This is a genomic window from Paenibacillus piscarius, from assembly GCF_022234545.1.
In the GTDB taxonomy this organism is placed as follows: domain Bacteria; phylum Bacillota; class Bacilli; order Paenibacillales; family Paenibacillaceae; genus Paenibacillus_AQ; species Paenibacillus_AQ piscarius.
The window spans coordinates 57,672-173,014 of sequence record NZ_JAIEUI010000006.1; the positions used below are offsets into that span (position 1 = coordinate 57,672).

The 115,343-nt window shown below is 51.7% G+C and carries 105 protein-coding genes, 5 pseudogenes and 1 riboswitch (2 of these 111 cut by a window edge); of the genes and pseudogenes, 16 read left to right on the plus strand and 94 right to left on the minus strand.

The genetic code is table 11. The features are described from left to right. From K1558_RS12350 to K1558_RS12385, 8 genes are all read right to left on the minus strand, one after another. A protein-coding gene (locus K1558_RS12350) for an AbfB domain-containing protein (RefSeq protein WP_238651887.1) crosses the window boundary here: on the minus strand, positions 1-1,964 show its 5' portion. Its footprint begins 25 nt before the window's first position; only the first 1,964 of its 1,989 coding nucleotides appear in the window; it begins with the start codon at positions 1,962-1,964; its stop codon lies off the left edge, out of view. A gap of 57 nt (positions 1,965-2,021) precedes the next feature. Beyond that, a complete protein-coding gene (locus K1558_RS12355; protein WP_238651888.1) occupies positions 2,022-2,975 on the minus strand; it encodes a glycoside hydrolase family 43 protein in 954 nt (317 codons plus the stop codon). Between the two features lie 33 nt (positions 2,976-3,008). Then, positions 3,009-3,884, minus strand: a complete 876-nt coding sequence (locus K1558_RS12360) for a carbohydrate ABC transporter permease (protein WP_238651889.1) — start codon at positions 3,882-3,884, stop codon at positions 3,009-3,011. Between the two features lie 12 nt (positions 3,885-3,896). Then, entirely contained in the window at positions 3,897-4,763 is an 867-nt protein-coding gene (locus tag K1558_RS12365) for a carbohydrate ABC transporter permease (RefSeq protein ID WP_238651890.1), read from the minus strand. Next, positions 4,760-6,100 (minus strand): ABC transporter substrate-binding protein, encoded by a 1,341-nt coding sequence (locus tag K1558_RS12370; RefSeq protein ID WP_238651891.1) that lies wholly within the window; start codon positions 6,098-6,100, stop codon positions 4,760-4,762. The genes K1558_RS12365 and K1558_RS12370 overlap by 4 nt, the downstream gene beginning before the upstream one ends. 150 nt (positions 6,101-6,250) lie before the next feature. Then, positions 6,251-7,114, minus strand: a complete 864-nt coding sequence (locus K1558_RS12375; protein WP_238651892.1) for a helix-turn-helix transcriptional regulator — start codon at positions 7,112-7,114, stop codon at positions 6,251-6,253. A gap of 454 nt (positions 7,115-7,568) precedes the next feature. After that, on the minus strand, positions 7,569-8,417 hold the full coding sequence (locus K1558_RS12380) for a hypothetical protein (RefSeq protein ID WP_238651893.1): 849 nt from the start codon (positions 8,415-8,417) through the stop codon (positions 7,569-7,571). A gap of 170 nt (positions 8,418-8,587) precedes the next feature. After that, positions 8,588-9,076 (minus strand): MBL fold metallo-hydrolase, encoded by a 489-nt coding sequence (locus K1558_RS12385; protein ID WP_274528553.1) that lies wholly within the window; start codon positions 9,074-9,076, stop codon positions 8,588-8,590. An 81-nt stretch (positions 9,077-9,157) separates the two neighbouring features. Here K1558_RS12385 and K1558_RS12390 point away from each other — a divergent pair, with 81 nt between their 5' ends. Continuing rightward, the gene (locus K1558_RS12390) at positions 9,158-9,574 is read left to right on the plus strand and encodes a VOC family protein (RefSeq protein WP_238651894.1); all 417 of its coding nucleotides are present in this window, start codon (positions 9,158-9,160) and stop codon (positions 9,572-9,574) included. A gap of 81 nt (positions 9,575-9,655) precedes the next feature. On the opposite strand, the gene K1558_RS12395 is transcribed toward K1558_RS12390, so the two are convergent. Continuing rightward, positions 9,656-10,081, minus strand: coding sequence for an SRPBCC family protein (locus K1558_RS12395; RefSeq protein WP_238651895.1), 426 nt, complete (start codon positions 10,079-10,081; stop codon positions 9,656-9,658). Between the two features lie 60 nt (positions 10,082-10,141). After that, on the minus strand, positions 10,142-11,107 hold the full coding sequence (locus tag K1558_RS12400; RefSeq protein WP_238651896.1) for a M23 family metallopeptidase: 966 nt from the start codon (positions 11,105-11,107) through the stop codon (positions 10,142-10,144). A 209-nt stretch (positions 11,108-11,316) separates the two neighbouring features. On the opposite strand from K1558_RS12400, the gene K1558_RS12405 reads away from it, so the two are divergent. Continuing rightward, positions 11,317-12,042, plus strand: a complete 726-nt coding sequence (locus K1558_RS12405; protein WP_238651897.1) for a response regulator transcription factor — start codon at positions 11,317-11,319, stop codon at positions 12,040-12,042. Further along, positions 12,039-13,805: a sensor histidine kinase gene (locus tag K1558_RS12410; protein ID WP_238651898.1), complete on the plus strand. Its 1,767-nt coding sequence runs from the start codon at positions 12,039-12,041 to the stop codon at positions 13,803-13,805. Before K1558_RS12405 ends, K1558_RS12410 begins: the two co-directional genes overlap by 4 nt. Positions 13,806-13,816: 11 nt before the next feature. Here K1558_RS12410 and K1558_RS33180 read toward each other — a convergent pair. The 7 genes and pseudogenes from K1558_RS33180 to K1558_RS12440 all read right to left on the minus strand — a co-directional run. Continuing rightward, a pseudogene (locus tag K1558_RS33180) lies at positions 13,817-13,939 on the minus strand (GNAT family N-acetyltransferase); the annotation flags it as partial. Between the two features lie 71 nt (positions 13,940-14,010). Then, entirely contained in the window at positions 14,011-14,721 is a 711-nt protein-coding gene (locus K1558_RS12415; protein WP_238651899.1) for an FAD-dependent oxidoreductase, read from the minus strand. A 26-nt stretch (positions 14,722-14,747) separates the two neighbouring features. Next, positions 14,748-17,024, minus strand: coding sequence for an ATP-binding cassette domain-containing protein (locus K1558_RS12420; RefSeq protein ID WP_420800434.1), 2,277 nt, complete (start codon positions 17,022-17,024; stop codon positions 14,748-14,750). Continuing rightward, positions 17,005-17,571, minus strand: coding sequence for a dihydrofolate reductase family protein (locus K1558_RS12425; protein WP_238651901.1), 567 nt, complete (start codon positions 17,569-17,571; stop codon positions 17,005-17,007). Before K1558_RS12425 ends, K1558_RS12420 begins: the two co-directional genes overlap by 20 nt. Before the next feature lie 96 nt (positions 17,572-17,667). Then, entirely contained in the window at positions 17,668-18,039 is a 372-nt protein-coding gene (locus K1558_RS12430; protein ID WP_238651902.1) for an iron chaperone, read from the minus strand. A gap of 26 nt (positions 18,040-18,065) precedes the next feature. Further along, positions 18,066-18,596 (minus strand): GNAT family N-acetyltransferase, encoded by a 531-nt coding sequence (locus K1558_RS12435; protein ID WP_238651903.1) that lies wholly within the window; start codon positions 18,594-18,596, stop codon positions 18,066-18,068. 137 nt (positions 18,597-18,733) lie between these two features. Beyond that, positions 18,734-19,615 (minus strand): LysR family transcriptional regulator, encoded by an 882-nt coding sequence (locus tag K1558_RS12440; protein ID WP_238651904.1) that lies wholly within the window; start codon positions 19,613-19,615, stop codon positions 18,734-18,736. Between the two features lie 121 nt (positions 19,616-19,736). Between K1558_RS12440 and K1558_RS12445 the strand changes: the two genes are divergently transcribed. Beyond that, a complete protein-coding gene (locus tag K1558_RS12445; protein ID WP_238651905.1) occupies positions 19,737-20,477 on the plus strand; it encodes an SDR family NAD(P)-dependent oxidoreductase in 741 nt (246 codons plus the stop codon). 51 nt (positions 20,478-20,528) lie between these two features. Here K1558_RS12445 and K1558_RS12450 read toward each other — a convergent pair whose 3' ends face one another. The 4 genes from K1558_RS12450 to K1558_RS12465 all read right to left on the minus strand — a co-directional run bounded on the left by K1558_RS12450 (position 20,529) and on the right by K1558_RS12465 (position 23,711). Further along, a complete protein-coding gene (locus tag K1558_RS12450; protein ID WP_238651906.1) occupies positions 20,529-21,098 on the minus strand; it encodes a YdhK family protein in 570 nt (189 codons plus the stop codon). Positions 21,099-21,317: 219 nt separating this feature from the next. Then, positions 21,318-22,724 (minus strand): sensor histidine kinase, encoded by a 1,407-nt coding sequence (locus K1558_RS12455; RefSeq protein ID WP_238651907.1) that lies wholly within the window; start codon positions 22,722-22,724, stop codon positions 21,318-21,320. Continuing rightward, the gene (locus K1558_RS12460) at positions 22,714-23,430 is read right to left on the minus strand and encodes a response regulator transcription factor (protein WP_238651908.1); all 717 of its coding nucleotides are present in this window, start codon (positions 23,428-23,430) and stop codon (positions 22,714-22,716) included. The genes K1558_RS12455 and K1558_RS12460 overlap by 11 nt, the downstream gene beginning before the upstream one ends. An 89-nt stretch (positions 23,431-23,519) precedes the next feature. Next, positions 23,520-23,711, minus strand: a complete 192-nt coding sequence (locus K1558_RS12465) for a DUF2933 domain-containing protein (RefSeq protein ID WP_238651909.1) — start codon at positions 23,709-23,711, stop codon at positions 23,520-23,522. A gap of 166 nt (positions 23,712-23,877) precedes the next feature. Here K1558_RS12465 and K1558_RS12470 point away from each other — a divergent pair, with 166 nt between their 5' ends. Continuing rightward, positions 23,878-25,368: an alpha-N-arabinofuranosidase gene (locus K1558_RS12470; RefSeq protein ID WP_238651910.1), complete on the plus strand. Its 1,491-nt coding sequence runs from the start codon at positions 23,878-23,880 to the stop codon at positions 25,366-25,368. A gap of 70 nt (positions 25,369-25,438) precedes the next feature. Here the strand turns inward: K1558_RS12470 and K1558_RS12475 are convergent, their stop codons facing one another. Further along, a complete protein-coding gene (locus tag K1558_RS12475; RefSeq protein ID WP_238651911.1) occupies positions 25,439-26,278 on the minus strand; it encodes an alpha/beta fold hydrolase in 840 nt (279 codons plus the stop codon). Between the two features lie 7 nt (positions 26,279-26,285). Next, positions 26,286-26,418: riboswitch (cyclic di-AMP (ydaO/yuaA leader) on the minus strand. A gap of 129 nt (positions 26,419-26,547) precedes the next feature. Next, entirely contained in the window at positions 26,548-26,910 is a 363-nt protein-coding gene (gene hxlR, locus K1558_RS12480; protein WP_238651912.1) for a transcriptional activator HxlR, read from the minus strand. Between the two features lie 142 nt (positions 26,911-27,052). Here hxlR and hxlA point away from each other — a divergent pair, with 142 nt between their 5' ends. Together hxlA and hxlB are read left to right on the plus strand one after the other, a co-directional pair. After that, positions 27,053-27,685, plus strand: coding sequence for a 3-hexulose-6-phosphate synthase (gene hxlA, locus K1558_RS12485; protein ID WP_238651913.1), 633 nt, complete (start codon positions 27,053-27,055; stop codon positions 27,683-27,685). An 8-nt stretch (positions 27,686-27,693) separates the two neighbouring features. Next, positions 27,694-28,251: a 6-phospho-3-hexuloisomerase gene (gene hxlB, locus K1558_RS12490; RefSeq protein ID WP_238651914.1), complete on the plus strand. Its 558-nt coding sequence runs from the start codon at positions 27,694-27,696 to the stop codon at positions 28,249-28,251. Positions 28,252-28,331: 80 nt separating this feature from the next. On the opposite strand, the gene K1558_RS12495 is transcribed toward hxlB, so the two are convergent. The 25 genes and pseudogenes from K1558_RS12495 to K1558_RS12615 form a co-directional block, all read right to left on the minus strand. Then, a complete protein-coding gene (locus K1558_RS12495; protein ID WP_238651915.1) occupies positions 28,332-28,520 on the minus strand; it encodes a hypothetical protein in 189 nt (62 codons plus the stop codon). Positions 28,521-28,630: 110 nt separating this feature from the next. Next, the gene (locus K1558_RS12500) at positions 28,631-29,308 is read right to left on the minus strand and encodes a TetR/AcrR family transcriptional regulator (RefSeq protein ID WP_238651916.1); all 678 of its coding nucleotides are present in this window, start codon (positions 29,306-29,308) and stop codon (positions 28,631-28,633) included. A gap of 54 nt (positions 29,309-29,362) precedes the next feature. Continuing rightward, a pseudogene (locus K1558_RS12505) lies at positions 29,363-30,536 on the minus strand (FAD-dependent oxidoreductase). A 45-nt stretch (positions 30,537-30,581) separates the two neighbouring features. Next, positions 30,582-30,809: pseudogene (locus K1558_RS12510) on the minus strand (MFS transporter); the annotation flags it as partial. A gap of 202 nt (positions 30,810-31,011) precedes the next feature. Beyond that, a complete protein-coding gene (locus tag K1558_RS12515; RefSeq protein ID WP_238651917.1) occupies positions 31,012-32,625 on the minus strand; it encodes a hypothetical protein in 1,614 nt (537 codons plus the stop codon). Next, complete coding sequence (locus K1558_RS12520) at positions 32,609-33,361, minus strand: ABC transporter ATP-binding protein (protein WP_238651918.1); 753 nt, start codon at positions 33,359-33,361, stop codon at positions 32,609-32,611. Before K1558_RS12520 ends, K1558_RS12515 begins: the two co-directional genes overlap by 17 nt. Positions 33,362-33,486: 125 nt before the next feature. Beyond that, the gene (locus K1558_RS12525) at positions 33,487-35,043 is read right to left on the minus strand and encodes a glycine betaine uptake BCCT transporter (RefSeq protein WP_238651919.1); all 1,557 of its coding nucleotides are present in this window, start codon (positions 35,041-35,043) and stop codon (positions 33,487-33,489) included. 123 nt (positions 35,044-35,166) lie between these two features. Then, a complete protein-coding gene (locus tag K1558_RS12530; protein ID WP_238651920.1) occupies positions 35,167-36,615 on the minus strand; it encodes an MFS transporter in 1,449 nt (482 codons plus the stop codon). A gap of 111 nt (positions 36,616-36,726) precedes the next feature. After that, positions 36,727-37,029 carry a MazG-like family protein gene (locus tag K1558_RS12535; protein WP_238651921.1) on the minus strand — a complete coding sequence of 101 codons (303 nt, stop codon included), beginning with the start codon at positions 37,027-37,029 and terminating at the stop codon, positions 36,727-36,729. A 23-nt stretch (positions 37,030-37,052) separates the two neighbouring features. Next, entirely contained in the window at positions 37,053-38,087 is a 1,035-nt protein-coding gene (locus K1558_RS12540; RefSeq protein WP_238651922.1) for a leucine-rich repeat domain-containing protein, read from the minus strand. Between the two features lie 62 nt (positions 38,088-38,149). Beyond that, positions 38,150-38,986: a class I SAM-dependent methyltransferase gene (locus tag K1558_RS12545; RefSeq protein ID WP_238651923.1), complete on the minus strand. Its 837-nt coding sequence runs from the start codon at positions 38,984-38,986 to the stop codon at positions 38,150-38,152. 161 nt (positions 38,987-39,147) lie between these two features. Continuing rightward, on the minus strand, positions 39,148-39,507 hold the full coding sequence (gene mnhG, locus K1558_RS12550) for a monovalent cation/H(+) antiporter subunit G (protein WP_238651924.1): 360 nt from the start codon (positions 39,505-39,507) through the stop codon (positions 39,148-39,150). Further along, positions 39,497-39,790 (minus strand): Na(+)/H(+) antiporter subunit F1, encoded by a 294-nt coding sequence (locus K1558_RS12555; RefSeq protein ID WP_238651925.1) that lies wholly within the window; start codon positions 39,788-39,790, stop codon positions 39,497-39,499. The genes mnhG and K1558_RS12555 overlap by 11 nt, the downstream gene beginning before the upstream one ends. Continuing rightward, the gene (locus K1558_RS12560) at positions 39,790-40,272 is read right to left on the minus strand and encodes a Na+/H+ antiporter subunit E (RefSeq protein WP_238651926.1); all 483 of its coding nucleotides are present in this window, start codon (positions 40,270-40,272) and stop codon (positions 39,790-39,792) included. The genes K1558_RS12555 and K1558_RS12560 overlap by 1 nt, the downstream gene beginning before the upstream one ends. 5 nt (positions 40,273-40,277) lie before the next feature. Then, positions 40,278-41,753 carry a Na+/H+ antiporter subunit D gene (locus K1558_RS12565; RefSeq protein WP_238651927.1) on the minus strand — a complete coding sequence of 492 codons (1,476 nt, stop codon included), beginning with the start codon at positions 41,751-41,753 and terminating at the stop codon, positions 40,278-40,280. Next, the gene (locus tag K1558_RS12570) at positions 41,750-42,082 is read right to left on the minus strand and encodes a Na(+)/H(+) antiporter subunit C (RefSeq protein WP_238651928.1); all 333 of its coding nucleotides are present in this window, start codon (positions 42,080-42,082) and stop codon (positions 41,750-41,752) included. The genes K1558_RS12565 and K1558_RS12570 overlap by 4 nt, the downstream gene beginning before the upstream one ends. Next, positions 42,070-44,925, minus strand: a complete 2,856-nt coding sequence (locus K1558_RS12575) for a Na+/H+ antiporter subunit A (protein WP_238652060.1) — start codon at positions 44,923-44,925, stop codon at positions 42,070-42,072. The genes K1558_RS12570 and K1558_RS12575 overlap by 13 nt, the downstream gene beginning before the upstream one ends. Positions 44,926-44,966: 41 nt before the next feature. Next, positions 44,967-45,620 (minus strand): universal stress protein, encoded by a 654-nt coding sequence (locus K1558_RS12580; protein ID WP_238651929.1) that lies wholly within the window; start codon positions 45,618-45,620, stop codon positions 44,967-44,969. Between the two features lie 164 nt (positions 45,621-45,784). Further along, on the minus strand, positions 45,785-47,257 hold the full coding sequence (locus K1558_RS12585) for a glycoside hydrolase family 1 protein (protein ID WP_238652061.1): 1,473 nt from the start codon (positions 47,255-47,257) through the stop codon (positions 45,785-45,787). A gap of 10 nt (positions 47,258-47,267) precedes the next feature. Beyond that, positions 47,268-48,107, minus strand: a complete 840-nt coding sequence (licT, locus tag K1558_RS12590; RefSeq protein ID WP_238651930.1) for a BglG family transcription antiterminator LicT — start codon at positions 48,105-48,107, stop codon at positions 47,268-47,270. A gap of 47 nt (positions 48,108-48,154) precedes the next feature. Beyond that, a complete protein-coding gene (locus K1558_RS12595; protein ID WP_238651931.1) occupies positions 48,155-50,047 on the minus strand; it encodes a beta-glucoside-specific PTS transporter subunit IIABC in 1,893 nt (630 codons plus the stop codon). A gap of 272 nt (positions 50,048-50,319) precedes the next feature. Next, a pseudogene (locus K1558_RS12600) lies at positions 50,320-50,400 on the minus strand (winged helix-turn-helix transcriptional regulator); the annotation flags it as partial. A gap of 39 nt (positions 50,401-50,439) precedes the next feature. Continuing rightward, positions 50,440-50,964: pseudogene (locus K1558_RS12605) on the minus strand (SDR family NAD(P)-dependent oxidoreductase); the annotation flags it as partial. Between the two features lie 248 nt (positions 50,965-51,212). Then, on the minus strand, positions 51,213-52,055 hold the full coding sequence (locus K1558_RS12610) for an ABC transporter transmembrane domain-containing protein (RefSeq protein WP_238651932.1): 843 nt from the start codon (positions 52,053-52,055) through the stop codon (positions 51,213-51,215). Between the two features lie 324 nt (positions 52,056-52,379). Continuing rightward, complete coding sequence (locus K1558_RS12615) at positions 52,380-53,954, minus strand: peptide ABC transporter substrate-binding protein (RefSeq protein ID WP_238651933.1); 1,575 nt, start codon at positions 53,952-53,954, stop codon at positions 52,380-52,382. A 170-nt stretch (positions 53,955-54,124) separates the two neighbouring features. Here K1558_RS12615 and K1558_RS12620 point away from each other — a divergent pair, with 170 nt between their 5' ends. Then, the gene (locus K1558_RS12620; RefSeq protein WP_238651934.1) at positions 54,125-54,682 is read left to right on the plus strand and encodes a GNAT family N-acetyltransferase; all 558 of its coding nucleotides are present in this window, start codon (positions 54,125-54,127) and stop codon (positions 54,680-54,682) included. A gap of 13 nt (positions 54,683-54,695) precedes the next feature. On the opposite strand, the gene K1558_RS12625 is transcribed toward K1558_RS12620, so the two are convergent. Further along, complete coding sequence (locus K1558_RS12625) at positions 54,696-55,604, minus strand: LysR family transcriptional regulator (protein WP_238651935.1); 909 nt, start codon at positions 55,602-55,604, stop codon at positions 54,696-54,698. Between the two features lie 99 nt (positions 55,605-55,703). On the opposite strand from K1558_RS12625, the gene K1558_RS12630 reads away from it, so the two are divergent. Further along, positions 55,704-56,588, plus strand: a complete 885-nt coding sequence (locus K1558_RS12630) for an alpha/beta hydrolase fold domain-containing protein (protein ID WP_238651936.1) — start codon at positions 55,704-55,706, stop codon at positions 56,586-56,588. A 205-nt stretch (positions 56,589-56,793) separates the two neighbouring features. Here the strand turns inward: K1558_RS12630 and K1558_RS12635 are convergent, their stop codons facing one another. From K1558_RS12635 to K1558_RS12670, 8 genes are all read right to left on the minus strand, one after another. Next, complete coding sequence (locus tag K1558_RS12635; protein ID WP_238652062.1) at positions 56,794-57,558, minus strand: enoyl-CoA hydratase/isomerase; 765 nt, start codon at positions 57,556-57,558, stop codon at positions 56,794-56,796. Positions 57,559-57,788: 230 nt separating this feature from the next. Beyond that, on the minus strand, positions 57,789-58,526 hold the full coding sequence (locus tag K1558_RS12640) for an ABC transporter permease (protein ID WP_238651937.1): 738 nt from the start codon (positions 58,524-58,526) through the stop codon (positions 57,789-57,791). Further along, positions 58,523-59,272 (minus strand): ABC transporter permease, encoded by a 750-nt coding sequence (locus K1558_RS12645; protein WP_238651938.1) that lies wholly within the window; start codon positions 59,270-59,272, stop codon positions 58,523-58,525. The genes K1558_RS12640 and K1558_RS12645 overlap by 4 nt, the downstream gene beginning before the upstream one ends. Beyond that, positions 59,269-59,982 carry an ABC transporter ATP-binding protein gene (locus K1558_RS12650; RefSeq protein WP_238651939.1) on the minus strand — a complete coding sequence of 238 codons (714 nt, stop codon included), beginning with the start codon at positions 59,980-59,982 and terminating at the stop codon, positions 59,269-59,271. Before K1558_RS12650 ends, K1558_RS12645 begins: the two co-directional genes overlap by 4 nt. Before the next feature lie 91 nt (positions 59,983-60,073). Then, positions 60,074-61,081 (minus strand): sensor histidine kinase, encoded by a 1,008-nt coding sequence (locus K1558_RS12655; protein ID WP_238651940.1) that lies wholly within the window; start codon positions 61,079-61,081, stop codon positions 60,074-60,076. Further along, positions 61,078-61,755, minus strand: a complete 678-nt coding sequence (locus tag K1558_RS12660; RefSeq protein ID WP_238651941.1) for a response regulator transcription factor — start codon at positions 61,753-61,755, stop codon at positions 61,078-61,080. Before K1558_RS12660 ends, K1558_RS12655 begins: the two co-directional genes overlap by 4 nt. After that, entirely contained in the window at positions 61,730-61,945 is a 216-nt protein-coding gene (locus K1558_RS12665; protein WP_338019691.1) for an aspartyl-phosphate phosphatase Spo0E family protein, read from the minus strand. The genes K1558_RS12660 and K1558_RS12665 overlap by 26 nt, the downstream gene beginning before the upstream one ends. 261 nt (positions 61,946-62,206) lie before the next feature. Continuing rightward, on the minus strand, positions 62,207-63,616 hold the full coding sequence (locus K1558_RS12670; RefSeq protein WP_238651942.1) for a helix-turn-helix domain-containing protein: 1,410 nt from the start codon (positions 63,614-63,616) through the stop codon (positions 62,207-62,209). Between the two features lie 237 nt (positions 63,617-63,853). Between K1558_RS12670 and K1558_RS12675 the strand changes: the two genes are divergently transcribed. Then, positions 63,854-64,090 carry a helix-turn-helix transcriptional regulator gene (locus K1558_RS12675; protein WP_238651943.1) on the plus strand — a complete coding sequence of 79 codons (237 nt, stop codon included), beginning with the start codon at positions 63,854-63,856 and terminating at the stop codon, positions 64,088-64,090. A 114-nt stretch (positions 64,091-64,204) separates the two neighbouring features. Here K1558_RS12675 and K1558_RS12680 read toward each other — a convergent pair whose 3' ends face one another. From K1558_RS12680 to K1558_RS12730, 11 genes are all read right to left on the minus strand, one after another. Next, the gene (locus tag K1558_RS12680) at positions 64,205-65,191 is read right to left on the minus strand and encodes a hypothetical protein (RefSeq protein WP_238651944.1); all 987 of its coding nucleotides are present in this window, start codon (positions 65,189-65,191) and stop codon (positions 64,205-64,207) included. 19 nt (positions 65,192-65,210) lie between these two features. Beyond that, positions 65,211-67,073: a beta-L-arabinofuranosidase domain-containing protein gene (locus K1558_RS12685; protein WP_238651945.1), complete on the minus strand. Its 1,863-nt coding sequence runs from the start codon at positions 67,071-67,073 to the stop codon at positions 65,211-65,213. Between the two features lie 133 nt (positions 67,074-67,206). Continuing rightward, on the minus strand, positions 67,207-68,802 hold the full coding sequence (locus tag K1558_RS12690; protein ID WP_238651946.1) for a hypothetical protein: 1,596 nt from the start codon (positions 68,800-68,802) through the stop codon (positions 67,207-67,209). Positions 68,803-69,244: 442 nt separating this feature from the next. Then, positions 69,245-70,009 (minus strand): SDR family oxidoreductase, encoded by a 765-nt coding sequence (locus tag K1558_RS12695; protein WP_238651947.1) that lies wholly within the window; start codon positions 70,007-70,009, stop codon positions 69,245-69,247. Positions 70,010-70,191: 182 nt separating this feature from the next. Continuing rightward, on the minus strand, positions 70,192-73,569 hold the full coding sequence (locus tag K1558_RS12700; protein ID WP_238651948.1) for a glycoside hydrolase family 3 N-terminal domain-containing protein: 3,378 nt from the start codon (positions 73,567-73,569) through the stop codon (positions 70,192-70,194). A gap of 276 nt (positions 73,570-73,845) precedes the next feature. After that, on the minus strand, positions 73,846-75,012 hold the full coding sequence (locus K1558_RS12705; protein WP_238651949.1) for an N-acetylglucosamine-6-phosphate deacetylase: 1,167 nt from the start codon (positions 75,010-75,012) through the stop codon (positions 73,846-73,848). Then, a complete protein-coding gene (locus tag K1558_RS12710; protein ID WP_238651950.1) occupies positions 75,009-75,785 on the minus strand; it encodes a glucosamine-6-phosphate deaminase in 777 nt (258 codons plus the stop codon). Before K1558_RS12710 ends, K1558_RS12705 begins: the two co-directional genes overlap by 4 nt. A gap of 49 nt (positions 75,786-75,834) precedes the next feature. Next, on the minus strand, positions 75,835-78,891 hold the full coding sequence (locus tag K1558_RS12715; RefSeq protein ID WP_238651951.1) for a CBM96 family carbohydrate-binding protein: 3,057 nt from the start codon (positions 78,889-78,891) through the stop codon (positions 75,835-75,837). A gap of 85 nt (positions 78,892-78,976) precedes the next feature. Beyond that, positions 78,977-80,539 carry an extracellular solute-binding protein gene (locus tag K1558_RS12720; RefSeq protein ID WP_238651952.1) on the minus strand — a complete coding sequence of 521 codons (1,563 nt, stop codon included), beginning with the start codon at positions 80,537-80,539 and terminating at the stop codon, positions 78,977-78,979. Positions 80,540-80,580: 41 nt separating this feature from the next. Next, entirely contained in the window at positions 80,581-81,450 is an 870-nt protein-coding gene (locus K1558_RS12725; RefSeq protein WP_238651953.1) for a carbohydrate ABC transporter permease, read from the minus strand. Between the two features lie 15 nt (positions 81,451-81,465). Then, positions 81,466-82,434, minus strand: a complete 969-nt coding sequence (locus K1558_RS12730; RefSeq protein ID WP_420800435.1) for an ABC transporter permease — start codon at positions 82,432-82,434, stop codon at positions 81,466-81,468. 263 nt (positions 82,435-82,697) lie between these two features. On the opposite strand from K1558_RS12730, the gene K1558_RS12735 reads away from it, so the two are divergent. Then, entirely contained in the window at positions 82,698-84,989 is a 2,292-nt protein-coding gene (locus K1558_RS12735; RefSeq protein WP_238651954.1) for a helix-turn-helix domain-containing protein, read from the plus strand. 20 nt (positions 84,990-85,009) lie between these two features. Here the strand turns inward: K1558_RS12735 and K1558_RS12740 are convergent, their stop codons facing one another. The 7 genes from K1558_RS12740 to K1558_RS12770 all read right to left on the minus strand — a co-directional run bounded on the left by K1558_RS12740 (position 85,010) and on the right by K1558_RS12770 (position 91,112). Beyond that, positions 85,010-85,243 carry a YhfM domain-containing protein gene (locus K1558_RS12740; RefSeq protein ID WP_476641283.1) on the minus strand — a complete coding sequence of 78 codons (234 nt, stop codon included), beginning with the start codon at positions 85,241-85,243 and terminating at the stop codon, positions 85,010-85,012. 2 nt (positions 85,244-85,245) lie between these two features. Beyond that, positions 85,246-86,010, minus strand: a complete 765-nt coding sequence (locus K1558_RS12745; protein ID WP_238651956.1) for a MerR family transcriptional regulator — start codon at positions 86,008-86,010, stop codon at positions 85,246-85,248. Between the two features lie 17 nt (positions 86,011-86,027). After that, positions 86,028-86,603, minus strand: a complete 576-nt coding sequence (locus tag K1558_RS12750; RefSeq protein ID WP_238651957.1) for a CPBP family glutamic-type intramembrane protease — start codon at positions 86,601-86,603, stop codon at positions 86,028-86,030. Between the two features lie 46 nt (positions 86,604-86,649). Continuing rightward, positions 86,650-87,642, minus strand: a complete 993-nt coding sequence (locus K1558_RS12755; protein WP_238651958.1) for an alpha/beta hydrolase — start codon at positions 87,640-87,642, stop codon at positions 86,650-86,652. Positions 87,643-87,767: 125 nt separating this feature from the next. Beyond that, a complete protein-coding gene (locus K1558_RS12760) occupies positions 87,768-88,901 on the minus strand; it encodes a glycosyltransferase family 2 protein (protein WP_238651959.1) in 1,134 nt (377 codons plus the stop codon). Further along, complete coding sequence (locus K1558_RS12765) at positions 88,898-90,133, minus strand: sugar efflux transporter (protein WP_338019692.1); 1,236 nt, start codon at positions 90,131-90,133, stop codon at positions 88,898-88,900. The genes K1558_RS12760 and K1558_RS12765 overlap by 4 nt, the downstream gene beginning before the upstream one ends. Positions 90,134-90,161: 28 nt before the next feature. After that, the gene (locus K1558_RS12770; RefSeq protein WP_238651960.1) at positions 90,162-91,112 is read right to left on the minus strand and encodes a phosphotriesterase family protein; all 951 of its coding nucleotides are present in this window, start codon (positions 91,110-91,112) and stop codon (positions 90,162-90,164) included. A 99-nt stretch (positions 91,113-91,211) separates the two neighbouring features. Here K1558_RS12770 and K1558_RS12775 point away from each other — a divergent pair, with 99 nt between their 5' ends. Beyond that, positions 91,212-91,949, plus strand: coding sequence for an SDR family NAD(P)-dependent oxidoreductase (locus K1558_RS12775; protein WP_238651961.1), 738 nt, complete (start codon positions 91,212-91,214; stop codon positions 91,947-91,949). A 15-nt stretch (positions 91,950-91,964) separates the two neighbouring features. Here K1558_RS12775 and K1558_RS12780 read toward each other — a convergent pair whose 3' ends face one another. The 6 genes from K1558_RS12780 to K1558_RS12805 are packed head-to-tail and all read right to left on the minus strand — an operon-like array spanning position 91,965 to position 95,704. After that, positions 91,965-92,411 carry a 3-hydroxyacyl-ACP dehydratase FabZ family protein gene (locus tag K1558_RS12780; RefSeq protein ID WP_238651962.1) on the minus strand — a complete coding sequence of 149 codons (447 nt, stop codon included), beginning with the start codon at positions 92,409-92,411 and terminating at the stop codon, positions 91,965-91,967. Beyond that, positions 92,408-92,833, minus strand: a complete 426-nt coding sequence (locus K1558_RS12785; protein ID WP_238651963.1) for a thioesterase family protein — start codon at positions 92,831-92,833, stop codon at positions 92,408-92,410. Before K1558_RS12785 ends, K1558_RS12780 begins: the two co-directional genes overlap by 4 nt. Further along, entirely contained in the window at positions 92,817-94,046 is a 1,230-nt protein-coding gene (locus K1558_RS12790) for a glycosyltransferase family 2 protein (protein WP_238651964.1), read from the minus strand. Before K1558_RS12790 ends, K1558_RS12785 begins: the two co-directional genes overlap by 17 nt. Next, positions 94,027-94,509, minus strand: a complete 483-nt coding sequence (locus tag K1558_RS12795; RefSeq protein WP_238651965.1) for a hypothetical protein — start codon at positions 94,507-94,509, stop codon at positions 94,027-94,029. Before K1558_RS12795 ends, K1558_RS12790 begins: the two co-directional genes overlap by 20 nt. A 37-nt stretch (positions 94,510-94,546) precedes the next feature. Further along, complete coding sequence (locus K1558_RS12800) at positions 94,547-95,302, minus strand: SDR family NAD(P)-dependent oxidoreductase (protein WP_238651966.1); 756 nt, start codon at positions 95,300-95,302, stop codon at positions 94,547-94,549. A 6-nt stretch (positions 95,303-95,308) separates the two neighbouring features. Next, positions 95,309-95,704 carry an acyl carrier protein gene (locus K1558_RS12805; RefSeq protein WP_238651967.1) on the minus strand — a complete coding sequence of 132 codons (396 nt, stop codon included), beginning with the start codon at positions 95,702-95,704 and terminating at the stop codon, positions 95,309-95,311. A gap of 198 nt (positions 95,705-95,902) precedes the next feature. On the opposite strand from K1558_RS12805, the gene K1558_RS12810 reads away from it, so the two are divergent. From K1558_RS12810 to K1558_RS12825, 4 genes are read left to right on the plus strand one after another with little or no spacing between them, the layout of a single operon-like run. Next, a complete protein-coding gene (locus tag K1558_RS12810; protein WP_238651968.1) occupies positions 95,903-96,913 on the plus strand; it encodes an NAD-dependent epimerase/dehydratase family protein in 1,011 nt (336 codons plus the stop codon). Between the two features lie 4 nt (positions 96,914-96,917). Then, on the plus strand, positions 96,918-98,204 hold the full coding sequence (locus K1558_RS12815) for a beta-ketoacyl synthase N-terminal-like domain-containing protein (protein ID WP_238651969.1): 1,287 nt from the start codon (positions 96,918-96,920) through the stop codon (positions 98,202-98,204). Further along, positions 98,201-99,445: a beta-ketoacyl-[acyl-carrier-protein] synthase family protein gene (locus K1558_RS12820; RefSeq protein ID WP_238651970.1), complete on the plus strand. Its 1,245-nt coding sequence runs from the start codon at positions 98,201-98,203 to the stop codon at positions 99,443-99,445. The genes K1558_RS12815 and K1558_RS12820 overlap by 4 nt, the downstream gene beginning before the upstream one ends. 4 nt (positions 99,446-99,449) lie before the next feature. Next, positions 99,450-100,271 (plus strand): arylamine N-acetyltransferase, encoded by an 822-nt coding sequence (locus K1558_RS12825; RefSeq protein WP_238651971.1) that lies wholly within the window; start codon positions 99,450-99,452, stop codon positions 100,269-100,271. A gap of 39 nt (positions 100,272-100,310) precedes the next feature. Here the strand turns inward: K1558_RS12825 and K1558_RS12830 are convergent, their stop codons facing one another. The 13 genes from K1558_RS12830 to K1558_RS12890 all read right to left on the minus strand — a co-directional run. Further along, positions 100,311-102,269 carry an ABC transporter permease gene (locus K1558_RS12830; RefSeq protein WP_238651972.1) on the minus strand — a complete coding sequence of 653 codons (1,959 nt, stop codon included), beginning with the start codon at positions 102,267-102,269 and terminating at the stop codon, positions 100,311-100,313. Further along, positions 102,259-103,026, minus strand: a complete 768-nt coding sequence (locus K1558_RS12835) for an ABC transporter ATP-binding protein (protein WP_238651973.1) — start codon at positions 103,024-103,026, stop codon at positions 102,259-102,261. Before K1558_RS12835 ends, K1558_RS12830 begins: the two co-directional genes overlap by 11 nt. Positions 103,027-103,113: 87 nt before the next feature. Next, entirely contained in the window at positions 103,114-104,145 is a 1,032-nt protein-coding gene (locus K1558_RS12840; protein ID WP_238651974.1) for a sensor histidine kinase, read from the minus strand. Beyond that, complete coding sequence (locus K1558_RS12845) at positions 104,142-104,846, minus strand: response regulator transcription factor (RefSeq protein ID WP_238651975.1); 705 nt, start codon at positions 104,844-104,846, stop codon at positions 104,142-104,144. The genes K1558_RS12840 and K1558_RS12845 overlap by 4 nt, the downstream gene beginning before the upstream one ends. Before the next feature lie 46 nt (positions 104,847-104,892). Then, complete coding sequence (locus K1558_RS12850; RefSeq protein WP_238651976.1) at positions 104,893-105,141, minus strand: phosphopantetheine-binding protein; 249 nt, start codon at positions 105,139-105,141, stop codon at positions 104,893-104,895. Beyond that, positions 105,138-106,508, minus strand: coding sequence for a radical SAM protein (locus tag K1558_RS12855; RefSeq protein WP_238651977.1), 1,371 nt, complete (start codon positions 106,506-106,508; stop codon positions 105,138-105,140). The genes K1558_RS12850 and K1558_RS12855 overlap by 4 nt, the downstream gene beginning before the upstream one ends. Then, positions 106,505-109,387, minus strand: a complete 2,883-nt coding sequence (locus tag K1558_RS12860) for an amino acid adenylation domain-containing protein (protein ID WP_238651978.1) — start codon at positions 109,385-109,387, stop codon at positions 106,505-106,507. The genes K1558_RS12855 and K1558_RS12860 overlap by 4 nt, the downstream gene beginning before the upstream one ends. A gap of 5 nt (positions 109,388-109,392) precedes the next feature. Continuing rightward, on the minus strand, positions 109,393-109,686 hold the full coding sequence (locus K1558_RS12865; protein ID WP_238651979.1) for an acyl carrier protein: 294 nt from the start codon (positions 109,684-109,686) through the stop codon (positions 109,393-109,395). Beyond that, a complete protein-coding gene (locus tag K1558_RS12870; RefSeq protein ID WP_238651980.1) occupies positions 109,686-111,293 on the minus strand; it encodes an amino acid adenylation domain-containing protein in 1,608 nt (535 codons plus the stop codon). The genes K1558_RS12865 and K1558_RS12870 overlap by 1 nt, the downstream gene beginning before the upstream one ends. Then, on the minus strand, positions 111,286-112,443 hold the full coding sequence (locus K1558_RS12875) for an acyl-CoA dehydrogenase family protein (protein ID WP_238651981.1): 1,158 nt from the start codon (positions 112,441-112,443) through the stop codon (positions 111,286-111,288). The genes K1558_RS12870 and K1558_RS12875 overlap by 8 nt, the downstream gene beginning before the upstream one ends. A gap of 22 nt (positions 112,444-112,465) precedes the next feature. After that, positions 112,466-114,109 carry a class I adenylate-forming enzyme family protein gene (locus K1558_RS12880; protein WP_238651982.1) on the minus strand — a complete coding sequence of 548 codons (1,644 nt, stop codon included), beginning with the start codon at positions 114,107-114,109 and terminating at the stop codon, positions 112,466-112,468. A gap of 21 nt (positions 114,110-114,130) precedes the next feature. Then, positions 114,131-115,165: a hypothetical protein gene (locus K1558_RS12885; protein ID WP_238651983.1), complete on the minus strand. Its 1,035-nt coding sequence runs from the start codon at positions 115,163-115,165 to the stop codon at positions 114,131-114,133. A 16-nt stretch (positions 115,166-115,181) separates the two neighbouring features. Beyond that, positions 115,182-115,343 carry the end of a 3-oxoacyl-ACP synthase III family protein gene (locus tag K1558_RS12890; protein ID WP_238651984.1) on the minus strand. 918 nt of this gene lie beyond the right edge of the window, so only the last 162 of its 1,080 coding nucleotides appear in the window; the start codon falls outside the window, past its right edge; its stop codon occupies positions 115,182-115,184.

Sequence of the window (115,343 nt, forward strand, 5' to 3'; positions counted from 1 at the left end):
TGTTGATCTACAGACGTTGATATCGTGGATATCTCCAGCAAGCCGTTCCGGTGTCTCATATAAGCTCCCGGAATATTATAGGATTCAAAGGAAGCCGCCCATGAGCCGGTCAGTCCGACGCGCAATTGCCAAGTGGCATCATTCTTGAACAGGGCAGAATTGTCGTTAGCCTCCAGCCAGACCTTACCGTCCTTATGACGGAGATAGAAGCCCGGTTTCGTAACGGATTCGATCGACACGGCGGATTCATTGGCCAGTCCCTTGACCAGTCTCCACTGGGATTCTGCACTGTATTGTCCCCCGTCGATTCTTCCTCTTCCGTCCTGATATTGCACGTAGCTGTGCATGTTGAAGCTCTCGAGCTGATTGACCGGAATCTCCGTGTCTACCCGGACCAGCTTCCAGTTCTGCGTGTCCAGGTTATTGGCTCCCCACTGAATGACCTTGGTTCCGGCAGGCGAGCCGCCCCCGGCATTATCCAGCATCAGCCCGCTGCGCTGGTTCATGACGGTGTAATAGCTGCTGCCCTTGTGAGCGAATTTCCACCGCTGGGTGTCCAGGTCATTGTTCGCCGACAGGATGACCTTGGTCCCTGGAGTCGTCACTCCGTTCGGGTCCTCCCAGACCAGATTGTTGTTCACACTCATTCCCCGGAAAAAGCCGTTATTCCGGTAATCCAGCCGCCACCACTGGGTATCCGCGTTAAGCTCACCCCACTGGATGATTTCGGTACCGGCCGGCGAACCGCCTCCGGCATTATCCAGCAGCAGGTTATTATTCTGATTGATCAGCTTGTAGATCCCGCCGGATACGATCGAGGAATCCCCGTTCACCTGAGCCACATTGGCGCGGATTTCATTACGGCCCCCTACCTTCACCGTGTTGACTTCCAGCAGCATGGAATGGCTGAGGGGCAGAAGCGTCCCGCTCCATGCCGCAGGTGTGTTCTGGTTGGAGCCCTTTACCGTAAGCGGTGCATCAACCTGGGTCCAGGTGGCCCCGTAGTCACCGCTTGTAAACATTTTATTGGCGGAGGAGACCACATCGGTCATGCCGCGCACATATAATCTGCCGCTTGCCGTCCCGTCATCGATATAAGCAATCTCCGGCGTCTGGGAGGCGCGGTAAATCCCTGTACCCACTACGTTCCCCAGATCCGTTGCACTTCCCCAATCCACTCCGTTAGATGACGTTTTATAGCGGACGGCGAAATTCGGGGCCGCCCCTAGCATCTCAAAGAACATGAAATACGTTCCGTTATTCACCTTCACTACCCGCGGCATCCCCGGACGCCAGTCCCAGTTCGACGAATTGCCGACGATAATGCTGTAGCTCCCCCAGGTCAGTCCTCCATCGCTTGAAATTTCCCGGGCGATGGCCTGATTATAGCCCGGCTGCCGTTCATCCGAATAATAACAAATCAGCCGCCCGTCGCTGGTAACTGAGAATTCCGGCTCCCAGGTACGCTGGGTTCCCGCGGTCCCCCGTGCAGCCAGATTGCTATGGAACTGCCAAGAAGCTCCATTGTCGGTGCTTCTCCAGATATGGATCGTATACGGAACCGAATTGTTCCAATCTGTCGACGCGAACAGCAGCGTTCCCGCCGGATAATCGCCAACCTTCTGCGGTAACACATATAACGTTGTCATCCCTTGCTGATTCCGGTCCAGCCCGTAATTGTTGGGATCAATCTCACTGAGCAGCGACCAGGTTGCCCCGCCGTCCGTGCTCTGGTAAAACGGGAAAGGCTTCATACCTGTCCAATCCGCATTTCCGGGGAATCTCCGGGTGAAGGTGCTTAGCAGATTCCCGTTCTCCAGCTTCACCGCTCTCGCATAATACGGCTCCGGCTCCGCCGCACTGCTGGAGATTACCGTTCCTGTCGTTGCCGCCTGTACAGGCGCTACCGAAACTCCCATGACGAACAAGGCTGCGATTAGCGTCAATAGCATAGCTTTTTTCATACTGATCCTCATCCCTTCGCTATTAAATAGATAACAAGAAATGAATGGCCGCTTAGCTTATTCTCCTGACGGTGCTGCAATATCCTCATCTGCACGTACCGGAATACCGAAATCCGGGGTTCCATCCTCTTTCCAGGTGAAGCTCTGAATACAGGTGGCCCGCAGGCCCGCATCTGCGCCCGGAGCGGGAAGCGCGTGATAGACGATCCAGTCCTCCTCCCCGTCCGGCGACACGGTGAAGCTGTTATGACCGGTGGCATAGACTCCGTTCTCAGCACTTTTGCGAAACACAGGGACTGGGGATTTGGTCCAGGAAGACGGCTCCATCGGGTCAGCCGACTCCTCCATGGTCAGCATACCCAGCGCGTAATCCTCCGACCAGGTGGTGCTGGCCGAATAGACAAGATAGATCCGTCCGTTGCGGTGCAGCGTCACCGGCCCTTCATTAATCGCCATCCCCCCCTGCTTCTCCCAGTCCAGCGTCGGGGCTGTAAGCAGGACGTGATCTCCCTCCAGTGTCCATGGGGTACTCATGCGCATGATGTAGATGGCAGAACCATAATCAGGGAAATGTCCATATCCGGCATACAAAAAATAAAGCTGGCCCTGCACGGTAACCACAGTTCCATCCAGACCGGGGACAGGGGTCGGCAGCGCGCCCATCCATACCCACTCCCCTTCCATTGGATCGGCTCCCCCGTTCTCCAATACGCAAATGCGGCGCGACTCATCGCCTCCGCCGTCATTGGCGGTGAAGTAGATATACCATTTACCATGCAGATGGTGAATTTCCGGTGCCCACAGGTTGTGGCTATACCGTCCGCCAGGCTCCGGCGACCATATGATCTTCTTACGGCCTTGGGCAAGACCGGTCAGGCTGGCTGAGCTTGTTAACCCCAGCCCTCCGGACTGTGTGTGCATGAAGTAATAATTCCCGTCGGTGTGCCGCAGTACCCAAGGATCGGCAGCGCGGGCGACAATCGGATTGCGAAATGTTTGTCTACCTGCCATGTTCTTGTCTCCTCATCTTATCGGTGTTATCATTTAGCCCTTCATGCCTGTCAGGGCAATACCCTCAACGAAATATTTCTGTGCAAAAAAGAACACCAGCAGCGTGGGAATCAGCGCCAGCACGGACCCGGCCATAATATAGGTCCACTGTGAGGTGTAAAACCCCTGAAAGGACGCAAGCACCAGCTGCAGGGTATACTTCTCCGGCGAGTTGATATAAATCAGCGGTCCAAGATAATCGTTGTAGCCTGCTATAAAGTTCAAGAGTCCTTGCGTAATCAATGCCGGTTTAGATAGCGGCAGTATGATCCGGAGGAAGGTGTGGAACGGATTCATTCCGTCTACCTTGGCCGCATCCTCCAGCTCCTTCGGGATCGTCATGAAGAATTGCCTCAGCAGGAATACGGCGGCTGCCGCCCCGAACATCCCCGGTATGATCAGCGGCAGCCAGCTGTCAATCCAGCCGATGGTTTTGAACAGCATGAAGGTCGGAATCATCGTGACCACACCGGGGATCATCATGGTAGCCAGCAGCAGTCCGAACAGCAGATTTCGGGCCGGAAAAGCAAGCCGTGCGAAGGCATAAGCTGCCAGCGCGCTGGTAAACAAGCCTACCAGACATGGCAGCAGAATAATGAGCAGTGTGTTTACAAACCCTTGCACGATATCGGATTCAAATAATACAAAACGATAGTTGCTCCATTCCAAATGCTGAGGTATCCATTTCGGCGGCATTTCAAATTCCATCCCCTGCTGCTTCAGCGAAGTGGACACCATCCACAGAAACGGAACAGCCATAACCAGCGCTCCGGCCGACAGGAACAGATAGGCGAAGCCTTTGAAGGTGCGCTCTTTGGCCTGTTTTTGGCTGACCCAGGCGCCGCTTGCTGTTGTTATTCTCGTACTCACGCGTATCCTCTCCTATTCATAGTGCACCCAGCGCCGGGAAAAGTAGAAATTCAGCAGCGTGACGGCCAGAATGATGAACCCGAGAATCCACGCCATAGATGATGCAAATCCCATGTTCATATACCGGAATGCATTCTGGAAGAGATAGTAGACAATCGTCGTCGTGGAATAGTTCGGGCCGCCTTCGGTCATAATCTGGAACCGCGGATAATCCTGAAGCGCCCCGATGATGGCGGTGATTAGAATATAGAGTGTTGTAGGCGATATGCAGGCAACTGTGATATGGCGGAACCGTTGCCAGCCGCCTGCACCGTCAATCTCAGCCGCTTCATAGAAGCTTCTGGGCACACCCTGCAGCGCTGCGAGATACAGCACGATATTGATGCCAAGGCCCGACCATACCCCTTGAATGATCATGGCCGGCATCGCCCACTGCTCACTGCTGAGCCAGGCGGGCCCCTGGATGCCAATAAGCTCAAGCAAATGATTCAACAACCCGTAGGTATCATTAAATATCCATTTCCAGAGCAGCGTAAGTGCGATGACCGAGCTGATCGTCGGCAGGAAAAACATCGTCCGGAAAAAGCGGATCCCCCGTATTTTCTGATTCAACGCGGTGGCAAAGCCCAATGAGCAGATCATGCCAATCGGGATGCTTAGAGCGGAATAGAGCGTATTGCGCAACGTTTTCCAAAACAGCTCGTCCTGAACCAGCTTCACATAGTTGTCCCCTCCATTGAACACGGGCGTCTGGTAGCCGCTATAATCCGTGAAGCTTACATAGACGGAATAGCTGAGCGGGATGAACGCAAACAGCAGGAATCCCAGGATGGGTGCGGCAACGAATGAATAAGCCCATAGATATTCCCTTCGTTTCATTTGAACAGACCAGCATTGCCCTCTTTGATGGCTGCATCTATTTTGGGCTTCAGCTCATTTAAGACATCCGCTGCGGATTTCTTGCCTTCCCACATCGGGGCGAGCCCTTGGGCGAGCAGATCATACCACTTGGCGTTCGGCAGGGCCGTCCATGGTCCGGACACTTCTTTTTCCACCGCCTTGATGAACACCTCGGCGTGCTCCGGCTTCTGGCCCGGCTGCAGGAAGACATCGGTAGAGGCCATGGACTTGAAGCTTGGGATGGAGAAGCCCATCAGGGATTGCTCCTTCTGCCCTTCCGGTCCGCCAAGATACTCCACTAATTTGTAAGCCGCTTCCACATGCTTCGTCTTGCTGTAGATAGACAGTCCGACCGAACCGCTGATTCCGCCCCAGTCCTTGCCGGACAGCGGGGCAACATCCCAGTCAAAGCCCAGCTTGCGGAATTCCGGCACCATCCAGCGGCCGCTGACCATCATCGCCAGCTTGCCTGTCTTGAACATCTCACTGTCGTTCAGATCCTTGAGCGCAGAAGAGCTTGGCACGACTCCATGTTTGTTGGTAAGGTCCGCAGCAAACTGCAGGGCATCGATGGTCTCCTGGCTGTTGCCTACGAATTCCTGTTTGTTGTCACTGAGGAAGCTGCCGCCGTGTGCCAGCACGAAGTCCTCCCACCAGACCGGTCCCATACCATACTGTGTGGTCTTGCCATCCTTGCTGACCGTCAGCTTCTTAGCCGTATCCAGCAGCTGCTCCATGGACATCGGCGTCTCTGCGGACAGGAAGGGCACATTCATTTTGGTAAAAATATCCTTGTTGTAGTACAGCACGTGAGGACCGATATCCTTAGGCAGCGCATACAGCTCACCTTGCCCATTCGCCGAGCCGTCATAGCGGTAACGGTCAAGGCCCGACGCCCACATGTCGGCGGTATCAATGCTGCTCTTCTTCACCAATTCCTCAATAGGCAGCAGCAGACCCTGGCTGACCCAGCGGCCAAAGTCACCGTCCGGCACATACAGGACATCGGGGGCATTGCCTCCGGCCAGAATCGTATTCATCTTGCCTACATAATCCCCTGAGGGGATGTGCAGATAATCGACTTTAATGCCGGGGTTCGCCTTCTCGAAGGATTGAATCAGCTTGGTAAATACCTCCTTCTCCGACGGATCGCCCCACCCGGCGAACTGAATCTTAACCTGCCCTTCGGCGTCAGGGTTATTTCCGGCTTCCGCCTCCTTCTTGCTGTTACCACACCCGGCCAGCCCGCCGGTAAGCAGTGCCACGGATAGGGACAAGAGCAGAGCCTTGCCGGCATTTCTTTTCGGTACATTCATTTGAATTCGACACCCCTTAACGATTGATGTATTCCCTGCTCCTTAATTATTAGGGGAGGCGCTGTCCGGAACAATTGTGAAAACGCTTTAGTTTATAGCCAAAAAAATCTTAACTAAAAGCGTTTTCGACGGTCAAAAAAATAACCACTCCTAAGAGTGGTTATTCGTCAATGTCTGTTCAGCGGCTTTTTTACGCCATTCCAGGGGCGTGGCTCCCTCCGCTTTGACAAAAAAATGATAAAACCGGCTGGATGAAGTAAATCCGACCTCATGTGAAATGATCTCGACGGCCTTGTCCGTCTGCAGCAGCAGGCGCTTCGCTTCACGCAGGCGAAGATTGATCATATACTGCTTGGGCGAAATGCCCATCAGCTCTGTGAATTTCTTGCGCAGATTGCTTTCGGACAGAAAATACCGTGCAGCCAGCTCGCTCACCGTAAGCTGGGTATGATAGCCGGCATGGATCTCCTTCAATACCTCCTGGATGGTGAGCTGATCATCTAAGACATGGGGCATTCGCATGGTCACTCTGTTCCGCTGGAACAGCAGCAGGATCGTCTCCATGGCTACCCGCATTAAGACATAGGAATCTGCATCATAACTGTCTAATTTCCATTCCTTCTCCAGCTGAAGGAGGCTGATCTCCGCCCAGCGCATATCCTCTTCACTGAGATAGGCACTGCGGATGCGGTCCTGCTCCCGTTCCGCGTTATGAAACAGATACTGGCAGTATGCCGGCAGCTTGTCATGATAGAAATGTATAGAGATCCCCTGCCACGGCTCGGTACAGACAAAACCGTGGTGAAGCCGGGACGGGATCAGAATAAGATCCCCTTTGGACACCTTGATATTCTGGTCCAGCGAGCTGTAATACCCTTCCCCCTCCAAAATAAGAGTCAGTTCATCATATTCATGGGAATGCGACATAAACAGGCCTTCACCCTTCTCCGCCTGGAAGGTATGGGGCATAAAACGCTCCATGCTGATTACGAAGTTTTTAGTATCATTGTGCATTGTATACTCCCCTTTGTTCGATACATGAGTATATTTTAGCATGAACATAGATTTGGGAGAGAGGGGAGTGTATGTAAGTTCTCTAGCGGAGTAATACCCAATCAGTCCCAGGGCACCGGGGAGCATTGTTGCACATTTTGCAAGATTTCTCTTTAACCGTTACTGGCTGCGGTACATTGTTGCATTATTTGCACAAATTCCGGAGCAGAGAGCCAATTAGCGCTGGATTTGTTGCATTTCGTGCAGGATTTCTTTTGAAAAGTTACAGGCTGTTGAGCATGGGGGGCAAATCAAAAAGACTCTATCTTAACGACAGAGTCTTTCCATAATAAAGATAGAAATTCATTCTTCTCAAACAAGTCAGTGGCCCATACCGTGGCTATTGGTTGTCACTGTTGGGGCCTGAAGTGTAGTGATTTCCTCGGCGCTGGCGGCAGTCAAAATGGTTAATGAGCTAATCAGCAATACGGTTGTCAATAACAAAAGCTTCTTTTTCATCATTTTCATCATTGAACTCCCCTTCTAGAATATTTCGCATAATTGCATGATACTCTTGTAGCTGTGAAATATTGGCCTCTGCTCTAACAAGCTCATAAAAAGCAATGGCTTTTCTAAAGCCTGCTCTATCGGATAGTTTACCACTTAATACGATATTTTCCAGTGTTAGGTTTATTGCAATAGCTGACTTCCCCCGTTTAAATAAGTAAACGGATAACAAATGAATATATTCTATGTAGTACCTAACATCTACAGCAGGTGAGGTATCATCAGGCTTCTTAACTTCACTCTGCAGTTCCTCCAGTGCCCAGTCCACCTGGTAGTTGTATCTTAAAGCGGAGTCCAAAATATTTAACAAACCAGCGGTTAACTCTTCCCTAGCACCCTGCTTTAGAAATTTCACATATTCAGGCAATATTTCCTCGTTTCCCTCAAGTAAGTCAAGTACGAAGGCGTTTGCTCTAGCGGTATTTTTATAGTATTCAATTTCTTTCAATGACTCTTCGTCATCAAGTTGAACCCAGCTCAACTCTGAATACTTTTCTATACACTGCCGGGCGTTATTGTAATCGCCAAGCTTTTGAAGAGCAATACCCTTCGCACAAAGACTAAACCCATAGTAATACACTATAGAACGCCTTAATCTTTGGGCCTCAAATCCTTTGGGGGCTGTAGCATGTATTACTGCGATCATCCCAATAATCTTGTCAGATATATCTATCATTGCTGTAAAATTGTCTAAGGTGAATGAAGCTTTTAGCATAGCTATTAAAGAGTCGGCATCCATACCATCAAGTTCCAACAACTCCTATTTCACTCCTTACAGACCAATTTATTACAATGATAAATCTTTTCCATCCTATGGTCAATTAATTTGTTGGCTCTTAAATTGCCACTCCCCTCTTCAACGAAAAAAACCTGCAACTTGCGCAGGTTTCAAAGAGTTTAATCTCCTGTTTGTTCAATTTCAATCCTTCATCCGGCATTCACTATGTTCTGGAGACTTTCCTTGATCCGATGAGTAGCTCCGTTGCCGTGATAGGTGATCACTTTTTTAATATCCAGCTCTACCAGCTTAGCAATCGACTTCAGCGCAGTAGGGTGATCCAACGTGTAGTATTTGTCACAGGACAGGAGCTTTCCGTCTTTTGAATTTAGTGCATCGCCGGCAATTAATGTTTGGCTTGGAATATGATAGAGCGACATATGATCTGGCGTGTGTCCTGGGGTAAAGACGACTTGAATGCCGCCGGCCAGAGGCAGAATGTCTCCATCCTTCAGAGCCGTATGAACGTGCACGGGCGGTGCAAAAGTTGTACTTCTAACAAGCGGAATGGCACCCGTCAAATAGGGTACAGTCTCCTCATGTGCGAGCACCGTCAACTCATTCCCCCTGGCCTGAACTAGCTCCGGCAGACTGCCAATGTGATCGCTGTCTTGATGCGTAATGATGATATGCGTCAGCTGTCAATGATATCGGGAGGTTCTGATGTGACATAATCAGGAGAATCATTTGAAAATATTGGACAAAGAGGTGTATGGAACATGGCATTAACGTCCGCATTCACAAGCCTCAACCTGCCTGTAAAAAACGTAGCACAATCGAAAGCGTTCTTCACCGGACTTGGATTTGAGCTCAACCCGCAATATCCGGATAACGAGAATTCGGTAGCCATCCTAATCGGCGACAACCTGCAGGTCATGCTGATCCATCAAGCCTTCTTTAATACACTCACGGAGAAGGAAGCCGTCGATACGCGCAAGTATGCGCAGCTGACGATTGCTTTGGAATTCGAGAGCCGGGAAAAGGTCGATGAAATCGTGAATACCGCGCTCTCCTTAGGCGGAAAATTGCATGCTGAACCTGAAGATCATGGGTTTATGTATCATTGGGGCTTCGTGGATTTGGACGGCCATCTGTGGGCGATTAACTGCATGAGCCAGGAAGCGGCACAGAATTGAGGCTAACGAAGAGTACGCTCGTACTATGTCTTCAAAAAAGAAAGACGCCGGGTATCTTTCCAGGCGTCTTTCTTTTGATCATTAGTTCTGTTCGGTATAAGCTTTGAAATTGTCCAGGATCGCTTGCCAGCCTGCTTGCTGGAGCTCGACGGGATTGGCGTTTTCCGCATCAAATGTCTCGATGACCGTCGTCTTATCCCCCTGACCGATGAACGTAATCTCCACTTTTCTTCCGTCTTCTATGGTGTAGCTGATCACCTCATGCGGATTCACGACATCGTACACGCCGCCAAAATCAAACCCCATGCTGCCATCCTTCGCCTCCATCCGTGTCAGAAAGGTGCCGCCAACGTGCAGATTGTTCTCGGCTCTCGGTGCATGCCAGTCTTCGGACGCCTGATTCCACTTGGTGATGTGATCCGGCTCTGTCCAGTAGCGCCATACCTTTTCGACGGGAGCTTGAACCACGGCTTGTACAGTTACTTTCGTCGGCTGCTTCTCTTCCATTTCAATAGACACCTCTCTCAGTTGTTTGGATGTTCATATTATAATAACATAGTAACATAATTATTCGGGCAGTCCGTGAAAAGAATTCCCCCGTGTCAGGCTCTGACTCTGATCGGCCCAGCGGATCGGAAGCGAACGGGAGGTGAAGATGTCGGGCCCGTCCGATACCTGAAAATGCAAGTGTGCTTCACTGGAGTTCCCTGAATTACCGAGATGTCCGATGAGTTCTCCCTGCTTAACGTGTTCCCCTTTTTTGACGGCTACGCTGCCTTGCTTGATGTGTGCTGTTATGCTGTGCTCCCCGTTTCCATGATCAATGACCACGACATTCCCTTCCGGTGCTTCAGCGTTCATCACGCCCGGCGTATTATCCGGGATGTCATTTTTGACTTCAACCACCTTGCCGTCTGCTGCTGCATAGAGCGGTTCGCCAAAAGCATAATAGTCCTCATTATCCTTTCCATCACCCTGATAGCTGGAAGCATCCTGTGTGCGGATAATGTCGAGTGCGTAACGCTGGGTTTCATGAGCATAATGATAGTTGGATAACACATCGTTCCCGCCCCAGAACACAAACCATTCGCCCTTCAGCGGGAACTGGAATGTAGTCTTAGTCAACGCCTTATCCGTTGCGTCATGCCTCTCCAGCGGCTGAATAAGCAGCCCTGCAATCTGGTGATCTTCGGTAAAAGAGGCTTGAATCCCCTTCGTCCCCGTCTGATCCTTCCACGAAACATCAACCAGTTTGTTCAGTTTAACTTCCGTAACCTTGTTCCATGAAGTAACGCCTTCCATAAAGCTGTCGGCAGTCGACTTGAATTCGTCCAGCGATATGATTCCCTGCAGCTCCGGGCTCATCTGCTTGTAGATGTTCTCCTTCGATCCCTTCATTAAGGTATCCATGAAATTGTCAGGTGTAATCTCTTGTGGTTCAGAGGCTTCCGGGGTGCTGCAGGCAGACAATATCACACACATGCCAAGCGCTGCGGCAAGCCCCTTCCAGCTTTTCGAATATACTCTAGTCATTTCCCTGCACTCCTTTGTCAGAACGATATCTTTCCAGTCCAGTGTACGAAATCAATCTTATCTGCCGTCTAACCCACTCTTACGTCTATCTTAACTTTGCGGCGTGTTCTATCTCCAAAATTAAGCATCCGTTAAGGTTACCGGCACGCATCACAGTGTTTCAGAATGGTATGATACTTATATCAAAAGCTGGGAGGCTCTATTTCGTCATGGATGAAGTTTCAATCTTGCTTGTTGATGATGAACAGGCGATTCTGCATATGCTCCGAACGGTATTGCTCAAGGAGCAATTCCTGGATATTGATACGGTCACTACCGGTGAAGAGGCGATTGCTGCCTGTGAAAAGAAAACCTATCACTGCATCGTGCTGGACGTGATGCTTCCCGGGCGGAGCGGGCTGGAAATCTGCCCTTTTCTTCGGCAAATGACCGATGCCCCTATCCTCTTTCTGACTGCGAAAACCACTGATTATGACAAGCTGACCGGCTTCGCCGTTGGCGGAGACGATTATGTCGTTAAGCCCTTTAACCCGCTGGAGGTAGTCGCACGGATCAAATCCCTGCTGAGACGATATTTGCCCAGACAGACGGAAGCAGAGCAACTGCCGCAGGAAGGGATCTATGATTTTGGCCGTTTTCAGGTCATAGAGCCAGCCGGTGAACTCAGAGTCGAAGGTCAACCCGTGAGCTGCCCGGCGCTGGTGTATCAGTTGCTGCTGTACTTTTGCAAACATCCGAATCGGATCTTTACCAAGTCTGAATTGTATGAGCGGGTCTGGGGATCGGAGGCTATTTCGGATGACAACACCGTCATGGTGCATATTCACCGGATTCGTGAGCGTATTGAGGCAGATCCGTCCAACCCTGAACTATTAGTGAACGTTCGCGGGCTAGGGTATAAGCTCATTCAGTCCGACACGGGGCCCGGGCGATGAGTGTAAGACGCAGATTGATGACACGGTTCATTGGCCTGCTTGCGGGTACGGTGGTCCTGATCCTGGTCATCGCAGGAAGTATAGCTTACTGGGTCATTCAGCAGTTGAATGAAGCCAGCCTTGTTGAAGATTTTGCCACGGTCGGGCTCGATCAGTTAATCAGTACAGCCGATATTTTGCCGGACGGCAGGGTTAAGTATGATCCCGATCTGCTGAAGCGTATCGAAGAGAACAACGGCTGGCTGCAGATTCTCGACGAGCAGGGCCGTGTGCTGGATGCTTTCCATACCCCTCCCGATGTGCCGGATCACTATAAACCTGGAGAGCTCATATCCTATTGGCAAGGCCAAAAGCCTTTTCCCTACGAGCTATATCTGCTTATCCGGGAACGACAAGGGATTAATTTCACCCTGCTGTATGGAGAGAACAACCAGGCTGGAACCATGTTGCAGCAAATATATAACGGGGGCCGTTATGCCAATAACAAGCTGGAGCTGACATCCGGGCAGCAGGACATCATCCGCGCGGCGGATGCCTATCTGCAGATTTTGGACAAACAGGGACAGGAAATGGCTTCTTTCAACAAGCCGGCAAGCGGCATCCCGGACAGCTACAGCCTCCAGGAACTGATTCTGCGTACACGTTACCCGGCCCGGTATGGAATGACTGCAGTGACCAGCTATGATGAGCAGAACCATTCCACCTGGATGCTGAGCGTTCCTCTTGCGGGTAATCCGGCGGGCAGCAACGAGAATCCCTTCGGATTTATTTTTGGTCCTGCCCTGGCTGCCCTTCTGGTATCTATTATCGGCCTGCTGATCCTGCTTGCTGTCTGGTATGCTAACCTGTTCGGTTACCCGATGCTCCATATGCTCCAATGGCTGCAGCGGCTTGAACGCGGACAATATGAGGAGCCGGCCGGCCCCCGCGGCAGGCCGCTTAGCCAGAAGAAGAACGGGAAATGGCGGCGGAAATACCGGGTCTATACGGAAGTGTTAGGTTCCATCCAGACGTTATCCGATACCCTGAAGCAGGATAAAGAACTCCGTAAACAGAACGAATCTCTGCGGGAGGAATGGATTGCTGGAATTACCCATGATCTCAAGACACCCCTATCCTCGCTCCAGGGTTATGCACATATGCTAGAGGCTGAGAAATACCAATGGACTTCAGCAGAGGTGCGCGAATTCGCAGGCATTATGCTGGACAAGTCGATGTACATGGACAGGCTGGTAAGCGACTTGGCCATGACCTACCGTCTGCGCAGCGGCGGATACCAGCCTCCTGTTGAGCTAACGGATATCAATGCTCTGCTGCAGGATTTGGTACAGCGTGCTGAGCGGAATCCGGCTTATGGAGAGGGACGCATTACGTTCCAGCCTGCCCCGGCTCAGGTACAGGGCTATGTACACATCCCCTCCTTTGAACGGATCGTTGATAATCTGACTGCCAACGCCTTGCTGCATAATCCGCCGGACGCGAAGCTGACCGTAAGTGTGCAGCCGGGTAACGAGGCAGGCGATTTCATCGTTCAATTTGCCGATAATGGACGCGGGATGGATCAGGAGACGGTATGGAAGCTGTTCGAACGATACTACCGCGGCACAGATACAGCTGCACCCGATGTCGGCTCAGGCCTGGGCATGGCGGTAACCAAGGGACTGATCGAGGCGATGAAAGGGCGAATTGAGGTCCGATCGAATCCCGAGGAGGGAACGGAAATACGTTTGATATGGGATGCCCATAAAAAAACAACTCTTTAGGAGTTGTTTTTTTATTTTTCTAACCTTTTTGAAAAATACTTAGGAGCCTCCTTAAAACCTTGTCTCTCATAAAATTTATGAGCCTCTGTTCTTCTGGGATGACAATGAACTTGGATACTGCCACATCCCCTTTTCCTGGCCGAGGCAGAGGCAAATTCCTACCAATTGGGAGATATAATGAAGGGAAATGCAGGCAACCATATAATCAATACCCGGTAAAGACGTCCTTTGTTATATTTTTCTTGTGTACATTTTGATTTAGTAAATGAGTTGAAATAGAGTCAGTCATAGACTTAGGTCCGGCAATAAAATAATTCGCCTCATCCTTATAACTTGTTAAAAATTCATTGATTTTAAGATATAGTTCATCCCTGGAAGTAAGGTAATTAACGTTAAGCGAGGCTTGTTTGGAGATTTCATCCCATTCATTTTTGAACAGAAAAGACTGTTGGCTATCCATATAGAGCAGATGAACTTTATTGCCGAACCCGCTTGATTCATCACTTAATCGTTTTACAATCGACCGAAATGGAGTAATTCCAATTCCTCCTGCAACAAGGAGTGCCGGACGGTTATCTTTTAGATAAAATGGACCTAGAGGCCCGCTCATACTTACTTTAGAGCCCTTTTTTAATTCCAGCAAAGCTTTCTTGAAATCGCTGGGTTCATCAGGAATCACCGTGGTTATTTTAATAACATTTTCAGTAGGTGACGATGATAGACTAAACGGCTTAGTAGGGTTTTTAATTTTTTTGTGAGTGATGCTGAACAACCCGTATTGACCTGCTTTCCAGGTCATATCTTTTTCTTTTTCAAAGACAAAAGAAAATACATTCTCCGCCTCTTTGTAGCTTTCTTGAAACAACAATTCTCTCTTCTTAAATATTGGAATTAGATTATCTTGGAAAAAGCCCAATGACACCATCTCCTGAAATTGAGATTTTATATATCTGAATGGAAAGCCTTGCGCAAATACGTCCCTGTTATAGAATGTGCAGCAGCAGCAAGCTGGGCTGGCGTGCCCTCAAATACAATTTGGCCGCCCCGGTGTCCGCCCTCGGGACCCATGTCAATAATCCAGTCTGCACTCTTGATCACATCCAGGTTATGTTCGATGACCACCACTGAGTTGCCGCTGTCGACCAGGCGGTTCATAATGTCCATTAGACCAGAGATATCGGACATATGCAGTCCGGTTGTCGGCTCGTCCATAACGTAGAGGCTGCCCTCCTTGTGAAGCTCCTCAGCCAGCTTGATACGTTGGCATTCACCGCCCGACAGGGTGCTCAAAGGCTGGCCCAGCGTTACGTATCCCAGTCCCACATCCTCCAGCGTCTGCAGCTTGCGGAGCAACTCTTTCTTGCTGAAGAACGCCGAAGCCTCCCTTACGGTCATATTGAGGACGTCGCTGATGGATTGTCCCTTCAGTTTGTATTCCAGTACTTCATCGCTGAACCGCCTGCCTCCACAAGCTTCACAAGTCATCCGTATAGGCTCCAGAAATGCCAGATCTGTGTAGATCATGCCTAGACCCTGACAGTTGGCGCAAGCTCCCTTGGAATTGAAGCTGAACAGGGAAGCGCTTACCTTATTAGCGGCTGCGAACAGCCGGCGAATGTCGTCCATTATTCCCGTGTAGGTAGCGGGATTAGAGCGGATGGATGTGCCCGCAGCCGACTGATCAATCACGATGGCTTCTGGATGTGAGGAGAGGAAGGCTCCGTTAATCAGCGTGCTTTTACCTGAGCCGGCAACACCCGTTACCACAGTCAGTACTCCAACCGGGATATCAACGGTCACATTCTTCAGATTGTGCAGGCTGGTGCAGGCTACAGTCATTTGTCCCTTTGGCTCTCTTACAGATGTCTTCAAGGGCAGGCTTTGCTTCAAGTACCTTCCTGTTAACGTATCCGCACCGAGTAAGCCTGCAAAGTCGCCATCATAGACGATTGTACCGCCACGGGCACCTGCATGAGGTCCAACATCAATAATATAATCGGCGATTTCCATCACTTCGCGGTCATGTTCAACAACAAGTACTGTATTCCCTTTGTCCCTGAGCTGGCGCAGCATGCCGTTCAGACGATGAACATCCCGCGGATGCAGCCCGACGCTTGGCTCGTCAAAAATATAAATCATGTCGGTAAGACTGCTGCTCAAATGACGGACCATCTTAATGCGCTGCGACTCCCCGCCTGACAATGTTGAGGTCTGCCGGTCCAGACTGAGATACTCCAGCCCAATCGAGACCAGATGATTCAGCCGGGTCAGGATTCCCTCCTTCATGGGCCCGGCAACGGGGTCCTGAATGGCTTCGATTACACGAATAAGCCCGCCAATCTCCATTGCTGCACACTCTGCGATGTTGTATCCGTTAATCCGGCAGCCTAAAGCAACTTGGTTAAGCCGGCTGCCCTTACACAGTCTGCATTCACTGTAGGACAAGAACCGGTTAATGGATTCGCGTTTGGCTTCGGACAGCTCGCTGCTGTCCCGCTTCAGATACAGCCGTGTGAGCTTGGGCAGCAGACCTTCGTAATCCGATTCAATGGCTCCGCCCTTGGTGTTGTAGACGATTTTGCTCTTTTTGCCATGCAGGAGAACATCCCACTCTTCTTGTGTGTAGTCAGCGAGCTGCTTATCGTTGTCGAACAGTCCGGATTGGGCATAGGTATTCCATAACCAGCCCCCTACTTTGAAAGCGGGAAACAGGATAGCGCCTTCATTCAGCGACTTGGACCTGTCAAGCAGCTTCTCTACATCGAACTGCACGACTTGCCCTACTCCTGAGCATTCCGGGCACATACCGGCCGGATCGTTAAAGGAGAACACATGCGAATTACCAATGTACGGTTGACCGATTCTGGAGAACAGCAGCCGGAGCATTGCATAAATATCCGTGATCGTGCCAACCGTCGAACGGGAGTTGCCGCCGAGTCTTTTCTGATCGATGACAATAGCTGTTGACAAATTCTCGATAAGATCGGCATCCGGCTGACTAAACCGGGGCATCCGGTTGCGGATGTAAGCGGAGAAGGTCTCGTTAAGCTGCCGCTGAGCTTCGACACTAATAGTGTCGAAGACCAGCGAAGATTTGCCCGAACCTGAGACGCCGGTAAAGATCGTGATTTTTCGTTTCGGAATGCGGACATTGACGTTTTTCAGGTTATTCTCACGCGCGCCTTTAATGACGATATCATTAGCGTGCACCAAGCTCACCGTCCCAATGGTATATAAGCTGAACAAGTCCGGAGGAGAAGGTTCTGGTGTCAGCCAATTTTAAATTCAACCGATCTTTGATATCCGCAAACAGCGGTTTTCCTTCTCCAAGAACCACAGGGTGAACGGATAATCTGAATTCATCCACAAGTCCTAATTGGATAAACGTTGTAATCAGACTTGCTCCGCCATATAACCAGATGTCTTTACCGGGTCTCTGTTTGATTGCGCTTACTTCTTCGAGAATATGGTCGTTAATAAAAATCGCTTCATGACCTTCCCCCTGCTGCGACCTGGAGAACACATATTTCTCTTTGCTATGAATCAATGCCCAGAATTCTTTATCAGCGTCCGAATCTTCATCGTTAGACATATATTGTCCAAATTGGTCATAGCTTTTTCTTCCATAAAATATAGTATCCACTTGATTCAAAAATTGATTGAACTCCAGCTCAGGGTCCATAATGCACCAATCTACTTCCCCATTCTTCCCTTCAATGTAACCGTCCAAAGTTACTGCCAAGTCTAATAAGATCCTTCTGCTCATGATTTATTGCTCCTCTCGTTAATCTATAATCATTATAGAGCTTAATCATGTCACCATATGTCATATTAAAACTAACTGAGAAACGTTTGAACACAACTATTCTCTCCAAAAAGTGGAGCAATTAGCTTTTGATCCTATATTGAAATCAATCATTTTCTCAATTAGCGTGTAATCAATCGGGTTTTTCCAAGGGAAACGAACCAGTTCTTTAGTATAATCAAGTCCAGCCGTCACAATGTCATCCTCTAAATGCATGATCGTAAAACTTTCAGGAGATACTGCTAAATGCTTTTTAGAAGCGCTAAATCCAATAATAAATGTTCCGTGATCCGTTAACATCGGTTGATTCCATTTGATCACTTCATTTAGCTGGGGATACTTTTGTCTAATCCAATTAAACATTTCCTCTATTTTTTCTCTGTGGTTAGAGTCATCAATCCTTACTAAAAAATCCGAAAAATCTTCCATTATAATTCCTCCCTGAAATGATTAACTTAGTATGGAAAGTTATCTTCTATAATTGTTTGGGTATTGCTCTCCCAGTCATCTCTTATCATGGCATATCCAACAGAATCAAATAGTTGTCCGCCTTGTCTCCAGGATCTGCGGGTATAAGATTCTTTCACAAATCCGCTGTTAAAGAACGTTTTTCTCATAGCGAGATTATCATATCTGGTATGACCTTCAATTCTAATAATATGAGGATAATTATTAAATATATAAGTACTTAACCAATGAAGCACATGCTTTGCTATTCCTTTACCTCTAACCCTTTCTTTTAAACGCAAATCGAATAGACACGTAGGATCCTCTAGATCAAAAACTCTGATCAAACCAATTTTTGTATGACCGTCCATGATCCAAAAGGTTTGGTTCCCGTTTTGGTTATAATTTCCGTTGGAAAAATTATGTCTTATAGACTCTTCAGTAGGATTCTCCTGTCCATGAAACTTCCATGTTTCTGATGTTAAGAATTCTACTAATTCATCAATCATTTTATTTTCAAACTCTAGATATGCGTACATATGCATACCTCCATTTCTCCAGAAACTTTCCGGTCTAATATGATTCTCTGATTCATAATTTATTGCTCCTCTCGTTGATCTACTATCATTATAAAACTTAATCATGTCATCTTATGACATGATTAAAACGCCTGCTCTCATTCTTTTAGATAAAGTTTGAGCTGTTGATACAGCTTTCCACTTGCCAGTTGCAGCGGATATGCCGATGCTTTGCACAAGATCCCGAAGGTCATAGATATGAGGCTCCCGCTGACCATCCTGACAGTAGTCCCGCTTACTTCAGGTTCAATCATAATTTTAGGGACCAGCGCGATTCCTAAGCCATTCTCCACATAATGCTTTAATGCGGTCATGCTCCCGATCTCCATGGTATCCAGCATAAGGTTTCCACTTTCCTGCAATACCATCTCCAGCTTCCTGCGGTATGGACAAGTTGCCGATGTGATAAGCAGACGATATCCCTGAAATTCCTGAGGCGCGATCACCTCTTTCCGGGCAAGCGGATGATTCTCGGGCATTAACACGGCGAACTCTTCCTGGAATAGAGGCTCGAAATGTAGCTCCGATCCCAAGTCAGGTGCCGTAGAAAGTGCAAAATCGATTTCTCCTTGGAGGACCCGCTCTTTAAGAGTCGGGGTGTTTGAAATTTCCACGGAAATACGGACATTCGGATGCCCGGTCATAAAATTCCTCAGAACACCAGGTAAACGATAACTAGCCGTTGGTTCCGTTACCCCAATGCGTATATGTCCTGAATCCCCTGATTTCAAGTTGGATAAACTGGTCTGAAGGTACTCCATATGTTTGGTGATTTGTAAGCTTTGCTCGTGAAACAGCCTGCCGGCTTCCGTCAAGCTGATTTCTTTCCCCCGTTCGATCAGCTTAACCCCCAGTTCAGACTCAAGCTTTTGCATTTGCATCGTGACGGTTGATTGGGCATAATTCATTTCCTGGGCTGCGCGGTTAAAGCTCCCGTATTGCACAATCAAATGGAATGTTTTTAATGTTTTCAGATCCACTGTCCATCCTCCTGTATCAATTCAATATTATTGAACCAATCCTTCAATTAGTTCAATTATACAAATGCGAGATTAGGCTTTACAATAAATACATAAAAAGCATCGGAGGAGTGAAGTTATTATGGAATTAAAAGGTAAGGTAGGCCTTGTTACAGGGGGCGGTACGGGAATCGGAAGGGCAACAAGTCTCATGCTGGCTGAACGGGGGGCGACCGTTATTGTGAATTATTCACGTTCTCATTCCGAAGCGGAAGAAACCGTTCAATGGATCAATGATAAAGGCGGGCGGGCTATGGCCCTACAAGCTGATGTTTCCCGGGACATGGAGGTAGAAGCCATGGTTCAGACCGCTGTACAACAATTCGGTACAATCGATCTGCTTGTGAACAATGCCAGCATCACCAGACATATTCCGATGGATGATTTAGCATCAGTAACGGAGGAGGTATGGGATAACCTGTTCGATGTGAACGTGAAGGGTATGTTCTACTGCGCGAGGGCTGTCGCTCCCTTTATGAAGGAGAATAACCAGGGGGCGATTGTAAATGTTGGCAGCATTGCCGGGCAGACAGGACTAGGCTCATCGCTTCCCTATGCTGTAACCAAATCAGCGGTTCATGGACTTACGAAGTCCTTAGCCCGGGCTCTAGCTCCAGCTATTCGGGTTAATTGTGTCGTACCGGGAGCTGTTGCGACCAGATGGTGGGACGGAAGGGAAGAACAGATGAAGCGATTGGCCCCCCACCTTCTGCTGCAGCAGATTTCAACGCCCCGAGATATCGCTCAACTGATCTGTGCTGCTCTGGAACAGGAGGCAATGACCGGCCAGATCATAACCGTGGATAGCGGTCAAACCTTATAAGTCATCAGCAGGGCATCTATTCTCACGTTATTGGAGAATAGATGCCCTGTTTTACTTCGCCTTTAACTCATTCCCGGTTACCCACTTATGATTTCTTACCGGATCTCCGCCAGTTGCCGGAGTGTAGTCAACCATGTATACGGTTGTTCGCTCACCTGTGTCTACAGTTGCGGCAGCCCCTTTCATACCAGGCATATGATCCACGTTGAGCACCACTTTTGTGCCGGGTGCATAGAGCTCGTCTCCTGCATCTTGTAACTCCTGCTGAATAACCCACTTATGATCCGTAACCGGATTTCCTCCTGTTGTGGGTGTATATGATACCGCGTAGACATTAGTCTCATAAGCCCCTACAATGGTTGCGGCAGCCCCCTTCATCCCGTCCATATGTCCCTCAGTAATGATGACTTGATCGCCGACCTTATACTCCGGATTAGCGGCTTCCTTTAGTCCTTCAGGCACTTCGTTTGTCATATTCTCATGTTCTATCTCCGAATGATTCATGCTGGATGCAGCCTTACTGGATGTATCGGACGCCTGTTTTTCGTTATTTGCCGTGTTTCCACAGCCGCTGATGACGACCACCAGCGCTGCAGCCCAAATGAACAAACCTTTTTTCATGAAAAAAATCTCCTTTCGCTATCTGAATGAGGTGAAGCTATCCTCAATTAACCAGAAAATATGAAGATTTAATGTGGTTTTTGTGAAAAATCCTTATACTTCACTATTTGAGGATCCCGCTTGGCAGTATGAATGGATTTTGAAAGGATACTGCGGATATCGTCATACAACATATACCCATTGCGATCAAAAGAACAGCGATTAGCCATTCTGCTTTTTTCATTCGCCTGCCTCCTGACATGATGGCTGCCGGATAAACTGAATTTCAAACCGTGTACCTTGATTTACCTGACTGGTTACTGTAATTTGTCCGCCCTGCAATTCAACCAGTTTTTTCACTATGGAGAGTCCTAAGCCCGTTCCTCCATATTGGCGTGATCTCGACTTTTCCACCCGGTAAAAGCGTTCGAAAATGTATGGAAGCTCATCTTCTGGAATCCCCATCCCTGAGTCCTCCACGACCAGGAGCACCGCACTGCTGGTATATGTAAGGGAGACGTTAATTTCGCCTTTTTCGGTATAACGGACGGCATTCTCCAATAGATTAAGGATGATTTGCTCCATCCGCTTTTTATCTGCGTGTATCTGTCTCATCGTACCGGTTTCGTTGTATTTCAGGTTAAGCCCTTTTTCTATTGACTTGAGCTCCGCTTTCCGCACCACCTGTTGTGTCAAATCAGACATATTCACCCCGTCCAGCTGCAGATTAATCTTCCCTTCTTCCATTTTCGCCAGATCAAACAGATCCTCGACTAAGTGCCGCAGCCGTAATGCCTCGTCATGAATGATTTCCAGGTACTTGTTTTTTTCTTCTGCAGTTTCATAAAGTTCCTGCCGAAGCACCTGAGTGTAGCCTTCCAAATAGGTAATCGGTGTCCGGAGTTCATGCGAAATATTCGCGAGGAATTCCTGCCTTGTATCCCGGTATCGCTGAAGATCTGCGGCAAGATCGTTAATCGCTTGTGCCAAGCTGCCCAATTCATCCTTGCTCTTCATATCAAGACGCGTTTCCAGGTCTCCTGCAGCGATCTTGCGTGTAGCCTGTTGCATTATAAGTAACGGCCGCGATAAATACTGGGCGATAATCCATGTAATACCAAGAGCCAATAGAAAAGCGCCAATTCCAGACAAGATCAAAGGATTACGGGCCGCAAGTAAGGACTGCTCCATTTTCTCAGTGGAGGACATGACATACAGAGCGGAGGTCACTGCATCTTGCTCATAGATCGGTTGCCCGGACACGAAGTAACGAATTCCGGAAGGTCCGGTATATATGTAATTGACTTTCTCTCCCGCAAAGATTCTATCCAGATCCGCGCTTCGGATCATATTCCGGTCGGATGAATCATGCGTTCCTGAGTGTAGAATGACCTCACTTTTGGCGTTAACATTAAAAATACTGACATTCGAGAATTCGGCAAATGTCTTCATCATCTCACCAGAAGTACTATCCGATTGAGCCATAACGGCAAAATGAGAACCCAATTCCTCATTCTCCGTTTGCATCCGGTCGAAATAAAAACTTGTGAATAAACGGCCAATGGTCAAGCCCAGGAACACCAATACGATAAGAAACACCGCAATAATAATAAACCCTAATTTTAACGCGATACGGTTATTTTTCATTGGCCTCTCCCGGAATATTAAATTTATAACCAACCCCCCATACCGTTTGGATTGGGTTGTATTTCAAACCAGCCAGGTGCATCTTTTCTCTAATATTTTTGATATGCGTATCAACGACTCTGAATTCTCCTTCAAAATCATAGCCCCATAGCCGTTCCACTAATTCTTCTCTTGTATATGCTTTGTGGATATTCTGCGTAAAAGCCATCAGCAAATCGAATTCCTTCTGGGTGAAGTCTACAAATTCATCACAAATCCGGACTTCACGGGCTTCCGGTATGATCACGAGGTCTGGATAATGAAGCATGCGTGACAGCTGAGGGATTATCTCCTGGTTCATCACTGATCTGCGGATCAAGGAGAACACGCGGGCCAGTAATTCTTCCGGATCGAAGGGCTTGGTCAAGTAATCATCCGCGCCGATACCGAGACCCTTAACCTTATCTTTGGTTTCTGTTCGTGCAGACAGGAATAATACTGGTGTTGTGACAAGATCTCTGATCCGCTTGCAGATTTGCCAGCCATCCATATCAGGCAGCATTACATCGAGAATAATGACATCGAAGGAATGGGCTTGGACCAACGTTAAGGCTTCTTGCCCCGTGGCTGCCTCTTTAATCTCAAAACCTTCTTTCATTAAATAGATCCGCAGCAAATTTCTCATATTCCATTCATCATCTACAATTAATACCTGGAGTTTAGACACTGAATATTCACCTCGAATATCTCTGTTATATTAATGTTAGAATGCCGTAAGCGGTCCTCGCTTACGGCATATTCTCAACCTCTATTATATTATTTTTTTAAGCTTTGCAGTTCTTTGCTAATTCGTTCATTCTCTGCTTTCAGATCAACCAGCTGGTCTTGCAGGCTATCAGCAGCGACACGATGATTATGGGAGCCGTGCGGATGCCCCCCTTTCATTGTAAACATCATAACAATCATCATGACAGGACATACCAGTACGAGTAATGTAGACCATTCCATTTGAAATCCTCCTATGAGAGTTACTTTAATTGATATTTTTATTTTAATGTCTGAGTATGTGGAATTTATGTTGAAAGCATGCGTGAATCGTGAACAAGCGCTATAATAAAATCTTGCCAGCTTACTTGTTTCAACACTATACTGCTGCCGATTGGAGCCGATGATTATGGCGTTATTGTTCATTAATGCAGGACGGAAGCTCTCCACCATCAACAAAAACATCTACGGGCACTTTGCGGAACATCTGGGTAACGGAATTTATAATGGTATTTATGTGGGAGAAGACAGCATAATCCCCAATGTCCGGGGAATACGATGCGATGTTGTGGAGGCCCTCCGGAAGATCCAGGTGCCTGTGCTTCGCTGGCCCGGAGGCTGCTTTGCCGAATACTATAACTGGAAAGATGGAGTCGGACCGGACCGCAAACGCATTGTGAATGCCGGTTGGGGCGCTGTCGTGGAGGATAACTCCTTCGGTACACATGAATTTCTTGATCTGTGTGAGCAGGTCGGGTGCTCGCCTTATATTGCCGCTAATGTCGGCTCCGGTACTCCCCGGGAGGTTAGCGAATGGATTGAATATATGACCTTCAGCGGCGACTCCCCGATGGCGGATTGGAGACGGCAGAACGGCCGGGACCAGCCCTGGAAGGTGGAATTTGTAGGAGTAGGCAACGAGAACTGGGCTTGCGGCGGAAATATGCGGCCTGAATACTATGCGGATGTGTATAGACGCTTTGAGACTTATGTGCGGAATTATGGCGAATCCAAGCTGTACCGGATTGCCTGCGGAGCGAACGGCGGCGATTATGAATGGACCGAGGTTCTAATGAAGCAAGCCGGTAAGCAGATGGACGGACTTTCACTGCACTATTATACGATGCCCGGTTTTTATGACACGGAAGAATACCCGTGGGAGCAGAAGGGCCATGCCGTCGGATTTGATGCCGGAAGCTATTACCGCACCTTGCGCCGGGCACTGTATACCGATGAGCTGATCCGCAGACATAAACATGTAATGGATCAGTACGATCCGCAGGGACGGGTGAGCATTATTATGGATGAATGGGGGACCTGGCACCAGGTAGAGCCGGGCATGAATCCGGCATTCTTGTTCCAGCAGAATACGATGCGTGACGCTATGGTCGCTGCTGTGTCACTGAATATTTTTAACAGCCACAGCGACCGGGTACACATGGCCAATCTCGCGCAGATGGTCAATGTACTCCAGTCCGTAATTCTGACCGAAGGCGATAAGCTGCTTCTGACTCCTACTTACCACGTGTTTGACCTCTTTAAAGGGCATCAGGATGCTACGTTAATCGAGAGCTATGTGCAACAGCAACAGCAAACCGGGCCGGAAGATGCTCTGGTCCCCGCTCTGCATGTCAGTGCCTCTGAACGGACAGACGGTAAAATTCATGTCACGCTGGCTAACCTGTCCATGGAGGAAGCTCAGCCAATCACTTGGAAGCTGGACGGTAAGACTTTCTCCAACGCCTCCATCCGCTACATTAGCGGTGATATGAACAGCCACAATTCATTCGGGCAGCCGCCTCAGGTTGAAATCCAGGCGTTGCCGGACATGGAGATACAGGATAATTCCCTGGAGCTTTCCCTGCCTGCCTGCTGTGTTGCTGAGATTATTTTGGATTGAACTTAAGAAGCGCCAGACATGAGCTGAGCCAAAGTCATATTCCATGACTTTGGCTCAGTCTGTTCACGTATCATTCAGATCCATTACTCCTGCAATGATTCAATTCGTCTATACATTGCTCTACGTTTTGTTCTTTAAGATAATTAAGTAATAACTGGTTGAATTGATGGGGCTGGCACAGATGGCTAGGATACATGGCATTATCTATTATCGCCAAGCGGGCTTGCGGATATTTAGCCGCTGTTTTCTTCACCTGTTCCAGAACCCGTGCATTGTGGTTACCCGCAACAACGAGAACCGGAATTTGCAGCCGCAGCGCAAACCCGTAACTGTCAGAATACTTCAAGGCAAGCCGCTGCTTAATCCATTCCGTCGTCCGTTTATGCAAAAGCTCTTTTCTCAAAATATGATAGGCCAAGAGCCACTTGTTGTAGGTGACACGTAATGATCTGATGAACATTTCAGGAGGAAGATAATAAGAGAACAAGGCACAGAGCTGAAGGGCCTCAATCACCTTGCTCCCTTTTGCCCTGCAATCCTCTTGAAAATAACTATCCACCAGCGCCATCGTAATCACCCGCTCAGGGAACAAATAGGCGAATTTCTGGGCAAGTACAGCACCGCTGGAGCAAGCTACAATTACTGCTCTTTTTACTTCCAGTTCATCCAGCAAGCCTCGTAAGTCCTCCACTTGAGTATCTACGATCCGGTTGATCTCAACATTCATCTTCCCAGACTGCCCATTCCCTCTTAGGTCATACACGATGACCTTTGCGCGTTTGCTGAAATATTCCGCTTGAGGTTCAAAAAGATGATGAGAGGTCGAATAATCATGAATAAAAACAATAGGCAGACCACTGCCCGACATCTCATAATACAAGGTGGTTCCATTGACATCAACATGCGGCACTACATTTTTCCCCTCTCATGGACGCTTACGGGGTTAGCTGCCGGATTCGGGCCTGAGCAGCCCTACTCGATCTTCTCGAGATTCACCCCTAAATTCTCGGTTCCCCCGCTTCCTTTGCAGGAATTCAGCGATTACATATGATATCGTATACAGCTCCGCAAAAAGAGCCCGCTGGTGGCAGGCTCCTCCGGTTACATCCTATACAATTGGATTTAGTATATAGTTTTAAAGGGAGAAAGTAAAGAGAATTGCATGTGAGAATCGGACTATTAAGTGGCTGATTTATATGGAGTATCCTTATCCAGTACATCTCTAATATAACCTTTGCCCCATTCATACATCGCATCCAAAATCGGAATCAGACTCTCCCCGTATTCAGTCAATGAGTACTCCACTTTAGGCGGAACTACAGGATATACTTCCCGGTGTACGATGAGATGATCCTCAAGCTCGCGTAATTGATTCACAAGCATTCTCTGGGTGATATCCGGGATGAGGGCTTTTAATTCACCAAACCGTTTGGTTCCTTCCTTGCCCAGATGCCACAGAATCAGCATTTTCCACTTGCCCCCAATGACGGACAGCGTCAGCTCCTTCTCGCAGTTAAATGTCTTCTCTCTCAAATTTGGCATTGGTATGCGCCTCCCTGTTTGCTCCATAGTATACTTTTTAGCACTATATGCGATAAAAGTGCGTACTTTTAATTGAATGACATACTCAGTATACTAAAAAACGTGCTTGAGGGTAAATATAACTTGATTAGGAGCGATATAAATGAAATTACAATTAGCATTAGATCTTGTCGATATTCAGGGTGCCATTGAACTTGTGAAAGAGGTAGAAGAGCATGTGGATGTTGTAGAAATCGGTACGCCTGTGGTCATCAATGAAGGGCTTAGAGCGGTAAAGGAATTAAAAGCCGCTTTCCCTAACCTGACCGTATTGGCCGACCTGAAAATTATGGATGCAGCCGGCTATGAAGTAGGCCAAGCCTCCGCTGCAGGTGCCGACATCATCACGATTCTTGGCGCTGCGGAAGACGAGTCCATTAAAGGTGCCGTAGCAGAAGCTAAAAAATTGGGCAAGCAAATCCTGGCGGATATGATCGCCGTGAAAGATATTGCCGCCCGCGCACAGCAGCTCGATGAACTGGGTGTTGATTATATCTGCGTTCACACCGGTTACGATCTTCAAGCCGTTGGCAAGAATTCCTTCGAGGACCTTTCAACGATCAAAAGCGTGGTTAAGCATGCGAAAACCGCTGTTGCCGGCGGAATCAAATTAGAGACACTTCCTGAGGTCATCAAACAACAGCCGGATCTGGTGATCGTAGGCGGCGGAATTACGGGCAAAGAGGATAAGAAAGCCGCAGCGCGCGAAATGCAAGCATTAATTAAACAAGGTTAATCCTAGCGATGAAGACTACAGAGTATTTAGCGGAAGTCATTGAAGAGTTGAAGCAGACCGTTCATCTCATTAATGATGCAGAGGCTGAGAAGCTGGTACAGCAGATTTTAGCGTCCAAGAAGATTTTTGTGGCGGGTGCCGGCCGATCCGGACTGATGGGTAAAGCCTTTGTGATGCGAATGATGCACATGGGAATGGATGCTTATGTCGTCGGGGAAACCGTAACTGCTAATTTGGAAAAAGGCGATTTATTGATCCTTGGTTCAGGATCAGGGGAGACCAAAACCTTAGTTGCCATTGCCGAAAAAGCCAAGAGCTTAGGCGGTACCATCGCGGCTATAACGATTTCTCCAGCATCAACCATTGGACAGTTAGCGGATATTATTGTGAAACTGCCGGGTGTTACCAAGGATCAGTCAGATGGTGACTACCGGACGATCCAACCGATGGGATCACTGTTTGAGCAAGCCATGCTGTTATTGTATGATGCCATCATCCTGCGTTTCATGGAGGAAAGGAACCTGGACTCCAATAAGATGTATGGAAAACATGCGAATCTGGAATAGAGTCCATCATACAATGGATAATGAAAAGACGCCGGGGAATTCCCCGGCGTTTCTTCGCGATACTTAGTTGTGTCAGGTGCTCAGGTACGTCTGTTCTCCACCGATTTCATCCGGTTCTGGTCGTCAGGCAGCCGGTCGTTGCTGAATTCCTGGCCTGCTTCCACTTCACCGTCAGCGGATACGGCCCGGGCGAAGTTCGTGAACTGTCTTTTCTCCTCGTCCTGCTCGTGCTTAAGCTTCAACAGCTCCTTCGGGTCCTGAGTTGTCATAGGCTAACCTCCTGAGAAATCAAGTCATGCGGTTTATCTGCACGATAGAAGTTTTCCCATGAACCCGTGGTGCTTATGCAAGAAATCCCCGGTATTACTAGCGGTTGGCCTTATCCATCCTGCTGTTTGTGCAATATCCCCTGAAGAATCACTTCAATAGCCCAGAAGAACCTCTCCTGGGAGGCGGTATCCCCCGAGAATAAATCACTCTTCAGACTGTTCAGCAACGGATAACGTACCGGATCTGCTTCGTTATAGTAACTCTGGGCAGTTGCCATCAGTTCGCTTGCTCTCTTAGCCTTCTCCAAGGCAATGGAAGACACATACAGGAGCAACAGGTCCGTTCCCCAGGCAGCGGCCGTAGAGGTGATTCCGCCCTTCTGGAGGACGGTAAGTAAATGCTCATTCAGACGAAAGGCGTGATTCCCAATAGGAATCGTCTGTAGAGACAGCTCCGCTAATCCGGGCTGCCCGATAAGCAGCTCTGCATAAGTATGGAGTGCTTGAAATAACTGCTCCTTCCAATTATCGTCCGTAAGCTCCGGAAGGTTCAACTCTCCGAGACCAAGGTCAAGCACATATGAGCTCAATTCCTGCAGATTTTTAACGTAAACATACAGGGAGGAAGGGCCGGTGTCCAATTGCTTGGCTACCTTCCTCATGCTCATGCCGGAGGTCCCTTCCTGCTTCAGCAGCTCATACGCGGTTTTGACAATGATTTCATGACTAAGGGGTTCTTTGGCTGGCCGGTTGCGGCGGCTCACAATTTCACGTTTAGGTTTCATCATACTTTTCTTATAACATGCCGGGAGCCAATAGTAAATACGTCGCGGCAGATCACATCAGCCTTCCTGCTCATACAGGTCTTGATAAGATTGCATGAGTGCTGCAAACTTGGGAGCCGCGTTCTCTGAGAAGCTGAGGATGAGATTTTCGTTAGACACATAGGCTTTCTCTGAGGCATACTGGAACATTTTCTCCTCATATTCTTCAATGGCCGCAGGTGTCTGCTTGTTCCTTACTATGGCCAGGGCCAGCTCCAGCGCATCCAGCATCGCGAGGTTCACTCCTTCTCCGGCAAAAGGAGACATGACATGTGCTGCATCTCCAATCAGCGTGACACCAGTGCTGCGTTCCCAGCGGAACCCGACTGGCAGCATGTAGATCCGTCTGGGCACCACCGCATCCTCCGCATACCGGATATAATTCTTGAGCGGCTCACTCCAATCGTGAAATAGCTCAAGCAGCTTGGCCTTCGTCTCCTGCGGGTTATCGTTTCGGATTTCGTCTAACCAGTCCCGTTCGACCTTGAAGCTCGCATATACTTTGATCCGCCCATTGCCGTTCAACTGGCCCAGAATCCCTTTGTGATCATCCAGCGCGAACATCTTGCCACGTGCATTAAATGCTGCCAAGTCCGGGTGATCGGTTGCAATAACGTTAAGCTCCAGCATAGTCAGACCTGAATATTCCACATCGGTATCCGTAAGCAGAGGACGAATCCGGGAAAAGGCACCGTCCGCACCAATGACAAGATCAGCCACAGTGGTATGACCATTCCCAAAATGAAGCTCCGTCTGCCCCTCGCCCAGAGATACAGCCTTCTCCAGTTTATAGCCATACTGTATGGTAGACGGATCTAATTTGTTCAAAAGCAAGTCACAAAGCACACCACGGTCAATCTCCGGGCGTCTCTGCCCTTCCGAGCTCTCTTCGTCGGCCACTTCATCCAGGTATATGTTCCCCGTCTTATCCATAAGCCGGAAGTCTTCGCCTTCAAACCGTGCTGCCTGCAGAAAAGCTTCATATAACCCGGCCTCCTTCAAAGCGAGCTGCCCGGATTCTTCATGGATATCTAAGGAGCCTCCGCGTTCATGACTTAGGTCCTGATGCTCACGTTCGTAAACGATCGAGGAAATACCATGCTGCTGGAGAATCAGGGCAAGCGTTAGCCCCCCTGGTCCCCCTCCAAATTATAGCGATCCGGCGTTGTTCTGTAGAATGAACAGTTGTCATGTTTAGACATCTCCTTTTGTATTGATAGTTATTTTTTTAAGAAACCAGGATGCTAACCGGCACGTTGATGAAAAAGATCCAGTGCCAATTAATGTACTCGATCAGCCAGCCCGACAATAAGGGGCCTAGAATGGGAGCCAGCAGCATCGGGATTTCGAGGATGCCCATGACCGATCCTCTTTTGTCAGGTGGAGCGACCATGAATACATTGGCTATCCCGATCGGAGCCACCATGCCTCCGCCCAGACATTGAATGATGCGGAAGACGATAAGCTATGGATTAGTTAAGTTGATTCATTTATAACACTACGAACGGTGTTCGTCAAGAACGATGTTCGTTTGATCGTGTTTGAACTGCCGCCAGAAAACAAAAAAGAGCCCGCCGACCTGTTAAGGTTGACGGGCTGCAAATAAATTCAAAATAACATATGTAGTTACTTCGCTGCTTGCTTGGGTGTATATACTGAAACGTGTATTACTTCAAGCTAAACTGTCTGGCTCCATGTCTTGCGACCAGCTGTATTGCACTGATGAAATACACGACAGTGAGCAATGTGATGGTAACCGCTAAGCTCCACGGGTCCGGGCGCAACAAGAATGCTGCCAGGAAACCAATCGAACCCAGGCTGTTCAGCAAAGTAAACCAGGGGTTACCCGTTGTCATGTCTGAGGTATAAGGCTGGAGCAGATAATACAGCAATAAATGATGTACCGAGAAAATCACTGCCAACGCCAGCGTTAACAGCCATACGGGAAGAAGGATCGGATGGAATTTGCCGTCAGCGATGATCAGGATAAACACACTCAACATAGCGGCCAGAACCGCTCCAATCAGCATATTCCGCCCCAGCAGCCACCGGAGGCGCAGGCGGAAATGCAGCAGCGCATCCCTCCGGTAGAAGGAATACCGCAACAGCGGCAGATCGCAGTGATGAAACAGCACTCTGCATAGCTGATTGCCCATCGTCAATTGAAACATAGCCAGAATGATAAAGGATATATATCGTTCAAGCTGTGTTACCTTCAGATGATCTGCAAAGGTCAGTGCTGAGATTGTGAACAGGATGCCCATTACACTAATGATCACTAACCTTCTATATAATGGTGCGGTTATATGGCCTCTATGACGCTTAACAAAAACAGAGTGTAGGTAGGCGTAACCTCTCTTGCCCGCAACAGGCTGAAGTCCGCTACTATCGCTGGCGTTATCCGCCTGAACCTGTACACTTTTTTGCTGAAGATCCATCAGCATCCGTTCCATGTTAAGCAGCGGATCATCGAAGCTAGTTACCGCTCTTACCGCATCCGTGTAGTTCGTTCTGCGCAGCAGTATATATCCGGCGGCCAGGCCGCTTAGCAGTAGCACCACCAGAAGCAGCGGTTGACCAAGCACTATGGCACCGAACAGCGGCACATCCATCAATCCTGTCAATGGCAGATAGGCTGCTGCAAGTGTGAACAACATGACCACAGAGACGATCCCTGTCTTTTTCACTAAAATAATCTGAGATCTCCGGAAAAGCCTCAAATGCAGCAGTTCACATAAAATCCTCCAAAGGGTCACAGCACCAACCAGCAATAGAGCCTGTCTCGCAGAAATGCCCAAGCTGCTGGCAGTGACCATCATGGCAATCCATTGGAACACCAGAAAAGCTGTATACCGGTTAACCAAAACGGCCCGCGTATACCTTGTAGGCGTAATCCGCATCAGCCGGACCGCAGTGTATTTCATTTTACTGGATTCCAGCACCTTCGCACTTGATACTCCTGCCAGTAAAACACTGATGCAGAAATACATATGCATAAACAAAGCACGCCGTTCATCCACTGTCCAATCGTCTGTCCACAGCGCAATCGGCAGCGCAAGCAGCACTACGAAATAGAGCAAGCTTTCGGCTAAACCGCCTAACAGAATCAGCACAACGGCGATCCCGCCAGCGCGCCGCTTGGCTTGCACAGCCCCATACGCCCGGTCTGTAACTAACTTCCCGATAAAGGGCAGCCGCTGGGCATAAAAGATCAGCTTGTTAACAAAGAGGGCCACCTGTAACTGCCACATACGAACGAGCGTATTAAGCATCTCCGGCATGGGCATCCACCTCCCCGCTTTCGGGTACAAGGGCGGTAGCTTCGCTCAATAACTCAATCACCTGCTGCTCAACATCCGGCTGCTTCAGCACCTCTGCTGATACGCGCGTCAGCTTACCTTGATGAAGCAGGGCCAGCTCATCGCATAAATCGGCGGCCAGCTGCAGGATATGCGTGGAGAAGATCAGCACGTGATCGTCTTTCATCTTCCGTAATAGCTGCTTCATCTCTAAGGCAACAACGACATCAAGCGAAGTCAGCGGCTCATCCAGCAGAATGACGGGAGGCTTCATGAGCAGCACGAGCAGCATTTGCAGCTTGTTTTTCATGCCGTGCGAATAATGCTTAATCAGCTTGTGGCGGTCACTCTCTTCAATAGACATCAAGTCAAATAGCACATCTATATCGCCGCCCTGGTCTGCAATTGCTGCCTGATTCACATCTATATAGAAACGAATAAATTCATATCCGGTCAGGAATTCCGGTAAAATTGGCAGGGAATGGACATAACCGACATCCTCTGCGTGCAAATCACGGCTGGAATTGCCTTGTACCAGCTTCACCCTTCCACGATCTGCCTCTAATTCTCCGCTTAAGCAATTGAACAAAGTCGTCTTCCCTGCCCCGTTGCGGCCAAGCAGACCGTAAATCTTCCCCTGCTCAAACACCATGTCCGCACCGGTCAATACATGCTTACTATCGAAGCTTTTTTCCAGGTTCTCTACAACTAGCTCCATCCTCTTTTGATCTAGCCTCTGATTATCCCTTGTGATCTTTAACACACACCTTTGTATAGTTTTAGTTAAGGATAACACTGGCTTTTGAGGGATGGGTTGTAGAGAATTTTTAAAATTAAGTGTTATTACTGCAGTAGCTCTTTGATATCACTTGCTTCATGCTCCTCCAGCAGCCGCTTCAGCTTCTGCCGTTGGCGCTTTTCCCGTTGACGGCGCTCTTTGTCCTCTTCTTTGAGGGCCTTGAGCAGGGAGAAGCACATGCCGATCAAGACAATGGCGAACGGCAATGCAGCAACAATAGAAGCAGTCTGAAGGCCGCTTAATCCGCCGCTGATCAGCAGCACCACAGCGATGGCGGATTGCAGAATGCCCCAGGTTAATTTCACTCTGGCACTCGGGTTAAGCTTGCCGTCTGAAGTCAGCATGCCCAGTACAAAGGTAGCCGAATCGGCTGAAGTGATAAAAAAGATCATAATCAGCATCGTAGCGATAAACGATACTAGAGTGCCTAATGGGAGTTGCTCCAGCATGACAAATAGAGCGGTCGTCGTATCTGCTTTTACGGCGTCTGCCAGCTGGACAGCATCGAACAGTTCCATTTGCATGCCCGTTCCGCCAAATACCGAGAACCAGATGAAGCCGAACAGAGTCGGGATAATCAGCACGCAAATGACAAATTCCTTAATCGTTCTTCCCTTGGAGACCCTGGCAATGAATGTCCCGACAAACGGTGCCCAGGCAATCCACCAGGCCCAATAGAATAAGGTCCAGGCTCCGACCCAGGTTCCCTTGGAGAATGGCGTTAACCTCAGACTCATATTGACAATATTCTGCAGGTAGCTGCCTAGCGTGGTTGTAAAGGTATCAAAAATAAACGAGGTCGGCCCCATAATCCACACAAACAGCATCAATAGAATGGCGATTACTAAGTTGGTGTTGCTGAGGATTTTGATTCCCTTGTCCAAGCCGCTGGTAGCGGAGATTAGGAACAGCACAGTTACAATAGCGATAATAACAATCTGAGCAGATACGGTGTTAGGAACTCCGAATAAATAGTGCAACCCTCCGTTAATCTGCAGAGCTCCGAGGCCCAGAGAAGTCGCTACCCCAAAAATAGTAGCAATGACCGCCAAAATATCGATAGCCTTGCCCAGCCAGCCGGCAACCAGCCGCTCCCCAAGTAAAGGAATGAAGGCTGCGCTGATCAGGCCCTTATACCCTTTGCGGAACTGGAAATAAGCAAGCGTCAAGCCGATGACGGCATAGATCGCCCAAGGGTGCAGTCCCCAGTGGAAAAAGGAATACCGCATAGAGATCCGTGCTGCTTCGGTCGTCCCTCCAGCTACGCCCTCTGGCGGAGATAAATAATGGGACAGCGGTTCAGCGACTCCCCAGTAGACAAGCCCGATCCCCATCCCTGCGCTGAATAACATGGACAGCCAGGATATCGTGGAATATTCCGGTTCGTCGTCATCATCTCCCAGCCGGATACTGCCGAACCTGCTGAAGGCTAAGTAGAAAGTGAAGATCAGGAAGAACAAAGTAGCCAGCAAATAGAACCAGCCGAAATTATGGATGGAGAAATTGTATGCGGCATTAGCTGTCTCGGCCATCTGATCAGGCGCTACGGCTCCCCATAAAGCAAAAATCGCTACGATGGTAATTGAAATGATAAAGACCATAAGTGAACCTCCGTCGGTAGTTTATGTAAACCGCTCTTCACTAAAGTATGTGTAACTTTAGGCCGGACTATGAAATCATTCCGTACGAAAGAGCCCGCGCCATGCGTGTCCCTTTCTGTACCTTTAAATATAGTATTCGATATGAGCTTCATCGTATTTCGTCGGATTGGGCTGCGGAATACAGGTAATGGCCAGTGCTGCGAGCCCCATGACACTAATACAGACAAACGAGGCCCGAAAGGCCATAAGATTCCCTGCCTCCGGAAAAATATTCTGGGCCAGCCGGTAAAGTGTCCCGCCCAGCGTAATGCCCATTCCCATGCCGATGGTCCGGCTCATATTAAGCGTTGCTCCAGCCACGCCAAGCCGTGCCCCCGGTACATTGCCCATGACATTACTGTTGTTGGGCGGCGTAAACAGGCCCATGCCTCCCCCGACCAGCCCCAAACCGAGCAGGAGCCGGGCAATATCGCCATCACTGCGAATCGACGCCAGAGCGGCACAGCCGATCAGTAGCGCAACAATACCGGTGATAGCGGGCAGCCGGATGCCAAACCGGTCCGCGAGATAGCCCGAGACCGGCGTCATTAGCGTCATCCCGATCGGAACAAATGACAGATATAGCCCCGCACGGATAGAATTGGCATGGAAGACGGCTTCCATCAGAAACGGACTGAGCAGCAGCACGCCATACATGACGGTAAAGGACAGGAACCCTGTCAGATTTCCACGAATAAAGATACTGCTGCGGAACAGCGCCAGGTCCATCAGCGGAACGGGCGTATGCTGCTCTTCCCGGATGAACGAGGTTAAGGCCAGCAATGCGGTGAACGACCCGATCAATATAACCGGCGAAGCCCAGCCGAGTGCGGTTCCATTGTTGAGGATATAGACCAGGAAGACCAGAAACGGAATGAGGAACAGCATTCCCCAAAGGTCGAACGATTCCTTCTTCTTAGCGTTATCCTGCGGAAGCAGCAGAATCCCGAGAATCGTCCCGATGATCCCGATGGGAATGTTAATGTAGAATAGCCAGCGCCAATCTCCCATGGCCAAAAGTCCGCCGCCGATAACCGGCCCCAGACTGAGACCGATGCCTTGCGCACTGGCCTGGATGCCGATCGCTTTGCCCCGATGCTGCGGCGGGGTCACGGCCGTAATGATCGCTACGCTGTTCGCCTGGAGCATCGCTGCACCTACAGCCTGCAATACCCGGGCAAGCAAAAGAACGCCAAAGGTTGGCGCCAGCCCGCAGAGTAATGAACTGATCAGGAATACCGTGAACCCGCCGGTGTACATCCATTTGCGGCCCAGCATGTCTGCCAGGCGGCCGAAGGGAATGACGAGTGATGCGAGTGTGAGCAGATATACGAGGCTGATCCATTCCACCGTGGCCATAGATACATTCAGCTGCGTAACCAGGGACGGAAGAGCCAGATTGATGATGCTTGCGTCGAGCGCTGCCATGAATGCGCCGATGCATACGGTTGACACGACAAGCCAGTGATAGCCCTTGCGGGCAGACAGAGACTCAGGAGGGCTGTTGTGGATGAACTGGGATGGACTGATCAAGCTGTTATCCTCCTTTTTTATAGTGAATATACCACCCGGATTGTTTTCACACTTTAATAATCTTAACATGAATCGCGTTGTATTAGGGCTTGAGGGGGAACAAAAGAATGATCATTCCGTCACTTTTAGCAGCACGCCATCTTTATTTTCATAGATCCTTTTCTCATTTTTTTCGATCTTGTTCATGATCTCCTCTTCCAGGTTAATCCCAAGAATCTCCGAAAGACCTATTAGATAAATAGCGACGTCCGCCAATTCTTCACCGAGATCGTCCTTCTTCTTCCGGTAAGCATCGCAGGCTTCAGATAATTCACCGTGGAGCAGACAGAATTCCTGATAAATGTCGGTTACATTGAACCCCTTCGCGATTTTGTTCTGATACACTCTTTGTTGAAGCTGTGCTAAATCAATCATGGTAATCTCTCCTATGCCCCAATTTATTGATCCGACCCTATATGCTTGCGTAAATGAACGAGCGACATGGGCCTGATCCGCTTAGCTTCAGGAATATTCTCATACAAAAGCTGGCTCTTGCCAGCTTGGGCAAACCATTCCCGTAACCTGGTGATCCTGCCTTTATTGAAATCAATGAACTGGAAATCCACCTGCTTAAGATGCTCCATTCCGGTAAGAGGCTCTAAATCCTTCGCAGTCACGGTTGCGGATAGCTCTCTGAGCTCTAGCATTTCAAGCTGCGGTACGGCCCACAGTGGAGCGATGTGCTCCAGGGCTTTCATCTGATCCAGTTCAAGCTGTCTGAGCTTGTACATATTAGTGAAGTCACACAGAGCCTTCACCTTAGGTAAGGACAAGCGAAGGTAAGCGAGATTCTGCATGGACGCCAATACATCCAGTTCGCTGAGGTTACGGATAGCGGCCAGACTAAGCATGGTCACCGAGGAATCCGCAAGGGCATCTAGTGACCCGTTGAGTATAGAGTCATGTATGAAAAAGCATTGCAGCTTGGGTAACCGGCGGATAAACTCAAGTTCATGAATCGTAGTACGCAAGATTAAGGTATCCAGGCTGGAAGCATCGCCTATCGGCGTTAAGTCTGCATATTTTCCATGGACCGAGAGATATTGCAGCTCCTTGAAGCTGGAGATGAAGCTAAGGTCTACCGGCTTTTTGGTTGTAATGGATAGAAACTGCAGCCGCTCTAGCTTGCTAAGCACACTCAGGTCAATACTATGAATCAGGTTGAGCTGCAGTGCTGTGATGTGCTGCAACTCTGAAATGATATGTAGTAATTCCTTGGTGTAACGCCCTTTCATGTCGACTTGGCTAACAGATAATATCAAATCCGGGCGTTTTGCAAATATATGCTGATCTAAGTCCAGCAGATCCCGAGGCTTGTCTACATCAATGACATACGAAATAAGCGCCCGCTCGCGCAGCTGCTTCACCGCTTGATCCATTTTACCTTTTGTCCAAGGTGCACCATTCATCGAGCTGGTCCATACTCCCACCATTGCTCCCCCATTCGATCGGATATACAAAAAGCCCGCCTGTTGGTGGCAGACGGGCGTCAGCACTATAGCTTGCGCACAACGTAGATGAGATTCATTCCACAATCAAGCGTGCCCGGCAGTTTGGTGAACGCGATTTCGTGTTCGACAATCAGCTTCCAGAATTCCTGGTCGCCCCTGGCGTTCTCCAAGGCAGCGTCTCCAGCTTGTGTATATAATCCCGCAGAGCTTCTCTCCATAACATTAACCGGAAACCGGGCAAATAAAGCATCTAATTCAGAGCTTCTCATCATGTGGACATAATGCTTGCTGGGAACGGGGTAATGCTCTTCGTCTTGAATTCCCGTATTCATGATCCATCTTGTCGCATCGATCCCGAACTGTCCCTTTTCATAGCGGATGCCTTCGAGATAATACATGGATGCACCGATGAAGCTCATCGACCCGACAATCAGGATGCCGCCCGGCTTAAGTACTCTTAGCAGCTCCCGGATGCCATCCGTCTCTTTATCCAAGAGATAGTTGATCACACCGCCGATACAGACCGCAGAGTCAAAAGAAGCATCTGCAAATACGCTCATATCCAGTACATCTAACACATGATAAGCCTTGATTCTGTCATATAGAGACAGCTCCTGCATTTTGGACTTGTTGAATGCAATCTGATGGCTGGACAGATCAGCAACAGTCAATTCAGCACACATGGTAGCCAGATCTTTGGTGTACCTGCCTGAACCTGCGCCAATCTCCAGCACCTGATCTCCAGGCTTGATATAGCGCTGTAGAATGTCTAAATGTACCTGATACAAAAGCTCGCCTGGCCCATCCTTTGTCAGACGTGTCCATTCACGGTCGCCATAGTTGTCGTACCGGGTTCTCGGGATTTCGGGGTTGTAGCTCATGAAAGCCTCTCCTTTTCATATTCAATTGGGTAATGGGAGTAATACCGCTAATGTCGCTAATACCACTTTCACTCATACAACCACCTCCTAAGAATCCGTCTGTTCTCTATTATACTAAGCTTCGGATTTTTTGGCATCCTTAATTTCCCAGACTCATCAGCTCACTTCGCAGACTCGTCCCGGGACGGTTCTGCCTGCTTAAGCAGGTCATCGCGGATGCTGTCCTTCCACAGCGGCACTCCCGAACGGTAGGCTGCCCGGCCATTGAGATGACCGGCCACCGGCGAAGTAATGAATACAAACAGAATCGCGAGCAGCAGCTTGACACTGATGCTTCCATCCTTGAACCAGAAGTACAGGAATCCGCCGCCCAGCAGGCAGAGTACCCCGAAGGTGGCGCTTTTGGTAGCTGCATGTGAGCGCAAATATACATCCGGCAGCCGGATTAAGCCGAACGCGCTGATCGCACAGAATATGGCGCCAAGCACCACCAGAATGGAGCTGATTAATTCACCTGTCACGGGTTCTCTCCCCTTCCTCCATGACCACGCCACGCTCAATGTATCTGGCGAGGGCGGTTGTTCCAATAAACGTCAGAATGCCGATAACCAGAATAACCTCCAGGAAATCCTGGGTATTCAGCAGCATGCCGATCACAGTAATCATCGCAAGGATGTGAATTCCTATCGTATCCAGAGCGGCTACACGGTCTGATCGTGTCGGCCCCTTCAGCAGGCGGAACAGGCAGGCCAGCAGCGCGGCTCCCAGAATGACCAGTGCTGTAGTTAACAATGTCTGGACCATCAGCGGGTCACCTCCTGAATGACTTGCTCAAAGTTGGTTCTAATCTGCGTAGCCATAGCTTCAGCATCTTGAATATCAATCGCATGAATATATAAGGTGGTGCCGTCTGCGGATACATCCAGTGTCAGCGTACCCGGGGTCAGACAGATCAGACAGGATAACAGCGTGACTTCCCAGGCTGAGGTCAAGGAGGTCTCATAAGCAAAGATACCGGGACGGATCGCCAGCCTCGGACGGAGAATATGCCCGATCACTACAAAGTTCGAAATGGTCAATTCACGGATGAAGATCAGCACCAGCTTCAGAATCGACCACAGACGGCGCAGATAAAAGGGACGGGACTGAGACCGTGATCTTCTGAACAGCAGCAGTATCCCGATGCCGAGCAGGAAACCGATCAGGAAGCTGGAGAAGGAGCCATCGTTATTAATGCCCATCCACAGGAATGCAATTAACAGATTAAATAATAATTGTAAGGCCATCTCCTCTACTCCTTCATTATGGCTTGGATATATAGCTCAGGTGAAGCCAGGACCGAACCCGCCTGCGAGACATAGGCAAAAAGAGCCTCCGCCCCGATTCCCATCGCGGCGACGAGCACCAGAAGTCCTGCAGCTACGGCTAATGGCCCCTTCATGCTGACCCGAGGCCGCTCTGCCTCCACCTCATTGCCCCAGAAGGCCTGCCGGAACACTTTAATTAAGGAATAGAGCACCATGAAGCTTGAGCCCAGCCCGATCAGCGACAGGGTAAGCAGCTTCGCATCCAGAGCGCCCCGGATAATCAGCAGCTTCCCGGCAAAGCCGCTCAGCGGCGGAATCCCCATGAGGGCTAGTGCCAGAATAAAGAACATCCAGCCCAGCAGCGGATACCTGCGGATCATGCCGCCCATCCCGCTCAACCGGTCTGTTCCTGCCGCTGAGATGATTAAGCCGCCAAGGATGAACAGAAGGGCTTTGGCCAATATATCATGCAACAGATAGAAGACTGTCCCGTCCAGCGAATCCCGGGTTCCCGCAGCGAGTCCAAGGACCACGAACCCGACACTGATAATCACATTGTAATTCAGAATCCGCGGAATATCCTTGTAGGCCACTGCTCCCAGGCTGCCCAGAATCATCGTAGCCGCGGCCATCCAGAGGATCAGGCTATGGGTCAGGCCGGCGTTGTCAACGAACAGCAGTGTGAATGTACGGATAATGGCATACAGCCCCACTTTGGTCAGCAGAGCACCGAACAAGGCCCGGACCGCCGCCGGCGGAGCGCTGTAGGAGCCGGGAAGCCAGAAGAACAGGAACAGCCCGGCTTTCAGGGAGAATACGATGAGAAAGAGTACGGCAATGACGTTAAGCACGCCTCCCTGCCCTGCTTCACTGATCCGCTGGGACAAATGGGCCATGTTGAGTGTCCCGGCTGCTGCATAGAGATAGGCAACGGCTGCTACAAACAAGGTGGAGGAGACAATGTTGATGAGCAGGTACTTGGATGTCTCCTTGAGCTGAAGCCGGGTCCCTCCCAGGGACAGAAGCGCGTAGGATGAGATCAGCATCACCTCAAAGAAGACGAACAGATTGAAGATATCCCCGGTGAGGAACGAGCCGAATACTCCGACCAGCAAGAAATGATAGAACGTGTAGTAATAATAATGCTCCCGCTTCTCCCCGATGGTGCTAATGGAGTATAACAGGATGGCTAAGCTTGCAATTGAAGCCGCCGTCACCAGCAGGAGTGCGAACATATCACCGGCAAAGACAATGCCGTAAGGAGGAGCCCAGCCCCCCATCTGCAAGGTCAGGAAGCCCTCCTTGTGCACATGTGCAATCAGCAGGATGGATATAAGAACCGTAAGTACGCTGCTAACCACGCTGATTCCCCGCTGCAGGCGCAGCTTACCCCTGAGGAAGATCAGAAGCACTGCTGTGCACAGCGGAATCAGAATGGGCAGCACCAGTAGATTGCTCATTCCTTGGCCTCCTTGATGCTGTCAATTTCATCTGTGCCCAGCACCTGATAGGAGCGGTAAGCAAGTACGAAGAAGAAGGCTGTTACCCCGAAGCTGATGACGATCGAGGTCAGAATCAGAGCCTGCGGCAACGGGTCCACATATGATTCTGCCTTGCCCAGTACAGGAGCTGAGCCTGTCTTGAGACCGGCCATGGTCAGGAGCAGCAGATGCACGCCATGGGTGAGCAGCGAGGTTCCGAGCACAATCCGCAGCAGGCTCCGCGACAGAATCAGATAGACACCTATAGTAAAGAGAATGCCGATGGCCAGCGCCATTACGAGTTCCATCGTTTATCCCCTCCAATCGTTAGAATAATATTCATCGCTACCCCGACTACCGCCAGATAGACGCCCAGGTCAAACAGCACGGCAGTTGCCAGCTCCACATCGCCAAGTAGCGGCAGATGGAAGTGGCCGAAGGTGTGGCTTAGAAAAGGAGCCCCGAACAGGAACGAGCCTGAGGCAGTCAGAATCGCCAGCAGGAGTCCGGTTGCGGTAAGCAGACGGTAATTCACCGGAAAGGCTTGGCGGATCTGATCCATTCCGAAGGCAATGGACAGCAGCACCAGCGCGGCGGAGGTCATGAGTGCCCCGATGAAGCCTCCTCCCGGATGGTTATGGCCGGCCAGGAACAGATACAGCGAGAAGATAAGAATGATAATAATGATTCCCTTGGACATCGTCTGCAGAATGACATCGTTGCTGCGTAGCGGGACGGCCAGACGGCGTTGCTCCGGCTTCGGCCGGGTCAGATCTTCGTCCATCCGCAGCTGGATCAGGCCATAGATGGCCAGCGATGCGATACCCAGCACCATGATTTCAAACAACGTATCGAATCCGCGGAAGTCGACCAGGATGACGTTGACCACGTTTTTGCCTCCGGCCAGATTATAGCTCTCCTTCAGGAAGAACTCAGAGATCGGCTTGAACGGACTGCTGCCCATCGCGGCCAGAGCTACCAGCGTGACCGTCACCCCTACGCCAACCGCAATGATCAGATTCGGCAGCTTGAAGGGCAGCTTCTCCTTCTGCTGCTTCAGCTTCGGGAGATACCGGAAGCAGAGCAGGAACAGGATAACGGATACGGTCTCGATAATCATCTGCGTGAGCGCCAGATCAGGCGCGCGGAACAGGACGAACAGCAGAGTGACCATGTACCCGGTACCGCCGGTGAACAGGATTGCATTGACCCGTGATTTGGCAAAAGGGACAGCAAAGGCAGAGAGCAGCATGACTGCAATGACGGCCAGTTCATAGAACGATAGCTTCGCATAATGATCCATGCCCAGGCGGATCCCCGGCTCCCGCAGCAGGGCCGCCATCAGGGCGACGATGAAGAAGCTGAAGATGTATAGCAGGTAATGGCGGTTAGAGCCCGTCATATAGGCATTCGTAAACCGTCTGGAGCCACCTTCAAGCAGCTTCAGTGAACCATCATATATCCGGTTCAGCGTATTGCGCCCTCTCGCTTCGCGGTCCAGCACCCTTAGCCGGGTATAGCCCTTGAACAGAAGCCAGCCCGCTGCGACCACACCCATTGTCATGAAGAGCTCGGGTGTCCAGCCATGCCAGAAATGAATAGATACTTCCAGCGCCTCAACCGGTGTAAGGCGTCCGGTATGGATGGAAGCCAGCGCCGGCTCGACCAGGTTAATGGAGACCAGCTCCGGCCAGAAGGCGAACACCAGCGTAAGCGAGATAAGGATTACGGGCGGCAGCAGCAGGCCGACCGGGGCTTCATGCGGAGCTTTGTCCAGCTTGGCCCGCTGAAGCTTGCCGCCAAAGGTTTTGAATACAAGAATCATACTGTATACAAAAGTAAACACACTTGCAATCCAGGCAATAACCGGAAACAGCTGAATCCAGTATGCGGAGCTCAGCAGGTCAAATTCCTGGATATTCAGCACAGCCGTAAAGAACATCTCCTTGCTGAGAAATCCGCTGAACGGCGGCAGCCCTGCCATCGAGAACGCCCCCATCAAAGCGATGGAGAAGGTTACGGGCATCAGGGTCATCAGGCCGCCCAGCTTGCGCAGGTCGCGCGTTCCCGTCTCATGGTCAATGATGCCAACTACCATGAACAGGCTGCCTTTGAAGACGGCATGGTTAATCAGGTGGAAAAGTGCGGCTGACGTAGCCAGGGTATAGAACATGGCCTCCTGCGTCCCGCTGTAAAAGCCGGCAGCTGATCCAAGCCCCAGCAATGACATGATCAGTCCCAGCTGGCTGATGGTGGAGTAGGCCAGTAAGGCTTTGAGATCTGTCTGGCGTATGGCTTTGAAGGACCCGTATATTAAGGTGAGCAGTCCGGTTACTGACACCAGCCAGAACCATACGGACTGTCCTGCAAAGACAGGCGTCAGCCGGGCGACCAGATAAATCCCCGCCTTCACCATTGTAGCGGAATGGAGATATGCACTGACCGGAGTCGGCGCTTCCATGGCGTCAGGCAGCCAGATGTGGAACGGGAACTGGGCCGACTTCGTGAAGGCGCCCAGCAATATAAGCAGAATCGCCGGGAGCAGCAGGGCGTGGTCTGTCAAAGTCCCCGAGAGCGCAATAATCTCCCGGACACTGTAAGTACCGGTCATCACATACAGCAGATTGAAGCCCGCGAACATGGCCAGGCCGCCGAACACGGTGATCAGCATGGATTTGACGGCCCCATACCCGGAGCGTTCCCGGCCGTACCAGAAAGCGATCAGCAGGAACGAAGAAATACTGGTAAGCTCCCAGAACCCGTACAGGACGATCAGGTTATCGGACAGCACGACCCCAAGCATTGCTCCCATGAAGATCAGCAGATACAGATAGAACCGCCGGAGCCCTTCCGTCTGCTTATTAAGATAGAAAATGGAGTACAGCACGACAAGTGCCCCCATTCCCGTAATCAGCAAGACAAATATCAGGCTGAGGCCGTCCAGAATGAAATTCAGATTCACACCAAATGACGGCATCCAGGCCACTTGGTCTATCAGGGATTCACCTGCGCGGATCGCCGGGATTTTCGTCAGCACATACAGGAATAGAGCCGCCGGAACGGGCAGAATAATCCATCCCAGATGAAAGCGTGAGGTATGTCTAACCCCAAGCAAGAGTGCAGACCATATCAATGGCAGCAGAATAACCATAAACAGCACGGCTCAATCCCTCCTTCTCTCGTTTAGTTTGCTCATTCAGGTTTCACCCATTCGCTTTGTACAATTCGTAGATACTGTGCTTCACCGTTATTCACGATTTTGAACAGACCGGTGTTGAAGTCCGTGTCCAGCTCCCGGAAGAAGGTTCCCTTCAGCACTTCATCCCCGCGTGGCTCCTCCGCCAGACTATAACCGCTCCCCGTCTTCACCAGATAAGCGGTAAAGCCGCGCTCATGTGTCTGTTCCAGCAATTCGGGATAACGCTGCACAGCAACGATATGGAGATCTATTGTACCGACCAGCTCCATCAGCTCATTGATGAAGTTCCCCCGTGTAATCTCCTGCCACAGCGTTTGGGTAGACTGGCCGATGACGATTTGGGTTACTTGGTGTTCACGGGCAGCTTCCACAATGACCTGTGCGGGCTTTTTGCCGCCCGAGCTGCGGGTCAGGAATTGTCCCCCGGCCTCCTTCGTCTGGTTCGCCCAGCCGGACAGGTACAGCTGCTTCTCCGGGCTATACTCCTGGTATCCATCTGAGCCCGCATCCACCGTCAGGACAACGAGCGGCGCCTGCAGCTTCCTGGCCAGCTCACTGCCTCTCTGGATCAGCCGCTGCCCATGGGGACCGTAATGCACGCATACCATGATACTTTCCTGTTTCGTTTCCAGATTCATGTCCAACATTCATTTCCTCCGTAACAGTTAATTTTTGCCAATCCGCAACACAAAAAGAGCCCGCTGTTGGCAGGCTCCTCCGGTTACTCCCATATACAATTGGTCTTATTATATAGTCCCCGGAATTGAAAGTAAAGGATGAGGCAGGGAAAATCGGGTCGGGATGTCTAAATTTATCTATGCAACCCATTCTCACGAATAACTTCCTTGTACCAGTAAAAGCTATCCTTACGTCTGCGCTCCAGCGTCCCGTTTCCGTCATTATCCTGATCGACATGGATCAGACCATAACGCTTCTCCATCTCAGAGGAAGAATAGCTGATCAGGTCAATGATTCCCCAAGCCGTGTAGCCGATAACCTCTACCCCGTCCAGAATGGCTTCATGCATCTGTTCGATATGAGAGCGGAGATATTCGATCCGGTAAGGGTCATGAATGGCCCCGTCCTCCTCCACCTTATCATAGGCACCCAATCCGTTCTCTACCACATACAGCGGAATCTGATACCGGTTATACAGATTATTCAGCGTCAGCCGTAATCCGACCGGATCAATCTGCCAGCCCCATTCGCTAAGCGGGAGGTACGGATTCTTAATGCCGCCCATTGTATTTCCGCTGACCTTCTCCAGCCCCTCGCTCTGCGCACCGGCCACGAAGGAATTGTAATAGCTGAAGGAGATGAAATCGGCGGTATGCTCGCGCAGCACCAGATCGTCGCCTTCGGCCTTGGCAATGACGATACCTTTTTCCTTGAAGAAGCGCTGAATATATCTCGGATAAGCTCCACGCACCTGAACATCGGTGAAGAACAGGTTGAATTCATTATTCTTATGCGCGGCGAGTACATCCTGCGGATTGCAGGTGTGCGGGTAATGCAGCAGGCTTGTGAGCATACAACCGATCACTGCGCCCGGGATGATCTCATGACAATGCTTCACCGCCAGCGCACTGGCCACAAACTGATGATGCAGCGCCTGATAGACCGCCTGCTCCACTTGCTCCGCCTCTCCGAACCGGTCGGGCACAATGCCTCCGTTCGTGAACGGATGGCGGACAATCCCGTCAATCTCATTGAAGGTAATCCAATACTTCACCTTGTTCTTATAACGGTCAAATACAGTGGTGCAGTACCGCACGAAGAAATCAACCACCTCACGGGAGGTCCAGCCGCCGTACTGGTTCACCAGATGCATCGGCATTTCATAATGCGACAGGGTCACCAGCGGCTCGATGCCCCGCTTCAGCATTTCATCGAACACCCGGTCATAGAACGCCAGACCCGCCTCATTGGGAATTTGTTCATCACCGTTTGGATAGATCCGCGTCCAGGCGATGGAGAGCCGCAAGGTTCGGAGACCCATCTCCTGCATGTAGGCCAGGTCCTCGGGGTAACGGTGATAGAAGTCGATGCCTCTTCTTTTGGGATAGTCCTGGTCAGAATTATCTTCCATAGCTTTCTTCAGCTGCTCATCGCTCACTGCATTATGCTTCTTGTAGTCCCCTTTACCCAGGTTTCGCTTGTAAGTAGCCATGTCTGCCGTGGACAGCCCTTTGCCGTCTACGTTCCAGGCACCCTCTGCCTGATTGGCAGCGATGGCACCGCCCCATAAGAATCCGTCCGGAAAAATCCGCTGTGTACTCAATATGACCCCTCCACTATTCTTTTCTGTTCATCACCCGGCTGATATGGATAATCAGATAGAGCATCTCCTCATTAGACATGAACCGGTGGAACCTGGCTCCAATGTACGTATTGATGGATGCTACACATTTTCCTTCCTCCGGGTATTTATTCGATATCTGGTCAAGCAGCTCGCTGTCCTGCGATTCAAGCATTTTGTTCTCGATCAGGCGCTGCACAAAGAACTGGAGATGAGTCAAGAACCGCGAATAGTTAATGCTCATCGTATCAAAATCAACACCGTAATGAATTTTGATAATATTCAAAATATCGTTGACCGTCTTGGTCATCATCAGCACCTGGCTCATGTTGTCCTCGGTCTGCTGGGCATTCACCAGATGAAAGGCGATGTTCGCGGCTTCCTCTTCCGGCAAAGAAATTCCGATCTTGTCCCTGATCATCTCCAGCGCCTGCAGTCCAATCTGATATTCACGCGGGTAGAACTTCTGTACCTCCCACCGCATCCGGTTCTGGATCGTTATATTGGACTGGAAGCGTTTGGTTGCCATATATAAGTGATCGGTCAGAGAGACATAGAGGTTCTCGCTAAGATGCCTGGATAGAACGCTTTTTGCATACGATATGATCTCATCGGCCAGGATCAGGTATTCCTTGGGGGTCTCGCGCATTAAGGCGGTCATATCGGAAGCCATGTCCTTGTTCTCGACGATGTAGACCTTCTCGATCTCATGCTCATTAACGGTATCCCCCGGCTTGCTTTTGAAGCCGATTCCCTTCCCCATCACGATGACTTCCTTGCCATCCTCGCGGTCGGCCAGAACTATGTTTACATTGAGAATTTTCACTACTCTCATTAGCGTATACCTCACGTTCTCCAGGGCATCTTAGACCCCATAATGTCTTATAAAACGGTAATTAACGGCATCTCCGGCCCGATCTTTCCGCTGTATTCATGTCCGAGAATCTCCAGGTAATCCGGCGTGTTGGTGACGATCACCGGCGTAGTCGTATCGAATCCGGCTGCCTCAATCGCCTTCATATCGAATTCAATCAGCAGTTGTCCATGCTTGATCGTATCGCCTTCCTGCACTACAACATTGAAGTGCTGCCCCTTAAGCTTGACGGTATCCAGTCCCACATGAATGAGGATTTCTACTCCCTCCACCGATTTCAGCCCAATGGAATGCTTCGTTCTGAATACCGTCTCCACGGTTCCGTCGAACGGGGCAACAACCTCTCCCTTACTTGGCTTAATGGCCATCCCCTGGCCCATCGCCTCCTGTGCGAAGGCTTCATCCTTAACCTGTCTTAGAGGAATGGCTTCTCCCTCAATCGGTGAGAAGATAACCATCCGGGATTTCGGTCTTCCGGTTTCCTGCGGAGCTGCCGGTACATCGGCGGATTTCGCTGTGACAGCTTCCGGCTGCACTCCGCCGGTGTCCTCTTTGAAGCCGATGAAGTACACCGCAATTGGCGTAACGACCAGGGAGATCCCCAGCGTAATCAGGGCGTACATGAAGTTGTTCTTTTCCCCGATAAACATCGGCAGTGAAGCGATACCCGGACCTACAGCAGCGTAAGCCTTCAGATTGACGATCCCGGCAAACAGTCCGGCCGAACCGGCTCCGATCATACAGGCGACCATGGTTCTTTTCAGCTTAAGGTGTATTCCGTATAGTGCAGGCTCTGAGATCCCGAACAATCCGGAGATCCCGGCCGGTAAGGCGATCTGCTTCAGCTTCTTATCCTTAGCCAGGAACCATACCGCGAGCGCACCTGCGCCTTGCGCAATATTAGAGGACAACATGGCACTGTGAATCAGCGTTTCATACCCCGGCGACACCATTGCGGCAAAAATAACCGGGTAGAACACTTTGTGCATCCCGAACATGACGATGAACGGGAGAATGACAGATAATATCACCACCGTCAACCAGCCGAACTTCCCTTGAATCCAGAAGATTCCGTCGGACAAGCCTTGACCCAGGTAGTTTCCGAGCGGTCCCAGTGCGACTAAAGCCAGCGGAGCCATCACCAGAATGACAATCATCGGCTTCAGGAAAATCTTGACGGGTCCCGGCGAGACCTTCTCGGCAAACCGTTCCACATAAGACATCAGCCAGACAGTCAGGATAATCGGGATAACGCTTGATGCATACGAGACATTCGGCACCGGCAGTCCGGCGAACTGGACAGGGACTTCACCTGCCAGCAGGGCGATCAATTTGGGATGCAGGAGTACTCCGGCCAGAGTGACCGAGATGTACGGATTGGTTTTGAACTTCTGGGAGCTGGAGAAGGCCAGCAGCACCGGTAAGAAGTAGAACGCGGCGTCTGCAATGAAGCTGAGCAGCAGGTAGAGCTGGCTCTCCTTGGTCAGGAGGTTCAGCGAGGTGCTGAGCAGCAGCAACGCCTTCAGCATCCCCGAAGCGGCAATCGCCGGAATGATCGGCTGGAAAATCCCGGTGATGATTCCCGCGAAGCTGTCGAACAGTCCCTTGAAGCTCAGGTCTCTTTTCTTCGGCTCCTCCTGGGCGGGCGTCTTCTTCGTATCCATGAGTTTAATAAACTCATTGTACACATTACCGACATCGTTTCCAACAATCACCTGGTATTGGCCGCCGCTGTAGACGGCTCCCATAATCCCGTCTATGGATTTGATTTCATCGGTTTTGGCTGCTTGCGGATTCTTCAGATTCATGCGCAGACGGGTGGAACAGTGAATGACTTCATTGATATTATCATTGCCGCCCACTTTGTCAAAAATAGTCTTCGCGGTTTGTTTGTAGTCCATGCTGAGCACCTCACTTTAGGATATAGAAGCATAAAAAAAGGCCCAAATCGGGTAGGAATATCAAGCATTCCCACCCAATTCAAGCCTTGCCTGCCGAACAGTAACACGCTGTAATTGGATGATATGAAATTAATTTTTTGCTTTTCCGGAAATAAAAAATCAATTAACCGTTTACATTGCCACTTTAACATGTTCGGATCAAAAAAACAACACTTAATCTAGATTTAAAATCTTAAACTCGCCCGGAGTGTAGGATTGTCCTGCATACTTCTTAAATAGTACAGCACAAGCCCCTTCCACTTCCCTCCGATGACCTCTAGTGTGACTTCCAGTTCACAGTGAAAGATTTTCATAACAATCTACCATCTCCTGATACAGTGCATTAAGCTGAATTAGATTTGAGCCACTCCGCCGTCAGCGAATAATTCAATGCCGTTCAAATAACTGCTCTCCTCAGAGGCCAGGAACATGACTGCATTTGCGATTTCTTCTACCTGCGCTACTCTGCCTAACGGGACATCTGTTTTGGCCTGTTCCAGGTAATTGTCAAGCTCGGAGCCGAACAATTCATCGTACGCCGGTGTGACGACTGAACCCGGACTAAGGACGTTCATCCGAATCTCCGTCCCTTTTGTATCCAGAATCCAGTTGCGGACGAGCTGTCTGATCGCTGCCTTGGAGGCACCATAAACACTGAAAGCGGGTACCCCCATCGAGCCCGCTGTAGAGCCTGTCAGGATAATCGAACCTTTTTGATTAGGGAACAAGGGTAATGCTTTTTGTACGGTGAAAATCGTTCCTTTGACGTTGACATCAAAGGTCTTGTAGTAGTGATCTTCCGTAATTTCGCCTAACGGCAGGAATGACCCCAATCCGGCATTGGCAAAAAGAATGCCCAGATGCCGCTTGTTCCTCCGGTTACAACTGCTACTTTTCCATCAAATCTACCCATACTATTATACACTCCTTTTGTGGTTTGTAGTTCCTATGAACGCTAGTATGGAGGAAAAGTTACAAGAAAAACAGTACCCACTTTTTTGTGATATAGTCACCAAAAGGTGATAATTGAGGCGTGCGGCCCTGGTCCACGAGCAGGAGGACATCTGCATTCTTCACAGTGGACAGCCGTTGCGCGATTACCAGAATCGGCTCAGCAGGGTATCGTTCAGGTCACTCTCTTAGGTCCTGACTCTGTCGTCTTCAGGTTCAGTATTTCATTCAGGTTGTTAATAATGACCGTCATGCGGCTCCTATCGATGTTCAGTGTAAACAGAGACTTGAAAATGTTATACAGCCTGGGAAGAATCACAATGAAGGCCAGCAGTGTGCCTGGTGAGATGCGGCCTTTCAGGATCAGGTACAGGCTATAGCCGTAGATGATACTGGTAATTAAGGAGATAACCGTGTCCGCAAAATTCATGCCCTTATCCAGAATGCAATAATACTGCTCATCCAGCTTCTCCGTCTTGCTCCTGAAGCGCCTGAAGCCATACATACATAGCGGAAAAGTAATGATGGACGCGAGTGTAAGCTCGACACTCATCGAGAACATGATCAAAAAGGTAGCGGTTAGCAGAATAGCATTCGAGACTATAGACATCAGGGTATCTACTACAAAAACTTCACACAGCATTCCCACTTGTGTAGTGATCCGGTTAATAATCTCTCCTCTTCCGATGCTGTCCACATTCCTTGGCCGGGTCTCAAGCAAATGAGTAAACAGCCGGAGGCGAAGCTGCCTCGATAAATGGTTCCCTAGTTCATTGTTGTAATAAGAGGTGGCACTGTTCAAGGCGGCATACACAATGGGAATTAGAATGAGCAGAATGATATAGAGCGCAGCTGTACCGATCTGCTTATCTGGCAGGATGTCATCGAATAGGTTTTTGAACAGGAGGGGCTGAATTGTTGAGACGAGTGCGGCTGATATGTTGAAGAGTAGAATCATAACAAGGATTCGCTTACTGTTAGACAATATTTCCTTAATCAACGTCCGGATTGGATTCATAAGCCCGCAGAGCCTCCTTCGAAGAGCGTAGCTTAAGTAAGCATATCGGACATGGAAAATAAAGAGAACCTGTCTAATAATAGATAATAACCTGTCAGATTATAGATTTTTTTCGCGGTAAAACGCAAGAACAAAATCACTCTAACGGGTGAATAAGATAACCTTGGCGCAAACACAATGTATGCTGTTTTTCACATACATCCAGCAACAAGGTCACTTTGCGAACTCTTATACACCAATTAATATGCATCTTGTACAAAGAAAAAGCCAGCGTCCCCAAGGAATCACTGGCTTCTGACTAACAATATGAATAGTTACGGGAACCTACTTCCAATATCCCCGGCTGAAGGCGATCGAGCCGTCATAATCGATGTACACACCGGCAATCTGGGGATTGCGCAGAATATCGACCACATAATTATAGACTGGAATCATGACTGCTTCTTTTATCAGCAATTGCTCTGCCTTGGTGTAGAGCTGGACCCGCTTCGCCGCATCGAAGGTCTGTTCCGCCTGTTTGACGTATTGGTCATACGTCTTGTTCGACCAGCCCGAATCATTATCGGTACTGTCTGTACGGAAGAAATTCAGGAATGTAGCCGGATCATTATAATCAGCGGTCCAGCCAGTACGGGCTATCTGGAAGCTGCCGCTTTGCAGGTTGGCCAGGACAGTCTGCCAATTCTGTAACTTAATGGTGGCGCTTACGCCGAGCTTTTCATTCCATTGCTGTACAATCATTTCTGCAAATACCGCATGCTCATCCCCTTCATTCACAATGACGGTGAATGGCGGAAGCGCAGTCAGACCCTCTTGCTTGAGCCCCTTGGCCAGCAGTTCCTTGGCCTTGTTTGCATTAGACCGGTCGAAGGCGGTATCACTGACCTCTGCACGGTACTGTGCTCTGGAACCGAAAAGGGTCCAAGGCACGAAGCCATAGGCTGGTATGGCCATCGGCATCTCGTCCTGATCTATAGCCAAGGCCAGCGCCTTGCGGATATTAATGTTGCTGAAGGGCTTCTGCTTCAGATTGAACTGATAATAGTAGGTAGAGGCATAAGGGGCGTACAAGTAGTCATTCTCTGCAAACCTATTTCTGTATCCAAAATCAATCCTTGTATTGCCGCCGCCCACCCAGTCTACCTGTCCGTTGACGAAGGCCTCAGTCGCATTTTCTGATTTCTGACCCAGCGGAGACAGGAGATCTACTTCACTCAGCCGAATGGTTGCAGCACCGTAATAGTAGGGATTTTTGACCAGCTTGATCTCTGTAATGCTCCGTGATTGTAATTGAAACGGTCCATTGGTGATACCAGCAGCTTCCTTTGCCTCTTGCGACACCGGGAAATAGATCGGCTCGGCCAGCAGCGAAGGGAAATAAGCATATTTGCCCTTAAGAGTAACCTTAAGGGTGCTATCATCGATAGCCTTCACCCCAACCTTGGTAAAATCCTTCACCTTGCCGGTATGATAGCTCTCCGCTCCAGCGACATAATACATTTTGTACAGATATCCTGCCTCCCGCCCTGGCGTAAGTGCCTGCTTCCAGGCATATACGAAATCGGCAGCCTTCAGCTTCTTGCCGTTGCTCCACTTGGCATTCGTCCGCAGCTTGAACGTGTAGGTCTTCCCGTCAGCTCCTACGGTCCAAGACTGGGCTACACCTGGAACAGGCTTGCCGTTCTTGTCCAGCCTGACCAGGCCCTCGTACAATGCCTTGATGACGCTTGCTTTATCCTGGTCCCCGGCCTCAATACTTGGCGGGTCCAGCAAAATCGGCAATTCATCCATCCCGATGCGCAGCACCTGCTTCTCTGCGGCCGCAGCTACGCCGCTGCCAGGTACAGCCCCTAGCACCGTCAGCAGAATGACGAGCGAGGCTAACCAAACTTTTCTCATCTGAATTTCCCCTTAGCTATGTAATGTCACGCCCTCTCATCTTAGCATATACGGTAATATTTACCGCATGAAATTTGTAAGCTTGGACTGAAATTTAGCAAGTAGCCAACTTTACGTTATAATGGGAAAAGTACACTTTTGGCTATACCTACATAAGGGGAGATTATTGAATGCAGCAATCAAACGAGGTCTATGCGGCTACGGAGCGTCTGGTGCTCCGGCATTTTGATAAACAGGATGTGAACGCCCTGTATCAGTATCGTTCAGATCCGGACATTGCGCGGTTTCAATCATGGGAGAATTATACGTATGAGTCGGCTGAGGCGTTTGTTCAAGCGCAAATCGCGCAGAAGCCGGACGAGCCGGGCACCTGGCTTCAATACGCCGTTGCTCTGGCTGATTCCAATCTGCTCATCGGGGACTGTGCTGTTCACACCCTGCAGGCGGAGCCGCGGATTGTGGAGATTGGCTACACCCTTGCACCGGAGCACCAGGGAAAGGGTTATATTCATGAGGCGCTCGGCGGCTTGTTCGGCTACATTTTCGATACACTGGATAAGCATAAGATTATTGCTTTTACCGATGTGCGCAACGTCAAATCCATTCGGGTGCTGGAACGTCAGGGGATGAGACGCGAGGGGCATTTGCTGCAGAATTACTGGTCCAAGGGAAGCTGGACTGATGAATATCAGTATGCCCTGCTTGCGCCGGAGTGGCGGAGCAGATGAATATATTCCGGTCTTATTGAGCAGGGGATTCAGAATTGACCAGCTCCTTCAGCTTAGCGGTGAATGCTTCAGTAATTTTGGGAACCTGCCCGCCGCTTCTGGTAATTATACCCAATATGGCTTTGTCATGACTGAGTTGCTGCAGCGGAACCGATACTATGTGCTCCCGGTATATTTGGGGCAGAGCGTTCATTATAAAGTCCGGAGCGATAGTCACCGCGTCCCCTTTCACTACCATTTGGCATAATGTCTCCGTATTGTTGGTTACGAGGGCAATGCGGTTCGTGGGATGTGCTGCCATGAGATTGCGGGCAATTTTGCCGATATGCTCATCTTTATATAGTACAAATACTTCATTCTCCAGATCATCCGGAGAGATCGTCCGGTAAAAGCGCAACGGCGAGCTGGTGTTCATAATCAGTACCGCATTGCCTTCAACAATAGGAACCCAATCAAAGGCGGCATCCTGTTGGCTTATGCTGTATGCGATCAGCCCCAGATCGGAGGATCCTTCTTGTACCTGCTTCAATACAGTCTGCGTATCCCCCTCAATCATTTGCACCTTCAGGGTGGGGTATTTCTGCATGAGCTCCAGCATGACCTGAACCACCTGGGGCACGAAAACGGGAATGGCCGATATGGTCAGACTATCCACCTGCTCTTCTTTTAGACTGGCTAACCGGTTCTGCATCTGTTCCAGATTCTTGAGCATGGCAGCGGAATGCTGGAGAATCAGCGCCCCCTCCTTCGTGGGAGTCACGCCTTTCTTCGTCCGGTGAAAAATGACGGCGCCCATCTCATCCTCCAGCTGCCGGATCGCCTGGCTGATCGTAGGGACGGTCATATGGTGCGCCTCTGCTGCTTTGGTGAAGGAGCCCAGACTTGCTGCGGAGAGTAAATATTGCAATTGTGAAATATTCATGGAGTGCTTCATCCTTAAATTTTTATTTATGATACTAAATTATAATTAAATATCTTTTATAACTCAAATGAGGTACCTTGGAGTCAGGAGGTTGATCCCATGCGAAGCATACGAAGCTATCTAGTTGAACGGCTGCTGAAGCTCATGAAGAAGAAAATCGATGTAGATGAATACATGGAGCGCCGCAGACAAGTGAATGCTCTTCCATATGTTCTGCCTGCCAAGCTGGAAGCGAAGTATCAGATCACCAAAGACAGCCGCTTCCCGGTAGATACGTATATCTTGAAGTCTGCAAACAGCGCCGAGGCTAAGCACATTCTCTTCATTCATGGCGGGGGGTATGTTGAGCAGCCTCTGGTATGGCACTGGCGGTTCTTGCACAAGCTGACCCGTGAAGTGAACAGCACCGTGTACGTTCCAATCTATCCGAAAGCCCCCAACTATCAGGTTATGGATGCAGTGATGAGCGTTCTTAGTGTATACAAATCTCTTTTGGAAAAAGGGAAGCCTGAGCATATTATCATTATGGGTGATTCTGCCGGTGGGGGATTATCGTTGGCCTTCGCGCAATACCTGTCTGAGCAGAACTTGCCGCAGCCGGGACACATCGTCTTGTTGTCTCCTTGGCTTGACATTACCTTGAGCAATCCTGAGATCGTCAAGATGCTGGATCAGGAACCGATGCTGGATTGGGATTCGCTGGTTGAAGCGGGGAAAAGATATGCAGGGGATGTGCCAAGGACACACTATCTGGTCAGCCCTATCTATGGGGATCTTTCGAATCTGGGTCAAATTACACTGTTCATCGGAACCCACGAATTCTTCCTGCCCGATGCCCGTAAATTCAGAGACCTGGCCTCCCGGCAGTCTGTCAGCATTAATTATTATGAGTATCCGAAAATGAACCATGTCTTCCCGGTCTTCCCCATTCCTGAAGCCGGTCAGGCGTTGAAGCAGATTGTAGATATTATTTCAAAGCCTTAGTCCGGGAAGTTGCGGACTAAGGCTTTTTCGAAATATAAGAATTTATCTGTTCCACACGATAACTTATCCTTATATTTCTCGCTGAAACGGGTGCCGTCCTTAAAAGGACGGCAAAGCCGTTTCCGCTTGGGGCATTACACCTGGGTTTCGAACTCACGAACAGAAAGTATGCCGGCATTGATGCTCATAGACCCTAACGGTAGCTCTATCTCTCCCATGGAAAGATGCCCTGCTCAACATAACGTAATATTCCTTCCAGGTTACGCTGATCAGAGAACATTTCCCGGTTCGCTGCGAGTGCAATGGGGCGCGCCTGCTCGACCGAACCGTCCAGCTCTGCCATGAATTGCTTATAGCGTGTAATCCCCGGCTTGCCCAGACGCTTGAGACGCAGCAAATGCTTGCGCAGCAGCGAGTCGCTTGGGGCTTCGCAGGCATCCGCCAGCCCCCAGTCGCAGGCCTCCTGGGCGGAGAACGGCCGGGTCATCAGCGTCAGATAATGCGCCCGCTGACGGCCGGTCCTGCGGATCAGAAACGGCAAAACGCAAGCGGGAAACAAGCCGAACAACAGCTCCGACAAGCTGAACTTGGCGCCCGGATCAGCCAGGACAATGTCGCATGCTGCCGCAAATCCCACGCCTCCGGCGTTCACGGTTCCCCGGACATGCGCTACAGTGACGAACGGACCGTACGCCAGCCGTTGATACAGCTCATACAACGGTTCAGGGCTGCTCTCAAAGCCGGAACGGCCTGCCATAGCCTCATGAATTCCCTGGAAATCTGCACCTGTACAGAAGACATCCGGCAAGCCTTCCAGTATGACAACGGAAGCTTCTGCTTCATAGGCTGCAAGTGCATGCAGGCATTCCTCTACCAGCCTGTCGTTGATCGCGTTGTTTGCTTCCGGCCTGTGCAATTGCAGGTATAATACCTGATCCTCAATCCGGGTCCGTATGGTTTGTTCCTTCATAGAGTCCAGTTGCATCTCAAAACCTCCTCCGGCAATCCTGCATCTCTCTTTATATTTGAACTTAATCATTAAAAACGATTCCATTTATTGCTAACTTATTCCATTATCATCTATGATACTATGAAAATCACTTCTGGTCCAAGGGAAGCTGGACCGATGGATATCCGTATGCCCTGCTTACGTCGGAATGGTGAACAGGTGAGCAGATTCCGGTAAGATGAATTCTGAACCTAAGCATCCCGCTTACGATACAACAGGATCGCTGCTGTTATGAAGAGAAGTGTCCATAGTATGGATATGCCTGTCCCTTGCATTCGTGTGAGAGCATTGTGGGGATCTGCGGAAGGCGGCGCATACATGTAATAGCCAGCAGTATCTGGAAGATAGTCAGGCAGGTACGCTCCGGCCAATGGACTGACAATGAAATAATAACCGAGCAGGATCACCAGGGCGGGAGTCGTTCTTCTCCAAATAGCGCCTGCCGCTGCACCAAGCAGTGCGGTAAAGGTTAAATAGCCCGTGGCTCCTGCCAAGCTCGCAGCGATTAGATCTGGCTCAAGCCCAACTGCAGTGTCCCTCAGCATCAAGCTGGCATATAGCACTCCAGATGCGGCCATAAGGAATGCCGCAGGTACAGCGATCATAACCAATGCCAGATGCTTCACGGATAATTGCAGCCCGCGCCAGGGGAGTGCAGTAAGCGTCGTCCGAATTTGTCCCCCTGTGTACTCTGAAGCCGTGGCTGTTACTCCAAGCATCATGAAGCCTGCCTGGAGGTACCGCATGGAAGCCAATCCTGCACTAAGGATTGCTCCTTCCTGCAGGGCCACAGAAGTATAAGCCGCAGTCAATACCCACTGAGCAACGAATGTACCTGCGAGAATAAGCCATACCGCAGGCAAGGTGACTAACTTCCCCCATTCTGCACCAAGGATTCTTGTGAACTTCCTGCCAGCCTGGATATTCATGCGCCAACATCCCTTCTCTGGAAGACAATTGCGGCGATGGCAAGAAGGACGGCTACCCAGGCCAGCATCACCAGACCACCTGCTAGCGGGGTGTGGTAAGCGTCACTCATAGACATGAACATATCGATGCCTGCCCTGTCCGGTAAGTAATAGGCCAGCGTCGTCACCTTGGCGAGCAGGACGCTGAAGGATACCAGCGATGAATTGATCATCAGCAGAGTGAGCGGGATCATACCGTTCTTCGTCAGAACCGTGAAGCTGAAGGCAATTAGCGCAGTGAACATCCAGTATAAGGTGGCCCCGGCCAGTCTCGTCCACTCCATAGCCGGGGCGTATTCTCCGAGAATCAGGCGCGTTACCGGCACGATAGCCGCTATAGCCAAGCTGCACAGCAGGATGCTGACTACGCTCACCGCGGCTGCTTTTGCCAGGAGCACCTGAAGCCGGGAGGATACAGCCGTTAAGCTTGTTGTTATCTGCTGCCCGTGTCCGGCTTCGCTGCTCTCTGTTACATACTCACTGCTGACCGCCAGCACCCCCAGAAGAATGACGCCTTGTACTCCGAAGCCTAATCCAATAAAGCCTACTTCCGGCAGCCGGGTGCTGATACCGGCCAGGATATCCTCCTTCTCAGCGATACAGTCCAAAGCGGCAAAGGCCGCGGGTCCCAAGATTCCTATTAGGAAGGCCAGCCATATGCCCGGCAGGGAGAACAGCTTGGATAATTCCGCCTGAAGGGCCCTCATCGCAGATCACCTGCATGTTCCGAGGTTAGGGCGAAGAAAGCCTGCTCCAGCGTGGAATGGCTGCCGGTCACCTCTTCGAGTGTTCCATCCGCAACGATTCTCCCCTGCTTAATGATCACCACATCATCCACCGTCTCGGCAAGTTCGCCCATAAGATGACTGGAGAGCAGCACTGTATTCCCGGCTTCTGCACGTTGCCGCAGAAAGGTCCGAATCCAGCGGATGCCTTCCGGGTCAAGCCCGTTCACAGGTTCATCCAGAACCAGGAGCTCCGGGTCTGCAAGCAGCGCTGCCGCGATTCCCAGTCTTCTACCCATACCTAGAGAATACTGCTTCACTCTAGTGCCTGCTGCCTTAGTAAGACCAACGACATCCAGCACCTCTTCGACACGGGAGCGGGGCAGACCGGCGGCGCAAGCGATCCAGCGCAGGTGTGCCCGTCCTGTCCGCATCGGATGGGCTCCAGAGCCGTCCAGGGCAGCCCCAACGGTTCGCAGCGGATGCTGTAATTCTGCGAAGGGCTTGCCATGAATCAAAGCGCTCCCGGAGGTGGCATGATCCAGTCCGAGCAGGATACGGAGTGTGGAGCTTTTGCCGGCCCCATTGGGTCCCAGGAATCCTGTGACTCTTCCAGGTCTGGCCTCGAAGCTGATCCCGGATAGAATCTCCTGCGTACCACGGCGTTTGACTAAGTTATTGATGGTGAGCAACCATAACACATCCTTTCGTTATGGTGCTAAGTATACAGATGCAAGGTTACATCCCGGTGGGCAGACCGTTTACTTCTGGGTTAACTTCAGGTTACACTCTGCCAATGACTACACTTGTCCCCTCTTCGCTTGAGTTAAATTCTGCCTTCAGCTTCATTGTGTTCAGCATATAATGGATCGTCGACAGCCCCATTCCCGCTCCGCCATCGTATGTGGAATGATCCATGCCCTGGCCTCTGTCAGCGACAAGAATCCGTTCCTGCTGCACATCTACGGCAATATAAACATATCTGCCGCCTGCTGCATGGCGAATGACATTCTGGAACAAATTATCCAGCACCCGGGTCATCCATTTGGGATCTGCTGTCCAGTGAAAGGTCTCTTCTGCGGGTAGATCAACATCGACCTGAATGCCATGCTCTTCAAATACCGGATACCACGCAGCAACCGAGGCTCTTACCAGGCGTCCCATGTCTGTGGATGCAGGCTTGAAGGGATATTTGCCTGAGGTAAGCAAGGTATACGATAGCAAATCATCCATCAGCTCCCCGGTCCGGGTAATGGTCTGATTGATCTCGGCCAGGGAGCTCTGTCCCTCTGGACTCATCGGTTCTTGGCTCAGCCGGGTAACATGTCCCCGCATGATGGTCAGCGGCGTCCGCAGGTCGTGGGACATGTTGGCGATAAGCCGTTGCCGCAGCCCGGCCTCTTCCTGCTCCCGCCTGCGGCTGTCTTCCAGTTGCCGGATCATCCGGTTGAAGGAACCCCCTAACTGGTCTATTTCATCCATGCGATCCTTCTGAATCAGGACAGGCTCAGGCCATGAATCCGCAGTGGGAGCAGCGGACATAGCTTCCTGTAAGCGGTTCAGACGTTTGCGGAGTCTCCAGAAGAACAGCCAGGATAGAGCAACGAATGCTACAATGATACAAGTGAACATAAGCACTGTAATGTAAAACAGGCTCAGCGTATTGAATTTTGGCTCAGGCCCGGAGGTTCCAAAGAACGACGAGAAGACCAATAACACCAGCGGCGGGAGAAGGATGAACAGAAAATGCAGCTTTAGAAAATGGCGAAACAGGGATCGGGGCTGCTTCATAGCTTCACCCGGTAGCCGATTCCCTTCAGCGTCTCAATAATCTCCGGAGTCTCCGGGTCACGCTCCAGCTTCTGCCGCAGCCGGTGGAGATGCACCAGCAAAGTCTTGTCTCCAGGAATATAAGCTTCTTCCCAGACGGCTTCATAGAGCTGTTCCTTCGGCAGAACCTGGTTCGGATGGCGCAGGAAATACATTAAGATCTGATGCTGCTTCCCTGTCAAAATAATCTCTTCTCCTGTACGCTTGTCATAGATGGTCTGGAGCTTCGTGTCCACTTCGATGTGAGTGCCCAGTGTAATGCGGTCCGAAGAGATTCCGCCGCTCCGGCGGATTAATACCTCCAGCCTGGCCACTAATTCATCGGTATGGAAGGGCTTCGTCACATAATCATCTGCGAATTGTAAGCCCTCCACCTTATCATCGACGGACGTTCGGGCAGTTAAGAGCAACACAGGAACGGCGGGTGCCGCCTTTTTTAAGCGTTTGCCTACTGTGAATCCATCTAATCCAGGTAACATGATATCGAGAATAACGACGTCAACCTGCGCGGCCACTGCTTCGGCTCCTTCACCGGACAGCAGCCACTGTACCGTATATCCCCGCTGCTCCAGCTCCTCTTTGACCCAAGTGCCGATTCGCTCATTATCTTCAATATATAGTATGCTTGTTCTCAAGTGATTTCCTGCTCTCTATTAATCTCTGTTGCTCTCCCTTCCTATTATACTGGTTAATCAATTCATCCAATAGCATGGATTGCTTAAGGACAGCGGGATGCTGAAGATCATGATGTTTCTCGGCCAGCATGTGAAGCTGCTTCCGGGCACGTTCAATACGGATTTGCACAAGCATATTTCTGTTCGACATAAAACCCTCCCTTTATGCTATCATAGGATTTTATGTAAGATAATAGAATATTAGTTTAATTGCACAAAACAACCCCACAAAGTGAGGCTTTAGCTTTGAGGGTCAATCAGATACTTTGCGGGGAGCCCCGAATACAAAAAAATAGATGCCCCCGAAACTTCAGGAGCACCCCTGTATATTTTCGCGAAAATGATTTAAGTTCCCCAGCCATGCCCCATTGTAGTCACCAAGGTTAACGTTGTAGAAATAACAATTGAAACACTACAGAGCGTCAAGCAGAATAAAATCTTTTTTCGCATTGAGCTGATACACCTCACTTGATAGATTTTTGAATCTTTCCTGCTGTTCCTGATCTGCGAAATCTCTATATTCCTCAAAAAGTGTCATACAGGCAATCATATTTCTGCTGCTATTCATTGCAACTGATGTCTCCAAGGCTTGCAGTACTGTACTTAATGCCTGCTCCTTACTCTGGCTGTGATTGAAAAGATAAATTGCCAGCTCGATGAGCAGTTGCGCATAGTTCTCTTGCAAAATGGCCTGCTTGTAATCGCCACAATCTGTCGTGCCCGATTCATAGGGTATGTATGGTGCGAACCGCTCTAAGATGCTGTCGATATTAAGCTTAAATTCATTCGCCGCTTGAACCATATAACGCACTGCTACAAATATTTCATTCTCTTGAAGCGCTATATAGTCTGCATACTCATGGATTACATCCAATTCTCCGGACATTAAGCGGTACAGATAGGTGTTAGCAACAGCCCATTCTGTAAATTGTGCAGTGATCTGCCTGGATTGTTCATCGCTCTCCTGTACCCAGCGTTCGGTATTTGCATACAGCTCTACGAAGGATAAGGCCCGCCCGTAATCGCCGCTCGCTTCGCTGGCTGTAGCTCTGGCTAAATATGCATACAGGATGTAATAGTAGAAGGGATGCTCAGGACGCTTGAACCCTTCTTCGATGGTGTCAGACCGGCGGCCTTCCAGCTCATATTGAATGGATGCAACCCGGTGCATTTCCTTAGCGAGTTCATCTACTCTCTTCCACTTGTGTACCAGACCATAAATATGCATTAGCTGTTTCAGCGCATCGAGCTGATCGGCTGCGTCTAAGCGGCTTACATACAACTCAAATTGAGTGGCTGCACGTAACTTTTCCTCCAGATCCTGTTGTTCTTCTAAATCAATCTGAAAAATACGGTACTGACATAATGCTAACTGTTCGGAATGCTGATACTTTTCGGCTTCGCTCACACCCTGATACAATATCTTTGCAGAACTGCGTTTATTGTCCGAATAAAATTGCTCAGCGAATTCAAACAGTAAAGAGGCATAAGACAAATCCTCCAGCAGACGGTTCACAATCAGTTCAATACAATCCAAACGCCCCAGTTCCGCACACCGGAAAATAAACGGTCGTATCCGCCGCATGGAGACTACAAAAGAAAAGCATTCATGTACATAGTCTTCATAAAAATAATCTTCCGGCAGCTTCATTCCAGCAGTAATCGCAGCAAGCTGTGCCATAGAGATTGGATGGTTGCCTTTTAAGATCCGGCTGAGCGTACCTGAATTGATACCCGATAACTCCGCAAAATGTGAATGTATCATTTGATTGCTGTTCATGTACGTGAGCAGTTCTTCCCGGATAGAATTTACCAATCCCAAACCCACACACCTCCTTCCATAAAATAGGATTAGAAACATACAAGAAGTTGATACTAATGTTGAATCGAACGGTGAGTGATGATAAAGGGATATTTTACTATTTCATCCGTTTACATCTATTATTATATATGGAAAAACATTTTACGCAATATATTTCGTGTATTATAAAGCGTTAAATTAACTTGTTTCCTCCCCTATCATAAAAACATACCGAAACTATGAGGGAGATATTGCATTTTGAGGATAAAGGATGCACGGAAAGCCGCAGGGTATACTCAAGAATCCATCGTACATCAGATCAATGACACCATGAAATGCACCTTGCGCAACTACCAGAATATTGAGTACGGTGTGGTACTCCCGAATGTTACCCTGGCGCTGCTAATCAGTCACTTGTTTGGCGTTGATCCCCGTGAAATCGATGAATGGAAATACTCAAATCAGCGTGCAGATGCGGAGAAAAGTGGCAATTGAATTTCCATTGACCTATTTTTTCACGGCAATAAGGTTCATTTTATACGCAAAAAACCACCGATGAAGGCTCTACATCCGCCACCGGTGGTTTTTATTTTTACTGAAGCAGGTTCATTAATCCTTATAAATTCTCCTGTAGCTGTCACGCAAGCTGATCCCGTCTCCTTCCAACACCGTGACAGCATAATCCCCGAGCTCTTCCGAGTAATTAAAATGCACATTGGCACCCGTATCCATGAAGACGATCATGACATCCATGCTGCGGCATTGCTCCATGATCCCGATCCCGTTCCGGCGGGCAAAGTCCTCGAACTCACTCCAGTTGTAGAACTCATTCTCCTGCAGTCCACCCTCTGGAGCTCCCTTGCGGTGTTCCCCAATGAATTTCATATTCTCGCCCGTAAGCTGCAGCTGCTCATCATAAAAAATCTCCAGCAGCCAGCGCTTGAACTGAAAGCCCAATATTGTGCCTGTGATACTGCTGTGGCTTTCTTTGGTGGTGCACAGCATGAGCAACTCCGGGAACCGGAGGTTCTGCTGCCCCGGCAGCTTGAAGAACCCGCCTTGCTTCAGGTATTCGCTGACCGTACAGCCCATGCTCTCCATATCCAGGATCATGGGCTCAGCTATGATGCGGTTCAATTTTCTCTGATTGCCGTAACGGCTGGTGATCTGCTCCAGCAGATAATCGCCATGGTCCGCAGAGTATTGGAGAATAACCCGCAGTCCGTTGCTAAGCTGCACTCTAATACTCTTGCTGTTCTGTGTGCAGCGGACAATGGTCAGCCCCAACTCTGCCAGGTAATTCGGGAAGTTCCTCCATAGGTGCTTATCAATCCCAGTGATTCTTCGCCCTCTGCGGCTGAAGTCTAGCTGCGATCCGAAATAACCTTTACTATTGTAGATTACGATTACCCTGCATTGCCGGAACTCAAATTCCAGGCTGAGGCCGTGCTCACTTCTGGAGCTGGCTTGACAGTCAAGCATAAGCTCCTGAAGCGTCCGTCCGCGATTCTCCGGTATTTCTATATAACCGCCGTATGTTATGAAGTCATCAAGCTGGCTGAAGCTGCTTAATTTCTTGGAACGACTTATGTTCATCACCTCTTAGCTGCAATATCTATTTGTCTCGCACCGGAAAATACACCTGATAAGGCTCATACCCGATATCGCGGATTCTTCTGAGCTGGATGCCCGGGTCTTGACGGGTGGTTTTGAAGAAGTAACGCCAGCTCCCCCACTCCCGCTCGTTCTCCATGATGATCTCACCGGCTGAATCCGCTAACGGGGTGTACAGAATCCGTTCATGCTCAGTGATGCCAGCCAGCACTTCAGGACCATAACGGAACGCGCCGGTCTGCTCGTCGTCCGGCAGAGGGATGAAGCGGATACCTACGGGCAGAATGATGCTGATCCGGTCGCCGTCCTGCCAATTCCGCATTATGGTATAGAAGGCGGAGTGATCCGCAGATTTCCCATGCAACTGGTCGTTCACATAGATAACGGCCTCCGACATGATCCAGTCTGGTATCCGCAGGTGGATGGCGAATTCACGGTCAGCGCTGGTATGAACGGTGAAGTCATATTTTTTATAATCCGGCATATTCTCGTGCAGCGCTGTAATCTCGTTCAGCTCCTGCTGCCCAGCCGTGTTCGAGGAGTTCAGCATACTTCCGCTCATATAGTCCTGTGTCTGCTGAAGCCGCACGCCTGTGCCATGAATCTCTGTGGTCAGCTCTGAACGGAAATACTGGCAGACATACAGGTCATCCTGCTCCTGATAATAGATGCCTCTGTTCAGTGCAGCATTGGCCTGGACCATCGTTCCGTGGCAGCAGAAGAAGCTATCTGTTTCCGTGCTCCAGTCCTTCCGCAGCCCGGCCTTCATCGGCAGGAAATAGGTGAGCAGGCCGGTTGAAGGATTGCTGTGCTTATTGCCGGTCAGATGATATTCCTGATAGTATGCCTGCGCCATAATTCCGTTGTACATATTATATTCGATATACTGCGCATAGGCCGGATCTGAGGTATGCCGGAACAGAAATTCTGCCAGGCGGATCATATTATATACCGTACAGTGCTCCTGATTCTTGTCTCCGAGGCGGGCTTTGATCTTCATCTTCGGCATCCATACCTCACCGGCCGTGTTGCCGCCTGTGGCCAGCATTCCCCGCTCGGTGACCGCACATTTCCAGTACGCTGTAACAATATCCATCCAGCGCTGCTCGCCGGTGACCTCGTAAGCTCTGGCACAGCCAAGCACCTCAGGTATGGTTGTGTTGGCGTGCATGTTGGTCAAGGGGTCCTTATTCTCCAGCAATGGGCGGAACAGCCTGCCACGGTAATAACGCTCCAGCAGCGTCTTATATTTGGCATCTCCTGTAATCTGAAGCAGATCGGCCCACGCCTCCAGCATGCCGCCTGTTTCCATGTCGAGAATATCGTCGAATTTATCCCTGGTGAAGCCAGTGCTCCAATTCACGAACCAGTCGGCAAAATGGTCCGCAATCTCAAGCGCCTTGCTGCTGCCGGTGAACTGATACATGTCCACAAGTCCCATGAATAACTTATGAATATTATATTGCGGCGCCCAGATCGCCTTGCCTTGAGCTACCCAGTGCAGATATTTCTCGGGAATCGGCGCAGCCCATTGTCCGCCGTTGTCCTTCTGGCATTCAGCCAGCTCGTCCAGAATAAGGTCGGCCTTCACCTTAATCTCCATATCCCCGGTCTCATGATACCGGATCGCTGCCGCAGACAGCCAGTGCCCCAGGAAATGTCCGCGGATCTGGCAGACCGGTGTCTCCCAGCCCCCATGGGCATCCTCCGGGATGTCTCTCCCGTCATATCTCCCAGCCTCTACTTTATAGTTGAACAAAAGATTATCATTCGTAAGCTTCATCAGATACCGCCGGTTGGCGTCCTCTCTGCGCTTCAAATCATGGTCTTGAAGAACGACTTGCTTCCCCTTCAGCTCGATCATTAGTATAGGCTCCTTCATTATAATGACTTTGAATTCACACTGAAATTATAAAGAAGCCATCCGCTGAATCCAATGATGGATACGCATATAAAGTTGATTCATACGGCTTAATTGCATAAGCTCCGGGTGGAAATCACAGCTGCCTCAGATCCTCTTCGGTCAGGAACAGCGCTTTATGCTTTTTGCGGTTGTAGCTGATGCGGACAGAATCACCGACCTTAAGCGGAGTGAGGAAGGAAATGACTTGCTTAATCTCGACCTCCTTGAGCCGGCCTTCATCCTCGAACTCGACCACGAAGCGGACCATCGGCTGTTCGTTAACATACAGACCAGTCTCCTGCATACTCTTAATGCGGCCATGAACGATCTGCCCTGACCGGAGATGTTTGCTTCTTTTGTTGATCAGCATGCGTGGAAAAATAGCCATGCTTAGCAGCAAGAGCAAGGTAATCATGACCCATACTACCCAGTTGATGACAAGTCCTCCGCCCTGCTTGGCATAATTCAAGAAGCTTACGGGGGAGACCCGGGTATCTTTGTCTGTTATGAGCCAGCCCTCCACCTGCTGATTGGTGTATACGTTGGCCTTCCCGATCTCCAGATCGGCAGCTCCTACTTCCTGTTTGCCGCTGCTATAATAGAGCGTGCTGCTGCCGGATTGCTTATAGAACCGGGTGTCCGTAGCCTTGATATGGTCATACGCTAACTGCTTCAGAAGTGATGAGGCATCCTGAAACTGTCCGGTCCGTTCATTGAAAATATATCCTGTCACCTGCCCTTCCACTTCATCCTCTGCCGTAGATCCGGCGATTAGCACCTCATCGTCATTCAGCAGGAAGACACGGGCTTGATAGACCGGCTTCGGCACAGGAACAGCGGCTCCCCATTCCTTCTCGTTTCTGTTGTAGAAGGCAGCTATGCCCGGATAATCATCATGCACCCGGACCAGCTTGGCGTTATTGAAGCCAAAGACCTTGGCGAACTGTGCGCTGGCCCGGTCCTGCAGAGCGAATGAGGCTTCATCCTTCTGCCCCACCAGCACGGCAGGCTTGCCTGCCGTGTCCAGAATTCCGCTGACCAAGGCCGAACGGTTATCCTTCAAGCTGACCGAGAATAATGGGACCGACAGTTCATTCTGGAAGCTGCCTATCAACTCAGACATCCGGACCGGTCTGGCCGGGAGAAGCTTCTGCTTATCCAGGATCACCCGTTCCAGCTTGCCGTCCTTCACCTGGGCAATCACCCATTCGGAGTCCGTGATATTCCCGGCGGCAATTAATCTGCCCCGCCAGGAGAACGCATTCGAGCTCAAGGAGAACGGAATATGGAGCGTACCTTGCGACAGCTCCTCGATCTCGCCTGTGGGCCGGAAGAGATTCAGCATCAGTCCTGAGGTTTTGGTATAGATCGGGATGAGAATACCATCCTGCTGATAGGTGACGGGTCCCGGCTCGCTCTGGAAGCTGGTGGGGATGGTGGTCTGCCGGATCAGAGCCGCGGTAGCGGTGTCCCACACATATACGTCGTATTTCTCATCAAAGGTCTCTTCCTTGGACAGACCTAGTATCTGCTTGCCTCCGTCCAGCAGAAAGATTTGTTCCATGGCGGGGAAGTAGTCCTTCACATTCGTTAGATATTTTTTGTAGTCTTTCCAGGTGTAGAAGCTAAGAATGATAACTGGGATTAGAAAAAATAGATTCAATATCGAGACAGTGCGCTTCCTGTTCATCCTGTGTCTCCTCCTTCAGTGTCTGGTTGTATTCCCTCCAGGAATTGGGATTCTATGTATTAAACATATTACTATTTTTATCACTATCAACACAAATGAGAGCAGACCTCATATAGGGTATGAGAGTCTGCTCTTGATCATGTTGTCTGCTTAAAATATAGTATTAGACTGAATGTGCAGAGTACACGCGGCATTACGCATTACATAACCGCTAGACCCCGAAAAATAAGTATTGGACTGATCCCCAAAATCAAACCAGCGGCAGCCATAGACGGAAAAATAAAGTCCTAGACTGCCACTGGTTTAGTGAGCTATCGTACTCCGTTAACTCAATCAAGGATACAAACATACTTGCATGAAACACTCTTTTTCATCCCAAAAATGGGGTGGGACTGCAATAGTGAAATGAACGTAAAGTGTGGGATTCATCTAATAAATTTACTTACAGATGAGATCCCCCGCTTGCATCGAGCAATTGACCGGTTACCCAACGGCTGTCCGACGAAGCGAGAAAGGCAACAATATCCGCTACATCCTCGGGTTCTCCCCATCTGTTAAAGGTTGAAAGACCGGCCGCATATTTTTGCCCATTGGGATCTTGCAACGTCCCGGCATTCATCTCTGTGTTAATAATTCCGGGCTGGATGGCGTTTACCGTAATATTGCGGCTACCCAGCTGTTTAGCCAGAAGATGCGTAAATGTGTCGATGGCCCCTTTCGACATGCTGTAGGCGAACACACTTGGAGACGCTACGCGCGTCACAAAGGATGAAATATTTATAATGCGCCCTCCGTCTTTTAGACGCGGTAAAGCTTGCTGGGTAACAAAAACCTGTGCTTTGACGTTAACCTTCATCACCTCTTCAAAAGATTCTTCAGTTGTCTCATCTAGGCTAACTATTTGACCGATTCCAGCATTGTTGACAAGAATATCGAATCCGCTACCGCCAATACGTTCCCGAATGTCATCATCCAGTACCGCAAATAAATCATGAATGCCATCGAGAGTGCTCAGGTCAGCGCCAATCGCGCACGCGTTACCTCCGCTTTGCTCGATCTGGTGAACGACTGCCTCCGCTTCATTTCGTCTTTTTCCATAGTGCACGACGACAAATGCGCCCTCTTGTGCCAGACGCAATGCGATGCTGCGGCCAATTCCTCGGCTCGCTCCGGTTATTAAAGCGATTTTCCCCTCCAACTTACTCATGTTTTCATCTCCTTGTCCGAATTCAAATATAATTTTATCACAGGACAATATTTGAAATGTTGCTCTCTTATTCGGTTGCAAGGGGATGGCTACTGGTGGGTTTTTCCGTGGTTAATCTTAAACTATCCTGGTTTAATGGCCCTTCGTCAGTCTAATACTTTATTTTCTTCTGACACATGTTATTAAGCTTGCTTAACCAGTACCTCAGCCAGTGCCTGAAGCGAATAATCAGAGGTGGAGCACAGCAGAATACTTCCGGCGTTCTGCGGCAGGTAGGCATCGTCATACGGGTTGCGTAGCACCAGGTTCAGCAGCGGGCCAGCCGCAGCAAGCTGCGCGGCAAGTTCAAGCTGTCCCTGGAACAGATGGGCATTGAGCGTTCCCTGAATCACGGTATGTCCGTCAGCCTTGGCACATAAGTCAGCGATCTCCGCAGCTTCAGGCTTCATGCTGCAATACTCCACCTGCACGGACAGGCCTTGGTCTTCCAGTAAGGCAGCCAAGCCGATGGTCTGGCCGCCCGAATTGTCGGCGATGGTGAGCTGCTCCTGACGCGGCAAGATCAGCAGATATGAGCGTTCTGCAGATAGCGGCATTATTTGCTGCGGGTCGCGGCTGATCTTGACCGTGCGGCGCGCATATTGCAGGGCCGCCTCATTCCAGCCCTCGCGCGGAATAGGCCGGGCTGCCGCCTGGTATTGCCGGAATTTCGCGTAGAGGCGGTGAATGCGGCTGACTGATTCGTCAATTCTGGATTCGGCGATAACGCCGTCCAGAATAGCTTGTCGGATGCCGGCGATGACCCGCTCCTGGAATTCCGGCGTATGGCACATCAGAATCATGTCATTGCCGGCCAGTACAGCCAGTACCCCCACATCTTCCGGGTTGAAATTCTTCTTGATCGCGCCCATCTCAATGTCATCGGTGCAGATGACGCCTTCGAAGCCGAGACGCTTCCGCAGCAGCTCTCCGCCGAAGAATGGACTGAGCGATGCCGGCAGCCCCTGCGACTCAGGTATGGCCGGAAAGACGAGATGGCCCATCATGATTGAATCCGCCCCGGCTTCAATGGCGGAGATGAATGGCAGCAGCGGTCCGTTCATTAATTCCTCTATTGTGAGCTCACACTCTGGCAGGACCACATGGGAATCCCCGCTGACTTGTCCATGGCCGGGGAAATGCTTGGCCGTCACGGCCACCCCCGCCTCATGCATCCCCTGAATATAGGCCTTGCCGAAGGCTGCAACGACTTCAGGATCTTCGCCAAAAGAGCGCACCCCTACGACCGGATTGTCAATATTCGTATTTACATCCAGCACCGGTGCCCAGTTCATTGGAATGCCGAGCGCGTGGAGCTGGCTGCCAATGATTTTACCCTGGAGATAAGCGGTCTCCGCATCCGGGCTTAATCCGGCGGCCCGGTTGCCGGGGATGTAGGGATAGAAGGTCTTGAACTTGGAGAGCGTGCCTCCCTCCTCGTCGATGGATACATAGTAAGGCTGCGGAATACCGGAGTCCCCGGCAATCGACTGAACCTCGGCCATCAGCTGCAGCGTTTGCTGCTCATCCTTAACATTATGGGGGAACAAGCCGATCCCCCCGAGCCGGTTCCCGGACATCCGTTCACGGAACTCTGGCTCCGCTGTTGTAGAAGGTGTGCCAACTACGCACATTAGCGCGATTTTGTCCTCCAGACTCATGTCGGCCGGAGCTTGCAGGGCATCTGCAAGCCCGATCTCCCGGTAGAGCGTCCGCTCCAGATAATCATGCAGATAGAAGCGCGATGTCACAAAATGCTCGGCCATCTCCCGGGGCTGGTATTGCAGAAGTGCCTCCAGCATCCGGGGCCGGACGGCTTCGCGTCCGTTACGGTTACGTGTGTAATTGTTCAGCAGGGAGCGCCATTCTGCGCTGTCGCCCGGGTACAGCTCCCAGCGGTAAGCATACTTGTGAATCGCCCTGGAACGGTCGGTCGCCACCTCGAAATCATGCATAATGGCGATTAGCTCGGCGTAATCCTTATTCTTCAGTACGTTGTCCCGCAGCTTCCAGATGATATCGTAATAATCCTCTAACTGGTAGTTGCCAAGCAGCGAATGGCCTGTCTCAGGTGAGATACCATGGAATAACTCCAGGAAGCGGTCGATGAACGTATCTGCATCTGCCCGCCGGTTCCAGGCGAGATCAGCATGAAGCAGCATCGGATACCAGGTCGTCTCGAACACGCCATAAGGAACGCCAAGGCTAAACGGCCCGGTCCAGTTTGTAGCCACCATACAGCGGATATCCAGCTTCCCGGCAGTCTCTGCCCACTGCAGCAGATTGTCTGTCCGGTTATCAATCACCGGGTAGTTCTGATGCTCCGCCCAGTCGAAGCTGCGGACCGCAGGTGCACCCATCACCTCAATATCTAGTGCTCTGAACTTATTGGTCAGGGAAGTGACTTCCTCCTCTATATTCCGCCCATTATAGATCCAGATCATCGCCGCACTGCGCGGATCAAGCTTCGCCAGCTCTTCGGGCGGGCATTTGTCCAGCATGTCATGCCAGAAGATCGGCTGCCGTCCCCGGCTGGCCGTGAATTCAATGAGACGGTTCAGGAAGGAGATGAAGGCCCGTTCCCGCACACCTCCGAATTCCTTCCGGCATGCTTCACATTCGCACAGGCTATACACCTCGTCACAGCCGAGATGGATATAACGTGATTCGGGATGGGCGTCCATCATCTCCGCAAGCAGGCCGGTGATTAGTTCATACGTCTGCGGATGGGACGGGCAAATCTCGCCTGTAGACTCTTCGGTCTCCCGCAGATGCTTCCAGGCATCATGGCGCAGCACATACTCCAGGTGGCCGAAGCTCTGCTGCAATGGAGTAATCTCGATATAATGCTCATGCGCCGCAGCCTGAAGCGCCTCCAGCTGTTCCCGGCTAAGCGCGTGCTGCGGATGGGCGAATTCCCGGTGCTTGCTGAACGGGAACTTGTCCTCGTATTCAATGAGCACCGCGTTCGTCTTATAGCGGGAGAATTCGGCCAGATATCCGATCAGCCGCTCCGGCTTCGAGAAGGTCTGGCGCAGATCGAAATTCATCACCCGCAGTTCCGTATCAGGCCAGTCGATAATGGATACCGCCGGAATATCGCCCTCGCCGTGCAGGCTCCGCAATTGCAGCAGCGTCTGCAAGCCGTAATAAAGTCCGGGGGCGTCCAGGGCGCGGATTACTGCGCCACTTGCGCTAACCTCCAACAGGTAACCTTCTGCCCGGCCCTTCAGCGCGGACAGGTCTGCCTCAGCGGGATTAGGAGCTGAAGGGCTCTCACTCCCCTCACTCCCCTCAATTCCCTTGATTCCCCGCATCTCCTCAATCAGCAGCGAGTATCCCTCACCTGCTCCCGAGATGGCGGTGGTAATCTCCCGGCCGGGAAAAGCCCGCCGGCAATGAACCTCCAGCCGGGGGTCATCCACTTCCATAGCCAGTTGCAGACGGACTTCCCCGCTTGCCCGCCATTGCTCCTTCTCTGTACTCCTCACCTGCTTCGGCTCGGGTATCAAGCTAAGCATCACTCTCTCCTCCTAGTACCTTGTGTGGTTAAATTTACGGATGGGATCAGTATGACGAAGCTACCGCGCCACCCCCGTTCCGTATGTGATCGGTTTTTCGACTATATTTGGTCTACGCGCTGTTGCCGGTCCAAATGTAGTCGTTTTTTCGACTACATTGGGCCTGTGCGCCATCCCCGCTCCGAATGTAATCGGTTTTTCGATTACATTGGGCACACGCGCAGTCCCCGACCTCAATGTAATCGGTTTTTCGATTACATTTGGCCTACGCGCCGTCTAATCCTTACTGGCCGCCGCAAGCCGACCGTGCTTCCATACCGCTTGGATCTCCAGGCCTCCGCCGCCGACCTTGCGGTAGCCGATCAGATCCGCAGGTCTACCAGCGGTAAGTCCGGCAGCCTGCGGCAGCCCGAGCAGCCGGGCCGGGCGAAGTGAGGCACAGTCGATGGCATCTTCCAGCGGTACCAGCCCGGCCCCGGCCAGATAGGACACCTGGTCGGCGAGCATCATGGCCGATCCGGCCAGCAGCTGCGGATGGCCGGCCAGATGCAGCCGTCCCTCCGGCGTCAGCACCACGTCGCCGCCAATGTGCAGCCGGTAAGCGCCCGGCGCCATACCACTCAGCGAGACGGCATCGCTGACCAGAATCGCCCGGCTCTGCTTCACCCGCAGGATCACCTTCAGCAGCGCATCCGGCAGATGGCAGCCGTCCGCAATCATGCAGCCGAACAGCTCATCGGCCGCCAGCTGCTCCCACAGGTAGTGGGGATGGCGCGGAAGCGTGAGATGCATACCGTTGCCCAGATGCGTGGACATTACCGCGCCTGCGGCCACCGCTTCCCGGATCTGCTCCGGCGACGCGGCCGTGTGTCCGATGGAGACCCGCACGCCGGTGGCGCTGCACCGGGAGATGAAGGCTGCGGCACCCGGCCATTCTGGCGACACAGTAATGATCCGGATCAGCCCCTCCGCTGCTTCCTGCCAGCGGCAGAAGGCCTCCCAGTCAGGCGGGCAGATATGCTCTAAGGGATGCGCCCCGCGCGGACCGTCCTCCGGGGACAGGAACGGCCCCTCCAGATGGATGCCGGCAATCAGCCCGGCAATATCCGGCCGGGTCCGCACCGCTTCCGCAATGGCGGATGCAGCCTCAGCAAGCTGGTCCGGCCCGTTCGTGATCAGAGTCGGGCAATAAGAGGTGACTCCCCGGGTTAGCAGACGGCGCGAGAGTCCAGCCACGGTCTCCGGCTTAAGCGGCAGCGTGTTCAGGTCCAGGCCCCAGCCGCCGTTCACCTGCAAATCGACCAGCCCCGGCGCAAGCCAGGGCCAATCTGCCATATGCGGATTGGCGGACAGCGTATGAACGGCTTCAATAACGCCGCCGTTAACGTGGACCTCCAGCGGCAGGCCGGTTCTGTAGTGTCTTCCTGAGATCACACCGTTCATGAGCCGAAGGCATCCCGGTCCGTGTACAGCGTAATGGCGGGATGGGTCCGCAGTAGGCTCGCCGGGCACGCAGTGCTGAGCGGGCCATGAAGCGCAGCCTGCAGCGCAGCCCGTTTAGCCTTGCCGGGAACTATGGCGAACAAATGACGCCCAGCCATTAGGGCAGGCACGGTCAGCGTCAGCGCATGAGTAGGTACATCGTCCAGCGTAGCGAAGCAGCCGTCATTCACCTGCTGCTTCCGGCAGGCTTCATCCAATTCGACCGCTTTAACAAGCAGCGGATCGGCGAAATCGGCTACAGGCGGATCATTGAACGCAATATGCCCGTTCTCCCCGATGCCAAGGCAGACGATATCAATAGGCGCTTCATTCAGCAGCTCTGCGTATCTTCGGCACTCCCCTTCAATATTGTCTGTCCGGCCCAGCAGCTCGATCCGCCCGGGATTGACCCTGCTGAACAACCGTTCCTGCAAATAGTTCCCGAAGCGTTGGGGGGCCTTCTCCGGCAGGCCGATATATTCATCCATATGAAAAGCGTGCACCCGGGACCAGTCAATCCCCTGCTCCCGGACCAGCCCTTCATACAGCTCGTTCTGTGACGGGGCCGCGGCAAATACGATGCGGACCGGAGCTGCGGACTGCGCCTGCAAGTCTCTAATGCTCTGCCCGGCCGCTCCTGCCGCCGCAGCCCCCATCTGGCTGCGCTCGTTGTAGACGAGAACGCGCATACGTTCCGCTAAATGCTCCGCCGCCGGAATCAACATCTCTTCCATGATGAACCCTCTCCTTCTTATAGGGGCGGCAGTAACCGCCCCCTCATTGTTAAATCCCGCCGTTAACCAGCAAATATGGCTTGTTATCTGAATTCTCTGAACTGGCCAGCGATACCACTATGCCGGAGGTGTTGGGGTCGCTCCACTGGAAGGTCGGCTGCAGGCCAGCCGCCGCTGCTGTGACAACATAAGCGGTGACATCGGCGCTATACCAGCCAGCACCGGTGACCCGGACCGTTCCGAGATTGGTACCGCCGCTGACGGGACGGTTATTCCAGGTGATTCCGCTCTCGGTCCACTGCGCTCCGGTGTAGCCCTTCAGTGCAAGCGTAACCGGAGAAGCCGGAGCAGCGGTGACATACACGTTCAGGGTTACCGATTGCACCGCCGTCCCTGATAGATTCAGCTCCGCCTTCATGAAGGCGATGCGGTCCCCTCCACCCTGCGAATTCGGCAGATCGGCGACCTCCAGCACAGGCTCCTGACCGAAATTGACAGAAGGCTGATGCTCATGGACATAAGCATCCATGGTCACCGGGATCACCGGATCTACAGAAACACTTCTGACGATATGCAGCAGATAAAGATCTGCGGTTCCATCCTCGTGATACACCAGAACCGATACATCAGCAGGCTCTGAACCGATCGTGACAGATGCGGCTGTTCCCGATGCCACGGGCAGTCCGTTAATCCGTACTGCATCCGATGCCTTGGCGGTAACCGGTGTAACCTGCAGCGAACTTACATTGCTGTTGACAGTTACGGTATAAGCTTTGTCACTTGCACTAAATGGCTTATCCCACACTCCTGCCGACAACGTTAATCCGCTCAGTCCGCCATGCGGCAGCAGCGCGGTGGTATGCGGCTGGTCATGGGCGCTGGCATAATAATAACCGGCGGCCTGAACTCTTCTCGGCTCGAATCCGGCCTGACGGCCGGCGGGAATGGCCTCTGAGGTGAAGCTGGCCCGTCCATCTGCTCCTGTAACAGCCGCTGCATAACGGCCCGCCGAATAGGTGAACCGGCCTTCTATCGCTGCCCCTTCAAGCACCGCTCCGGTAGCATAATCGCGCACCTTCATGGTAGCGGAAGCCGAAGTGCCGGTGTAGGAGAGCTGCATATCTGTTACGATCATTGGCTTCAGCGCCGTACTTCCAGTGACCGCAGATACTTCACTGGAGAGCGGCCCGATATTACCCGCCAGATCGCGGGCGGCGATGCGGTAATAGTAGGTGGTGTCCGGGAGCAATCCCTTGTCCTGATAATTCAGTCCCCGGGCAAGTCCGGCAATATCCGCTGAGGTCGGCGTGAAGCCGGAGACGGTGCTGCGGTAGATAATGTAACGGTCTACCTCGTAGTTGTCAGTAGCCATTCCATAATTCAGCCTTACACTCTGATAGTCGCCGGCAACGGCGGTTGGCGTACCTGCAGGTGCGGACGGTGCTTCATGATCCTCCGGTGCTTCCCAGAAGACGCCGCCCGGTCCCCAATACGAAGGCAGTGCCCGATAGGAATCATAGTGATGGACAGCGATTCCGCCGAAGGCGCTGCTCTGTCCGGAAGCGGCGTATACCTTGTCCAGCTCGGCTTCCATATGGGTACGGCCTTCCTCCTGGAAGGTGATCGTCTCAGGGTCGCCGCTGTTTGCAATATCCAGCGTCTCCACCCCGATGACTACAGAATTTGGCTTATTGATGGCTTCGGCATAGGCCAGCTCACCGGCGGCCCCGGCAATAATGCCTGCGGTTCCCTCAGCGGAATCTCTGTAATCCATAATCGAGATATAATCGGAAATATCCTGTATATGCTCGGATAGCCACTTGGTTGTGCCGTTCCACTGGATATCCGCCCCCTGCTCGGAGGAGTCGTACCACTTAGGCACGGCCGGACCGAAGGGCAGCCGGATACCGGCTGTATCACGGCGGTCAATCATTTTCTGCAGACCATCCAGATACTCCTTCTGCAGGAACTTGCTTGGATCTTTGAAGTCCGGTGATATATATGGCTCGATGTCCACGTTGATCCCGTCGAACTTCTCATCTGCATCCGCTGCAAGATTGTAGTTGATAATTTGCTCTATCTCACGGACGGCATGGCTGTGGTAGCGCTCATATGCACCCATATAAGCCGGGGAGGTTCCGCCCGCCACCAGGGCATGGACACTTAAGTTCCGCTCATGCGCCCAGCGCATGAAGGAGCGCAGCTCGTCCTCCTGCTCCTCCAGCGCCCGGTAGCCGGCGTAGTTGCCCACAGCCAGATACAGTGTCGTGACCGGCTCCGACCCGAAGGTTGCGGTGTCCGTAACGAAGGACTCCAGCACCTCCCGCGAGCCCGGATTCAGCAGCAGCTTATAGCTCTCCGGCTCCCAGATCCACATCGCCCGGTCCTGGTCCGGCAGGGGAACCGCCGGCTCATTCGTACCGGCACCGACCTGCGCATAGACGGTCGGGCTGTAGCCGTAGCGTCCCGGCGCATTCGTGGCCCGGGCCTCCAGGCTGACCGTTCGGTCGCCGATGCCTGCCGTATTCCAGGTATACACATATTCTGTGCCGTTATAGGCGGCCTGCTGCCACGGTCCCCGGTTCACCCGGACCTGCACGCCCGAGACCGGCGCAGCCGAATCCGCCTGGACGGTAATGTCTACCTGTCCGCTCAAAGACACCCCTTCGTCCGGACCGGTAATCGTCACCACTGGTGCAACACCTGCGGAGTTGTTCACCTGAAGGGTCGCGGACGGACTCCATACCCCGTAGCGGGTGGAGGTATCCAGCCCGCGGGCCACCAGCTCCACCGGACCGTTATACCGGGAGGTGTCGAGTGTATAAGACCAGGTGCCGCTGTCATCCCCGTCCGGGTCATCCAGCAGCGCCTCGAACTGGGCCGTCCCGTTTACGTACAACCTGACATCATAGAGTCCGGTATAGGTTCCGCTAACTTCGACTGGTCCGCCGGAGGAGATGTATCCTCCGGGCGGTTCGTCCAGTGTAATCGTACCTGCGGCCCGGGCTGTGCCCGGAACCGCCACTGCTGAGAGTACAATGATCAGACCTACCACCGATAAAACCCATCCAAGCCGTTTGCCAGAGCCTTGCAGCCATTGCTTCATAAGCGCCGCCTCCTTGTAATGGTCAAGCGAATACCCTGATTGCCCTGCCTGTGCTTCTGCGGTTCTTGCCTGCGGTCAGTACCGGTTAATTGTTCAATTGAATATTTTGAACGCGGTCATACGCTTCCTTGTACGTCTCCAGCAGCTTGTCTACACCCAGATTGTTGATCTCTTCCACATATTTATCCCAATCCTCCAGCTTGCGGGAGCCGGTGACGAACTTGGCGAAGCTCTCATCGCGGTGCTTCTTGATCGCTTGTCCGGTGATGGAGATGACCTCATTCTCCTTCTCCGTGAAGGCCGGACGCGGCTGCATGTTGGCCGGATCGTATTTGACGGCCTCTTCATAAGCGTGCTTCAGATCCTCCGAGAACAGAGACAGATGGGCATTGAAGTCAATCCACGTATAGGTTCCGCTGGTCTGCAGCCCCGTCTGCTTCCGCATTTCAATCACATCGGTGAATTCCGGCTTGAACTTGATCGTATCGCCTTCCTTCAGATAGGTCTCGCCTTCCACACCCCAGCTGCTGAGCGTGCGGCCGTCTTCCGAATAGAAGAAGTCCATGTAACTCATGATATCTTCGATATTCTTCGAGGTTGAAGCAACCGTCAGGCCGCCCTCCATGTAATGGAAGTAAGGATTAAGCTGCTTGCCGCCTTCAAGCCCAGCGGGGGGAGCCATGAACTGCATATTGAATTCAGGATTCTCCTTACGCATTGCATTATTGAAGAAGTCCACCCGGCTGATATAATCCACGGTTACAAAAGACTTGCCGGTGGACACCATGTCCTGCCACTGCTTCGTCTGCAGCGAGAGGAAGTCCGGCGGAATCAGCCCTTCATCGTAGAACTGCTTCCACATGCCGACCATTTCCTTGTAGCTGTCCTCTGTCGGGCCGTAGCGCCATTCTTTTGTATCGAAATCGTAGTAAGCCCCCTCGCCTGTTCCATAGTTGACCGTCATGTTCGTGTTCATCTCATCGGGAATCTGGCCGTAACGGACCGATAGCGGATAGCTGTCCGGGTATTTCGCCTTCAGCGTCTTAAGGGCGGTGTGCAGCTCATCGTAGGTCTTCGGAGCCTCAATGCCTTCCTTCTCAAAAACATCCTGGCGGTACATCCAGATCATGCGGTTCGTCTCCCCGAAGCCCTGGTTCGGGAACATATACATTTTGCCGTCAGCGGAGAGTGCCGCCTTCGCCTCATCCGGGTACTGCTTCATCCAGGCGGTGAGATTCGGCAGCTTGTCCATGTATTCCATCAGGTCTACAAGCGCCCCTTGCTGGCCGAACTTGTTCGATTCCTTGCGGTTAGGCATATACATCAGATCTGGCAGTGAATTGGAGGCTACCGCCAGATTCAGCGCTTCGCCGAGCTTCCCGGAAGGTGTCTGCACCTCCAGGGTTACACCGGTCCGCTCCTTGATCCAGCCCCAAACGGGCCAATCCTTGGAGTAAGGGAAGGTGGGATTGTTGTCCAGCAGTGCGGTGAAGGTATGCTCCTGCTTCGCCCCCGCTGTGGCGGCGGCCTCTCCGCCCGGTGCTCCTGTAGCGGCAGGTGTGGCGTTATTGTTGTTGCCTCCGCTGCATCCAGTGACCAGCAGTGCGGCAGCCGCGAGTGGCAGCATTACAGACTTCCATTTGTTCATTCATCATCTCTCCCTTAAGTGTAATTATGGCATATACCGGCTCAGCCTTTCACTGCACCAATCATTGCGCCCTTCACAAAATACTTCTGTACAAACGGATATACGGTGAGAATCGGCAGTGTGGAGACCATAATCGTCGCGTATTTGAGCGATTCTTCAACGACCTGGTTGTCTCCCCCGATGCCGGTCACATCTCCCGAGCTTGCGCTTCCCGCCAGCACCAGATTGCGGAGCAGCACCTGAAGCGGGAACAGGTCCGGGGTGCGCAGATACAGCAGCGGATAGATGAAGTTATTCCACATGCCCACCGCATAAAACAAAGCAATGGTAGCGAAGGAAGCCTTCGACAGCGGAACAATGATCCGCAGGAAGATGCCGATATCATTCAATCCGTCGATGCGGCCGGACTCCTCCAGCTCCTTGGGAATGCCGGAGAAGAAGGTCCGCATCAGAATCAGATTCCAGGTACTGACCGCGCCCGGCAGCACCATCCCCCATACCGTATCCACCATGTCCAGGGAACGGACCACGAGGAAGGTCGGGATCATCCCGCCGCTGAAGAACATCGTAACGACGATCAGCATCGTGAAGGTCTTACGAAGCGCCATATCGCGGCGGGAGAGCGCGTAGGCTCCTGTGGATGTGACCACCAGCGAGATCAGGGTGCCGAGCACGGTGTAGATAATCGTATTTTTGTAGGCCGTCCAGATCTTCGGGTCTCCAAGCACCAGCTCGTACATCTTCACATTGAAGCCCTTGGGCCAGAACGAAACCGTGTTCTTGATCACGTTGACGTCGCTGCTCAGGGAGACCGCCAGCATATGCAGGAACGGATAGAGCGTAATGACTACAACGATCAGCAGAAAGAACGTGCTGACAATATTAAACCAGGATATTCTCGGTGATCTCATCACCACACCTCTTCTCTACCATAGACTTGTCTCGCTGACCCGGCGGCTGATGTAATTGGCGCTGTAGATGAAGACCAGGCTGATGATCCCCATGAACAGGTCAATGGAAGCCCCGTAGCTGAAGTTCCCCTGCTCCATCCCGACCCGGTACACATAGGTGCTGATGATGTCAGCCGTATCGTAGATCGCCGGGTTCTGCATCAGGAACACCTTCTCGAAGCCGATCTCCAGCACCTTGCCGATGTTCAGAATCAGCGTGATGACAATCGCCGGAGAGATGCCGGGCAGGGTGACATGCCAGATTTTGCGCATCCGGCTGGCGCCGTCCATATCGGCCGCTTCATAGAGCTGCGGATCAATTGCCGTCAGTGCGGCGAGATAGATGATCGTCTCCCAGCCGATGTGCTGCCAGATCTCCGACAGAACATAGATCCCCCGGAACAGCCCGGGCTCATTCATGAAGTTGATCGGCGAGATGCCGAACGTGCCCAGCAGATTGTTAATCAGGCCTCCGGTCGGCGACAGGAACATGATCACCATGCTCGCCACAATAACATTGGAGATGAAGTGCGGCAGATAGCTGACGGTTTGCACGAATTTTTTGAACGCAGCCTTGCGCACTTCATTGAGCAGAATCGCCAGGATGATCGGTGCCGGGAATCCGAAGAACAGCTTGTATAAGCCTAGCAGGAAGGTGTTCTTCATCAGCGGCCAGAAGTCAGGGTTCTCGAAGAACATCCTATAATACTTCAGCCCTACCCAGTCACTGGCCCAGATTCCTTTGAACAGATTGTAATCCTTGAACGTAATCACGAGGCCAAACATCGGCGCATACCGGAAAATCAGATAATACAGCAGGCACGGCAGAAACAGCAGCCAGAGCGCTTTGTTATGGTGCCAGGTACGCATAAACCGTCCTTGCCGCCGGTAGGGAAGCTTCACTTCCTTTCGCGTGTTGTCCTGTACTGCACTCGTTTGAGCCATAGGCATCCCCTCTTGTTCTTAAATGATAGCAGCTCACTTATATGTCAGCTAACTTCCCCTGTGCTTCCGGGGTTTGTCTCCGAATTATAGTGGCAAGACGCTGGAAAGCGCTATCAGCATGTTATATAACTTTTCTCCCGATCTGCATATTTCCCGGTTTAGGTGTATAAATCGGTAAAAGTGCATATTGTGCGTGTCAGCTTTGGGCCGCTATGATAGGATAAAACCATAGAAAAGCGGCTGCATCTGAAGGGGGACTACATATGAAAAGACCGCTTACCAGCCAATTTGCCCGTAACGGCCTGTTCGTCAAGCTGATGCTTAGCTTCCTGAGTGTCATCCTGCTATTGGCATCGTTCAACCTGTTCTCCCATCTATATTTAAGCGGGAAGGTCTATCAGGAGGTCGTCCGGCAGAATGAGCAGAGCCTGAAGCAGACCGTGGAGGGGTATGAGAATCACTTCCGGCTGACCCAGAATATGATTCTGGCTCTGACCCAGTCGGATACGTGGACGGCCAATCTGGGCATACTCAGCCATCTGAAGGAGAACCGGCGTTACGATATTGTCAGCGAGGTGAAGTCAGATCTGTTGACGCTGTACGGGAATCCTTTTCTGCATATTGAGAACTTCATTCTGTACTTTAAGGCGGAGGATTATGTACTTGAAAAGGATGGTTTGAGCAGCACGAATGATATGTTCGGCAAATATTATTACAGCCAGGACTATCCCGCTGACTTCTGGCGCAGCCAGACGGTAGGCAATCAGTATCTGAAGGTGCTGCCTGCTGCTTCGTTCACGGAGACGACGATCAACTCCACGCGCTCGCTCGGGCGGCTGATGCCGGTGCTGGTCAAGGCGATACCTTATGAAGAGGTGTATGGCGTGGTGATGCTGAATCCGCAGCGGCTGGAGCGGGCTTACGGGGATGCCGGGAAGAATCCCTTCTATATATTGGATGCGCAGGGTCAGCGGCTCTTCTCCACTGCGGAGACAGAATTGCCTGCGCTGAAGTATACAGCCAGTACAAGCTCTTATGAGCGGATTGGGAATCAGTATTATTTCTATGAAAAAGGGGCGCAGACCGGCTTCACCTATGTCCGCGTAACCGAGGTCGCTGCCATTGCCAGCGGTCTGCGCGGCATGAGACTGCTGCTGGCAGTACTGCTCACCGCTGCGGTGATGGTCAGCCTGCTGTTCTCCTTCCTGTTCAGCTTCCGGCTGAATCAGCCGCTTCAGCGCCTGGTTGCCGCGCTTGACCGCAAGAGCGGCAGCAGCCCCGGCAAGCTGAGCAGCGTCAAGGAATTCGCGATCATCGGAGACCGGCTAAGCTCCATTCTGGAGGACAACCGGTTCATCCGCAGCGATCTGGATCATAAAAATTCGCTGGTCCGCCAGTATGCGTACACTCACAAAGTGAAGAATATTCCGCTGGATGCAAGCCTTGGCGAGCTGGACGATGCGCTTCATTCCGAGCGGCCGTATGCGTCCATTCTGTTCAAGCTCGGCTTCACCCGTGCGCCGGAGGAGCCGGAGAAGCATACGCTGGCCCTGTGGCATCTGGTTCAGCGTCTGTTCGCCGGGGAGGATGGCGAGAATGTCGTCCTGCAGCCGGAGCAGGATCTGCTGCTGCTGTTGCTCTTCAGTCCCGGCCCGCAGAGCGGAATCCTCCAGGAGCTGGGCACATTGCAGGAGCTGCTGGCTGCGGAGGATTCTCTTTTCCTCACCATAGCTGTCAGTCCGGTATACTCCGGGGAGACTCCGTTCACGGATGCTTACCATAACCTGTCCGAACTGCTTAAGGAACGCAGATTAAACGGGGAAACTCAGATTATCGTGGAACCGCGGGCTTCCTCGGCCAAGGCATTCCATCTGAAGGTTACTTACGGGGAAGAGCTGCATAATCTGCTGCAATCCGGCAATGAGGAAGCGGTCTTTGGCTGGATCGACCGCCAACTGGAGCAGCTGCAGAACAAGGATGCCACCGCTGAGGACTTCCGGACATTTGCCCGCGGAGTGGCCGAGCAGGCCAGCAAAACCGTCATGAAGCTCAATCTGCCGGAGCTTGAAGCCGGGCTCCTCTCAGCCTTGTCCGGCGAGCCGTTCGCTGTTTTCCACTCTACCAGCCATTACAGGGAATGGCTGCGGGAGCTGGTTGCCCCGGTGCTTGCGGCCATCCGTAGCGGCTCGGAGACCCGGGACCCGGTCATCAGCTTCGTGCTGGAATATCTGGACAAGCATTACGGGGAAGACATCAATCTGAACATTGTAGCCGACAAGCTGAATCTGACCTCCGGTTATCTGTCGAGCATCTTCAAGGAGAAGACCGGCATCAACTTCAGCGAATACCTCAACACGCTGCGGATCGAGCGCGCCAAGGAGCTGCTGATGAACATCGACCTGCGCATCCAGGATATCGCGCTTCAGGTCGGCTACCAGAATGTGAACTCCTTCATCCGCATGTTCAAGCGCGCCTCCGGCTTAACGCCGGGCGAGTACCGCAAGCGGGTTGGCGGGGACAATCAGGGCGTGGCTTCGGCTTCGGGGGAGGAATGAGCGGAATATCGCGGATTGCATCAAGGGCGCATGAGCACCTTCTTCTTCAACTCAGCCGTAGCTTCCTTGGTCAGCTTATATCCCGTATTCGTATCTCTCATGTCCATAATCATGGCTTGCTCGATCTCCTCATTGATCCATAGCTGGAACGCATATTTCTTCTCTGCTGATTCGATAAAGATATCGTAGCTGGCATTAGACACATTTAGAATCCCCGGTATGGGGACTGCGCTTTGGATCGAGCGGGTAATCACTTCTATAGATTCCTGATCTGTGTATCTTCCCCGCCCGTATAAATGAGAATGATCGCATCCATATATTGCATGACTTCGGTGGTCATTCCGTAGACCCGTGCGGACTGGCCCTCATGCGGAGTAATGTAGTCCCAATATTTCTGAATGAGCTGCTCATCTCCGCCGAACATTTTATCCGCGTATTCCATAATAGAGGCTGCAAGCTGCTGCGCAGCTGCTGAATCGGGCGGTTCTGCCAGCAGTCCCGAGGCCCGTCTGAGAATATCGGCCCACTCCATCGTCAGCGGATCGCTTGCATCATTGACCGGCAACTGTTCGAGCTCCTCTGGTGAGAAATACTGCTCCCGTAGCGCTTTGCCTTGCCGAGGCTGCTCAAGCTCACGGATGAATCGAAGCATCTCGTCAATATTCACTTGTTCGCTAGCCCGCATGGCGTATAGGGTGGAATACAGCAGATGCTCTACCGACTGCAATTTCGCCTGCTGCTGCTTCACGATGGTCATTTGCTGCGTAAGGGCCCGGCTCCAGACGGCAACATCGTTGTGAGCCGTCTCCCCGTTGTCGAGGATGATCTTGATCTCACTCAGTTTAAAATGCATGTGCTTCAGCACAGCAATCTTTTGCAGCCGAAGAATATCATCCTCACTGTATGAACGGTACTGATTGCCGCTGTTCCGGTCAGGCTGGAGCAAGCCCAGCTTCTCATAATAATGCAGGGTGCGGACAGAAACTCCGGTAAGCTTGGACAACTGACCTACAGTATACATCGGCTTCTTCCCAACATTTACTGGCGCGAGCGACGCCGGCGCAATAACAGCCCCAAAAGCGCCAGCAGCAACACGCTGCCGATAACGATTATACCAAATTGGATGACCACCGCGCCTGTCCCCGCCTCAAGCTCAGTGTAGGTCAGTAACCTCTGGTCCCTCTGCAGAATCACAAACCGCGCTATTGTGAGGTACGCCAGATGAAAGCCGATGGACGCCCACAACGACCCGGTTAAGCTGCGCCATAGCTGAAGCACCGTGCCGAAGCATACCAGCATAATCACATAATCTGCGTTAATGATATTTCCGCGGCCCAGTCCGCTCCAGGCTTGGAGCTGGTTCACCGTAACCGGCACCAGTACAAACAGCAGCACCTGTGCGCCGTAGGCAGCATAGGCAGGCAGCCGCAGCCGCAAGCCGCTGTACACGATTCCTCTCATCGACAGCTCCTCCGGCAGCGCTTCGTACAGAAAGGCAATACAAATATTGAAGGCTACCGCCATCATTAGATCGATGGAGAAGTGCCAGGCAATAATGTTAGTCCAGCCCAGTGCGCCGGTAATGATAAAGCCGAGCCCTCCCCGCAATACCAAAAAACTGCGGCACCTCATCCGGCACCGCAGCTTGATCATCCATCCTCTATTGAGCTGGCTTCAATTGCACTTTAGAGATGTATTCCTTAAACTCTGCAGCGATTTCTTTGTATTTCGTATGGTGCAGGTAGTGGGAGCCTACCATCGGGATCAGTTTCCCCTGTGAAGACTGCTTAGCCTGTTCCTCATGCAGCGGAATCCACTGCTTGTTGTGCTCGTTATTGGATTGCGCGAACAGCAGTACCGGCAGATCCTGCGGGTATGTCAGCTTTTCAGCATTTTTGAAATTGGAGCCAAGGTGGCTGAGCTCATTCATCAGCGTAGAGTTACTGCCATGTACATTGGTGATCAGCCTGATCTGTTCTTTGGTGTGTTCATCGTAATCAAGCGACTTATAGGAATCTCCGCCAAGCTTCGTTAGCAGCCGCATCACACCGGAATCTTTAGCAAACTTCATCGCACCAAGAGGCAATTTGACATCCATCCCGGGCTGGTTCGGTACACTGCTGTCGATTCCGACGAACGCTTGCACTTCATCCGGATATTCCTTCACATATGACACGGCGTAGAGCCCCGTAATGGAATGTCCCATCAAAATGTAACGCTTTAGACCAAGCTCCTGTACAGCTTCGTGAATTTCACTGACGATATTTTCAGTTGTTCTTTCCTTGTCCGTCTCATCGCTGAGTCCGTAGCCGAACGGCTCAATAGTCACTACTTTGTAGGAAGGCGACAATTCATCAATCAGCGGCTTGAAGTCCAGTACAGGCGACGGAGTCCCTTGACCCGGCAGGAGAACGATAGTGTGCTCTCCATTGCCTTGAATCATTGCATTCATCTTCTTGCCGTCTACATTGACGAACTGGCCGTAAGGTTCGATCTTCTTCTTCTCGATCCCGCTGCTGATTGCATTCACTACATACGTGATGCCAAAAACGGCCACCAGCACAGCGAGTATACCACCTGCTATTTTCAGCCATAATTTGCGCTTCTTTCGGCTCTTCTTCCCGGGTTGCTGGTTATTCATTGTGTCTGCCATGTCCATCCTCTCCTGTCTCTCTATCTGTTGATCCGTCTTAACGGTATAGATAGAGTCTACTTGAGTAAGATGTCCTCATCATGACGGCACTATGAACGGAAGATGAACAGGCAGACCGTATGCTGCTACAATTCGGACAGATTAACAGCTATAGACTTCATCACTTCAATCACTCTGTCGGCAGACGGCTCACGGTAATAGAGCAAATCGTTTGACCGGGGAACAAGCTGAATCCGCAGGTCCAGGTCCGTACGGGAATAATCCAGCACCAGCACATTCTGTGTTTCCAACGCAAGGGCGATTCGGGACAGCCATTCTTCTGCCGGAATAGAGTTGTCATGAATCACAGCCACTTTATAGAGAGTGTTTAGCTGATTGTATAAGCCTCGTACAGACCTGACTGCCAGCTCGTACCGGATAAAAGCATCCTTCCAAGGCTTGCGGCGGGCCGGATCGAACCAGTCTCCGAGAATGCTCTGCAGCTCCACCTCCAGTGCCGGATGCTTTTGCTTGAATAATTCAAGATTCGTAAACCAGCCCAAGTATTTCTTGTCGTCATAAGAAGCGGGGTGATACTGGTGCAGGACAATACATTTCGTGTTCAGGATGAATGGGGTCCCGATCCTATAGAAACGGTAGGCAAGTTCACAATCCTCAAGCCCCCACTCGATGAAGTCTTCATCGAAGCCTCCGGCATCCCAGTAAATCGTCTTCTTCACCGAGAAGTTGCAGCTATAGAGCAAAGCCCAGATATTCTCGATGTTGCCCGCGTTCTCTGAGAAGCGCTGAATGATGGGCAGCCGCGGGTCCCTGCGCTCCAGAATTAGAGATGAGCGGTTGCTGTCTTCCACCTGGCTGAACGGGATCGGATTCTCCTTGGCCAGGAAGTCTCTTAATCCCATCACGACGACAGGCTCATCACACAACTGGTGAACCTTCCAGTGCTGATAGATGAAGTCTCTTTCAACCACTTGATCTCCATCCAGAAATAATAGAATGTCGCCGCCCGCCTGCGAAGCACCGAGGTTCCTTGCAGCCGATCTGCACTTGCTGGCATCCGGTGTTCTGTAGATGTACCGCAGGGAATAATCAAGGCGGAGCGCGGCAATCCGCTCCCTCGTTCCGTCATCAGAGCCATCATCTACCAGGACGACCTCGAAGCTTTCCTCCGGCACCTGAACCTGGCCGTTGAGCGATAACAGGCATTCGGTTACCAGTTCTTTGATATTGTAAGCCAGCACAAGGATGCTGATCTTCATATTTTACGGGCCTCCTTAGGGATGGTTCTTCTATTTACAGCGTTAACCAGTCCGAAGATGGACAGCGCGGCAAGAGATAAAGTCATACAGGCCACGAATACGGAACGGTAGCCGAACATTCCTGATATGCCCCCAGAGACCACGCCGCCCAGCGAAGAGCCGATTCTGGAGGTGTTGCTGTATAGAGTTGTAGCGGTTCCAGGCTCCTCCGGCAGCAGCTCCTGGAAATAACTGATGCCGTAGCCCATGATAATGGACACCGAAATGGCACTGAGCACCTGGGCGAAATAGAGCAGGACGATCGAGTGCGCCAGGGCAAACACCAGGAAATACAGGACATTGGAGATAATTCCGGTCAGGATGATCGCGGTTTTACCCATTTTGCGGGACATAACGCCTACCACAATCATCAAGGGCAGCTCGACGATCGCCGTAATGCTGAAGAGCCAGCCGAGCTGCTGGTAATTGCCATGCAGTGAAGACGTGAAGAATAAAGGCAGGACGATGCTGCTCATCGAAGAAGCTATGCTTAACAGAATAAATGTTCCCAGGACGGAGGAAATCTGCGGCTGCTTCATGAATTTGCCCAGATGCACGGGCGGTTTATCTTCCTGTACAGTTCTTGCCGCAGGCTGGCTGTGGAACAGCAGGAAGGCGATCAGGGCGATGAAGATATAGACTGCGGCCACAATCATGAATAGATACAAAAAGTTGTATTTATTCACTAAGACCGAACCGATCGGCGGCCCGGCAATCCAGCCCAGGGAGTAGAGCATTCTGAGAATATTCATCGCCAGCGGCTGGTTGATGGCACTGATATTGGACTTCGAGATTGAGTCTCTTGCATAAGCGAAGACCTGCGGGAACGTAGCAAATGAAATGCCGAAGAATACCGCAGATACAGCCAGCAGCACATAATAATTAGTGAACAAGGCAAATAAAGCGTAGGCGGCTGACGTGGAGAGGAACGTAAACAGGATGATTGTTTTTCTGCTGAATCTGGAATCAGAGGCTTTGCCAAGAAACGTACTGATCAGGAGGCCGAAGACCATGGTAATGGACATCAGCACTCCGTACGATAAAGGTGTCATACCTGCCTGTTGTATACAATATAGCGATAAAAAAGGATTGGTTGCCGATACACTAAGCCCCAGCATCGTTATGGTCAAGACCAGGGCTAAGAAACTTGGCATTCTGATAATGTCTCTGAGAAAGCCGGAATTCATTCTCATGATTCTGTCTCCAGTTATGATATAGTGTTCATTTCATCGCATGTTCGAACCAATCCCGCACATTATCAGCCATGATCTCTGCTAGAATGTCCTGTCCCACCCCTTGGCTGCTAAGATACGGTAAGACATCGCTCGTAATATGGGTCATGGACCAGTCGGGTGCAAAGGACTGCACCTCTTCCCTCTCCCACCAGTCAATGGTCCCGCAGTAATCTTGAGAGATAAGCAGCTGCTTGTGATAACCGTTCTGTATCAGCTTCAGCAGCATCGCAGGACGTTCCTCGTTGATCATCCCGACAGACAGACCGAACCGGTCTATGCCCAAATAGGCTTGCCGGTTCAGCAATCGGGACAGATAATCCATATCACAGGTGTCGCCTGAATGTCCGATAATGACCGCCCGGGCGGATACCCCTTCGTCCTCCAGCAGATCCAGCTGGTCCAGCCCGTTCCTGGAAGCTGCATGGGTATGGGTCATAATGGGGACCCCGGTCCTCATATGAGCACGGGCAGCCGCACGGATAATTTTCTCCACATCGGGTGTAACGCCCTGAACATCTGTCGCACATTTGATGAACCCCGCTTTAATGTCCGTATTCTGAATTCCCACCTCAATATCCCTGATAAATAGCTCCGCAATGTAGTCGATGCTCTTATTCCGTAAAGGCTCAGGCAGGTTCTGACAAGTATACATTCCGGTCGCTGCAATAATGGTTACCCCTGTACATTCGGACACCTCCCTTATGAAGGCAATATCCCTGTCCTGCCCCATGACAGTTGGATCACATATAGTCCGTATTCCGGCATTCCCGGCAGCCCTAACCTGCTCCTTCGCCAGCTGCAGCTCCTTGCTCTGGTCATATAGATGAGGAAATTGTGTGGCGACTTCAACGGTTCTGACCCGCAGATGCTCATGAGTTAGAGTGAGACCGAGCTGTGAGCTGTCAATCGGCCCTGTTACTGAGTTTATGATTGGCATAAGTATATTTTTCCTTTGTATTATGTTCGATATAGTATAATATTGCATTAAATCTATTATTTGCATATGATGATAGCAGACAGTAAGGGGGAATTCGTGATGGATTTCGATTATACCGGCAAGGTAGTCCTGATTACAGGCGGTTCACGGGGAATCGGCCGTCAGCTTGTGCAAGCTTTTAGTGCTATGAATGCCAAGGTGTACTATACTTATCTCTCTGCGGAACGGTTCCAGCCCGTAACAGTTGACTCCGGTTATGGACCACAGCCGGTAGGGGTTCAGGTCGATGCGGGCTCTGGTACGGACGTCGAAGCCTTCACTTCAGAGGTATGGGAGCAGAACCATGCCATTGATCTCCTGATTAACAATGCCGCATTCATCTGGAGAGCAGATTTCGGGAACACCACGACAGAGTTGTGGAACAGATCCCTTGAGACGAATCTGATGGGCGTTGTCCATCACTGCACCTCTGTCCTTCCCTATATGATCCGGCAAAAATCAGGCACGATCCTCAATATCTCTACCGTGTGCTCCGACCATCCTGTCCGCGGACAAGCCGCCTATGCCTCCACCAAACAAGCCGTCGATTCCCTGACCCAATCACTCAGTATTGAATATGGAGCCTTTGGCATCCGGGCCAACACCATCTCCCCAGGCCTCATCGTCACGGAGAAGCCAAAGCGGGTCACCGAGGAGGATGTCCGGAAGATACCGTTACAACGGGCGGGCAATGCCTTGGATGTGTGTCATGCGGCGGCTTTTTTGGGGAGCGAAGCGGCAAGCTTCATTACCGGAGCTGATCTGCTGGTTACGGGCGGTTCGCACCTGAATGGATAGCTGGGGATCACTGTATCACAGATTACGGGTTAGAATCCCCACCAGTGATTTACAAGGCTCTTCCCGGTGGAGTGCCCCGAAGCTGGCCTGCTTGAAGAGAATCGAGCCTTCACTGACAAGCTCTCCATCCCCGCAGGTGATCCTGGCCCGTCCCTTCAAGTTCTCCCCGCTGACGCTGTCCCCGAAGTTAAGTGCGATCTCCAGAATACTTGGAGGTGCAACCATCCGCAGAAATTTCAGCCGTTCAAAGCTCACGGGGACCAGCGAGCGGGTGTACTCGCTGTTAATCCAGGTGAAGATTCTGGATAATTGAATGACCGACTCTGTAATCAGTGCCGCTGGCAGTACAGGCTGTCCGGGAAAATGGTCTCTGAAGATATCTTCATTTAAAGAGAGATATTTCTTGCCGGAAACCGAGTCTCCCGTCATAGCAGTTATTTCATCAACGAAGATATATCTCATACTTTGCAGACTCCTTTGACGGCGGCGTATACTTCCTCAGGAATGGCAACGGGTTTCTTGGTCAACAGATCGACGGGAACCATCCGGTTCCCGGCAACATAGCGTGTATCCCCGTTCACCCGTATCTCGGTATGGAAGTCTATCCAGTAATGCATGAGCCTCTTCACAGAGGTCCTGATCTCGATGCTCTCGTCATAGTACACCGGGTGCAGGAAATCAATTTCAACCTTCTTCATCACCAAAAAAATACGGTGCTGATCCAGCATCTCCTTGAGCGACAGCGCGTGTAACCGCATCCATTCGGTACAGCTGGCTTCGAGAAACTCACATACGTTGCCGAAGTAGACTACCCCGCCGGCATCGGTGTTCTTGAAATAGATCCGTTTGTGGATGACCGAATAGGCCTCATTGTCCGGGGTCATGCTCGCGCCCCCTTTCTCCGGTGACCACCGTAGTGAATGGACTCTTCTGATGATACACGAGATTTCTCCATTCCATCTTATTGGAAATCACCGCCCACAGTGAACTTATGCAGTACAAGACAGACACGAAGGAAGAGAGAACCAGCCCCGCGATGCGGATCACGGATGGACGATACCCTTGAATCTGCGAAGCATCCCGGGATACGGCTGCCACGACCAGAGTTGCACCTGCAATATGCAATAACGGCCAGTATAAGAAGATTTGCAGCAAGGAAGGCACACTGCCGGTTAAGGCGAACATGAGGGAAACGAGAAACAAGACCGCTCCCAATAGCCGCGGCATCGTTACCAGGAAGAAGCCAAACGCCCACAGCCGTTTGTAATTCACCTTCGTATTCAATGCCTGTCGCTTCACCCACTTCACCCAGGCGAAGCCGTGAATATCGAAATGCTCCGGTACCAGGCAGTCAGGAACGTATTGGATGCGGTATCCTGCTCTCCGGACCACATCCGATATTGTGAAATTGTCATGGAAGGCTTCCGACCAGATTGACTTCATCCCGACCTGTTCAAACACGACCCTGCGTACCGCAAACGAGAATCCTCTCGCAAACCGGGTGAGCGGGAACGTAATCATGGTAGTTGCCAGGAAATCCCAGTATCTGGCTGCCAGCGCCATCACACTTCTGCTCTTCGATACGATCCATGCACTGCCGCTGGTCAGGCCGACAGCTTCCGCCTGCAATGGCTGCACCATCTGCTCAATCCAGGTCGGCTGGGGGACGATATCCGAATCAATAAATACATAGACCCCGGTATCCCCGGCCGCATGCGCGATCCCGGTTAACAGATTATTGACTTTATCGCTCCGGTATTGGGACACCTCGGAATGTGACGCCTTCACCAGATGTATCCGCGGTGATTGCGCCGCATATTGGCGCACCAGCACTTCCCCCCGGCCGTTCTCCTCCGAAGTAACTGCCAGCACCTCATAGCTCCCGGCGTACCTCTGATCCGCAAGGCTCTGCAGGGTAGATTCCAGGTTATAGTCCAGCCCCCGAAAGGGCAGCAGCACGGTTACCTTAGGATGGTAGGGTGCTAGAGCAGCCAATGTCCGGCGGGAGCGTCGTCTCTCCAGTATAAAATAAACTGCGAGAATTCCCGGTACCAGGAATAATGCCATCGCCGCAATATTAAAAATCCATATCCACACGCCTGTGCGCCCCCTCAACTTCCAGCAGATTCATTCCGTCTTCTACTGTCAGTCTCGTGTTATTATTCAAGCTATGCGTAGAGATAACATCCTCCTGCTTCGTAATTAATCTGCCGTCAGGTACAATCATCTCTCCCCCGGCCGAAATGGTAATCCGGAAGAAGAAGCTGCGGATCTCTTCGTTCACCGACAGCAGCTTGGCGGAATAGGTTATCTGCTCGTCCTGAAATACCGGTCTGGCAAATACGAAATTACTAAAGCTCACAATACCGGCGCCATACCGGTTATGCGTCACTTCGCGGGCAAGCCTGCCTGCGGTCTGGAAGACCGATTCCAGCAGAACATAGAATGGCACGCTCAGACCTGTGTCCAGTTCCGCTTCAAAGACATCCTCACGGGGCTGAAGAACCTGGCAGGCCTCCGCTTCACTGGCGCTTACTCTTGTAAAAGATACCAATTGCATATACCGCAAGCTGCTTCACATCCCTTACCCGCCAAAGTTAATCCAAATGTCTTCCTCCGGTCACCAGCAATTGGGTGCCTGTAATATATGAGGCGTAATCACTGGCGAGGAACAGCGCTGCGCTGCCGACATCGTCTACCGTGCCGATTCTCCCCAGCGGCGTGCGCTCTACAATCTTCTTCTTGAGCTCTGTTTGCATGGTGCCGGCGACATCGGTTTCGATTAAGCCGGGCGCAATGGTGTTAACGCGGATGTTATACGAACCGTATTCCAGCGCCAGTACCTTCGTAAGCGATTCAACCGCACCTTTGGTTGCAGAATATACCGCTTGTCCCCGCCCGGGATGCAGTGCCGAGCGTGATGAGATATTAATGATCGATCCCGATTTAGCCGGGATCATATATTTGATAGCCGAGGAGCAGAAGGCGATAACAGAATTCAGGTTGGCGCTGATCCCCTCGCTCCAATCCTGTCCGCTCATCTGCAGAAACAAGCCTCTTGGAATCCAGGCCGCGTTATTTACAACTACATCGATCCGATTGTGAGCCTTCCAGACCGTATCCATGAAGCTTTCCACATCAGGCCCCGATCTGCCGTCTACTCTCCGCCCGGTGACATCCGCGCCGTATTGCTCCTTGCACTCATGAACAACAGCAGCCGCCAGATCTTCATTGGACAGATAGGTGAAGTACACGGTCGCATGGGACCGTGCGAAATGTCTAACCAGACCCCGCCCGATGCCTCTGCTTCCGCCGGTAATAATGACCACTTTGCCCGAGAAATCAATGTTCACGTCCGGTCACACCCTATGTTCCGATTTCTCTAGCTTGGCGGATACGAAATCTACCATATTCTCTACAGTCAGATAATTGAACAGATCATAGGGACTGGCTATGCCTGTAAGGTCCTCGTCGGATACAGTGAAGTATTGCTTCACCGATGACATAGCTTCGGGAGACAGCCGGCCGTTTACGAACATTCCGCGGTTGGCAATCACATTGGGCAGATTCCAGAATTCCTGGCTGTCAATCTTGATGTTGAACGCCTGTTCAAGCATGAAGGTTAACTCCAGAGTCTCTGCACTTTCCAGGTTTAAATCACGGTACAGGTAAGTATTCGGCAAGATTCGAGCCTCCGGCAGATCAAGTACATCCTGCAACAATTTTTTCACTTTGCTGTAAATGGTTTGATCCATAAAGCACCTCCGCGTGAGAATAGATTTCTTTGTTATTGTATACATAATTTTCTATTAATAGCAATGATTTTTTTCGTCATAAATGCTATAAAAATAGAGTCATTTTCTATTGTATTTATTTTCATTGTGGGTTATCATCGGCAAAAATGGATAAAATCACCTAGCTATCTTTCAATCGATTTTTGGGAGGTTATGTCAATGAAGAGCGCTTTATCGGACTGCCGTGCGCTGGTGACAGGCGCATCCGGTTTTGTAGGAGCATGGCTCACTCATCATTTGCTTGAACAAGGTGCTGAACTAACCTCTATCCTGAGTGAGCTGAACCCGCGCAGCCCGTTCGCCAGAATGGGTCTGGACAAAGAAATACGCTGCTATTACGGCTCGATTGCCGACTACCACCTGATTGAACGCGCAGTCACGGACGGAAGGATCAACACCGTCTTCCATCTGGCCGCCGTCTCCATGCAGGATCTGGCTTACCAGATTCCCTGGCAGGCATTCGAGACGAATGTGAAGGGCACGTACAATCTTCTGGAGGTCTGCCGGATTCACAAGGACCAGATCTCCAAAATCATCATTGCCTCCAGTGACAAGGTATACGGTGACAGCCCCATCCTCCCCTACAATGAAGAGATGCCCATACAGGGCAGAAACCCTTACGACGCCTCGAAATCCTGTTCCGACCTGATCTCCCAGAGCTACCGGCACAGCTTCGGCCTGCCCGTTGTGGTCGGGCGCTTCGGCAATATTTACGGAGGGGGCGACCTCAACTTCCGCCGGCTCATTCCCGGAACCATTCAGCGGCTCTACAGCAGGCTTCAGCCTGTGATCCGTATTCCTTCAGACGGTATCTATATGAGAGACTTCCTGTATATTAAGGATCTGGTCCAGGCTTATATGGCGATGTACCATTATGAAGCACAGCCGGACGGGGAGCATGTGTTCAACTTCGGCACCGGCAAGCTATGGGACATCCAGCAGGTTACCGCACTTATTCAGCGCACCATGAATCTGGAGCATATTGAACCTCACTATGAGGTTCATGGCGGCAACGAAATCCTGCACCAGCATCTGTCCCCCGAGAGGGCCCGGACGATTCTTCAGTGGTCAGCAGATACTCCGCTGGAGGAAGGCATCCGCCAAACCGTAGACTGGTACGGCCGGTACTGGTTAACCGAATCCCATCAAGCAACGTCAGGAGCTGTATAAATCCATGAATTCATCCGTTGTTATATCCGCTATGGGCTGTATCACTCCACTCGGCGATACTCCCGGGGAGGTCCATGAAGCGATGCTTCAAGGTAAAACCGCTTACAGCGCCATTACCCAATTCGATGCATCCGCCTGCAGGTGTTCCACCGGAGGGGAGATCCCGGATTTCAGTATCAGGGAGCTGGGGATCTCCGGCTCGAATATGATGCTGAGATACAACAAGCTGCAGATGAAGGCCGCTTATCAGATGCTGAATGACTATGGACTGATGGCAAGTATGGAGAATCACGCCATGAATTGTGCGGTCTATGTGGCCAATCATCCGGTGAATCTGGACCCGGAGACGCTCCGGATTATCCGTTCGATCTGCAGCAGCGGCGGAGAGCAGCACATGGATTTTTCACGGCTGGGTGATCAGCTTCACCAGATCCCTCCGCTTAGCGGTGTGAAGCAGTTAACCACGGTCCCCTCCCACTTTATTGCCAAAACCACCGGGGCACACGGTCCCGGCAACCTGTACTGCAACAGCGATTGCGGCGGCATAACAGCGCTGCTGTCGGCGGCAAGGGCCATCGGGAACGGGCGAATTGAGCAAGCTATAGTCTCCGCCTCCTTCAGCCCCTTCAGCGCCCATGAATTCAGATGGTGGCTGGAGACCGGATTGATCCGAAGCACCACTTTGCAGGAGAGTACCGGTGAGCTGGTTACCCCTTTCAGCCCGTTGTCCTCCGGTACGCTGCTGAGCGAAGGGGCGGGCGCTATTTTCCTGGAAAAGGAAGAGATTGCCCAAAGGAACGGCCGCCCTATTCTTGCCAGAATCCAGGGCGGGGCAAGCCTGACCGTCCCCGGTGAGACCTACTTTGCGTTACCTATGGCAGGCTTCGCCATGACGCTGAAGCTTGCGCTTACGCGCGCAGGGCTTGCGCCGGATGCAATTGATCTGATCGTATGCAACGCACCCTCTGTTGCCGCTTGGGATGAAGCCGAGCTTGCTGGCATCTCTACCGTATGGAACAGCTCCAGCGTAAATGCTGCTGCGATGAAGGGATATTTAGGCTATCTGGGCCCGGTCTCCGGTCTCTTGGATGTGATACTGGCGGTGCAATCGATGAACAGCCACACCGCTGTGCCGCTGAACCACATGTCCGCCCCCCCGGATGAACGCGTGAAGTGGGTACGGCCGGAGAATGCAGACATGAATATGGAACGGACTATGGTGAACAGTGCAGGACCGGGCGGGGCCTACAGCGCTGTCATTCTTGGGAAAGGGGACATTCACTCGCGATGAGAAGCAAAGTTGTAGTGACCGGAATAAGCGCTATTACCCCTCTGGGCAACCGTCTGGAATTGATTACGGCCAATCTGAGGGCAGGCCATTCAGGAATCAAGCCGATTGAACGGTATCAGGTGGGCAGCCTGCCTGTTAAACATGCCGCGATGATTGACGATTCAGTGCTGAACGGGATTCGGTACCCTGCTCCCGCCAATCTGATCTTCAAGCTATTCTATTCCTGTGTGAAGGATCTGCTGGAGAGCAGCAGTCTGGAGAGGTATTATGCTCCCGAACGCATCCATATGATGGTGGGAACAGACCCCAATACTTCCACCTCTGAAGATCTCCAGTATCTGTACGGCTATGTTAATGAAGAGCAGCCCGCCTCGGAACCGGTGGAGCTGGAGAAGCTGCTCCCCAATCATCCCTCATATATGTTCTATCACGCTGCCCGTGATTTCGGCATCGGCGGCCCCTGCATAGCGAATTTCGGTACCTGCGCTGCTTCTGCGCAGGCGATTGGCGATGCTATGCTTACGCTGAGAGAAGGAGATGCTGATGCGGTGATTACCGGGGGCGTCTCGTCCAAGCTGGACCCGATGTCGCTGGCCCGTCTCTGCCGGCTCGGCGCACTGGAGCCTACGAAGGCTGACTGCAGAGAGAATTGCTCCCCGTTTGACCTGAACAGAAACGGCTTTACGATCGGGGAAGGTTCTGTTCTATTCCTGCTGGAGCGGGAAGAGGATGCGCTTCGCAGACATGCGCCCATCTACGCGGAGATTCAAGGCTATGGCAGCTCACTGGACGGGTACTCCATCACGGACCCGCATGAGTCTTCCCTGGGAATGATCCTGTCTATGGAGCGGGCAATTGAGGATGCCGGAGTGCCTCTGGAAGCTATCGGCTATATTAACGCCCATGGAACCGGAACGCCCAAGAACGACAAGCATGAGACCCAAGCGGTCAAGGCGGTCTTCGGCTCCCTCTCCGGTCAACTGGACATCAGCTCCACCAAGTCAATGCACGGCCATCTGATGACAGCCGCCGGAGCCATGGAGACGCTGGTTACGATTATCAGCCTGTGTAACGGGTTCATTCCGCCGACGGTGAATTACAGAACCCCTGATCCGCAGTGCGACCTGACTTATACGCCGAATGTGGCGAAAGCTGCGGATATAGAGACGGCACTCACCAATTCATTCGGCATGGGCGGACAGAATGCGTCTCTGGTCCTTGCTAAATACAAGCGGGGATAAACAAATGACGACTCCTTCAGCATGGGCCTCTATGTATCTGAAGCGGATAGGCATGGATGTGGAAGCACCCGGCCTGGATTATCTGCAGCGCTTGGTCAGGTCCCGGAGTACCCGGTTAGCTTTTGAGAATATCTCCAAGCTCCATTATCTTAAGGCTTACGAGGTACAGCAGTACTATCTTCCTCCGGCAGAGGTCTATCTGGATCATATGTACCGGTTCGATTACTCCGGCGTATGCCATACGGGCAATTATTATTTCTGCAGGCTGCTGCAGGAGCTTGGCTATGATGCCTATCCCATCAAATACGCATCGCATCTGGCTATAATCGTGAAGCTCGAAGACCGGCTCTACTATACGGATGTATCGCTGGGGCATCCGGCCTATTACCCGATGGATATCTCCCGGCCGCATGAGATTACGATTCACCAATCTCAAATCAAAGGGTATCCGGACCCTGGCAATAAGCTGAAATTCCATCTGGTGCACGGCATTAGCGGCAAAGAGCAGCATCATTGGGTATTCCGCCCCTATGAGCGCGCCGGCTTGCCGGAAGTTCATCAGCTGATTCATTGGAGCAACGAGCCGCAGCGCCTGTTCACCACCATCCTGCGTGTCTATCTGTGGCAGCCGGACCGGCAGCGCTCGTTGTCCCTCCTTAATAACACATTCACTATCCGGTATCAGGAGGGCCAGGAGCAGATGAAGCTGCATTCCATTCAGGAGATACAGGATATTGTGCACCATGAATTCGGGATGGCCAAGCTGCCGGTAAGCGAAGCTGCCGGTATCCTGGAATCTCTGGGCACACCAATATGGGGTGAATAAGCTTCACCCCATCTCTGTAACGTTCAGTCTCTCCCCACTCTACGCTGCACGCATCAGCTTGCGGACCACCTCGCGGCTGTACTTGCGCTTGGTGATGAAGAAGAAGCTGAGCTGGAACACGAAATAGATGGCGACTACAAATGTTGTGTTCTTCATGAACTCCCCGACAATATCGGATCCGCTCATGACATGGGTAATCAGGTAAATGACACAGTAGCCGAGTATGGTACCGAGCAGCAGCGGAACGAAGAAGGTGATGAGCAGCTCTGCCGAGACCACCGCGCGAATCTCCCGGTCACTGATTCCAATCTTGTACAGCTTGCGGAAGAAGACCGTAGCATTCCCGATTTCGGTATACTGCTTGAAGTACAGCACCATGCCGCCTGCCACGAAGAACAGGACACCAATCAGCGAAGTTACGAACACGAACAGGGAATAGTTCTTCTTCAGCTCCTTGAAGGCATCCACCTTGGAGGCGACAGCGAACATCTGCCCGCTTCCATCCTTGTCTGCGGCCTTCAATGTATCCTTGAGCTTCTGCACCACCTCTTCGGTTCCTTTCCAGGCGGTGAAGTCAATGCCGTAATGGGTTCCGAAGGCCTCCGGATTGACCTTGGCCTCCATATTCTTGTAATCCTCATTGCTGACTATCACCCCCGAGCTTGTCGGGTAAGAGGCGGCTGTGGCGAACCAGTCACCATGATAGGAGGCCTTTACTTTATAGTCGAAGGTCGTCTTGCCGTCCGTGAATTGAATGGCCTCCCCCTCCTTGATCCCATGTGTCCCCGGCTCCCAGGCGGTAACGATGTTAAGGATCTCTCCGCTGGCAACCGTAACCTTCCCGCCGGTTAAGGCGTTGTACATATCCTGTGACACGATCGGCTTCGTCTTCAGGACATCGTATTTGTCCCCTTCCAGATTCATTCTCAGATTCAGGAAGCGCGTCTCCTTGACCGACTTCAGCGGCTTGTCGGATGTCTTCAGCACTTGCTCCAGTTGTCCTTGCTCCAGCACATGGACCCCGGCCACCGAGATATACTCGGCATCATATTTATTGCGCTCCGCGATGCTCTCAGACAATTGCAGCAGCGAGAACGGTGAAGCGACCAGGAAGATGGTCATCCCGCTGAGGATACTCAGAATGAACATGATCCGCTTGTTCTGATTGAATTTGTGGTTGATTTCGGTGATGGACAGAATATGACGGTAGTAGAATTTCTTGTTCTTTAGGAAGGTAATTAAGGTGTTCCCAAGATGGGAGATCACCATGAAGATTCCGATGAAGCTCAGCAGAATGTAGGTGATAATCATGAAGGGATTGGTATTCAGGCTCTCGTGGTTAGCGATTACCACCAGGAAGATGATTGAGGCAACCACCAGCCCCACGCCGGTCATTCCCAGCTTCGTGTCGCTGGCCTTCGCCTGGTTATCCTGCTTGCGGGAATCCTTCATCAGATCGGCAATATCCAGCCTGCCGACCTTGACACTGGAGATCAGCTGCGATGCAGCAAAGATCACAGTGAAGACGACGGCCGTTACAATAAAGCTCGCAGCGCTCAGCGAATACGATACACCCTGCAGGTCCAGCAGGTTAATCGCGACATTCTGGAACAGCCTGGAGAAGATGGCTCCAGTGATAATGCCGGCAATCATGGAGGACACACTGATGATCAGATTCTCCACCAGGATAATCCGCTGCAGATCATTCTTGTGCATCCCAAGTGACATGAAGATGGCGAATTCCTTGCTTCTCGCCTTGATGAACGAGGAATGCGCGTAGTTGATGAAGAATACGGAGAATAGGGTCAGCGCCGCCAGACTCAGCATCAGCACGATCTGGATTACATCCTCTGTTGCGCCTTCCCGTATGCTGTTATTGAACAGCAAGGCGGCGTAGAGGAAAAAGATGGTGATTGCGAAGGTGCTGCAGATGAAATAGGAGAAGAAATTGCGGACATTGCGCTTGAAGTTCTTGATCGTCACGTCTCTAAAGGTCATTGCTTTCCCCTCCGATGACCGCCAGGCAGTCGAGGATCTGGTCGAAGAATTCCTTGCGGACGCCGCTGCTGACAATCTCCATGCTGATCGCGCCGTCTTTAATGAAGATAATCTTCTTGCAGAAGCTTGCGGCGAAAGCGTCATGTGTCACCATCAGGATGGTGCTGTCACGCTCCTGGTTCATTTTCTCAATACATTTCATCACCGCAGTAGACGATTTGGAATCCAGATTACCCGTAGGCTCATCGGCGAAAATAATATCCGGATCATTAATCAGCGCCCGGCTGACCGCCACCCGCTGCTGCTGGCCGCCGGAGATGTTATAGGGGTATTTACCGGCGATCTCATCGATGCCCAGCAGCTTCATAATCTCCTCGCTCTTGTTCTCCATTTGCTCCTTATCCCGCTTATCCAGAATCATGGGCAGCATCACATTCTCTTTGAGGGTGAGGCTATCCATCAGATTGAATTCCTGAAACACGAAGCCCAGATGCTGTCTGCGGAACAGCGCCATCTGATTCTTATCCATGGAGGTAATGTTCTGGCCCCCGATATAGACATCGCCGTAGGTCGGCTTGCCGATTCCGCTGAGGATATTCAGCAAGGTGGTCTTGCCGCTGCCGGAGGGCCCCATAATGCCGATGAAATCCCCCTTCTCGACATTAAAGCTGACGGAATCCAGGGCCACTGTTGAATGCTCGCCGTTCTGCACGCCATAGACCTTCTTAACCTCTTTAACTTCCAGTACTACGCTCACAGCTTCATCTCCCACTAATCATGTAGTGAATTCAAATTCCTGTCTATGCTTACATTGTAGTCAACACCGGATTCGCTATCCATCCATTTAGGTTACACTGTCTTTCATTTTTGAAAGGTAAGCAATCTGCACCTCGGTACCCCTTCCCACTTCGGAGGTAATGGTCAGGCGGTGGCCCAGCTTCCTGGCGATTTCCGAGCAGACATACAGGCCGATTCCGGTAGCCTGGTGGTGGGAACGGCCGTTTTTACCGGTAAAAAAGGGCTGGAAGACCCGCTGCAGATCAACAGGCTCGATGCCGATCCCTTCGTCCCGGATGGACAACACCACCTGATCGCCCTGCTGCTGTACACGAAAGTGAATCGACTTGGCGGCTTCGCCCGAATCGGAATATTTGATCGCATTAGAGATGATCTGGTCCAGCATCGCCGTGTTCCATTTGCTGTCAGTCATGACCATAATGCGCTCCTCGTCACACTCGATCACCGGATAGACATTGTTGTAGATGTACTGGTTGCGTTTGCTGTTGATCAAGCTTCTGAGCGAATCCAGCAGATTCACCTGCTCGGGGTTGTAATCCCGGGTGAAATGCTCCAGGCGGAAGAACTTCAGCATCTGGTTCAGCATACTGAGAATTTTGTCCTTCTCTTCCTCAATGTGCTGAAGGGCCAAGGCATGGCCGGTAGGATTCAATTTGTAATTCTGCAGAATCAGGTCAACGACCGACAGGGGGGTCTTCAGATTATGTATCCACTGGGAGATGAACTTATGGGTATTGTCGGCCCGGGCTTTGACCTCGTAGAGCTGATCCTGATAGCTGTGGTGAATCTGCTGGATTAATTGAATCACTGCCTGCTGCTCGGCTGAGTAGCTTTTCTCATCGATCTCGATATTCTCGGTCAGCCGCTGAATTTCCCGGTTCGTAGAGACATATCTGATGAACCGGAAGCCCATGAATATGACGAATACATATACATAAATGCTGAGCAGATACAGGAGCTGGATATGACTGCTGATGGCGAAATAGCAATAGAGGCTTACCAGCATATGGCTCAGAAAATAGACACAGGCGAACGGCAGTTGATCACGCGCGAAATCCCGGAACAGCTTGATGCTCAAGGGCGGGTCCCTCCGATCATAGCCGAATCGAAGATATAACCCACGCCCCGCTTAACGCGGATGACATCCTGAAAGCCCAGGCTTGCCAGTTTGCTTTTGACCCGGGTGACGTTAACGGTCAGCGTATTATCCACCACGAAATGCACATCATCCCACAGCTCCTCCAGCAGCTCTTCCCGGGTGACAATCGTATCCTTCTGCTCCATCAGCTTCTTCAGCAGCTTGTACTCATTCTTGCTCAGCTCCTCCACCGCTCCATTGCAGGAAATGCTGAAATTGCGGTCATCGAGATGAATGGGCAGCGGCTCGGGCTGAGGCTCAGGCTTGCCCGCATATTCCCCGTAATTGCGGCGGAGAATGGCCATAATCTTGGCCAGCAGCACCTGAATATTCAGCGGCTTAACGATATAATCATCAGCGCCCAGCTCCATGCTGAGCACCTGGCTGGACTCCTCATCCCTGGCGGAGATGATAATGATCGGCACGGTTGTTTTGCGGCGGAAGACCCGGCAGTAATAGAACCCGTCATAATAAGGCAGATTCAGGTCCAGCAGCACCAGCTGCGGCGCTTCCTGGTCGAAGATTCTCTCCACCTGCTGAAAATCGGCGACCTCCACCACCTCATAGCTGTATTTGCGCAGAATATCGGTCATCAGGGTTCTGATTTTGACATCGTCTTCGACGATCATAATTTTGAACAATTCGCTCACCTCTAAGCAGCCCGCTGTCGCTCTGAGACCTTGCCAGTTATGAAGCCTCCGCCAGCTTAGAACCAATGAAACCGGTAATCGTGGCTATGCTTGCGAAGTGGTCATGGATCAGTTCCTCGGGCAGAATAATGATCTTGAATTCCCGCTCCAGTCTGTCAACCAGGTCGAGCAGACCCAGGGAGGTCAGCAGCCGGGACTCGAAAATACCGGTGTCCGGGCACAGCTCCCCAGCCGGAACGCGGGTTAGACCCGCTACAATCATTGTAACTTGTTCAGTGATTTTCATATACTATTTTCTCCAATACTGGTGGATTTGTAATAAGGATCAAATACATGGGCAACTGCCCGGATGAAGTAAGTACCGCTGGTCGTGACTTGAATCCGCGGAGAATCCACGCCCTCCAGAAGCCCATCCTTCTCCATACTGCGCAGCACAGGCAGTTCCTGCCGGAAATAGGTATCAAATTCTACGCCGAAGCTGTCCTTCAGCGCCTGCTTATCAATGGGTGTGCCGCCCAGCAGCTGCTTCAGAATGATCTCTGCACGAATCGCATCATCCTCCGACCACGAATGGGTTGTCCCCTGCTCCACCGGAAGCCTGCCCTCATCCAGTGCAGCACGGTAACGGTCCATTGCCTGGACATTCTTGTAATAGAGTCTGCCGGTTCGGCTGACCGCCGATTTGCCGAGTCCCACAAGCTCCGGACTGCCGGTCTCGGAGGACCCCATGAAATCTCTTACGACATGCACTCCGGGATGCCGTTCACGCCCGTTGTTGCGGATGAAGGTGTCACTGCCCATCTCGGTATAGTCGCTGGACAAGATCTCGCGGGCCAGCGCGAAGAGGCGGGAGACAATATAGGAGTTCGGCAGGCTGAGCAGCGGGATTTTGCGTTGCAGCGGATAGATGGCCGGATAGTGGGCGTAGGGAAAAGCGACGATTTTGTCAGGAGCAATCTTCACAATCTCCTTCAGGGTACGTTCAAATTCCCCAAGTCCCTGATAAGGCAGACCGTAGCACAGATCTACATTCACAGTGAAGCCCAGGCTGCGGGCCAATCCAATCGTCTCCCGCGCGGCCTCCACATCGCATTCCCGATGGATCGCCTTCAACACCCGGGTGTCGAAATCCTGAATACCGAAGCTGATATAGTTGAAGCCCAGCGCCTTCAGCAGAAGCAGCTTCGCTTCCGTCACGATATGCTTATCCGGGTATGCCTCCAGCTTCATTCTGCCGTTGTCTTCCAGCTCTACATACTGCTTCAGGCTTACGGCAAGCCGCTCGATCTGCCGTTCATTCAGGTAGGCCGGGGTTCCCCCGCCCCAGTGGATATTCGCGGATTTCAATCTCCGGCTGCGGCCGGAGAGCTTAAGAGCCAGCTCCTGCTCCAGAGCGGAGATATAGCGGTCTTTGTCTTCCTCATTGCCGCCCAGCACCCGGTCACAGCAGCAGTAGTAACAGACGGACCGGCAGAACGGCACATGCACATAGACCTGCGCTGCTGCAAGCTGTTGAAGCTGAAGCGAGATGGCTGCTTCGTCCGCAGGCTGCCGCCAGTGGCTGTCCACCGGATAGCTCAGATACATGGGCAGGTTGTATTCATTGTACTTCTGCGACAGATAATGCAGTTGATGCTCCATAAGCTGATTCATGGCCAAGCTCCCTCCTTGCCCTCAATCACCGGGCTGCACATCAATGCGATAAGCTCCTGCTCGTTGCTGTGGATCTCTTCCAGCAGCCGGCCATGGATTGTCCGCCAGCCGGCCGGCAGCGGGACTCCCCTGCTCCACCGGATCAGGTCACTGCGGATATCCAGCCAGGCAGCGATAATCTTGGCGTATCTCTCTGCTGCGGCCGGCTGCTCCGGCAGAATAGCCTTCAGCCGGTACTGTTCGGCCCGCTTGGCATCGATGACAGTGTTAAACGCTGCAATCAGCTTCATCGAGTACTGTTCTGCGGGGAGCGAACGCATGGAAGTATAACCGTCTCTGAAGCGGGTTAAGGCCAGCAGCCCCTCTGCAGCAGCTTCCCGCCGGTTCCGGTACAGGCTGTGAAGCTGATTAATAGGTGACACTCTTTCACCGGTGTAGGACGGCTGAATCACCGGGAACTCCATCAACGTGTACGTCTGCTCCGGCATGAGATGCTCCCGGTATCCCTGCCAGCAGTTCAGCAAATCCTCTGCCGCTATCGGCCGTTCCTTATAGTTCAAGGCATCCTTATGGCTGTGCTCCAGCACGGTGAACTGGTCCGCTGCTTCGCTATAGCCGCAGACGAGCAATGTATGTGCGAGATGCTTTTTCCTGTAAGTATCTCTGCGGCCCGGCGCATAGTAGGTATCCACCCACACAATGTACAGGCTCTGCCGGGCCAATCCGGCGGTCAGTCTCTGCTTCAATCCTTCACTGGACGGCGGGGCCTCGTAGCGGACCGTCAGCCGCAGCTGCTCCAGAATGGCCTCCGTTGCTGCGGATTCCATACATGCCGCTGAGAGGGACGGTTGTGCCGCCTCCTCCAGGCAGTAGACAAACATATCACTGCAGAGGAATGTATTCAGCTCCCGGCCGAAGACCTTCAATACGGGAAATAGGGAGTTATACAGACAGCTTTTGTAATAGAGGTCGTTAAAAGGCTGCGGCCGGCTGGAGTCCTCCGGGGTGCCGGGGGACGGAGCGCGGTTAAGCGCCGGGGCACCGCTTTCCTTTGGGACACTGGCGGCTCCCGTCAGCCCCGCCTCTGCGAGAGCGGCCTGTTCACTGATTGTTGAGCGGCCCACCAGTTCCTCGTAGGACAACCGGATGCCTCTTCGGAGAAGCTCGCTCTGCAGTGCCACAGCTTCAATCGAGCTGCCGCCAATCTCATAGAAATCATGGTGAAGGCCGATCTCCTTCAGCTCCAGTACGGCCTCCCAGGCCCTGGCAATGGCCTGCTGTACGGGCGTGGTACAAGGAATGAAGGCCGTGTCTGCAAGCAGGTTATGCAAGGAGCCCTCCGGCAGCTGCTTGTAATCCACCTTACCGTTGGCGTTGAGCGGAAGCTGCTCCAGCCGGATGAACATGGACGGAATCATGTACGCAGGTAAATGTTCTGCCAGATGCTGCTTCAGCCCGGCAAGCGAAACGGGCTGCCTTACCGTCAGACAGGCGCACAGATACTTCTCCCCAGAGCTGTGGCTTCTGGCCAACACGGCAGCATCCCGTATTCCCGGATACTCCAGCAGCCGTTTCTCTACCTCCTTCGTCTCCACCCGGAAGCCGCGGATCTTAACCTGGTTGTCGCGCCGTCCCAGAAATTCGATATTTCCGTCGGGCTTCATCCGGCCCAGATCGCCAGTTCTGTACATCCGGCCATCCGCAGAGGGGCAGAAGGGGTCAGGCATGAAGGCCTGCGATGTCTTAATCGGGTCGTTAATATATCCGCGCGCCACGCCGATACCGCCGATATACAGCTCTCCCGTCTCACCGGCTGCAACCGGCCTTAAGCTATCATCAAGAATGTACCACCTGTTCTGCCCGATCGCTCTCCCGTAAGGAATGCTGGTCCAGTCCGTGCCGATCTCCTCTACCGGATAAAAGATGGACCACACCGCTGCTTCTGTAGCCCCGCCGAGCGCAGTCAGCTTCGCCCGGGGGAACGGGCGGTAGCAGGTGAGCGCCAGCTCCAGCGGAATCCAGTCACCGCTAAGGAAGACATGCCTTAGCTCCAGCTGGGCGTACTCCGGCTGGTGCTCCTCCAGATGCCGGATCAGTGCATGGAACGTTGTCGGAACGGAGTTCCAGAAGGTGATCCGCTGCTCGCAGAGCAGCCTTGACAGACTGCCCGGGTCGGTAATCTGCGGCTGCGGGCATAACACAACCGTGCCTCCGGCTGCCAGCAGTCCGAAGATATCATACACAGACAGGTCGAAGCATACTGACGTAACACATAACCCCCGGTCCCGGCTGGACAGCTTCAGCCTCCGGTTCACCCAGCGGACCAGGTTCACCGCTGAACGGTGCTCGATCATCACTCCTTTGGGCAAGCCTGTAGAGCCTGAAGTATACATGATATAGGCCAAGTCCCTGCCTTGAACGGAGACCTGAGGATTATCCTCGGAATAGGAAGCGGAGCCGCCTTCCGTTCCGGCAGGCCCCAGGCGGATCTGAACCGGCACAGCCAGCACTTCCCCGTCCTCACAGACCACGGCAGCGGACCCGGAATGGTGCAGAATATAGTTTTGGCGGCTGACCGGATAGGCGGGATCAACCGGCACGTAGGCGGCGCCGCTTTTTAACACAGCCAACAGGGCGATAATTAGATTCACATTCCGGTTCACAATGACACCGACATGATCATTCGGCCGGATGCCCCGGGCGGCCAGCTCATGCGCCAGACGGTTGGCGCGCCGGTTCAGCTCCCCGTAGCTGAGAGACTCCCCTGCGGCAAGGAGCGCGGGATGCTCCGGCTGCAGAGCCGCCCGGGCTTCGAAACACCCGTGCAGCGTAGCTGCAGATGAGACAGTCCGCCTGGAGCCGGACTTGGCCCAAGTCATACTGTTCACCTCTTCGCCTGCGGATCAGATACTTGCTGTTCCAGACCCAATTCAGCGGTCAAAGCCGTCAGGCCGCCCAAGGTGTCGCAGCCGAGCAGCTCATCCACATGCTCCTCCAGATTGATTCCCAGCCGCTGCTCCACATCCGCTATCATCTCCACAATCATCACCGAAGTCATTGCCAGATCATTGGCAACCGACAAGCCGGGATGCAGCTCCTCTTTATCGAAGTAGCATACACCGGCGATAATCTCGTATAGCTTGTCCTCTATCAGCACTTGCTTCTCTCCCCTCTTCATTAGAGCTGCCTGCAAAATTCTTGCTTCAGCTGTTGCCGGTCCACCTTGCCGCTGCCCCCAGCGGGGAACCCTTCAAAGACATGAACCAGATCAGGAATCATATATTGCGGCAGCAGACTGCCGACTGCCAGCTTCAGCCCAAGCACGGTGAAGCTGGCTGCGTCGTGTACGACCACCGCAGCGCAGATCAGCGGTGGGCTGTCGCCATCCTGGATATCGACAACAACGGCATCCGCAATATTCTCCAGGTTATGCAGCACGCGTTCAATCTCCGGCAGCTCAATGCGGCAGCCGGATCGCTTAATCATAGCGTCTCTGCGGCCAACCAGGACCAGCGCCCCGTCTTCATTGACTGTAGCGATGTCCCCGGTGCAATAGAGCTTGCCGCCCATTCCCCACTCCGGCGGAATGGAGCGGAAGCACTGCTCCGTTAGCTGGGGGTTACGGTAATAGCCCTGCATGACGATGGAACCTCTTACGCAGATCTCCCCCTCCTCCCCGGCACCGGCAAGGCGCCCGTCAGCGGTCACCACCACCACTCCGGTGTTGCCGCAGGCATAGCCGATCGGTACAGGGCCATCCTGACTGGCATCCTGCCGGGTAAGCGGATAACATGTGCAGACATTGGTCTCAATCAAGCCGTACAGGTTGTAGAAATCCGCCTGCGGCAGCAGCTCCATCATGCGCAGCAGCAGCTTGGGCTGGAGCACCTCGCCTGCGAGCAGTACACTCCGCAGTGAGGGCAGCCCGCCTCCGGGTAACCGGGCATACCGTACAACCGCCGTCCACAGGGAAGGTACGGTGTAGACCCAGTTAATGCGCTCCCGGGCAATGACCGCCGTAAACAGCGTTGGATTCTGGACAGTCTCTGGCGTCAGGATGACCAGGGTTGCTCCCACGGCTACCGGCACAAAGATATCGAATACCGAAAGGTCGAAATGAAAAGGTGCGACCGATGCGAAGCGGTCATCTGCTTCCGGTTTGAAGTACCGGCAGCACCAGTCAATGAAAGTCCTGGCATTCAGATGGGTAATCATCACACCCTTGGGTACACCTGTGGAACCGGAAGTGTATAGAATATAAGCGAGATCCGTGCTGATGGACGGTCTTCTGCCTTGGTGTAAATAGCTTAGAGGCGCATCTGGTGCAGCGAAGCTGAATAAGGCCTTGCCTGCTCCGCTTGTCACCTTATGCGTATCCAGAAGCAGTACATGAACCTGTTCCAGCCGCGCGGATTGTTCCGGGTCCGCCCCCTCCAGCAGCTGCAGCAGATGGGCGATCTCTGTAATCAGGTACCGTGTGCCGCTCTGCTCCAGAATGCTCAGCATTCTATGAACAGGCGAATATGTAGTATCCAGCGGGATATAGGCCCCGCCGGCGATCAGCACGCCGAACATGGCAGCTACCGCCTGCGGAGACTTGCCGAGGCAGATCGCTGCCGTCCCTCCCGGCTCCATGCCTGCGGTAATCAGCGCATCGGAGATCTGAATGCTGCGCCGGTGCAGACCGCCGTAGCTCAGCTCTTCTTCTCCGAAGTGCAACGCAGGCTGATCGGGACAATGTTCTGCCGTACGGATCAGGTAATGCTGCAGCAGGTAATCACTCATAACCTTCCCCCAGTCCTTCCAGCATGATCTTCTTCTGCATCTCGCTGGTACCCGAATACAGCTTGGCGGCAAGCGAATCGCGCATCTGCTTCTCCGGGGGACTCTCCTTGACATAGCCGTAAGCCCCCCAGATTTGAACAGCGGCGAGACTGTTCTGCACCTTCGATTCGGAGGTATGCAGCTTCAGCATTGAGGCGCTGTGCATCCCGCAGCGGCCACGGTCGAAATCTTCGCATACCTGATCCAGCATCAGCTTCCCCGTCTCCAGGCGGATTCTCATCTGGACCAGCTTGTCATAGACGCCCTCGAAGGAGAGGATGGCCTGACCAAACTGCTTCCTGCGGCTGGCATATTGGTAGGTCTGCGCATACTGCTGTTCCATGGCTCCGACATGGTAAGCACTGACAATAATCCGCTCCCACAGCATCGCCTTGAAGAAAATCCCCATGCCCTGCCGCTCCCGCCCCAGCAGCCGATGGGGCGGAAGCCGGGTCTGGTTCAGCAGCACCTCGCTCATTGGGCTGGTGCGCAGGCCCATCTTCGCGAAGACTTGTCCAATGCTGTACTCCTGCTGCCCCGCTTCCAGCAGGAAGGCCGATACATCCAGCATCGGCAATCCGTTAGCGTGCTTGCCGTACACCAGCAGGACATCCGCGTCCGGAGCCAGCGTGGCGAAGGTCTTCACCCCGTTCAGCAGATAGCCCTCCTGGTGCTTCTCGACCAGGGTGGTCATGGCGGAGGAATCCGAACCGGCCCCCGGCTCCGTGATGACACTGCTGCCGATGTACCTCCCGTCGATCAGCGGCTCCAGATAACGGGTCTGCTGTTCCTTCGTGCCGTAGATCCAGAGCGGCACCTGAGCCGCCGACATCTGGGCGCAGACCGAGAAGACCAGGCCTTCATCCTCACAGCGGCGGGCCAATGCCCTGACCGCCAGTGCCGTAGTGAGCATTCCCTGCTCTGCCCCCCCATGCGACGCCGGAAAAGGCAGCCCCAGCAACCCGGTTTCGGCTATTCTGGACCACTTGTCCCTGCGGAAGGTACCGCTCGCATCATCTGCGTATACCCGGTCATTCAAGTACCGGTCACAACATTCTTCCATCAGGCTGCAAATTTGCCGCTGCTCTTCGGAATAACTGAATTCCACCATAAGCGCCCCTCAACCCGTAGTTTTAGATCTCTTCAGCCTCGGCGGCCGCAAGGGCCATGCCTCTAACAATGGTGTCATTAAGCAGGAACTGGCTTTCGGCCGGAATTCCCTCTACAGCCCACCTTCTGAGGATATTCTTCTGAACCTTGCCCGATTCCAGCACCGGAAGCTGCGAGACCAGATGTACCCGGTCCGGGACTTTGTAATTGGCAATTTTGCCGCGGCAATAGGCTTTAACCTCCCCTTCAGTCAGCTGGAATCCGGGCCTTGGGATGACGAATGCGGCCAAGGCTTCACCCAGAATCTCATCCGGTTCCCCGACTACTGATACATCCTCCACCTTGTCCATGTTCAGCACGCATTCTTCAATATCTACCGGGTATACATTGAAGCCGCCGCGTATAACCATATCCTTGATCCGCCCGGCAATACAGATATTAACTCCATCCTTGTAATAGCAGGCCAGATCCCCGGTATAGAGCCACCCCTCCTCGTCAATAACTTCACGCGTCTTGGCTTCGTTCTTGTAATAACCTTTCATCAGATAGCCCCTAATCGCCAGCTCTCCAATCTCGCCCTGCGGCACCTCCCGGCGGTCCTTGTCGACAATCTTGACCTCGAAGCCCTCTATGGGCCTGCCCACCGTGTTCAGACGTACCTCAGGCGGATCATCCAGGCGCGTCATCGTGACCAGACCTGTAGCTTCAATAATGCCGTAGGCATTAATCAGGGTGCAGCGGGTAGTCTCCTCAATGGAACGGGCCAGGTAAGGGGTGCATAGGGAACCGGAGACCACCACCTTGCGCAGTTCGCGGAACAGGCCCGGCTTACAGTAGGGCATAGCCAGAATCAGGCTCCACATGGTCGGCTGGGTGTGAAACAGATTAATGCCGTTTTTGGCGACATGGCTAAGAATATCGTTCGGATTGAAGTTAGCAATCCATTTCATGGTAATGCAGGAGACGAAGTAGACCAGCACGGCGTTGAAGCCCTGTGCGGCATAGAGAGGGGCGATCGAAAAGCCGATATCCTCATCAATATCAAGTAATTGTCCGCCATAATAAGAGGTAGCCACCAGATTGTAGTGTGTAATCATTACACCCTTGGGATGACCGGTGGTTCCCGAGGTGTAGCCTAGAATGGCAACATCGTCAGGATTTACAGATTCAAGCAGCCTGTCATGAAAAGGAACAGCCGGCGGCTTCAGCAGCCCGGCAAAGGGCATACTGCCCGCCGGCAGCTCATCGCCCAGCACAATATAATGACGGATGGCCGGAAGTGCGGAGCGCAGTCCGGACAGAATCTGCCCATAATCAAAAATCCCCAGCCGGTCCTGATAGATGACGGTCTCCGCATCGGAGTTCTCCAGCACCCGCCTGATTTCATCGGGCTCATAACGCGTGCTGACGGGAACGATCCAAGCGCCGATTTTGAACAGGGCGAAGTAGACATACAGATATTCCAGGCAGTTGGGCAGCAGAACAGCCACCTTGTCATTCTTCTTGACGCCCAGGTCCAGCAGATTGCCGGCGATCGTGACGGCATTACCGTACAGCTGCGCGAAGGTTACGCTCTCCTGCTCGAACACCACTGCAGTCTTGCCGGGAACCTCCCGGTATAACGTGTCCAGTACACAATCAATGGTCATACGTTCATATTGGATCATGGGTGTGCCTTGTCTCCTTTATCAGCCCAAATAGGATGTATCAAAGCCCTCGAAATGCTGTGCTGCCTCTTCCTCGTTCAGAATGGCGCCGATGCAGCCCGGCTGCCTGCGGGGGCGCTGCATGGCCGTCATGATATACTGGATATAATTGAAATTGTTCGAGAACGAGCGGATGCCGATGGCCTGCATGATGATCCCGATACAAGCACCCGGGGCCAGGTTAGTGTTCATCATCTTATCCTCATAGCCGGGGAATACCGCTGCCTTCAGCTTCTCCACACATACGAACAGAAACTTCTGCATCCGGATGAAGATATAATCCTTCTCCTTCTGGTAGATTTCGTCCGCGTGCACTCTCACTCCATTCAGATAGAATTCCGCCTGGATAGGAGATTTCAGCTTCATATACCCCTCCTGGTCGAAGGTGATGTGATTGAATACATCATACAGAACCACCGTGTACCCGATGTCTGCTTGGCCGCTGAATGCCTGAAGCCCGTTCAAATACAGATTGCCTTCTTCCGCATAGATGTCCACAAGATCCTCTTCGCAGAACAAAGCGCCGGGAGCATCACCCGCCTGCTGCTTCTGCATGAAATAGGAGCTGTGAATCCCGCTCATAATCTCAAAAAGATGAAAGCATTTAAACCGGTCATAGCGGAGCCGGGCAGCAAGCTTCTTGTCAAACCTCTGGCCCTCCAGCTCCTCCTTCAGCTTCTGCTCCAGATAAGCTCTGGAACAGAGCACCCCCTTGCCGCCGTTGAACAGCTCGTCCACCGCAGCTTCCAGAATCAGTCCGTCCGTGCTGACGGTCAGGTGAATCATGAAGGACAGTGAGACATCCTGCTTGCGCATACGGGTGATATCCCGCTGCCAGCCGATGATATGTACATTGCCGTACTCATCGGTCTGAAGATTGGTGCCCCGTGCGCGGAGCATAGGCACCAGCTTGTCCGTACAGGAGTAATTACCGTAGGCGACCCTTTTGCGGATGAGCTCCCGGTCCAGCGGTTCTCTGACAATCAGCTTGGGAACAGGGAATTGCATAGCCGTCATTATCTAGCCTCCTCAGTTACCATATGAGGTACGCTGCCCCATAGGTTAAGCCACAGGCGCTGCCCAGCAGCAGTATGGAATCTCCTTCTCGCAGCAGCCCCTGTTCATCAGCAATAGCAAGGCCCGCCGGAATATTCGCGCTGCCCATGTTGCCGTTCTCGGGGAAGGTGTTGACCGG

Excerpts from the sequence above, each read along its gene's own strand:
- K1558_RS12525 (WP_238651919.1), bottom strand. The coding sequence starts at position 35,043 with ATGGTCTTTATCATTTCAATTACCATCGTAGCGATTTTTGCTTTATGG.
- K1558_RS12410 (WP_238651898.1), top strand. The coding sequence starts at position 12,039 with ATGAGTGTAAGACGCAGATTGATGACACGGTTCATTGGCCTGCTTGCG.
- K1558_RS12795 (WP_238651965.1), bottom strand. The coding sequence starts at position 94,509 with ATGCAATTGGTATCTTTTACAAGAGTAAGCGCCAGTGAAGCGGAGGCC.
- K1558_RS12395 (WP_238651895.1), bottom strand. The coding sequence starts at position 10,081 with ATGGAAGAGAAGCAGCCGACGAAAGTAACTGTACAAGCCGTGGTTCAA.
- K1558_RS12430 (WP_238651902.1), bottom strand. The coding sequence starts at position 18,039 with ATGGAAGATTTTTCGGATTTTTTAGTAAGGATTGATGACTCTAACCAC.
- K1558_RS12355 (WP_238651888.1), bottom strand. The coding sequence starts at position 2,975 with ATGGCAGGTAGACAAACATTTCGCAATCCGATTGTCGCCCGCGCTGCC.
- K1558_RS12785 (WP_238651963.1), bottom strand. The coding sequence starts at position 92,833 with ATGACCCCGGACAATGAGGCCTATTCGGTCATCCACAAACGGATCTAT.
- K1558_RS12885 (WP_238651983.1), bottom strand. The coding sequence starts at position 115,165 with ATGACGGCTATGCAATTCCCTGTTCCCAAGCTGATTGTCAGAGAACCG.
- K1558_RS12500 (WP_238651916.1), bottom strand. The coding sequence starts at position 29,308 with ATGATGAAACCTAAACGTGAAATTGTGAGCCGCCGCAACCGGCCAGCC.
- K1558_RS12400 (WP_238651896.1), bottom strand. The coding sequence starts at position 11,107 with ATGACTAGAGTATATTCGAAAAGCTGGAAGGGGCTTGCCGCAGCGCTT.
- K1558_RS12535 (WP_238651921.1), bottom strand. The coding sequence starts at position 37,029 with ATGATTGATTTAGCACAGCTTCAACAAAGAGTGTATCAGAACAAAATC.
- K1558_RS12645 (WP_238651938.1), bottom strand. The coding sequence starts at position 59,272 with ATGAGGGCCCTTCAGGCGGAATTATCCAAGCTGTTCTCCCTGCCGGGC.
- K1558_RS12815 (WP_238651969.1), top strand. The coding sequence starts at position 96,918 with ATGAATTCATCCGTTGTTATATCCGCTATGGGCTGTATCACTCCACTC.
- K1558_RS12560 (WP_238651926.1), bottom strand. The coding sequence starts at position 40,272 with ATGGCCTTACAATTATTATTTAATCTGTTAATTGCATTCCTGTGGATG.
- K1558_RS12860 (WP_238651978.1), bottom strand. The coding sequence starts at position 109,387 with ATGACTTGGGCCAAGTCCGGCTCCAGGCGGACTGTCTCATCTGCAGCT.
- K1558_RS12760 (WP_238651959.1), bottom strand. The coding sequence starts at position 88,901 with ATGAAGATCAGCATCCTTGTGCTGGCTTACAATATCAAAGAACTGGTA.
- K1558_RS12710 (WP_238651950.1), bottom strand. The coding sequence starts at position 75,785 with ATGGAAGAGATGTTGATTCCGGCGGCGGAGCATTTAGCGGAACGTATG.
- K1558_RS12700 (WP_238651948.1), bottom strand. The coding sequence starts at position 73,569 with ATGCTTAGCTTGATACCCGAGCCGAAGCAGGTGAGGAGTACAGAGAAG.
- K1558_RS12450 (WP_238651906.1), bottom strand. The coding sequence starts at position 21,098 with ATGAAAAAAGGTTTGTTCATTTGGGCTGCAGCGCTGGTGGTCGTCATC.
- K1558_RS12725 (WP_238651953.1), bottom strand. The coding sequence starts at position 81,450 with ATGAGATCACCGAGAATATCCTGGTTTAATATTGTCAGCACGTTCTTT.
- K1558_RS12655 (WP_238651940.1), bottom strand. The coding sequence starts at position 61,081 with ATGAAGCAGCCCCGATCCCTGTTTCGCCATTTTCTAAAGCTGCATTTT.
- K1558_RS12735 (WP_238651954.1), top strand. The coding sequence starts at position 82,698 with ATGAAAAGACCGCTTACCAGCCAATTTGCCCGTAACGGCCTGTTCGTC.
- K1558_RS12780 (WP_238651962.1), bottom strand. The coding sequence starts at position 92,411 with ATGAGATATATCTTCGTTGATGAAATAACTGCTATGACGGGAGACTCG.
- K1558_RS12425 (WP_238651901.1), bottom strand. The coding sequence starts at position 17,571 with ATGAGCAGAAGGATCTTATTAGACTTGGCAGTAACTTTGGACGGTTAC.
- K1558_RS12875 (WP_238651981.1), bottom strand. The coding sequence starts at position 112,443 with ATGGTGGAATTCAGTTATTCCGAAGAGCAGCGGCAAATTTGCAGCCTG.
- K1558_RS12755 (WP_238651958.1), bottom strand. The coding sequence starts at position 87,642 with ATGGCAGACACAATGAATAACCAGCAACCCGGGAAGAAGAGCCGAAAG.
- hxlB (WP_238651914.1), top strand. The coding sequence starts at position 27,694 with ATGAAGACTACAGAGTATTTAGCGGAAGTCATTGAAGAGTTGAAGCAG.
- K1558_RS12865 (WP_238651979.1), bottom strand. The coding sequence starts at position 109,686 with ATGAAGAGGGGAGAGAAGCAAGTGCTGATAGAGGACAAGCTATACGAG.
- K1558_RS12495 (WP_238651915.1), bottom strand. The coding sequence starts at position 28,520 with ATGACAACTCAGGACCCGAAGGAGCTGTTGAAGCTTAAGCACGAGCAG.
- K1558_RS12640 (WP_238651937.1), bottom strand. The coding sequence starts at position 58,526 with ATGAATATCCAGGCTGGCAGGAAGTTCACAAGAATCCTTGGTGCAGAA.
- K1558_RS12695 (WP_238651947.1), bottom strand. The coding sequence starts at position 70,009 with ATGAGTAAGTTGGAGGGGAAAATCGCTTTAATAACCGGAGCGAGCCGA.
- K1558_RS12850 (WP_238651976.1), bottom strand. The coding sequence starts at position 105,141 with ATGAAAATCACTGAACAAGTTACAATGATTGTAGCGGGTCTAACCCGC.
- K1558_RS12575 (WP_238652060.1), bottom strand. The coding sequence starts at position 44,925 with ATGGTTATTCTGCTGCCATTGATATGGTCTGCACTCTTGCTTGGGGTT.
- K1558_RS12715 (WP_238651951.1), bottom strand. The coding sequence starts at position 78,891 with ATGAAGCAATGGCTGCAAGGCTCTGGCAAACGGCTTGGATGGGTTTTA.
- K1558_RS12690 (WP_238651946.1), bottom strand. The coding sequence starts at position 68,802 with ATGAACAGGAAGCGCACTGTCTCGATATTGAATCTATTTTTTCTAATC.
- K1558_RS12515 (WP_238651917.1), bottom strand. The coding sequence starts at position 32,625 with ATGCCGGAGATGCTTAATACGCTCGTTCGTATGTGGCAGTTACAGGTG.
- K1558_RS12455 (WP_238651907.1), bottom strand. The coding sequence starts at position 22,724 with ATGAAAAATAACCGTATCGCGTTAAAATTAGGGTTTATTATTATTGCG.
- K1558_RS12745 (WP_238651956.1), bottom strand. The coding sequence starts at position 86,010 with ATGTATACTGTAGGTCAGTTGTCCAAGCTTACCGGAGTTTCTGTCCGC.
- K1558_RS12870 (WP_238651980.1), bottom strand. The coding sequence starts at position 111,293 with ATGAGTGATTACCTGCTGCAGCATTACCTGATCCGTACGGCAGAACAT.
- K1558_RS12370 (WP_238651891.1), bottom strand. The coding sequence starts at position 6,100 with ATGAATGTACCGAAAAGAAATGCCGGCAAGGCTCTGCTCTTGTCCCTA.
- hxlA (WP_238651913.1), top strand. The coding sequence starts at position 27,053 with ATGAAATTACAATTAGCATTAGATCTTGTCGATATTCAGGGTGCCATT.
- K1558_RS12665 (WP_338019691.1), bottom strand. The coding sequence starts at position 61,945 with ATGTCGAACAGAAATATGCTTGTGCAAATCCGTATTGAACGTGCCCGG.
- K1558_RS12770 (WP_238651960.1), bottom strand. The coding sequence starts at position 91,112 with ATGCCAATCATAAACTCAGTAACAGGGCCGATTGACAGCTCACAGCTC.
- K1558_RS12545 (WP_238651923.1), bottom strand. The coding sequence starts at position 38,986 with ATGAGCTACAACCCCGAAATCCCGAGAACCCGGTACGACAACTATGGC.
- K1558_RS12470 (WP_238651910.1), top strand. The coding sequence starts at position 23,878 with ATGGCGTTATTGTTCATTAATGCAGGACGGAAGCTCTCCACCATCAAC.
- K1558_RS12520 (WP_238651918.1), bottom strand. The coding sequence starts at position 33,361 with ATGGAGCTAGTTGTAGAGAACCTGGAAAAAAGCTTCGATAGTAAGCAT.
- K1558_RS12680 (WP_238651944.1), bottom strand. The coding sequence starts at position 65,191 with ATGAACATAAGTCGTTCCAAGAAATTAAGCAGCTTCAGCCAGCTTGAT.
- K1558_RS12775 (WP_238651961.1), top strand. The coding sequence starts at position 91,212 with ATGGATTTCGATTATACCGGCAAGGTAGTCCTGATTACAGGCGGTTCA.
- K1558_RS12635 (WP_238652062.1), bottom strand. The coding sequence starts at position 57,558 with ATGAAGGAACAAACCATACGGACCCGGATTGAGGATCAGGTATTATAC.
- K1558_RS12825 (WP_238651971.1), top strand. The coding sequence starts at position 99,450 with ATGACGACTCCTTCAGCATGGGCCTCTATGTATCTGAAGCGGATAGGC.
- K1558_RS12565 (WP_238651927.1), bottom strand. The coding sequence starts at position 41,753 with ATGAGCAATCTACTGGTGCTGCCCATTCTGATTCCGCTGTGCACAGCA.
- K1558_RS12580 (WP_238651929.1), bottom strand. The coding sequence starts at position 45,620 with ATGTTGGACATGAATCTGGAAACGAAACAGGAAAGTATCATGGTATGC.
- K1558_RS12375 (WP_238651892.1), bottom strand. The coding sequence starts at position 7,114 with ATGCACAATGATACTAAAAACTTCGTAATCAGCATGGAGCGTTTTATG.
- K1558_RS12610 (WP_238651932.1), bottom strand. The coding sequence starts at position 52,055 with ATGAATCCAATCCGGACGTTGATTAAGGAAATATTGTCTAACAGTAAG.
- K1558_RS12830 (WP_238651972.1), bottom strand. The coding sequence starts at position 102,269 with ATGACCTTTAGAGACGTGACGATCAAGAACTTCAAGCGCAATGTCCGC.
- licT (WP_238651930.1), bottom strand. The coding sequence starts at position 48,107 with ATGAGAGTAGTGAAAATTCTCAATGTAAACATAGTTCTGGCCGACCGC.
- K1558_RS12625 (WP_238651935.1), bottom strand. The coding sequence starts at position 55,604 with ATGAATATTTCACAATTGCAATATTTACTCTCCGCAGCAAGTCTGGGC.
- K1558_RS12630 (WP_238651936.1), top strand. The coding sequence starts at position 55,704 with ATGCGAAGCATACGAAGCTATCTAGTTGAACGGCTGCTGAAGCTCATG.
- K1558_RS12765 (WP_338019692.1), bottom strand. The coding sequence starts at position 90,133 with ATGAGAATGAATTCCGGCTTTCTCAGAGACATTATCAGAATGCCAAGT.
- K1558_RS12465 (WP_238651909.1), bottom strand. The coding sequence starts at position 23,711 with ATGGAATGGTCTACATTACTCGTACTGGTATGTCCTGTCATGATGATT.
- K1558_RS12810 (WP_238651968.1), top strand. The coding sequence starts at position 95,903 with ATGAAGAGCGCTTTATCGGACTGCCGTGCGCTGGTGACAGGCGCATCC.
- K1558_RS12730 (WP_420800435.1), bottom strand. The coding sequence starts at position 82,434 with ATGGCTCAAACGAGTGCAGTACAGGACAACACGCGAAAGGAAGTGAAG.
- K1558_RS12805 (WP_238651967.1), bottom strand. The coding sequence starts at position 95,704 with ATGGATCAAACCATTTACAGCAAAGTGAAAAAATTGTTGCAGGATGTA.
- K1558_RS12720 (WP_238651952.1), bottom strand. The coding sequence starts at position 80,539 with ATGAACAAATGGAAGTCTGTAATGCTGCCACTCGCGGCTGCCGCACTG.
- K1558_RS12685 (WP_238651945.1), bottom strand. The coding sequence starts at position 67,073 with ATGATCGAGCTGAAGGGGAAGCAAGTCGTTCTTCAAGACCATGATTTG.
- K1558_RS12880 (WP_238651982.1), bottom strand. The coding sequence starts at position 114,109 with ATGATCCAATATGAACGTATGACCATTGATTGTGTACTGGACACGTTA.
- K1558_RS12705 (WP_238651949.1), bottom strand. The coding sequence starts at position 75,012 with ATGAACGGTGTGATCTCAGGAAGACACTACAGAACCGGCCTGCCGCTG.
- K1558_RS12620 (WP_238651934.1), top strand. The coding sequence starts at position 54,125 with ATGCAGCAATCAAACGAGGTCTATGCGGCTACGGAGCGTCTGGTGCTC.
- hxlR (WP_238651912.1), bottom strand. The coding sequence starts at position 26,910 with ATGCCAAATTTGAGAGAGAAGACATTTAACTGCGAGAAGGAGCTGACG.
- K1558_RS12570 (WP_238651928.1), bottom strand. The coding sequence starts at position 42,082 with ATGGAACTCGTAATGGCGCTGGCCATCGGCATTCTCTTTACTATAGGT.
- K1558_RS12855 (WP_238651977.1), bottom strand. The coding sequence starts at position 106,508 with ATGAATCAGCTTATGGAGCATCAACTGCATTATCTGTCGCAGAAGTAC.
- K1558_RS12820 (WP_238651970.1), top strand. The coding sequence starts at position 98,201 with ATGAGAAGCAAAGTTGTAGTGACCGGAATAAGCGCTATTACCCCTCTG.
- K1558_RS12540 (WP_238651922.1), bottom strand. The coding sequence starts at position 38,087 with ATGGTGGGAGTATGGACCAGCTCGATGAATGGTGCACCTTGGACAAAA.
- K1558_RS12595 (WP_238651931.1), bottom strand. The coding sequence starts at position 50,047 with ATGGACTACAAACAAACCGCGAAGACTATTTTTGACAAAGTGGGCGGC.
- K1558_RS12365 (WP_238651890.1), bottom strand. The coding sequence starts at position 4,763 with ATGAAACGAAGGGAATATCTATGGGCTTATTCATTCGTTGCCGCACCC.
- K1558_RS12615 (WP_238651933.1), bottom strand. The coding sequence starts at position 53,954 with ATGAGAAAAGTTTGGTTAGCCTCGCTCGTCATTCTGCTGACGGTGCTA.
- K1558_RS12405 (WP_238651897.1), top strand. The coding sequence starts at position 11,317 with ATGGATGAAGTTTCAATCTTGCTTGTTGATGATGAACAGGCGATTCTG.
- K1558_RS12555 (WP_238651925.1), bottom strand. The coding sequence starts at position 39,790 with ATGGTCCAGACATTGTTAACTACAGCACTGGTCATTCTGGGAGCCGCG.
- K1558_RS12445 (WP_238651905.1), top strand. The coding sequence starts at position 19,737 with ATGGAATTAAAAGGTAAGGTAGGCCTTGTTACAGGGGGCGGTACGGGA.
- K1558_RS12390 (WP_238651894.1), top strand. The coding sequence starts at position 9,158 with ATGGCATTAACGTCCGCATTCACAAGCCTCAACCTGCCTGTAAAAAAC.
- K1558_RS12435 (WP_238651903.1), bottom strand. The coding sequence starts at position 18,596 with ATGTACGCATATCTAGAGTTTGAAAATAAAATGATTGATGAATTAGTA.